This window comes from Psychrobacter nivimaris (genome assembly GCF_009812035.1).
GTDB classification, from domain to species: Bacteria; Pseudomonadota; Gammaproteobacteria; order Pseudomonadales; family Moraxellaceae; genus Psychrobacter; species Psychrobacter nivimaris.
The window spans coordinates 57,672-173,014 of record NZ_VZIZ01000014.1; the positions used below are offsets into that span (position 1 = coordinate 57,672).

A 115,343-nucleotide genomic window follows, 5' to 3' on the forward strand; every position below is an offset into this window, starting at 1 on the left:
TTACCACAGCAAGACTATTGGGATCGCCGTGCGCGCCATGCGTTAGTGAACGAGCTGTCACGCAGCTTGCGTCTATTGATGGATGCGGTACTCTCAAAACCAGATGCTAAGCAAGCATTTAGTGAATGGAGAGCAAGACACGTCGATCAGCTTGCAGCAGTCACTACAGAGATGAATAAATTAGATGAGCTGCATAGCAACGATGAAGAAGGCCAAATCGGTCTTTCAACGTTGTCAGTATTGATGAGTGAGCTTAGCGGTTTAGTTACTAAGTAATGAAGTAATATTAACCCAAACTGTCGCACAAAAAACCATCGTTCTTAATGTTCGGTGGTTTTTTGTTGTCTAAACGAAATGGTTTAATTGAAAGTATTAAGTAGTAAAGTGATTAACTTATGATGCTTTTTCACTGACGACTTTATGACACCCTTGACCACTAATTCGACTAAATCCACCTGACAGCTTTTCGACTTTGATTTGGGTTAAGATACGATCTTTTAGCGCCTGTACATGGGAGATTACCCCGATTAACTTGCCTTCTTGCTGCAAATTAGTCAGCGTATCCAGCGCAATGTCTAAAGACTCTTCATCCAATGTCCCAAAGCCTTCATCTAAAAATAGCGAGTCCACGCGAATATTTTGACTGGCCATTTGTGATAGTCCCAATGCTAGAGCAAGACTGATAATAAATCCTTCACCACCTGAGAGGTTTTTGGTACTACGGATCTCGCCGCCTTGATAATTGTCAATGACATTGAGCTCAAGCGGACTGTTATCATCACGAGCCAGCAAATAGCGATCGCTCATTTTTTGCAGCTGCGTATTGGCGTGAGTGACCATGAGATCAAAGGTTAGCCCTTGAGCAAAAGTACGAAACTTCTTTCCACTATTTGAGCCGATCAAGTCATTCAACTGTCGCCAAACTTGCAACTTGTCCTTTTGGTCAGTGATGGCTTCAAGCTGCGCCTGTTGGGTGGTTTTCTTGTTTTCATTGTCCTTTAGACGCTGACTGATTGCACCGATTGACTCAATTCGTTTGTTAAATTCATCTTGGGCTTGTGATTGCTGTTGGACAAGCGTTTCTCTATCGTCTACTGTCAGCGGATTGGCTTGTTTATCTGCAAGTGCCTTTTTGGTTTCTTCTAATAAAAACTGCGTTTGTTTTAGCGCATAATCGATATGCTGCTGCTGCTGTCTAAGTGCGTTACGTTCATCAATTGGCAGGCGTGCATTAGTAAAATCTATTTCATCAGCGAAATCAGAAGTAGCAAGTATTAACTTAAAGCTATCCTCTTGAGTATTGAGTGTTCCCTGTACTATGGTCACTTGCTCAGTCACGTGACGCTGCTTATCAAGCAATTGACTAAGTATGTGTTCAGCATTGTCTAGCTGTCTTTGCGCAGAGGTTTGCTCAATTTGAGACTGTTCTAACGCCTCACGCAAACGCTTTTCTTCTGCTTCAGGATCTTTATCAGCTAAGACCTCATCTCTGTTTGTTTTTAATTGCTCAAGCATGTTCGCTTTTTCAGCCGCGAGTTGAGAAATTTCAACAAGCTCTTTTCCTTCTTTGTCGAGCTGAGACTGCTTGGTCTCGATTTTTGTTTCTAGTTGACCGAGTGATGTTTTTAGGGTTTGTTGATCCTCTCTGTAGTCGTTAAACTGTTTCTTGATTTGTAAAAGGGCACTGTGACATTGGCGCAGGGTATTGATATGCGATTGATATTCCGCTTCACTTAGTATGGCTTGGCCTTCAATACTGGTTATCAGCGGTTGTAATGAGTGCAGTGAAGAACGTATCGCCGTTTTTGCATCTGACTGATGTTTGTCAGCGAAATATTTATTTAACAGAGCTAATATATCGGTTTTGAGCACAGTCAATTCAGAAAAATTATCATGATATTTTTTGTCTAAGTTTTCTATAGCCCATGTTGTTTTTTCACTATTGCTCTCAATCTCGTTAATAGTGCTGGTCAGCTCACGCTGCTCCTTGTCTAATGCTTCGATGTCATTACGCATCGTAGAGAGCGACTCGCTAAGCGTTTCATATTGAGTTAACGTATTTTTAAGAGATTCTCTACGCTTACCTAGCTCGATTTTGCTACTGTCTAATAATGACAGCGCATCTACATGCGTCTCAATCTGCGCTAGCGATTTTAATGTTTCAGTAATAAATTGAGAATAACCTTTATTGATTAATGAACTGATAAGCTGGTCGATATCCGTCTTTAACTTTTGTATTTGGTCGTTCAATATGGTTTGTTGCTCTTCCTGCTGCGCAAACTGCTGTCGTACAGTTGCCTGATTAATACGATGTTTAGAAAGATTATCTTCTAAATCCACTATAATTTTATCTAGCTCTGCTATCTGTTTCTGAGTTTGCGTTACTTCCGTCTCTTGCATTAAGTGCGGATGGTCTGCACTATAAGGATGCTCTAGCGACCCACAAAGTGGGCAAGGATGACCATCTTTTAGGTCCGCGATATAGTCTTCTAATTTGGCGACTTTTTGTAGTAAATGCAGCTGGGTTTGTTTGTCTTGACGCTTTTCTTTGGTAGCGCCGAGCGCCGATTCATTATCAGCGATTAAGCCTGCCAGCTTTGTGAGGTCGTTACTCATTACTGGCAAGACTGCAACTATTTTCTCTACTTGTACACTAAGCTCATGCAGCTGTTGTGCCTTAACGCTCACTTGGTCAAGTTGACGGTTGATGTCATCAATCTGCTCTTGCTCATCTCGCATATCAGCCAATGACTGCACTTGGGTTAATGCTGCTTGCTCTTGTTGTAAAGCGGCCAATTTATCCTGTATAGACAATATGGTGGTGTCTTTTGTCTTTTTCTGTTGATTTAAGCCGTCAAGATTGGCGCGATACTGGTGGATCTGCTGCTGCTGGCTTGTTTTATCATCTGATAGGGCGGTATTCTCTTGCAATACTACTTTTAGTCGGCCGCAATGACTTTTGAAATTCGCTATGTCACTATCAATATTGCTTAATTCATGGGCGTCATTAAGATAGCTTTCGACACTTGCGAGCTGGGTTTTATTTTGTGCAGCCTGTTGTTTATGGTTGTCTATCTCTTTATTTAGATGTTGAGTGCTGCCCGTTAGAGTTTGCTGTCTTTGCTCAATATCTTTTAAGATATGCGTGTTCTGCGTAATCTCCACATCGAGTTTACGCGCCTGCGCAATATTGGGTAGAGCCGTTTGCAAAGCTTCGTGAGTAGCTTGTGTATGAGTTTTCGCTGTTTCTAGATGTGTGGTTGCTTGTTCTAAATCATTTTGTTTTTGTGGTAAGATGCTACTGATCTGCTGCTGTTCTTCTTGCAAGCGTTTTAGGTTATCGCGACTATGGACAAGTTGGCTGAACTGACTATCAATTTCTAGTGCTTTATTAGCAGCGGTTAAGCGTTTGGCATAAGGGATGAAGTCTTGCTGAGCCTGCTGAGCCTGATCTAGATCATTTTGATAAGTATTCAGTTTTTCTTTTGACTCTGTGACGCTATCTAGCCACTTTATCTTTTCGGCCAAATCTTGAATGGTCTGCTGCTGTTCACTTTGGGCACTTTGATATGACTGCAAGTCAGCTTTTAACTGATTTTCTTCATCGGTATCTAAAAGCATCAAACCGTTTAAACCGTATTGCAGTTTGCTGAGAATTTCCTCTTCGGTACGTTTTTTATCATGAACCTGTGTGGAGATAGTTGCGTAAATATCAGTGCCTGTAATTTTCTCTAAAATATCAGCACGTTCATCAGCCTTTGCCTTTAGAAATGCTGAAAAACTGCCCTGAGCCAGCAATATAGAGCGAGTGAACTGCTGAAAATCCATCCGAGTCAGTTCAATGATCTTATTTTTGGTATGCTTTAAGGTGCTCTCTAACAGCTCATCCTCTTTTGACGAATCATTGACGTTTAGCTTAGCAATTTCATGAGTCGCATCTTGCAGATTGCCATCCGCTTTATTGTAAGCACGGCGCTGTCCCCAGCGGCAGCGATACTGCTCACCATTCAAATCAATCACTACTTCAGCGAAACACTCTGCCGTCTGCCGCGTCATCACCTCATTGCTGCTCTTACTGATACTATTAATCCTTGGCGTCTCACCATATAGCGCTAAGCAAATAGCATCCAATATGGTGGTCTTGCCAGCACCTGTTTGCCCTGTAATAGCAAAGATACCTTCATTGGTAAAGGCAGTATCAGCAAAATCAATATGCCATTCACCTTTTAGGGAGTTGAGGTTTTTTAGTCTGAGTTCGATTAGGCGCATGGATAAGTCTTAATATTGGTAATAGCCGCAACTGCGAAAAATTTAGGAAGATAAGGAAGTGTGGTCATGATATGTCGCTTATATCATTCCGCCTGTTTGTCTTCATGACGTAAGTTATAAAGTATCTGACCATAGGCATCGCGCAATGAGTCTTTTTGAGAATCAGCCACATCATTTATCGTCAAGCAGCGCTCAAACACTTCCATCTCATTTAAGTCCTGCAAGTTCTCTGAGGTCTGCTGTTGATTAAGCACTTTGTTATAAGTACGAGTGTTTTTTATCTTAAGCACTTCACATGGCAACCCTTCTACCATTGCTTGCACTTGCTCACGCAAATCACTGACGATTTCGTCACCTGTATAGACAACCTCCAGCCAAATAGAGTCAGATTGCGTAAGCGCTCTAATGGTTTGTTCAATCGTGGTTAGGTCACCAGATATTTGCGCCAATTGTTGGAACTTTGGGATGGGTAGGGACACTACTTGCATCTGATTAGCATCATCGCGATGTAGGATTTCATTGCTAGTCACGGCATCAGTCGAGGTTGGTTGATTGTTTGTATCTTGCTCAACAGGAGTATTTTCTATGGCAGTAGATTGTGCTACCTCTTCATTATCTGAAGGCTCATCAAAGCCAAACAAATCATCCATGAAAGGAAGTTCCTGACTCGCCACTTTTTTAGCGGTTTTTTCTGCTAATTTATCTACTGATTTTTTCACTTGGGCGACTTCAATGTCAGCAGTTGTATCGATAGCATGAGGAGTAATACTATTAGGTGCAACGTTTAGCTCTGAGCTGTCGTTATTGAAATGTTCTGCGGCACCAAACTGTACGAGCAATACTTGCTTTTGTTGTTTGGCCTCTCCGAAACCCATGGCGATGGGTGAGCCTGAGTAGCGAATACTCTCACGACCGCCAACGCGCTGCGGCACGTGCAAATGTCCAAGTGCGACATAATCGAAGCCATCATTGAACATATCGGCGGAGATTTTACCTAGTGAGCCGACATAGAGCTCGCGTACACCATCATCCTCAGTTGTTTTGCCACCAGATGCGAATAGATGTCCTGTCGCGATAATAGGAATATATCGCTGATGCGTTTTGATTAAATCGGCTTGTTTAGTTTTCGCAATGTCTGCAACATTGTCATAATGCGCACAAATACCAGCGATAACATTGGCGTCTTTGCTATCTGCGGACTCGCCAGCGCTACTGCTACGTACATCCCGATCGCGCAGATAGGGCACAGCGGCAATAATACAATGAGGGTTGTTGTCGTCATCACCCAAGACCAATACTTCGTCGTCCAAGTTATCACAAGCCGTGCCGATCACATGGACATTTAAAAATTTAAGCACATTGCTTGGCGCATCTAAAAAAGTTGGTGAATCATGATTACCTGCGACAATAACCACATGCTGACAGCAAGAGCGTGAGACCTTACCCAAAAACTCATAATACAGCGCTTGGGCTTTATTGCTAGGGGTCATGGTATCGAAAATATCACCTGCGACGATCAATATGTCTACTTTTTGCGCGCTGATGGTGTCTTGTAGCCAATGCAGGAATGACTCAAACTCTTCGTAACGGAGACGCCCATACAGACGTCGCCCCAAGTGCCAGTCAGAGGTATGCAATATGGTTAAAGGTTTCATTCGCGTGGTTAAAGAACAAGACAAGCTAGCATCAGGTATGGGCATAAGTAGACTATGATTATGAGCAGTAGAAAGTCTTCATTCTAGCAAGAATCGTTGAGATTTGCGCTGTTGCCAAAAGAAAACCCTACCAATAATATACTGGTAGGGTTTACTCATTATTCATGACTCATCGTTTTGCAGGTTAGCAGTAAGTGCTAGTCAATAATCAATTGCTCCAGACCATCTCCTTGCTGCGTTGCAAGATTTGCGACCATCGATAGGGCATGAGCTTGTTGGTCTATGGGTTGTTGTACTGCTTCACCTCTCGACCCTTCACGCAACCAATTTTTGGCTATATCATCGCTGTTTTGACTGTGCTGCTGATTTTGTAAATTATACCAAGCCAAATCATGATGCAAGCTGACCACGTCGCCCATGATGAGAAGGGCAGGCGTTGGTAATTGTGCTTGTTCTTGTTTGGCAACAATCGTTGCAAGCGTACCTGTCAATACTTGCTGATTGGGCATACTCGCATTAGAGACGATAGCAATCGGCGTCTCGCTACTACGACCAGCATCAACCAAGCCTTCAGTCAGACGAGCCAGCGAGTGCAGACCCATATAAAACACGACTGTCTCATCAGTATTTAAAAAGTTCTCAAAATTACTGTTGGGTGCACCAGCTTTCAAAAATCCCGTCACAAAACGCACCGACTGTGAATGGTCACGATGAGTTAGCGGAATGCCTGCATAGCTAGCAGCGGCATTGGCAGCAGTAATACCAGGAACGACTTGATATGGCACATTATGTGCCCGCAGGCTTTCGATCTCTTCGCCGCCACGTCCAAAGATAAATGGATCGCCACCTTTTAAACGCACGACACGGCGACCTTGTTTGGCATGATTGACGAGTAGCTCATTGATGCCCAACTGCGCGACCGTATGGTTGCTGCGTTTTTTACCGACGAATACTTTATCAGCATCACGGCGACATAAGTCCAACACCTGCGGTGAAACTAGTGCATCATAAAACACCACGTCCGCTTGCTGCATTAGACGCAAGGCTTTAAAGGTCAACAGCTCTGGATCACCAGGGCCTGCGCCAACGATATATACTTCACCAACGGCTGGTAAGGCTTTTTCTGGCTCATCCGATGCGACAGGCTTAATGGTATCCGACTCTCTAACCGAGTTTGCATCGTCGCTTTTCTTACTGATAGCCGCTGCGGTACTATCCAAATCGGCTTTTAACTGTGCAGCCGCTTCAGTTTCATTACCGGCAAACATCAGCTGACTGACCTGACCTTCAAATGCTCGCTCCCAAAACTGACGACGGCCAGTAAGCGTCGGTATCTTGGCTTTTACCTCACTGCGGAATTCACCTGCCAGCTTGGCCAATTTTCCATAGCCTTGCGGGATTAATGTCTCAAGGCGTGCCCGTAACAGACGTGCCAGTACTGGCGCTTTACCATTTGATGAGATACCAATCACAATGGGATTGCGATCGATAATCGCTGGAAAGATAAAGTCACATAAATGCGGCGTATCGACCACATTGACTGGAATGTTTAGCTCAGTCGCATCTGCATGAATCTGGTGATTCAGCGTCTCATCATCAGTCGCAGCAATGATTACCCGTGCGCCTGACATATAGGTTTTATTATAATTCTCATAGATAAACTGGTGCTTATCATCAGTTAGCAAAGCTTGTAGCTCATGGCTGATATCGGGTGCAAGTATAGTGATACAGGCACCTGCACGGCTGAGCAAATCCGCTTTACGCAGTGCCACTTCGCCGCCGCCCACGATAAGCACTTTACGGTCTTCTAATTTAAAAAATAGCGGGAAGGTGTTCATAGTGTCACCATATATTTAATTGTTTATTATAAAAGGTAGAAAAGATATAAGGAATGCCGCCATTATGAGGTATCACAAGCACACTCTCACCTAGTGAATTGGCATTAGTATATTCGTTTTTGAGATATTAATTCATATTTTAGCTAGTAATAGGAATAGCGGTAAGTTTTCGATATATAGCCAGAGAACTAGTAAAAGGCTACGGCGTTACTCTCCCTAGAGGTACTATTTGTACAATCTGCAATCGACTGCCTTGTACCCATATTAGATTTCTTTGACTATAGATAGAACAGGCACAAAAAAATCCCGCTTAACGACTCTATTAAGAGCCAAGCGGGATTTTTTATTTATACAGCTATAGCCGTTATTCAATAAACAATAGCTATAGTCAGTGCCTTACTATAGCTGAGTATGCAAACCACACTCACGGCTTTCTTCTACCTTAGTTGGATCAAAGTAGTCATGCTCGTTTGGCAAGTTGTGCTCTTCTAGATATACGTCTAAATCAGCATCGGTTTTTTCAAATAATGGCGCTACTTTTAGCACACCGTCTTTTGATAAGCTAAGTACGTCAAGACCTTGGCGGAACTCAGTTTGGTCTTTACGAATAGCATTGAACCACACATCTGGCTTTAGCTCATCTAACGCACGGCGGAATGGCTCAAGTTTAACTTGCTCAGTGAACTCGTCATGCTGTGGGTTATCGATACCTGGGATGCCATTCATCGTCGCGTCACGGTGTGCAGCCGTTTGCTTAGGGATATAAGTAACGACATTTAGGTTCAAATCATGGATAAGCTTGTTGGCAAACTGATAAGTAGCATCAGTGTTGTAACCTGAGTCTACCCACAATACTGTGATATCAGGACGCTGTTTAGCAACTAAGTGCAAAATAGCCGATTCATATGGACGGAAGTTCGTCGTGATGATTGGGTTTTTTGCTTGAGTCAGTGCCCACTCAACGATTTGCTCAGGTGACTTACCTTGCAGGTCTTTGTTGGCTTGGTCAAGATCTAGATTTGGGTGTAATTGGCTCATAATACGTTCCTTAATTGTTGTTAATATAAAAATGTTGAATAAAAATATCGGGTATTACTATAAAAATTATGGTCAGTGCGACAGCTATGCGACTGAAGGCTCTGACGGTTGTGCAAACATCGGTAAATCTGAAGCGCTTCGACCGTCAGAGCTACTAGCAAGGGCAGTAAAGGCTTGCTCAATACCAAATTTAGAATCTGCTTCTAGGTCATGCTCGCTCAATACAAAGCTATCAACGCCCACACGTAGCATATAGGCAATTTGATCGCGGCCAAACGCGCCAGCCACTCGAATCTCGCCTATATAACCAATTTGGCGCAGCGTACGTGCAAAGCTAAAGTGACGGCCATCAGCGAACTTAGGCACATCAATTACGATAAGTGCGTGTGTTGATAAGAACTCACTAAGTCCCTCTAATGCATCAGCGTCAGTATCGGCAGTAACCCACAATCCAAGCCGGCTACTGTGCTGTACGATCAGCTCATAGACTTCTTTAATCAGACCACCAGCCTGTGCGCCCGTAAGATCTAATAGATCAACAAGTGGCACGATGACATCAGGTTTTTCTTGTTTTTGTAATAGCTCAAGCAACGTAATGTTAGTCGATACAATGCTCTCTGGCAGTGCATCAGTAGTAAGTACATGCCATGTATCTTGACTGCCAATATCGACGCCATGACTGTCCAAAATATGGTGATTAGCCATAGACCTTCTCCTTAAATGGATCAATACCAACGCGCTCAACCAATTGACCAAAGCTTTCTACATCGTTATCAGTACTGGCACGTAAGTCCACATAGACATCAACGATCTGCTGTATGGTGTTAGCAACCTCAAGGGCAGGCACAGATTTTCCTAAGATTTTGCCAAGTTTGGCGTCGTCGCTAGAGTTGCCGCCAAGGCTAATTTGATACCAATGTTCGCCTTTTTTATCGACACCCAAGATACCAATATCGCCTGTATGATGGTGCGCACAAGCATTGATACAGCCAGACATGTTCAGGCGAATCTCACCCAAGTCGTATAGATAGTCTAGGTCATCGAACTGTTTTTCGATTTGTTCAGCGATGTTGTGCGTCGTTGCATTGGCAAGCGAGCAGTAATCCCAACCTGGGCAGACAATCATATCTGTTAGGGTGTTGATGTTTGCGCGTGCTAAATGCAATTCTGATAGCTGCTGCCACAATTCATAAAGCTTATTGGTTTGCACATCAGCGAATACTAGATTCTGCTGATAAGTACCACGCAGCTCACCAAAGCTATATTTGTCAGAAAGGTCAGCCAGTGCATCCATCTGTGATTCACTGACATCACCGGATGGTACATATTTGCCATCGACCAAACCTGCTTTGAGAGAAATAACCACGGCACGATAGCCCGCTATTTTATGGGCTACGGTGTTTTGGTTATACCAATTGGCAAAATCTTTATCAGCGCTCAGTTGCTGTTGTAGCTCAGACTGTACTTGTAGTGCGTCAAACGATACATAGTCAGGCTCACTAAAGAAGCTGCTCGCAGTGGCAAAGTTCTCATCAGTCAAAGTCAATGGGCCATCTTTGGTATGAGCTTCCCACTCGGCATCGACCAATTTAGCAAAGGCTGGACCGCCCATGCTTTCGACCAAAATTTTGATACGTGATCTGTATTTGCTGCCTTTGTCACGGCGACCATGCAAGTTATAGACACGCAAGATGGCGTCTAAATAACTAAGCAGATGCTGACGTGGCAAGAATTTATTGATAACTTTACCAAGGACAGGAATACGTCCTAGACCACCACCAACCAATACTTCAAAACCAATCTCACCTTCATCATTGGTTTTTACATGTAGACCGACATCATGTACTTGGGTTGCCGCGCGGTCATCATTAGTACCGATCACAGCAATCTTAAATTTACGCGGCAAAAAAGCAAACTCAGGATGGAAGGTTGACCATTGGCGGATAATCTCGCAATAAGGACGTGGATCAGCGATTTCTTCTTTATGGATACCAGCATATGGATCGGTGGTGGTATTACGGATACAGTTGCCTGAGGTTTGGATGGCATGCATTTGTACTGATGCTAATTCAGCCAAGATATCTGGCACATCTTCTAGCTTTGGCCAGTTCAGCTGAATATTGGTACGGGTCGTGAAGTGCCCATAGCCTTTATCATACTTGCGAGTAATTTCGGCCAATTTGCGCAACTGGTAGCTGGCAAGCAAACCGTAAGGAATGGCGATACGCAACATCGGAGCATAACGCTGGATGTACAGGCCGTTTTGCAATCGCAATGGCAAAAACTGCTCTTCTGGCAGCTCACCTGCCAAAAATCGCTCGGTTTGGTCGCGAAATTGGGCAACTCGTTCCTCTACCAAAGTCTGGTCAGCGTAATTATATTGATACATGACGTAATCTCAGTTTTGTTTTTAATCTTAAAATCAGCGACGAAAATGATTTGCGTGTGTAATAGGTTTTATTGCCGTTCGCAATGTAAATAATTCAGCTATACATCATATAAGCTTGTACCCAGAAACATAAATTCCTTTCAGACATATCCATATCCAAACACAGCATAAATTTTCATAACGAAAGTTAGGTAGCCTATGCGTAACAAATTCAATGCCCAATCGTTAGCACGCTATTTATTATCTAGCGACGGCTTTCTTCTCAGTTTTGTACATTTAATTGCTGTTGCATTTTTGCTCATCTCTTCCAACCATTCTTTTTATAAGAGGTTTTAATAACTATATGTCTCAGACTCAAAGCCAAACCCAATCCCAATTCAAATCAAAGCTGGTTCCTCCACACGGTAGTGCAGAGCTTAAGCCACTATTACTAAATGGTGCAGCACGCGATCAAGCATTAGAACTTGCCAGCACATTGCCAACCATCACCTTAAGCTCACGTGAGCGTGGCGATTTAATCATGTTCGGTATCGGCGGTTTCACTCCGTTAAATGGTTTTATGAATCAAGCGGACTGGCAGGGTGTAGTAGACAACATGCGCTTGCAAAGCGGCGAAAACGCAGGCTTGTTTTGGCCAATTCCTATCACTTTGTCTGCGCCAAAAGAGACTGCGGATAATTTGAGTCAAGGTGACAAAGTAGCCTTGGTCGCTCAAGATGGCGAAGTCATGGGTATCTTGACGGTAGAAGAAACCTACACTATCGATAAAGAGCACGAGTGCCAGCAAGTATTCACGACTACGGATTCAGAGCATCCAGGCGTACAGCAAGTATTGAACCAAGAAGCCGTCAATATTGCCGGTAGTGTCGAAGTGTTGAGCGAAGGTGAGTTCCCAACGTTATATCCAGAAATCTACAAAACGCCAGCAGAAACGCGCGCAATTTTGGATGCTAAAGGCTGGAAAACAGTGGCTGCATTCCAGACGCGTAATCCAATGCACCGCTCACATGAATATCTGGCTAAGATTGCAATTGAGATCTGTGATGGTGTGCTGATTCATTCATTATTAGGCGCATTGAAACCTGGCGATATCCCAGCAGAAGTCCGCCAAGAAGCCATTAAAACATTAATTGATAACTACTTTAGACAAGATACTGTTATCCAAGCAGGTTATCCGTTAGATATGCGTTATGCTGGCCCACGTGAAGCGTTACTACATGCGCTATTCCGTCAAAACTACGGATGTAGCCATCTGATTGTTGGTCGTGATCATGCGGGTGTCGGCGATTACTACGGTGCGTTTGATGCGCAAACGATTTTTGAACATGTTGGTAAAGACGACCTTATCACCCAACCGCTCAAAATTGGCTGGACGTTCTGGTGTAATGCTTGTAATGCTATGGCCTCTGACAAGACTTGCCCGCATGACGCCTCTGAGCACGTTAAAGTGTCAGGTACCAAGCTGCGTAAAGCATTATCAGAAGACGAAGAGGTACCAGATAACTTTAGTCGCCCAGAAGTACTACAGATTTTGCGTGACTACTATGCTGGCATCGCAAAAGAAGAGCGTGCTGAAGTTAAATTAACGGGTGCATCTGCGGTATAAAGACTGATCATCAGTATAAATAACCCGTACTGAATCAGTCGTAAAAAAGGTGTCAGACTTATTGTCTGGCACCTTTTTATTTTTATCACTATTTTAAAATGAAAAGCACGTCCTAACACATGCTAGTGATGACTATTAAATCTCCAAACCTGCTGCCAGCTTCTTATATTCTCCAGCAAGCGAGCCACCACCTGAGCAGAAATAGTTCAGTGCATATTTGTCTGGGCTGTCGATGATGAGGGTATCGTCCTTAAATTGAAAAAAGGTAGTGCTATCATTTACCTTTGACTGAAAAATCATACCATGAGCAGTATCTTGGCCCATTAATGTCGCCTTACCATCGAAGTGACAAGTAGGTTTTTTGATATCGCTGCGTGAGCGAACTTTAATGTCAATCTGTCGATCACTCTCTGCTCGTACCAACACGCCAACCCAATCATAGCCTTGTGCTCGTTTGTAGTAGTCGGCAGTAGCGTAATCTGCTGAAACTTTATCTGTTGAAAAATTGTCTGCTGAGACATTGTCACCCAAGATATTACTTTCAATAGTTGGCAAATTAGATGTTGTACTGGCAACTGATTTGACCTTGCTGTGGCTATCGCTATTCATAGTGGGCGACATACTATTACAGCCTGTTAAAGCCGCTAGGGTAGAGGTCATTATTATTAGCCCTACAATAGAATGAAATTGACGGTATGAGGTATTCATATAAGGGCCTTTGGTCAAGTAGAAAAGTAAGGTTTGCATAGTATCGGGATAATGAAAGTATCATTGATACAGCAAACTTTATAACGTAAAAATAATGGTACAGCCTACCCAAATCATAGTCTACTTGATAAACCTGCCAGCAACTACTCAACCCATTTTATTCTTAATGATGCAAAACGATTACTCCTATCACTTATGCCAACTTCACTAGTCGATAAGCTAATTCATCACTAAGCGTTTGCTATTTATGCTGCTAGCATAGCCTGCATCATCCCGACAACCGAACTCAAAAGATTGTAGGCCCTGTGATGATGGTCAAGATTTTGACAAAACGCTTCTAATACTTTTATCGAGAGCATCATGCAAAAAAAATTCCAACAAATCAGCATTGCTAGCATTCAATCAACTAATAATAAGCCTGTAAAAGCACGTGTACTTGCCACTAGCGGCATGCTCGCAGCAGCGATAATGATGACAGGCTGCAGTCCAACAGAAGCGACGCAAGATGACGCGGCAAATAGTGCCAGTGGCAGGACGCAAGATGTCGAACTACTCAACGTCTCCTATGATGTGTCTCGCGACTTTTACAAAGACTACAACACTTTATTCAGTACTGACTATCAAAAGACTCACCCAAACAGCAAAGTAAATATCAATCAGTCACATGGCGGCTCTAGTAAGCAAGCGCTTTCTGTCGCCAACGGTTTGCAAGCGGATGTAGTGACTGTTAACCAAGAGAGCGATATGAATCTATTGGTGGAAAAAGGCTTGGTCGCTGCTGACTGGCAGCAAGCACTACCAAATAATGCCGTGCCGTACACCAGCACCATGGTGCTACTGGTTCGCGCTGGTAATCCAAAAAATATCAAAGACTGGTCAGATTTGGCCCGTAATGATATCGATGTGGTCATCCCAAACCCGAAAACCAGTGGTACAGCGCGTTATGCTTTCTTGGGTGCTTATGGCTACGGCTTGCACCAATTCAAAGAAAGCAATAATGAAAACCCTGTAAAAACCAATGACTTTATTAAAAAGCTGCTGGCCAATGTCGTCACTTATGACAATGGCGCGCGCGCTGCGACTACCAGCTTTACCCAGCGTGGTCTAGGTGATGTATTGATCACGACCGAAAACGAAGCACATTTGGCTGCACAGCAATTTGCAAAGGGTAGCGTTGATATCGTATATCCGAGCTATTCGATTACGATTGCCAACCCAGTAGCGGTCGTAACGGCAGTGACTGAAAAATCTGGTAAGACGGAAGCAGCTAGTGCTTATCTAAAAGGCTTGTGGGACAAACCTGCCCAAGAGCTCATGGCAAAAATGTACATGCGTCCAAGTGATGAGCAAATTTTAGCTGCTCACAAAGATACTTTGCCTGATATTGAGACGTTTGAACCTGTGGCTGTATTTGGCTCATGGGCAGAGATTATGGGTGCTTTCTTTGTAGATGGCGGCCGTTTTGATCAGCTGGCAACCACGAAGTAGTCGTTAATTCTCAGTTTATATAGCTATCTATCTTAGCTGCTTTCAATGAAACGCGGACAAGATAGATAGGGCGCATGCCAGTATTAAAACCATCAATAAACAAACAGTCGGTTATACATATAGATTCTTTTAACAACTTATTGATATGTCTAGATTTGTTTACTGGTTATTCCCTTTTGGCAATAACATACGCATATTCATCATTAAACATAATAAGATGGCGCTGTTAGCATACTTGCATTACACAACAGACATCTTTGAGGTATTTATGACAGACGTAGCTCGTTATCAACAGAAAAGTAAAACTCTTAGTGCCTTGAGTATTGCTGGCGTTGCATTGACCCTTGGTCTAGCTGGCTGTAGCAACAGTGAGACTACTGAGGCCACAGCCGATGGTTCAGCGACGACAGAAGGGCAAAATATCGAGCTACTTAATGTCTCATATGATGTGGCACGTGACTTCTATAAAGATTACAACCCGTTGTTTGTCGAGCATTACAAGGCTGAGAACCCAGACAGCAATATCCTAATCAAACAGTCACATGGCGGCTCAAGTAAGCAAGCATTGTCTGTGGCCAATGGTCTGCAAGCGGATGTTGCCACCATGAACCAAGGGTCTGATATTGAGCTGCTTGAGAAGAAAGGCTTGGTTGAGTCAGATTGGGAAAGCAAATTCCCAGACAACGCGGTTCCTTTTACCAGTACGATTGTATTCTTGGTGCGTAAAGACAATCCAAAAAACATCAAAGACTGGGAAGATTTGACCAAAGATGGTGTTGAGATTGTCATGGCCAATCCAAAGGTCACAGGTAACGGTCGTTATGCGTTCTTAGGTGCATACGGTTATGGTCTACATGCTTTTAATAAAGATGAAACGAAAGCTAAAGGCTACGTCAAAGACATGCTAAAAAATGTCAAAGTCTATGAAAACGGCGGACGTGCAGCAACGACAACTTTCGTACAGCGCGGTATCGGTGATGTGTTGGTTACTTTTGAAAACGAAGCCAACCTTGCAGCAACTGATTTTGGCGCAGGTCAAGTAGACATCGTTTATCCAAAATACTCGATTAAGTCAGAAAGCCCTGTGGCAGTTGTGAAGACGGTAACAGATAAAAAAGGCACTACAGACGCTGCCAAAGCGTATCTTGATTACTTATGGAGTGAGCCTGCTCAGCAGCTAGCGGCCAATCTATATCTACGTCCTAGTGTTAAGAGCGTTCTTGACAAAAACGGTGACAAATTACCGCCAGTTGAGACTTTCCGCCCGAACGATGCATTTGGCACATGGGATGAGATCATGAGCACTTACTTCAGTGATGGCGGTGTATTTGATCAATTGGCAATTAACGCGCCTCAGTAATCACTTGCTAAGTACTTAGAGTAGCTACTGCGCTAAACACTGAAACGGATTAACTCAATTATTCGTACAGTCAGTCATGAAGCACCCCATAAAGGACATGGTCGTACGCACTATGTCCTTTATATCATAAGCCGACCAATAATAATTTTGATAACAATGGTAATAATGGTCTTACAGTGAGCACCCTCGCTAAGTACCATCAGTTAGGCAATAGGACATCACTATGAGTGCAACATCTTCTTCTGCCAGTAAGCCCGGCAATAAAAAAGGTTGGCTGACCCGTTTGCGTCAGCGCAATGTGCTACCCGGGTTCGGTCTGAGCATGGGTATTACTGTCTTTAGCTTGTCGTTATTGGTGGTACTACCGTTTGCCATGATGGCCTATACCACGACGCAGATGGGTTGGACTGGCTTTTGGGAAACCATTACCCAGCCACAAGTCACTGCCGCTATCAAGCTGAGCTTATGGATGTCGTTTTTGGCGATGTTGACTAATATGGTATTTGGCACATTGGTCGCATGGGTACTTGTGCGCTATGAGTTTTGGGGAAAGTCACTGATTAATGCCTTGGTTGATTTACCATTTGCACTACCAACTGCCGTTACAGGTATCTCGCTTGCCACTTTATATGCGCCTAATGGCTTGATCGGTCAATGGTTTGCCAAGTTCGATATTCAGGTCGCCTTTACGCCAATAGGTATTTGGCTAGCACTGGTTGTGGTTAGCTTTCCCTTTATTGTCCGCGCGGTGCAGCCAGTACTCGCTGAGCTGTCAGTAGAGTTTGAAGAAGCCGCTGCAGTATTGGGCGCCAATCGTTTGACAACTTTTCGTAAAGTGATTTTGCCGGAGTTGTTACCTGCTTTGCTAATGGGTGCAGGTATGATGTTTGCCCGTGCCACTGGTGAGTATGGTTCAGTTATTTTTATCGCGGGCAATATTCCGATGCAGTCTGAGATTTTGCCGCTCATTATCATCAGTAAGCTTGAGCAATTTGATATTCAAGGTGCTTCTGCGGTGGCATTATTTATGCTACTCATATCATTTGTCATCTTGCTGACTATTAATATCATGCAGTGGAAACTGTCGCGCCGTGTAGGAGCTCGCTAATATGCAAATATCTAATAGCTACGACTACCAAAGCAACGCTGCGACCAAAGATACCCCATGGATACGCCGTACCTTTATTGCCATTGCTGTGCTATTCATGATTGTCATGTTGGTCATTCCATTACTGGCTGTGTTTTACGAAGCCTTTAAAAATGGTTGGCAGTTATATATTGCTTCATTAGTAGACCCTGAAGCTTTACAAGCTATCAAGCTTACGCTCATCACGGCAGGAATTGTCTTACCGATTAATATGGTAATGGGCATTGCGATTGCATGGCTTGTCACGCGTTACCAGTTTAAAGGTAAGCAGCTGGTCACTACTTTGCTAGATTTACCATTTTCGGTATCACCAGTGGTTGCAGGCTTGATGTTTGTACTGCTGTTTGGACTGAACTCTACTATCGGCGGTTGGCTTGAGAGCATGGGTTTCCAAGTGATCTATGCGGTGCCTGGTATCATTTTGGCGACGTTGTTTGTGACCTTTCCTTTTGTTGCACGTGAGCTGATCCCATTGATGCAGACTCAAGGCGACTCTGAAGAGCAAGCAGCGCTCACACTAGGTGCGACTGGTTGGCAGACGTTTTGGCATGTGACATTGCCTAATATCAAATGGGCGCTGTTGTACGGTTTGATTTTGACCAATGCCCGCGCGATGGGTGAGTTTGGTGCGGTCAGCGTGGTTTCCGGTCACATTCGCGGCGAGACCAACACCATGCCGCTATTGGTTGAGATTGCCTATAACGATTATAACTTTACCGCTGCGTTTGCCTTATCAAGCATATTGGCTGCATTAGCCTTAGTGACGCTACTGATTCAGCAAGTCATGACTAAGATACAAGAGCGTAAATTTGCCAAGTCTGAGCGGCTTGCCAGTGCACCTGAGCTGCCAGTAAGTGCTAACGCCACTGTCGCCACTGAATCGACGAGTGCGGACAGTACTGGCAAGGTATAACTGCCATTATCTGATAAATGATGTTAATACTACGGATGCAGTCGCTACTCAGCTACTTGCCACGATACGACAAAAGATATAATAAGAGATACGATTATGAGCATTGAGATTCGCAACGTTAATAAAAAATTCGGCAATTTTACCGCTTTAGACAATATCAATATCACTGTGCCGACTGGCAAACTGACGACGTTACTAGGCCCGTCAGGCTGCGGTAAGACCACTTTGCTACGTATTATCGCAGGTCTAGAGTATGCTGACTCTGGGCAGGTATTGTTCGATGAGCTGGATGTGACCAATACCCCAGTCCAAAAACGCCATATTGGCTTTATGTTTCAGCATTATGCGTTGTTCCGTCATAAGAACATCGCAGATAACGTTGCCTTTGGATTGACGTTACTACCAAAGAATGAGCGTCCTAGCAAAGCGGATATCGATAAGCGCGTGGCAGAGCTGTTAGATCTCGTACAGCTCCCACAAGTTGCCAATGCGTATCCGCACCAACTATCAGGTGGTCAGCGTCAGCGTATTGCGCTAGCACGGGCACTTGCGGTCAAGCCAAAGCTGCTATTGCTGGATGAGCCATTTGGTGCGTTAGATGCCAAAGTACGTAAAGAGCTGCGCACTTGGCTAAAGAATATCCACCACGAGCTTGGTATCACAAGTATCATGGTAACGCACGATCAAGAAGAGGCACGTGCGGTATCAGATGAGATCGTCGTGATGAATCAGGGCCGAGTAGAGCAGGTGGGCACGTCAGAGGAGCTGATACACCAGCCAGCCAACGCCTTTATCAGCGATTTCTTAGATCTTGTATAATTATTTGATCTAGCGCAATGTAGGTCCAATTATCAATATTTAAGCCAAAAAAAAGACCTACGAAAGTAGGTCTTTTTGGTTTGGCGCATTGCCGCAGATATATTGTCTCAAACGATTTTTATAAAGCGTAGTCAAAGAGCCAAAAACCTAAGCGGACACAAGCGGACAATCGTATCTACGCAAGATCCGATACATCTCTACTAGTTCCTCTAGGAGTGATTTGCTCGTAGGTGATGTCTAAGATATCTTGACACCAATCTGGTAAATCATCAGCGACCTCATACCACATCCAAGTACCGTCACGCACACAGCTCAAGATACCCAATTTTTTCAAATGGTTTAGGTGGCGTGATATTGTTGGTTGTGGCTGGTCCAGCATATCTACCAAATCACCCACGCAACGTGCTTCTTTTTTAAAAAGAATTTGAAATATTTTTAGACGTGTCGGATCAGATAGGACTTTGAATAAATCGATAGGTCGTATCGTAAAATTATTATCAGACATAGGTGAATTCCAATGGGCTTCGTTAATAGGGGTTCAATATAACAGCAGTTATCTACAAAATCGATTAAAAAATAATCAAATTTACAGTTCATCGTCAATTCACTACCTTTGACAATATTCGGTTACACGCACACTTATATCCACTTACATAAATGAACTGCCTGTAATATAAGGATACTGTCTCGAAAAATAAATATATCGAATGTGATTGAAAATGATAATAATTATCGTTATTATACTGCAAGCGATAAACGTGATTTCAACGACTAAGTTTTCATTGCTAAAAAACAGTAAATTATCCGTTTATCAATGACACTTATCACAAAGGTTTTTATATAAGTGTCGTATGCTGTCATTATCGAATAGTGGTATTCCGAGGAGCCAATCCATGTACGTATGTATCTGCAACAACGTAAAAGAAAAGCAAATCAAAGCAGCTATTGCTGCAGGTGTTGATACGCTCGATGGTCTAAAAGATACGCTCGATGTAGCAACGTGCTGTGGCTGTTGTGAGCCGATGGTCAATGACTACCTAGACGAACACCATGCAAAACTCGACAATCTAGCATACGCTGTTTAAATATTATCAATTATATACCTTGTAATATAATACGATAAAATATATTCAATATTCTGCATCTAACTTTATTATACCTAAAGGGTCGGGTGCAAGCGTCCATATAATCTCACTCAAACGCCAACATGTTACATAACACATATCAATACTAGTTGTAGCTAATTATGATTCTCAATTAGCATCTTATTCTTAGTTCATAACGTTACACCCTATACTGCGCCTGTATGCTACTATATTTACCTAAGATTAGAAGCCATTTTATTGATTTTGATTTTACTGATCAGTTTGCCAATTATGCTATCCTTATATGATAAATTGTGGATGTATGGTGATCGGTAAAAATAAATAGGGGAGTACGCGTTATGATAGGTAGCCAGAAAGTCATTGATTATTTGAATTTCTTACTAGGTGGTGAGCTTGCCGCTCGTGACCAATATTTTATTCATTCAGAGATGTACGCTGAGTGGCACTATGGCAAGTTATACGACCGTATCCATCATGAAATGGAAGACGAAACGCTACACGCACAGAATATCATTCGCCGTATCTTGATGTTGAGTGGCACGCCAAAGATGTCGGTCGACGCTATCCATATTGGTGCGACTGTTTCTGAGATGTTGCAGTTTGACCTAGATTTAGAGTACCAAGTACAAAAGCATCTAAAAGAAGGCATCGCACTTTGCGAAGCAGAGCATGACTATGTCACGCGTGAGATGTTGGTCGAGCAGTTGAAAGATACCGAAGAAGATCATGCGCATTGGCTTGAGCAGCAGCTCCGTCTCATCGACATGATTGGTCTACCGAATTACCTACAAAGCCAAATGGCTGAAGTCACTCCTAATATTGTCTGATATCATCCTACATATAAGTAGCATTCACAGTATTTAGCATAAATAACAGAGATTAAGGGAGAAAGGTAATGACAGGGGATAAAGAAGTTATTCGCGCGTTAAATAAAGTACTTGGGCAGTCATTGATTGCCATCAACCAGTATTTTTTGCATGCACGTATTGCACGTCATTGGGGATTAGAGGCGCTTAATGACTCATTATATAAGCAGTCTATTGCTGAGATGAAATGGTCAGATGACCTAATTGCTCGTATTTTACTGTTAGGCGGTTTGCCAAACTTGCAGGAACTGGGCAAGGTATTGGTTGGTGAAGATGTACCAGAAATTATCGAGTGCAACTTACGTCTTGAGAGACAAAAGTTCGATATTATTACCGATGCCGTCACCTTGTGTGAAACAAAGTCTGACTATGTCTCTCGCCAGCTATTAGTCACGTTAAAAGATGGCAATGAAGAGTATGAAGATTGGTTAGAGACGCAGCAGGACTTAATCGAGAGTATTGGTGTAGAGCGCTACATCCAATCGCAAATGAGTGATGATGACGCATAATAGTATTTATTATTGATGTAAGTCGTAATAAAAAGCCAGTATAAGATTGATAATCCAATCACATACTGGCTTTTTTCTTTCTATAGATAAGCTGTTTTTAACATTTTGGCTATACAGAATAGAGACTTGTCGTACGTAAAATCTCACTCAATAGAAAGCTTATCTCGATTGAAGACACACCCTAGTATAAACCGCGGCCATCCTCAGGTTTCAGACGTAAAAAATACAGCCCCGAGAGAATGGTCAAAATACCCAATATCCAATAAGTGGTTTGGAACGCCACTAACGTATCCATCTGCAGACGCTCACGTAATAAATTCAATACAGCAGCACCGAACGCAATACCAAAGCTAATCGCCAACTGCTGATTGACCGCCATTAAGCTATTGCCACTACTGGTTTGTGTGCCCTGTAAATCGCCAATCGTAATCGTATTCATCGCACTGAACTGCATAGAGTTGCAGGCACCCATGATGGTCAGGATGGGTATAAACCATAGCCACTGCGAGGCATCATTAAACTGCGCTAGCACAATGATAAGCGAACCCATAAACAAGGTGTTGTAGACCAGCACTTTACGGTAGCTAAACCGCTGAATAATCTTGCTAACCCAAGGTTTGATACCTATAGCACCCACTGCAATCGGGGCAAGCAACCAACCTGCCTGCGAAGGTGAGTACTCAAATACCACCTGTAGTAATAAGGGCAGCAAAAATGGTACTGCACTGATACCAAGTCGCGTAAACAAATTGCCTGTAATACCGATTCGAAAGGTACGAATATCAAACAAGCTGAGTGGAAACAGGGGAGCTGCTCGCCGTTTGGCATGCCAGATGTACGCACCGATCAATAGACTTGCGCCTAACCCGAGTAATAGCCCATAAACCCCGCGACCAGTCTGTGAACCAAACTCGACAGCGAGAGTGAATCCGCAAGCAGCGGCGGCAAACAATACAAACCCTGTCCAGTCAAGGCGCTTGGTATCTTCAAATAGCGCTGGAACCAGTTTTTTGCCCATGATAAAACCTGCCACACCCATCGGTATATTGATCAAAAATATCCAATGCCAGCTGGCATATTGCACGATATAGCCGCCCAATACTGGACCGACTAATGGTGCAACCAATGCAGGTATTACAGCAAAATTCATCACAGTGAGCAGCTTATTGCGCGGATAAGACTTAACCAATATCAAACGAGCGACAGGCGTCATCATCGCGCCACCAATACCTTGAACGATGCGTGAGCCAATCAAAAAATCTAGTGTGGGTGAGGCCGCGCACAGTAATGAGCCAACACAAAAAATGATGACCGCCGATAAAAATACGCGGCGTGTGCCATATTTATCCGCTAAAAAACCACTAATAGGGATAAAAATCGCTAAGGTTAATGCATAGCTGATGACGGCCCATTGCATTTTTAGTGGTGACTCACCCAGTGCCTGCGCCATTTGTGGCAATGAGGTATTCAAAATAGTAGCGTCTAAAATTTGCATAAATAACGCTACCGCTAGTACATAAGGCAGGTATTTCTCTTGAGTTGGGGTGAGCGTTACCATGTGAATCCCATTGAACGTCTCGTTATGAAGTAAGAAAATAGCGGATTTGCGAGCAGATCACTATGCAAGCTGAGTAGTATAAGAAAGCCTAGCTCATAATAAAAGTGACTCAAAGTAACTGATATAAGATAACTTATATAAGAGCAACGATGCGAAGGGTAGCTAATAAAAAGGCAAAGAGGCGAAATATGACAAGAAATTCGATGCGTGCTAATAGCTCCTCTCTATTTACTTTGGCAGTAGAAACACAACATTGATTACAAGAGAGGACTTTAAAGTCGTTACGAGTTCTCGTTATAGTAAACCTTCACGGCAGTCATAAATACAAACCGAGGATAAATTATGAGTCAAGATAATAATAAATACGTACCACCAAAAGTTTGGACACAAGATAAAGACAACGGCGGCAAGTTTGCTAGTATTAATAGTCCAACGTCTGGAGCTCGCTATGATAAAGAGCTGCCCGTTGGTGATGCCCCGTTACAGCTGTACTCGTTAAATACGCCAAATGGTGTCAAGGTAAACATACTATTAGAAGAGCTGGCAGAGCTTGGCATTGACGGAGCAGCATATGATGCCTATAAAATCGATATTTCTAAAGGTGAGCAATTTGGCTCAGGGTTCGTAGAGATAAACCCTAATTCAAAGATTCCAGCCTTGGTCGATCATTCTACTGATACAGCAGAGGGGCCGATAGCACTCTTTGAGTCGGGTGCTATCTTAATGTATCTAGCAGAAAAGTTTGATAAGTTCCTACCACTGGCTACTGGCAAAGCGCGAGCAGATTGTTTGTCTTGGATTATGTGGCAAATGGGTAGCGCGCCTTTCTTAGGTGGCGGCTTTGGACACTTTTATGCGTATGCGCCTGAACCTCTAGAGTACCCAATCAACCGCTATACGATGGAAACCAAGCGTCAGCTCGATGTATTAGATACGCATTTAAAAGATAATGAGTACCTGTGCGGCAATGATGAATCTGATTACAACATTGCGGATATGATTGTCTGGTCTTGGTATGGTCAGTTGGCACTAGGTAAGCTCTATGACGCGGCAGAATTTTTACAAGTAGAAGACTACAAACACTTGCAGCGTTGGGCTAAGAAAATCGCCGAACGTCCTGCGGTCAAACGTGCAGTAGCGCTAGAGCTAAAACCAATCGACTAAACTAAGTACTCAGTACAGCTTAGATCTAACAGTACAGTTTAAGCATAAATAAACCTTAAACAGAGCAGCAAGGCTGATAAGCAAATAGCTTATCAGCCTTTTTATATATCATAAAAATGAATATAACGTATGCTAGGTCTTCCTTTTGTATTTACACAATGATACATTAGTACAACAGATAGAAACACTAGTGCGTTAAGATAGCCGAGCACCATTACAATAGACAGGTGTTTATACTTCTTCTACTGAAAGGTGATGATTATGAAAGACAATAATTATATAAACAATATGTCGCTATCAAAAGGCGTTGATTTAACTGGTGTTAGTAGGTCAGGGATTACCTATGACGATAATAAGTATGATGACAATAGCTATAAAGATAGTGCCCAGTTTAATAAAAATCCCAAAAACATCATTGTAGAGTATTACTCAGAAAATATACCTAAAAAAATAAAAGAACAATCCACCTATATGATAAAAAATAAAATATTACTGCCTGTACTTGCAGCGCTTAGTACCGCTTTATTTAGTACCACCAGTATGGCCAATACATCGACTGAGTTTACTAGTCAAGACTGGCAAGTCGCTTGTGATAATACGCGTACGTGCCGGCTGGCAGGGTATCAAGCAGAGAATAACAGTGAGTTTCCGGTTTCTATATTGCTCGTACGCCGTGCAGGTGCGAATGCTGGCGTGGATGGTAAAGTAAAGCTTGGCGGGGCAAAGGACAGCTCGTCTAAAGCCTTAATGCAGCTCGGCAACCGTCATCGTATCTCGCTATTTATTAATGATAAAGACTATGGTGAGACGAAGCCATATTCAGCCGCTGCAGGTAACGCTGAGCTTACTCAGGCACAGGTAACTGCATTGTTAGAGGCGTTGACCAAATCTAGCAAGATTACGTTGGCCTTGCGCAATTCACGTTGGCAGCTCTCTGACAAAGGTGCCAGTGCTGCTATGCTAAAAGCCGATGAGTTCCAAGGTCGTGTTGGTACGTCCAGTGCTTTTATCAAAAATGAAGATGCTATTAAATCTAGTAGCGGTATATTACCTCCTAAAGCTGCGCCGGTACTACGGTTTGTCGTGCCAAGCGCTAAAGCTGATGATGGTAATGACAAAAAATTTGTTATGAGGTCCTCTCAGTTGGCATCATTGGTAAAAGGCACAATGAAAGATGCAGACAGCGTTTGTCCTAATCTTTCAGACAAATCACCTTGGCGTATCAGTCGTCTAAATGGCTCGCAACTGTTGGCACAGCATGAGTGCTGGACAGGCGCTTATAACGCTGGAGCAGGGGTTTGGGTAATCAATGACAGTAAACCTTATAAGCCAACATTGGTAACGACCAATGCTACTGGCTACGATAAAGGTAAGCTTACTTCTGTACAAAAAGGACGCGGCATCGGTGATTGCATGAGTAAAACCGATTGGCTATGGACGGGCCGTGCCTTTGAAAAAAGCCATGAAAGTACCACAGGACTTTGCCGCTTAATTGAGGCGGGCGGGGCATGGCAGCTACCTACTTATGTAACAGAAGTCAAAGTAGTACGATAGATAAATAGCCAGTAGCTCATTTTCTTTAGTTATTAAATTTTGCTGTAGTCATTAAATAAAACATCTAAACTTGTTTATTATCAACACTGTTAGTGCTTATTTACTCAGTAATTGAAGAAATAGGTACATATATTTTTTTATTGTGCTATACTGCGTCGCCACGTTAGCTTAGGCTTTCGTGAATTATGAGATTGATAACATCGCCTGCGATTTTGGGTCTAGGATGACCATAAGTAATTGTTGCCGATGATTTTGTGTACTTAAATAACCTTTAAAAATATCCGTTATTTTTGACTCATATCTTATCTACTGGCCTATAACTAGGGTCTAGATTGGTTGCTGTTTGCCTTTATCTGCTTTGGACAAAGCATTGATAATGAGCGTATATCAAGCAAGGATAAGACACTCGGCACTACCACCAAAATACGTCAGACAGCACGAACGCATTTATTATAAAGACGCTAAGCTCTATTGGCTTGGTTTCTAATTATCGACAATTTTATATTGCTCGGTAATGCTAATAAAAGCAGCGTGGTGAACGGTTATCAGTGGTATGCATCAAGTTTGCTGAATTTACAGCAACTTATACTTACCAAGGATTCTTATGACTGACATCTTATCTGCAATCGCCGCTGAAAACGGCATCATCGAAAGCACTGACATTCCAAATACTGATAACAATACTCAAGCGGCTGCTACTGACGCCACTGAAGAAAACAAAATCACTTTTACTGATCTTGGCATTGCTAAGCCAATTCTTACTGCCCTTGATCGCAGTGGCTATACCAATCCAACCCCTATTCAAGAACAAGCCATTCCTTTTGCTCTAGCTGGTCGTGACCTTTTATTGTCAGCGCAAACGGGTAGTGGTAAAACAGCGGCTTTCGTTATCCCTGTACTTGACCGTTTGAGCCGTGCTACTAGCTTTGACAAACTAACCAAAGCACTTATCCTAACGCCAACGCGTGAACTTGCTCAGCAAGTACATGACAGCGTTCGCACTTATTCTAAAGATATGCGCGGTCTATTTTGTGTACCACTAGTTGGCGGCGCACCATACAACGGTCAGATCACTGCTTTGAAAAAGGGCGTTCAAGTAATCGTTGCAACTCCTGGTCGTCTACTTGACCATATCAATGCAGGTCGCGTTGATTTGTCAAACCTAGAAGTATTGGTACTTGACGAAGCTGACCGTATGCTAGACATGGGTTTTGCTGATGACATCAGTGACATCCTTCGTGCAGCGCCAATCGATCGTCAAACGATCATGTGTTCAGCAACTTGGGATGGCCCAGTAGGTAAAATCGCTGCCAGCTTCACTAAGAATCCTGAGCGCGTATCAATCAAAGTAGAATCTGCACACATCGAAGAAAAAGTGTACTACTGTGATGATTTTGATCACAAAAACCGTTTACTTGACAAAATCGTTTGCCAGCAAGATATGGAACAAATCATTATCTTTGCTGCTACCAAACGTAGCACTGAAAAACTGGCTAAGCAGCTACAAGAAGCGGGCCATAAAGCAAGCTTCCTACATGGTGACTTGCCACAGAGCAAACGTAACCGTATCGTTCAAGACTTGCGTAATGGTAAAGTAAAAATCCTAGTAGCGACTGACGTTGCTGCTCGTGGTCTAGATATCCCAGCTATCTCGCACGTTATCAACTATGACTTGCCGCGTCAGACTGAAGATTACGTCCATCGTATCGGTCGTTGTGGTCGTGCTGGTCGTACTGGTGTTGCTATCAGCCTATGTAGCATGGATGATCGTCCACAGCTTAACGCTATCAACCGTTATTTAGATCGCAAAATGGAAGTATGTGTTATCGAAGGTATGGAGCCTAAGAAAACTTACGTACCTAGCGAAAACAAAGGTAATGGTCGTGGCCGTGGTCGTGGTCGTTCTAACGGCGGTGGCGGTCAAGGCCGTGGTCGTTCAGGCGGTGGCTATGCTGGTAAATCTAGCGGTGGTGGTCAAGGTCGTGGTCGTTCAAGCGACAGTGCTCCAACTGGTCAACGTGCTAGCAACGACAGCGGTTATCAAGGTAAGCCACGTGACACGTCAGGCAAACCAAATGAGCGTTCAGGTGGCAAGCCGTATCAAGGCAAGCGCACTGGTGGCCCAAGCCGCGGTGATAGCAATGGCGTTCCACGCGGTGAGCGTGCTGCAACTGGTCGCGGTCGTCCAAGCGGCAGCCAAGGTCGTCCAGCTGGTCGTTCTGACAGCCGTGGCCAAGGTCGTCCAAACGGTGGCAACCGTGGTAACAACTCGTAATACAGCTATATTAGACGATTAAAATCATTTATTCATTAATCGTTAAAAGATAGCACTAAAAAAGCCAGATACTTGTTATCTGGCTTTTTTGCGTTTACCTGTTTTGTATTGCTCAATAATGGGCGTATGACGTTACGTGTCTAGCCATTACCTTGCTGCTCATCCTGTCAAATACTACTCAGCAAATCCTAGCTAATAGTTGATGGCTGCTTGCAGGAGTTTTTTGCCTTGTCTATACTGATTTACTTTTGCCCATTGTCACTCTTGGAGCGCCTTGATGCCAGCCACCTCAAATTTAGCAATTGATAATTTGCCATTAGCCTTTGGCATCATCATGGCCATTATTGGTCTGGTTTTTTATACCCAAGGCTTGCCAGGTAAGTTTTGGCGTCGGTTTTATGCTGTACTGCCTGGTATTGTACTTTGCTGCTTTATACCAGCCACTTTAAATAGCTTAGGCGTTTTTGCCGATGGCGTTGGTTCGCAGATTTATGGCTTTACTGCGACTTATTTGCTGCCAGCAAGTTTGTTGTTGATGACCCTATCTATGGATGTGCCCAAAATATTGGGCTTAGGCTGGAAAGCGATCGCGATGTTTTTTGCTGCAAGTATTGCCATTGTCATCAGTGGTCCAATCAGTTTGGGAGTCGCCAAGTGGATATCGCCTGCGATGTTTACCGATGATACGTTATGGCGTGGGTTCTCGGCAGTAGCGGGCAGCTGGATAGGCGGCGCGGCCAACCAAGCAGCGATGAAAGAGCTGTTTGGGGTCAGTGATGATTTGTTTGGTATGATGATTTTAGTCGATACGACCAATGCCTCACTGTGGCTGCTAGCTATCTTAGTAATGGCAAAACATAGCGACAAGATAGACCGTTTTTTGCGCGCTGATACCAGTAGTATTGATAAAGTGGTCAAAGCAGTCGAGAGCTATGAGCGTGATCATGCCCGCCCAGCAACTATTAACGATCTAATGGTGATGTTTGGCTTATGCTTTGCCATGGTCGGGGTCGCACACTTTGCCGGTGGCCAGATTGCAGAGTTCTTTGCGCCTTATAGTTGGGCCGTTCAATATAGCTTTGCCAGCTCGTTCTTTTGGATGGTAGTGATTATTACGGTAATAGGCGTTATATTTTCGTTTACTAAGATACGTAGGTTAGATCATGTTGGCGCGTCAAAAATCGGCACGGTATTTATCTTTGTATTAATCGCCGCGATCGGTATGCAAATCAATCTGGCAGGTATCGTCTCACAGTGGCGACTATTACTAATCGGTCTGTTATGGATGAGTATTCACGTCGTGATTATCTTTGCTGTCGCTCGACTCATTCGAGCACCGTTTTTCTTTTTGGCGGTTGGTTCTAATGCCAATACTGGCGGTGCATCGTCAGCACCGATTGTTGCTACGGCATTTCATCCATCGCTAGCACCAGTAGGAGTGTTTTTGGGTATTTTAGGTTACGCAGTAGGGACATTTGGTGGTTATATCAGCACGCAGTTGATGCGCTTGGTTGTATCTTAATACCTAAATTGCCAGCCTCTTAGCAACTTAATAGCATTTCTTGCTAAACAAAACCCGCCTTGATGCGGGTTTTTTATTATTAATGATTGGATGACTTGAGTTATCGTTTTGTCTATCTATGCTATTGATACGTAAGCCTAGCCACAGCCTTGCATAAGTACGTGTTAACCTTTCTGCTAATTAGGAATAAACAACGATTCATAGGAACAATAACGCTATGGCGAACCCAAAAAAATTAGAAGAAAAAACAAGTAAAACAAACACAGTAAAAAATGCCCTTTATAACCCTGATCAAGACAATATTCAGGTCAGAGGCGCGCGTGTACACAATTTGAAGAACGTTGATGTTGATTTACCTCGCAATGCTTTGGTGGTCTTTACCGGTATCTCAGGCTCAGGAAAGTCGTCATTAGCATTTGGTACGTTGTTTGCCGAGTCACAACGCCGCTATCTTGATTCGGTATCCCCTTATGCAAGACGGCTCATTGATCAGGTCGATGAGCCAGATGTTGATTCTATAGAGGGGTTGCCACCAGCTGTTGCCTTGCAGCAGCAGCGAGGTACGCCTTCAGTGCGCTCGTCTGTGGGTAGCGTAACGACGATATCCAATGGTCTGCGCATGTTGTACTCACGCGCAGGAGAGTATCCGGCAGGTCAAGGAATACTATATGCCGATGCATTCTCTCCCAATACGCCAGATGGTGCTTGCCCGACTTGTTCAGGTATTGGCCGCGTATTTGAAGTTACTGAAGAGTTGCTAGTGCCAGACAACACCAAGACCATCCGTGAGCGTGCGATTGCAGCATGGCCACCAGCGTGGCAAGGTCAAAACCTCAGCCGTATATTGACCACATTAGGCTATGATATCGATAAACCATGGCACACATTGCCGAAAAAAACACGCGACTGGATTTTGTTTACAGATGATACGCCGACGGTGCCTGTCTATCCTGAATACAACATTGAGCAAACGCGTGATGCGATTGAAAAGGGCGAAAAGCCAAACTACATGGGTACGTTTACCAGTGCCAAAAACTTCATTTTGCACTCTTTTGCCACCACTCAGAGCCCACGTACCAAAAAGCGTGTCTCGCAGTTTATGCAGATATCTGAGTGTCCAGAATGTCATGGTAAAAAACTAAAGAAAGAATCGCTATCGGTTAAGTTTGCAGGACTCGATATCGGAGAGCTATCACAGCTAACACTGACGGAAATGGCGCAGAAACTGGAAAAAACAGCGCGGACCAAGGTAGCCGATGAGACACCAAACCGCGAAAAAGCCATCGTCGCCCAGCGTATCGCCAGTGACATACTCTCTCGTGTTGAAGCGCTGACAAGGTTAGGGTTGGGCTATCTCTCGCTTGAGCGTACCACACCGACTCTCTCTCCTGGTGAATTACAGCGACTGCGTTTGGCCACTCAAATTCGCTCGCAATTGTTTGGCGTGGTATATGTCCTTGATGAGCCATCGGCAGGTCTGCATCCTGCTGATACTCAAGCATTGCTAGGTGCGTTGGATGAGCTGATTGCCACTGGTAATTCGGTGTTTGTCGTTGAGCATGATGTGAGTGTCATCAGACATGCCGACTGGGTAGTCGATGTCGGGCCAAAGGCAGGCACGCATGGCGGCGAGATTGTCTATAGTGGCCCTGTAGATGGACTTCGTAAAGTTACGCAGTCGCATACTGGTCAATATCTATTTGCCAATGCTACGTCTAACGCACAGTCAAAATCTAATACAAGGCAGCCAGCAGCATGGCTTAAGCTTGCCAATATTGAGCGAAATAACATAACAGGATTAGACGTTGAGTTTCCGCTTGGGGTGATGACCAGCGTCACAGGGGTCTCGGGCTCAGGCAAATCAAGTCTCGTCAGCCAAGCATTGGTAGAGCTTATCAATGAAGCGTTGGGGCAGAAGACAGTCACAGAAGCGCCTGTCGGTGAGGCGGACTTACTTGAGCAGGAGCTTGAGTCAGTAACTGGCGGTGAAATCATCGCTGGCATGGAGCACGTCCGTCGCCTTATTAATATCAATCAAAAAGCAATTGGACGTACACCGCGATCTAACTTGGCAACCTATACGGGTTTGTTTGACGATGTGCGCAAGCTGTTTGCAGCGACCAAGCAAGCAAAAGCGCAAGGCTATGATGCTGGCAGGTTCTCATTTAATACGACTAAAGGCCGCTGCCCAAATTGCGAAGGTTTAGGGTTTGTCAGTGTTGAATTATTATTCTTACCAAGCGTCTATGCACCTTGTCAGGTTTGTCATGGTCAACGTTATGATGAGGAAACACTAGCAATCACTTATCGAGACAAAAAAATCTCTGAAGTATTGAACTTAACGGTTGAAGCGGCTCATGAGTTTTTTGTTGATGAAGCACCTATTTTGCGTGCGTTAGAGGCATTACTACAGGTTGGACTTGGTTACTTACGTCTGGGTCAGCCTGCCACCGAATTATCAGGCGGCGAAGCACAGCGTATTAAACTTGCTACCGAGCTGCAACGCACGCAGCGAGGCGACACGCTATACATCTTAGATGAACCAACCACAGGTCTACACCCTGCTGATGTGTCCATGCTAATGACACAGTTAAATGGTCTTGTCGATGCGGGCAATACTGTCATCATGGTTGAACATGATATGCAGGTGGCAAGCAATAGCGACTGGATCATTGATATTGGGCCAGGGGCAGGGGATGCGGGCGGAATGATTGTCGCTCAAGGTACGCCATACGACGTTGCCCAATCAAAAGACAGTCGCACCGCACCATTCTTATCAGTCTAATGAAAATATAATTCTGCGCTAATATGCTTCACTTGAATGAGTATTAGAAATAGAATTTTTCTAATAATCATTTTTTATAAATATAAATAAATATCTATGCAGGTGTCTCTTGCTGCACTTGCAAACGCTCAATCCTATCTAGATAACTATGTCCCAATTCTGGCTCTGCCGAGGCTATCCAAGCGGCATATCCTGCCAGCGTATTTAAAGTCTCATCCGCGCGTAATTTGCCACCTGACTCTAGTTTATGAACGGCTGCACGCAACATTTTTTTGATTTGACGAGATACCCTGGGTACGCCTTGTCCATTGACCACCATGCCTGTCACTTGTTGCTGATTGCCTTTACGAATCACGCGCGTTTTATCATTATTCAACGCAAAACCTTCTTCGCGTAGTATCTTATGGACTGAGCCGAGCAGTTGCCCGATTAGCTTATTGTGCTGCGTATCGGCTTGTTTCTTTGCGATGCTGGTCGTGGCTTTAATCGTTGTTTTAGCCTTCGATTTGGGTTTGGTGTCTTCAATAGCGGGAACACTAAAGGTCAAGTCATCGGCGTAACGGCTATAACGTAGCCCCAACTTTTCTGCCAACCCTGTCAAGCGGCGATCAAGATTTAGGCAAACGATGTTTGTTAATGCAGGACTGGTAGGCGCGCCTTGTGGCAAGGCTCTATCACCTAATGCCACATAGTAGGTAACGCCATCTTGCTGCACCACTTGTCTGGGCGACTCCGTACAGAGTAATGCCAGTAATGTCGAAATTTGCTCTGGGTAGCCAGCATGACGAAAGACCCCTTTGACACGGCGCCAGCTCACGCTAGGAAAGAAATCTTTGACATCCAACTTAATAAGGAGCTCGCTGTTGCTATGTACTGCTGCGTTAGTCACGATAGATTTGCCACGTACAAAGCCATGGGCGGCACCATGTGTCGTTAAGTTATTCAAAATATTGTGCAAAATCCAGCGTTGCACAAACTTCAAACGTGGTATCGGCGACCATATTTGACGCGCTGTGCCATTGCGTTTGGCAATAGTAAAATGCGAATAAGACAGATTGGTGGCAACCTCTCTTTGATAGCACAATCCTTTTAACTGCGGGATGGTAAGGTTAACTGCTTCTGCTAACTCATTATGTTTACGCAGCAGTGGCAGTTTGTTTTCAATCAGCCGATTGGCCGCGTCTTTGATATCCCATTTATCGGTACTGGTATCGTCCGTCCAATATACTTTCCGGCCAAGATAAACCATGTGATGCGCTTTGTATGCTTGCCAAGCAGCCTTTTTGAGACTTTTTTCTTCAGCTGCTTCCTTTTTTAAGGCTTTTTTATAGCGATCCCGTTCTTTTGGGCTCATATTGTCGACAGGTTGACGCTCGACCATAAAGCCTTGACTGACTAGCTGCTGCTGAACATATTGGTAACGTCCGCCTGCCAGCTCAATATCTTGCCATAGTTGCTGCCACTGACGCTCAAAGGGCGTGGCATTAGGCACAGGGGTTATATAATCATTCTGCTGCTCTGTCTGCGTCGTCATACCTTACACCCCTTGGTTTTCGATAAAGCCTTTGGCTTCAAATCTGGCAATATGTTGTAAAAATGCGGCTTTGGCTTGAGCAGGCTGATTGAACACCAGCTGCTGGCGCGTATCCTTGTCACCTATTGTTTGTTCAATGGTAATCTTCTTATGGGCAATGGTGATGTAAACATAAGCAATAGCGGTCTCTTGTGCGGTTAACGCTTGTGTCTTATCGCTTGTAGTCGCGTGTATCTGAGCAGCTGGTTGGGCTAAGGCCGTTAAATCAAGCGTCGGTGCAGAAGGTAATGTCATCAACGAGCTATTGGATGCTACTTGTACGCTTTCTTTTTTATTCTTAGGCTGATTAAAGCGCTTACTCGGTACGCGTTTACTCAAGACACGAGTGTCATGCCAACTATCATTGCCCGTATTGTTTGGGTCGTATTGATTATATCTAAGTCGTAGCACAATAAGATGCGCGCACACGCCATGAGTGAGACGATGTTGCAAGTACTGCGGACAGCTACATTCCGCCTTGGTAACTAGCCCTTCATCGCCTAATTGCAGCTGGCTGTGATAAGTACGTCTGTCTTCTTCGACATGAATATCTGCACGAATAGTAATACCTTTGACAGCGACAGTCTCAACTGTGAATTTCTGCACAGCATCTGTACGGCCAATCAAATCAAAAGCCTGCTTTTCTGCTTCGTTGTGATAAGCGAACTGTGCCATATCAAGCGGCACTTGGCTCAAAGGTCTGTAGTGATACAGCTGCGTCGCTATCTCATAGCGAATTAAGCCTTGCTGAGTACCTGACAGTAACCACTGCTGTACTTGTGAGTGAGAAACAGGCACAGACGTTAATGAAGCATCTGCTGATAGCGACTTTACCAAATCTTCTAGCGTACTAGGGGTATTTTCCAGTGTCTTAATTAATACAGACAAGCCATTATGCTCATCGTTATTATCATTATTACTATCATCTAAGGTTGCTTTACTACTGTCTGATAACCCTTCAATAGCAGCTAATGTATTTTGCAGTGGGCGCTTTGGCAGTAACAAGTCAAAGTTTAACGACTGTGACCAATTGGCTTGGCTAAAGCCTGTCATGGCAAAGGTGAAATGAAAGCCTTGACCTTTTAGTGTCCAATAGCTTGGCATGCCTTGACCCAGTAGCGATACTGAAACGCTATCAGTATGTGGCAACAGACGTTTTAATAGGCTGAGACGACGGCGACCCCATAAGCGAATGAGCTTTGCTTGCTGACCTTGATAGGGCTTTTGCTGTTGGCTGACTTGGCTAGTAACAGTGATGTCAAACGGTTCTAATATAATCACCGGCAGCTGCTGAGGTCTAAGCTCAATTAATAGTCCACGGCGTTTGCCTTTGATATCAGCATGCATGCGCAGCTCAAACAACACGTTGTATAGCGCGATTGGATCGAGATGGATGGTGTCTTGTGGCAATTGACCTGCAGACTGTACTTGCAGAAGTGCTCTGACCCAGCTTTTGGGCACATTGATGCGCTTTTCTATGATCTGTTTTTTCACGGTGGGCGTGGTTACTGTACTATCAGTATCTGCTTCAGCGGTCTCTGGCATGGTTTCGAGTAATTGTAAACCGACCGCTTCATGACCAATGTCTAATATCGTTTGTTGATGATCGCGGATTTTCTCAATACCGTTAAACAATGCCGTACTGTAATCAATGCTTGTTGTGCCAAGGATAGCTTCGGCACTTTGCTCAAAAATCTCATTGGTCAAGGTCAGCTGAGCATAGCAGCCTTCATCACGGCTAAACACCTCAAAGCTAACACCTTGCTCATGCACCTGAATAATCGGGTCCAAAATACAAAAAGCCAGTGGGTCATTGTCGAACAACCACGTGAAATAATCACGCTGCGCAGTAAATAGGTTTTTATTGCTGCTAGCACGGCGCATCTGCATAAATACCGTATACGCTGAGCGGTCTTTTGGTACATAGCGATAATCACTACTCACCACATCAAACAGCGCTAGCAAACTGTCACGAAAGACAAGGGGAGATTTGACCTTACCGTGGAAGTTAACCTCCGATCGATTCAGCTGAGCAAATAGTGCCACATGCTGAGTGTGTTCGGTCGTTTGCGCCTCCGACAGTGAGTCTGACGATTCGTTAACTTGACTGATTTGGCTAGGTGCGGCGTAGTCCAACTGCATCATCAGGCCATCAGTGTTTGCCACTACTTCTGACTCTGTTTCTGATGCTTGGTCTAATTGATTATCTATAGTCATTGACTGTCTCCTTCACCCTGATTGCTTTTTTGACTGCTGTCCTGACTATACGCCAACGGACGCTTTTGCTGTGCTCGTATCATGGCACGTTGCCAGCGGCGTAGTACTTTATAAGCAAGCTTCTGAATGTCTGAATTTTCATGTGCCATGAGCATCGTCAGCCATTGTTCGATATTTGGATCATGTAGCTGTCCAAGCGCTTCGATAGCACGGATGCGAACCGTCATCTCCATGTTGTCATTACTTGCACAATGATAAAGTGCGTCAGCGTCTTTTGCTCTGATCCACTGTAGTAGCTGTTGGTTGATTGGTATCTCGGTAGACGAGCCGTTATGTTTTAGCGCATTGTTTTTCAGCGCATTCTTTACTACAGTTATTATGGATTTTTGGGTAGATGTACCGCTTTGTTCAATACGAGCAATCACAGTTCCTAGCAAGGATTGGTTGTCGTAAGTGAGCTGCGATTGAGTTGCTGTCGAGACAACGCTCAACGTTGGCACGATGCTTGATAGCATCTTATCTTCAGCGACAGGTCTAGCCAGCAATGCTAACAGCGCTTGCTGCCACCAACCGCTAACAGTCGTAGAGAGCAGTGGAATAGAGGTGATGGTCAATGGTTGACGAGCATCATTGAGCCACTCAAGCATTGCCGCGATCTGCTTGGCTGCTACTTTATCGACAGCACCTTTAGCAGTTTTGATGGACGCATGACGCATGATTAACCACACCAGTTGCGAGATGGTGGTGCGTACTTGCTCAACCATGCTAATCCACTGACTATTATTGATGGTCGTCGGACTGCGGTTGATGGTATCGATAAGCGTGTGCCATTGCTCGCTTGCAGTGTCAAAACGCTGCTGCAACATCGCAACCATCTCTTTATCAAGATAGCTGGTCGGATATTGGGTCAGATAGCACAGTCCAATATGCTGTGTCAGTATGTTACTACTGCTAATCAACGCGGTAAGCTGCGATGTTGGCATGTCTTGCTTGGCCATAATGGCATTTTGCAGTGCCATCAAGGTGTCGGCTGGTAAGTGCGCGCCATGCTGGGTGATAAATGCTGTCAGCTCATCGATGCTGCTATTATCAATGATACGCTTTAGGCTCAAACGCTCAGTTTCTTCTATAAAGTCAGTGTTATAGCTTTGAATGGCTGCCCAATCATAAGGGTAAACCTGCGATGCGAGGCTGCCCCAAGTTTTCTGTGCCGCAGTATAAGCCACCATAAGCACTGCACGGTCTAGGTTTCTCATCTTTAAGATATCTAAAATTAATGCTTTATTGGCATCGCTATCGTTCATCTGCAGTAGCCATACCGCATGCCTTTGTGGACGGAAGAATATGGCTTTATCGATATGAGTGCGGATATAGGTGCGAATTTGTTCCCAAGCAGGCGTTGTGTTGAGCCAGCGCAGTCCATTTAACCAATGGACAATGGCGGGATTGGTGAAATGGACGGCGGGGTCTGACAAGTGCGATCTTAATAGCTCAAAAATATGCGAACTATGCTCAAAGTCACCACCTTGTGCAAGGCGACCTAAGGCTTCGCTAGCCACGTCTTGTAAGTAGTGCTCGTCGTCCTCGGCCAGTTTGATTAACTTATCATAGGCTTTGTATAAGGTATGAACCTGTAAGTTTTTATCAGCATTGTCCGTAGGCGAGCTAGCATTAGGCGAATGAGTATTTTGATTTTGGTTGTTACTGTTGCCTAGCAACTCGCCAATGGCTAACACACTGCAGCTGCGGAATTCAGCATCAGGGTTATAATCGATCGTGGCCATCAAGATATTGACCCCATCAGCATGACCGCATTTAGCGAGTCCTTCAGCTGCGGCAAATTGCACATCGGCGTCTTTATTGCGTAGAGCGTTTTGTAATGAGGCAATGCTGCCGTGTCGTCTTTTGGCTCGATATGCCAGTGCCTCGACCAACTTAAAGGTATGGTTGGCTGGCATCTGCTCGTAGGCTAGCGCTAAAGCAGTATCAATGCGCGAGGATAAATCACTGTTGCCCGATTGTACCCATGCCAGTGACGGTAATAGCTGCGCGGCATGAGCATAATCACTATGATTCATAAGCGTGGTAAACAGTGACAACAAGACTTGCGAGTTTCTAGGGTGCTGACGTTGTAACCAACGGGTGTCTTCACGCTCGTCTAGGTAGTCGTCGACGTTTTGATCGTAACCGCTGATTTTTACTAAGGTATCAAATAAATATTTACGCTCTTCTTTATTTTTTTGCGGTGTGTGCTCAAACAGATTCTCTAAACGCTGTAGTAATGGCGCAGCCAGATGCGTGTTACGTAGGTCAGCGATATCTGAGTAGATAACTTGTTTGGGTTTGTTGATATGTGGATCATCAAGTAAGGCTAATAATCGTAAGTGCGCTTCATTGGCAACCTGTTCAGCAGTTGCAATATCAAAACTGCTCTCTAAACCACTTTCAAAGCTACCATCTAAAACATTCTTATGTATGAACTGGTACGATGTGAGTGCATCGATAAGCAAGTTCCAGCTACGGTAACTCTCATTACTGGCCTGAGCGTCTTCAGCAAAATCAAATAAACTATCAAATAGCGTGCTGTCCGCAAAGAGTACGTCATGAAACTCGACCAGTTGACTCAGTGCTTGATATTTTGCATTCCAATCATCACCCTTCACAGCCTGCAGCAAAAACGTCAGTTTGTCTTGACGCTGCACTGACGGCGACTGACTGTTTGCAAAAGGCGTGACAATGACTTGTTTCCACTCAGTAACGATCTGAGGCAGTAACGACTGACAATAAGTCTGTAGCCCAAGCAAGCTGGCTGGCAGATGGCCTAGTCGGCCTTTTAGCAGCTGATAGGTCTCTTCTGCTAAGGTGTGATTATTGGTTTTTAACAAATCAATGAGTTGTTGATCAGCGCTACTGATGACAGTCACTGTATCCGATGGTTTGCTTTGCTGCTGTACGGCATTGTTATTTACGGTATCTAGCAATAGATCCAAGCCGCGTTTGACCATATCACGGTAGGGCGTGCTCATGGCATAGTCAGCCAGCTTTTTGGCTGGCATGTCCAGCTCATACAAGCATGCCCAAGCCAGCTCACGAGTGTCAAAACTACTGTGGTTGAGTAGTGGTAACAACACGCGACTGGTACTGTCTCGCCAGTCCTCATCGTTATTAGTGTCAAACTCTGATGATTGAGTAGCAAGCCACATTAGCCCTCGAATGGCTTGGTCTGTGGTGCTGCTATTCGCATAATAATCATCGCCTGCGCGTATGACGCCAATCCAAGCGCCAAAGGCAAGAGACTGGTAAGGATAATGCAACTCAGAACTGTCTTGTTGTTCAGTAGGAGAGCTATCGACTGTTTGCGTATCGCCTGCTACATCATTAACAGTGGTCGTAACTGGGTGAGCACTTAACAAGGCCTGTAAACTGCGCTGCCATTTTTGTAATGTCTCAAAAACATCGTCCTCATCGTCATAGTAGTCATGGGCGAGTAATTCAGATAAGTTACAAATGACACTAATGGTTTGTGCGCGTACCAATGGCTGATGATGTCGACTGAGGTTGGCGAGCTGTTGTAAGTTTTCGGTACTGACGGTTGTCAGAATACTTGCTCGGATAGAGACCGTATTATGCGACTGTCCTTTAATACCACCTTTATCTGCCGTGTTTGGCATGGCATCCATCATCATTGTAATGACTTCAGAGTGAGCGGATAAAATACCGCCTAATTGACGTGACAAGTAATCACTTAGGTACTGCCACGTTGACGATAGTGCTTGCTGGTTATTGCGTTGTTGTACGTCATTCGGGTAACGAGCGAGTATGTTGGCGTAGACTACTGCCGTGTCATTATCAGCAAAGCTTAATGCTTCTATCAGTCGATCGGGCCTGACAGTGCTAGTAGCGGTCTTTTCAGGAGCTTGCCTGCCACCTTGCAAGCCATTCTGTAAATCATCAAATATCAATAACAGTCTGGCTGCTACTGCATAGGACTCTGACTCAAACAAAGGCTGTAATTGTCGTGCATGTGTAATACCTAAACCGTGCTGCGCTTGTAGCCAATGCGTAGGGGTCATCGGTGCAATAAGCGTACTAAGATTGTCTGTTTCGTCTCTTATGTCATGAGTAAGGAAGTACTGCCCGCGAGCATCACCTAAAATAGCCAAACATAAACTGGCTGATTGACTGATAATGGCGCGCTCATCTTTTTGCCATTTCACCAGTAGATCAATGTCCTCAAAAGAAACTATCTGCGTAAGTGTTGGAGCAAGTGATTTAAAATCGGCGTCAGGGTGGTTTAAATATTTATCGTACCAGTTAAGCGCGTTGTATGTTGAGGGATAAGCTAGCTTTGATAAACCAAATAATGCTTGGCCTACATGACTGTACCACTGAGTATATGTTTCACTTTTTTTGTCCTGAGAGGGTATTGGTAGATCTAAGTAATGCTTAAAGACTTGGTACGCTTGCTCATCACTTCGCTTTGCCTGTTCTTCGTCAGCATATAAACGAGATTGGCTGGCCAGTAGTTGAGCGACTGTCAGCTGAATGTCAGGATAAGGGCTGTTTAAGGCTGCGGTAATCAATGCTTCATGATGATTCGATTGATCATCGGTGCTACTATCATCTAGGCTACTGTGATCGGCTAAAATAGTAGGCTGTAAGTCTGTTAGTGCCAAAGCGACCGTCAAAGCTTGTTTACGCAGCTCAATACTGTCATCAGCGAACATAACCACGAGAGCTGGCATCAGTTGTGTCAGCTGAGTCGTATTCGCTCTGGCTTGCACTGTCGTAAGGGCCAGTTGCTTGGTATCCGCATAAGGGCTGGCAAGTGCGTTTAACATTACGTCAGCAAACCCTAAATGCTTGCTTTGTTTGAGTGCGATGTCAAAGGCTTGTTTGCGAATAGCGGCAAACGTATCTGCAAAAAACAAGGTTAAGACAGCTTGATTAGTCTTTTGGTGATTCGTTTCTTCAATTTTATTTGTTTTATGCTTCGAATTCATCGCTAGCAACAGTCGTTGCCATTCTTCTATCGCCACTTGATGCACATCTTCAAAGAGGCTCTGCTGCAATAGCTCAATGATGTCAACGATGGCGCTGTCAGAAACGTTTTTAGAAATAGTGTCAGATGACTGCTTAAATTGGCGGTTTAATAGAACTTTAACCACTTCTAACCGAATGCTGGTAAAAGGATTATTCAATGCCTGTAGCAATATGTCTGTCATCTCTGACGACATCTGAGCGCTTTTATCACTGCTATTATCACCACTATTTGAGCTATCTGGTGCAACATGCTTTAAAAACAGCGCTAAAGACTGCTCGTGAATGTCTTGATGTTTAGAAGCAAAACCCGTCGCTGCCCAAGACAATGCATTGTCTGCCAATTTGCCATAGGCTTGCATAGCCACTTGTCGCACGCCAGCGTCTTTATCGTCTAGTAATGTCGATAGGACTGCTTTGGCGTCTTCTATATTTAAATGACCAAGCGCGGTGGCGACACCAGCACGGATGATGGCACTGTCTTCATGGCTCATCAGACTAATCAGAGTACCAAACGCACGTTTGTCTTGTAGGCAAGCCAGCGCATAAGCCGCTCGGAAACTGATATCTTCGTGACTATTGCTTAAGCTTTGTAATAAGGGCTCTAACGTGTCATTGCCTAGCTTTATGGATTCAGCAGTAGGCTTCTTGGATTTGGCCGTTTTAGCCTTATTTTTAGACTTAGATGCTTGGGTACTATCTGCTTGCGAGATAAAATCTTGCGTGGACAAGGTTAAACGGATCGCCTCATCGGATTGTTTAACATTATTATTCGCCGCTGTACTAGCGTTATCTAGTAGCGTGCCGCGTAGTAAGCGAAAGTCATCAAAATCAGTCAGGGTACGCAATGTTTGCGTGTCGCCTTGCTGTTTTAACGCCTCTATCAACTTGGGTTGAGACAGTAATGAGACATAAAATGCCGTTTGCCTAATCTCTGTATTACGATGGTTCTGTAGCAGCATCAACTGACGCGAGACTTCAAGATGGTTTAGCATGCCGCGCTGATACAGACGAATTAACCCTGATTGGACAATGTCTGATTGATTGCAGTCTAATGCCATCAAATCTGCTTGAGGACTGTGCTCTGGCAACAGTGTCTCAAGTGAGGCCAATGCTTGCTTACGAATATTCGCAAAACTGTGTGACAACGCCTCTCTTAAAATAGGTAAGATGCGGCGCTTGCTCGTGGCATCCTTCATCGCGACCTTTAGGTAACCTTGTAACGCAGAAGCCACCACTTCTTCGTAGTAACGGTTTTTAAAGGCTTCTTCTAGATAATGCAGCGGGCGCTTCGCCGTACTTGCGCGGTCGGCCAAGGCATGAAAAGCAGCAAGACGTACTTTTGCACTGTGCGCCGAGCTTAGTTGCTGCTCTAAAACCTGGGCAGTTTTATCAAGATTAGTAGTAGCAATCCACTGTACCAATTGCAATGCTTGGTTGGCCGTGAGTGTGTCGCTATCAGCAAGTAATTTTTTAACCAGCTCTAACGTTTGGTTATCTGCTTGCGCCTGTAGCAGCGCTAGGCCTTCTTTAAACGACACATTGTTATTGTTTGAGGTATCTGTCAGTAACTGGCCGATTTTCTGATAGCCGTCTTTGATGATATAAGTAACTGGCAGCAGCTTACTGTTTTGTGCCGTACTATTTTGTGAGGTGCTACTCTGTGACGAACTTCTAGTATGGTCAATAGGTATGAAACGTAGGCTCTGATCGGCACTGACTACGATGAGCATTGGTTGCTCAGCGTAAGAAGATAAGACGATCTGTCGAGCCTTGGTTAGATCCTCTTTACAGCTGTTTGGTTGACCTTTATCAAATGCCCACGATTTAACACTCTTGTCATCTGCTGCGGTAAATAACCGTGTGTCTGAGACACAAAGCGCCGTGATCATTTCACTGTGTTGGCTAGACTTGGCTCTATCAATAGGGTGCAGGTCGCCTTGGACATGAGTACGGTACAAGCACTTATCTGCACCTGCTGAGAAGAAGTATTGACCGACCGGCTCAAAACAAAGCGCGTTCACTTTACCTTGATGGAGCTGTTTGCGGCTACTTAGATTAAGCTGAGCACCATCTGATGCCCATTGATAGCTACTAACATCTCCTGCTTTATCTGCCACCACGAGCCACGAGCCATCACTTGACGTTGTTAGCGCGGTTAATGCAGGCTCCTTACTTGATACTGCTATAGAAGACGAATAAGGTTCAATGATGACAGTACTGCTGGCTTGGCTTTCCTGATAAGGCCATACTACGATATGTTTTGGGTATAGAATAGCCAACGCATATTGTAGTGGTGCCATTGCTACAGCATGGCCTATAGCATTGTTGTTATTTTTAGGTGCATCGAGCAAGGATTTGGCACTGGTCTTCTTAACTTTCTTGGCTTGCCAATCCGTTTGATAAAGATGACCATCATCACCAATCATAATAATAGTGCTGTCATCTATTTTGGTGATGGCTTGCATCGCACAAGGCAGCACAGTTGTCGATAAGCTAAATTGTTCACCTTGTTGATCAAGGACGTATAAGACCGTAGCAGATGCTTGCTGCTGGCGAGTAATAAAAAGACTGCGCCCATCTTGCTTGGTTGTCTTTTGAGTTGCCGCTTGGGTACTGTTGGCCTTACTGACTAAGCCCATAATTTGACCCCAATAGGGGAGTGTTATTGTTTTCATGGTGTTATCTCAGTTGAGGTGACGTCATATTTTTTTGAGTATCTTTTTTTGAATATAAAAGCTTGCTAGTAGCTATTTATCTATATCTGTTTGCCAAAGCCGTTAAGCCGATGCCACTGGCTGCAGATTTTTAGATAGCTCAGGATAGCGATGCAATAGCCGCGTGACGGCAACCAAACACGCATGACGCTCCATCTTGCCTGCCGAGTGCGTAAAGGTGAATAGTGTTGGCATAATGAGCGCTGCAAAGGTGCTGTCAGCCAATGCCACATCACGAAAAGTCTCAATCAAAGCCAATTTGGCACGACTCGCAGATATGGGTTTTAGCGTGATATTGCTATCTGACTCAGTTGCCTCATATGACTGTGATGATGCTGATCTTTTATCTGAGTAGCGTTGTTGTTTATGCTTACTGCTGTCACTAGCAGCCGGCTCTTGCGAACCGCCTAGACGGCCAGGTGGTAGCTCAAAAAGACCACGGCGTAGCAGCATTAGTAGCTGATCGATTTCTGCAGGCAAGCGTGCCAAACATCTATCTGACTGCTCTGTTATGACTGGTTGATTACTGCTGTCTGTATTTTTGACAACATCTTTATCGGTGCTGGTTGGTTGCCAGTTTGGGGATACGTGACGCGCCTTATAGTGTTTCCATAGCATGGTCACGGCGGCATAACGTACTTCTCGGTCTGTGCTTTGGGTTAATCGATATAAAGACTGCACATCTTGGAAATTGGCATGACGCTGCAGTAAGGTGATACCGATTTGGCGAGCGACTCGCGCTTTGCTTTCAATCAACGTATTCAACATGCCAGCATTCAATTGTGCTGACTGAACGTGATAATGTCGATTGGCAACGGATGGCTTATCCAATAGCGCACGCTTTAGCAGTTGCGTGACCTCAGTATAGGGAGATTCTGCCATCATCAGCCATAGGGCTGGCGTCGGTTGCCATGTCGCCATCTCATACTCACTCAGTAATAAGCCAAATGCTCGCAGCTGGCTGTTACGGTGTTGCAACAAAGGAATGACACGCTCCGCATCAAAAAACGAAGAAGGAACAATCGCATCAGGATCGACAGGTCTGTCTGTCAGTGCCATACAGATCTGTTCATGATGATGACTAAGGTAGCTGATCGCAAGCTCACTGATGGGTGCAGTGGCGTCATCTGTTGCCATATGCCACAGTGCATTGGCACCTGCAAAAGTATCGTCTTCAGACACCTCTCTCGATTGACCACTCAGCATCTGTAAAAATGCAGTTTCGGAAATAATCTTTAGCGGCGCACCATCGGCGATTAAGCTTTCGGCTTTCACTTGCTTGCCACCTTTACGGCCATTGCCATATAACGGTGAACCATCATCACCGATGACTAGATAATCCAACTTGCCATTAACAGCACCACTGATGGCACCATTAGCTGCTTTCACAACTTTTTCGGCCTCGCCACGAGTCATGCTTTGCATCTTGCCCGTGAATAAATAGCATTGGCCGGTTAAATCTACTTCAGTAGCAGCGTCGCTACTCGAGTCTTGATTGTCAGTGCTGTTACTGGAAGCATTGTCAGTAGAGTCGCCTTCATTGCTGTCGAGATATGCGATAAAGTCGGCAGGCAAGAACCCTTTGTTAATGCGTTCAATCGCAAATTCACGATAGAGTGCTTGTTCGCTATGCGCAAGGTTCATAAGCCAGTCGAAACCTAAATCTATCGGCGCAAACCGACGCACATCAGATAGCCAATTCCTCACGTTTTCTGCTAAGTACTCATCAAAGGCCAAGTGCTTTTGCCAGTTTTTAATAGGAGTGTCAGCAGATTTTAATTGTTCAACATATTCACTCACTTGCCAATCAGGCTCATAGGCAAGTGCATGCCAATAGCTCATATCAAGCGTCGCGGCTGACAGTATATCTTCATCAAACCAATCGGTAATAGTCGATTGTGATAGTGGATGTAATAGCAGTGTTTGCCATACTGCCGCATTTACTTGGCTCAAATCCAAACGTCTGAGCTGGTCCAACGTAAAGTCCATGCAGTAGCTGTCATTGCAATCACTAGCATTGTAGTAACTACCATTATGAGCAGAGAAGTCCTGTTGCTCTGGTATGTCAAGCTGCTGGGCAACGCTAATAAAGTATTCAGTCCCTAGCTCTTTGGCACTATAAAGCTCAGGCAGTTTTTTTATCGCAAACTTTACGCTGTGTGTTCTACCGCTAGTCAGTCGTTCAAAAAACCACTCAGGGGTCAAATCGCGCCTTGTAAAGTGTTTGCTAAGTTGTTTGCTCGCGGTTTGATAGTGATGCTCTGTGTCTAATAGCTGACCCCAACCGTTGACACCGATATAAGCAACAGGATCACGACTTAAGATATTGTTGATAGCAAATGCTCTAACAGGCTCATAATCTGACATTGCCAGTAGCATCAGTTCAGTGAGCGATAAGTCTTGAGCGTAGCTTTTGGCATAGCCAATCGCATATTGATAGGCGGCAGGATAGTGTGAATGGAGTAGCTGCAGTACCACTTGATGCAAGCCCAATGTTTGAAATTTAGACTTTTCAAAATGCGGTGAGTTTTCCAATAGCCAAACTATCATCTCATCACGCGCTTTGCTGTGCGCTTGTCCGGCAGATAAATATTGTAGCGTCTCACCACTCACATCACGTAATTGGGTCTTAAAGTCGTGTTTTAGGCTATCGGTTGCGAACTGTCTGATAGCCTCGTTTTTGGCGATAGCCAATAGCTGGATAAGTGGTTCTGGGTCTCGTTGCCACGCCTCAGAGAACGCGCGACCTTTAGCATCAAAAAGCTTGCGAGGTGAGCGGCTGCTAAATCGATTGACGCCATAATCAAGGCTGTTATGGAAGCAGATATGATTGAGTACCCAGCTGTTTGTTTGTTCAAGGCTGCCTGCCGTCATGGCTGCGTCATAGCTGGCGAGTACAGAGACGGCAGCATCAATATAGCCAATTGGCATTTGCTGTCCCAGTTGACGCAAATAACGCCATGCTCTAAGGCTCATATAGGTTTTTGTAGCTAGGCTGACCGCAGAGTTGGCGGTTTGATTAAAACGCTGCAAATCAATCTTGGCAGCTATTTGTCCAAAAATCTCATAATCTTGAGAAAATTCAGCTTGTTTATAAATACACTTTAAACCCTTCCACACACCATAGCTGACTGGCAAAGCTGTAATGGCTTGTTTTAAGATGGCTCTAGAATACGCGCTGCCATCTTCCCACAGTGCGGTCAGTATTATGTGGATTTTGTAGCGATCTGGGAGGGGGTAAACGCCTTCGTTTGCTTCCAGTTTGACAATCATTGCCACGCGCTCTGCAAACTGTACTTCGGGGTGTTGCTCCCGAAACTGATGACTAAATATCTTATCTAAAAACCGATCAAAAGTAAGCTCATGCTCAGGGATGGGTGTTTCAGGAATCGCAACAGCTTGAGTTGCCAATGTACATAATTTATCGACCAAACTTGGATCTTGGACTTGCCAAGCTTGCTGAATTTGTGAAAATGACAGACTCATAGAAATTTGCCTTAATTTCTATTTTGTCAGTGCGCGTAATTTTGTAGCACCATAAAAGCGCGTTTCACAGAAAATATCAAGGACTTTTGTAAGGAAATATATGGTCTGCGACATATAGCGTCGCGCACGATTTTATTTGCAATTATATATTGACAATAATAACTGTTATGAGGCAAACTTAACGAGTTGTGAGATTTAGCGTTTCACCGTTTACGGTGAGGGGCGACGTTGCGTCGTCCACGAGTCAAGCCATTACATTTTACCCAAGGAAGACTGTTTCAGTCCTGCTAATACCTAGATAAAGGCCCTAGTGCATTAGCTCAATCACGATTGCGTGATTGCGCCAGCGAGCTAATGACACTAGGGCCTTTATCTAGGTGCAGTCCAGTGAGTCTTCCATGTACCAGGTCATGAGGTAGATTACACAACAATTGAGTGTGACATCATTATGATGGCATTCAAGGCCTTTAAAGCAAAACCGGAGTAGGGCTGTTTATTCAGCGCTACTCCGGTTTTTTATTGCCTGATTATTAGTTGATAATAAAAAAGCCCTTTGTCTATCACAAAGGGCTTTTTAGTGCAGAAAATATGATTTTATACGGAGCTATTTATCCCCAATAACCATCAGGACATTTAGGCAATTCAACTAACGTGCGACGTAACGCATCTGACCACTGATGACGAATCGTATTAAAGTACTCATCACGCTCATCAATACGTCGGCCGTTGGGCAGAGCTAGGCTGTCATTGTCATAAAGTACAAAATCTATCGGCATACCGACTGATAGATTTGAGTGAATCGTAGAATCAAATGACAGCATCAGCGCACGTGCCGCGTGTCTTACATCCGTGTTGTAGCTGACAGAACGATCCAAAATAGGTTTGCCATATTTGCTTTCACCTAACTGAAAGAAGGGCGTATCTTCAGTGGCTTTGATGCAATTGCCTTCAGGATAAATCAGGTATAGCTCAGGTGGCTGTCCTTTTATTTGACCACCAAGCATAAACGAGCTGGTAAATGCACCATCGCGAGTAGAGTTAGCGACTGCTTTTGCATGGTTCATAACATCACGCATACATTCACCAACCATTTGCGCGGCATCAAACAACGTCGCTACTGTATTGAGGTTACTCTCAGCACGCTGGTCAATGTCGCTTTGTAGTTTATTGAACACTGCCTGCGATGTCGCTAAGCTACCAGCTGTCTGTAGCACCATAAAGCGCTCGCCTTCAACGCCGTATTGATACAACTTTCTGAATGTCGATATGTGATCAACACCGGCATTCGTGCGCGTGTCACTGGCAAAGACCATACCGTCTTTTAGACGAATGGCAGCACAATAAGTCATAAAATACCCTTGATGAATAAACGTAATAAAAAATAGCAAACGCTATGATAGCTTTTTGACTAATACCAAACTGTAAAGATTTTCGTAACCGCCGCCCATACGCACGCCGCGGACAGGCGCCGTATCTAGATAGTCTCGCCCAATCGCCACATACACATGTGAGTTTGGGGTAAATGCTTGATTTGAGATATCAAAAGTATACCAGTAACCATCCAGCCAAACCTCAGCCCATGCGTGACTGGCCATGTGATTTTCGGTATCGTCATACAAATAACCGGACACATAACGCGCTGGAATCTGTTGATCGCGCAAGATACCTAAAAATACATGCGTATGGTCTTGGCACACACCGGCACTTGTCGCAAACGCCTCAGCAGCGGTCGTGCCCACATGCGTGACGTCTTTAACAAAAGGCATTTTCATAATAAGGGCACTTGCCATCGCCTTTAGGCTGTCATGAGTGGGCGTTTTTAGATATGGTGCTGCAAATTCTCGCATCTCTTGTGAGCATTTGGTCAACGGGGTTTGTACGGTAAATAGCAGGTAGGGGACATGATCCATATCCTCTAAACGTTCGGTTTCGGTGTTGATCTCAACGATACCCGACGCCTGCATTTGTAAGTTGTTATGTGCCTCGTTACGACTGAGCGTGAGCCATGCATTACCAAAGCCGTCCTTTTGGTTGGTCGCCACTTTAGGCAGCATGACATCCCATTTATGAATGGTCTGATGCGGCATTTGCATGGGGGTCATGCGTATATACTGTACACTGCGCTGCGCTAGCTCATCGTAATAATAGTTGGTTTGGTGACTGATTTGAAGTTTCATGGCATTTTCCTTATAGCATCTTTCTACTTTCTGTTTATTCCATATGTCTCATGAGCCATTGCTATTGGTTTTTGGCTAGACACCTTCTATACACCTTGACGCAATATGAGATTGAACTCCTTCCTAATCAGCGCAAAATCACTAAATTTCTTTGACCTGATCATTTGGTTGGTCAAGCGGATAAGCTCACGCCAGCGCGTGTTCTCCGGCAACTCATTAATCCAATGTCTGAATTCAAAACTGATCTCTGTTGAATCCTCTCCCAACAAAACGGCACGCTCAAGCTGCTCAAAATGACGCCCTAATTGCCAGAAGCAAGTCACTGTCGGATTCTCTTGTTTCATTGCAGCGTTACACGCGTGTAGCTGCAAGGTCGCCGCTCGATACGTGCCAGCACTCGATAGACGCTTGATCAAGTTGTATAACTCAGCAGTATCTTTACCAATGACACCTTTGGCCTCTTGGACATTATCCTCAATCGATTGCACGATATTGGGTATGATGTTTTGTTCCAAATCAGCCATCATTTGTGCTTTCATGGTGGTCAGTGACACTTCACCATCAACGGCAAACCCTAAATGACTAATTAGATGTCTGATCTGTGATTTTTTGAGATCGCCTTTGATGAGTTGTTTCATAACATCGTCGTAGTAATATAGACGCTCACTATATCGGCCTAGCCATATCAAGTGACTGGCGGTAGAGAGTAGCAGTATCATGGGCGCATCATCTAAACTCTCGTAACCTGTTTCTAAGGGTTGAACGCGATCATAGTAGTTTGCGTGCCCTGAAGAGTTGACACCTATTGATGATAAAGGCGAGCACTTGTCGGTTTGCTGGCTGTCTAAATCACTGTCATCAATAATCCAAGTGTCCTTGATACCGCCGCCTTGTGATGAATTGACGACCAAAGACCCTTCAACCATGGCCACTCGTGTCAGACCACCGGGTACAATATCTACTGTGCCATCACCATGACTGAGGATAAAGGGACGCAAGTCAATATGACGCGGTGCGATACCATCGCTTACGGCAGTAGGATTGGTAGATAATGAGATAGTCGGTTGAGCAATAAAGCCGGCTGGGTTTTCAAGCAGACGCAGGCGATATTCTTCGATTTCTTTTTTGGTTGATGTTGGACCAATAAGCATCCCATAGCCGCCTGAGCCTTGCGTTTCTTTTACCACCAGCTTGTCCAGATTATCAAGCACATATTTGAGATCATCAGGCTTACGGCACTGGTATGTCTCGATATTAGGTAGGATAGGCTCTTCATTTAAATAGAATTTAATCATATCTGGTACAAAAGGATATAAACTCTTATCATCGGCCACGCCCGTACCTGGGGCGTTAACAATCACCACGTTGCCAGCGCGATAAGCACTCATTAGCCCTGATACACCCAATATGGAATCAGATTTAAAGGCTAACGGATCAATATAGGGATCATCAATGCGGCGGTAGATCACATCGACTTGTACCTTGCCACGAATACCTTGCATATAGACTTTGCTGTCCTCAACGACCAAATCATAACCATGAACGAGTGGTACATTCATCTCATGCGCTAAAAAAGCATGCTCATAATAGGCACTATTAAAGCGACCTGGCGTTAAAATGACGACTTGCGGATCATATTTGGATGTTGAGCTGGCAAGACAGGCTTTGAGACGGTTGGGATAATCACTGATGCCCATGATAGGCGTTTCAGTAAATATATCAGCTAAGAGCGTCTCTGATATATTGCGGCTCTCAAGCATATATGAGACGCCTGACGGGGTACGCAGGTTATCCTCTAACACACAAAATTTACCTGTCTCGTCTCGAATCAAATCAATACCGCTGATGTGCGAATAGATAGGCTTGTCGAGCTCAATGCCCATCATCCATGGCTCATAGCAGCCACTGGCATAGACGTAGCTGGCAGGGACAATATCTGCCTTCATGATGGCTTGGTCATGGTAGATATCATGTAAGAATGCATTGAGAGCCGTGATACGCTGTTTACAGCCTGCTTCTATTTGTTTCCATTCGCTCGCGGCAATAATGCGTGGAATGATATCAAACGGAATCATACGCTCGATGTTTTTGGCGTCGCTATAGACGGTAAAGGTAACCCCTTTACGATAAAAGATATTTTCGGCTTGTTCGTTTAGATAATTAAGGGCATCCATGTTGATGTTATCAAGCCAACGGCCAACAGCTTGTGCCACTGGGCGATACTGACCTTTACTCGTTTGGAGTTCATCAAAACTTGGTGCGCGTGATAGGGAAGTGTCTGTTGAGTTACTGTCTGCTGACTTATTTTGTGATTGACTCTGCGACTGGCTTTGCGATTGCTCTGAAGTGTTGTCCTTGTCTGTTAGACTGGCTTCAGGGGTAGTCGTATCCTCATTTGTATTTTTATTCTGACTTTGGTCTTTGATTTGACCTATTGACTGCTCTTCTTGAGGTTGATTTTGGCTCTGACCTTGACTCTGGGATTGAGATGATTTTTTATTCATAAGTACCTCACGTATCCTTGGTAAAGTTATACTTTATGATGAATACACTGTCTATGCTAAGTAGAGTAGCACTGGTACTGCGCCCAACAGGTAGTCTATCTCCTGTATGAACTATACAACGGTTACTGAGCAATATACAACAAGAGTTAAATAATAGATTTTTAAAAACTTGAACCTAATTCCAATAAGTTTAACTCAATAGAAACAGTAGGAGAGAAGACATGAAGCTACGTGGTAGGTTCTTAATGCTGGCAGGTATAGGGTTGTCAGCGACTATCAGTGTGACTGGCTGTGGTAGCGAACCGACACAGACGGCCTTGCCCGCTGGTAGCACAGTGGTCGCACTTGGTGACTCTCTAACCTATGGTTACGGCGCAAATCCTAAAACAGCGTATCCTACGGTGCTAGCAGAGCTAAGCAAATGGAACGTCGTTAATGCAGGCGTCAATGGTGACACTTCTGCAGATGTGCTTACTCGCGTGAATGAGATTACTGAGCAAAACCCTGATTTGGTCTTACTGGGTGTGGGTGGTAATGATGTATTGCAGCGCATTTCTCCTGATACGACGCGGGCTAATATCATCGCGACTATAGACACTTTGCAATCCAACAATATTGATGTTGTCCTAATCGCTGAGCCGTATTTCAGTACTAGTGCTTTGTTTGGAAAGGTAAGTGATAATCCACTGTATGAAGATATTGCGGAAACTGAAGGCATACCTCTGTATTCTGATGGCTGGTCCACTGTACTGTCAGATGATGCATTGAAATCTGATAAAATTCATGCCAATGCGGCAGGCTACAGACAGTTCGCTGAAGGGTTGCATGGTTATTTAAAAGAGGAAGGTTGGGTACATTAAACCGCGAATATTAACCTCGAAAACGGTCAGTAGGGCGTATGCGTTTGGCATCTAGAATACAATACGGAAAAAGCAGAGTGCCTAGTCAATAGGCGCTCTGCTTTTTTATTAATGACGAATAAACAATTTCTATAGTCAGGCTTTTATAGCCTAGCCATTCTAATCACCCATGACTACTACCAAACCTTCATCAGCAGCTATTTTACCTTCGCAGATATCTTTATAAACCTCCAGTAAGCCATTGACTCCATCAAGCTCTTGAATCTTTAACCACGCACTAGTTTTTGCGGTGCTATTCATGATGTATTGCATAGAGCGTTTATTAAACTCTTCAGGACCCCATTCTTTCATACGTTGCTGTACATGACTGGGCGCAAAAAACTGTTGGCTACGTTCTTGAATGATACCTTCGGCATGACGTGGCTCGTCCCAGTGCGTAAGACCGACATTGCTGGTGTAGCGCATGTTATCGCCTAAGTGTCTATGTAGACGGCTAAGCACGTCAGTATTGGCCGACATATCGACAATAACTGTCGGCTTAGTTGCATCAATTTGCTCAAGGGTGTCATAGCTAAGCACACTGTCATAAGCGTCAATTGACTTAACAAAATCTATATGACGGTTTGAGGTGAGGCCGATAATGTGCGGTGCGTCTTTATCATCAGTGAGGCCATAGGCTAGGCCGATACTGGTTTTACTAGAGGCACTGATAATCACCACTTGCTCTGCACCAAACCAGTCATTACTATTCAGTAGGTCATGTAAGCAAAATGAGGTTAGGTGCAATACGAACAACAGCATGCGCTGATCGTCATGAGCGCGGTCATAGCCTCGTTCATGATTGACGCGCTGATATAAATTATAGCCAGGCGGCAGCTCGGCACGATGGGCACTACCATCCAGCAGGCTGCTCTGCGTGACTCGCTTGGGTGTTACGATTAATTCATTGGCGGGCGGGAAGTAACCAAATAAGCGCTCACCGACAGGTAGTGCATCACTATTTGATTCGATCACATCGCCAAAACCCCAGACTGGAATAATACCCCATTTCTCAGGCTCGTCACCATTTGGCGGAAAAAACTGCCAATAGCGTAATTGGTCACCCATGACTGCATAAGTAATATTATTCGCAGTAAAAGCAAAGCGATCAACTTTGACACGTACTTCACCATCGCCTAGGGTATGTACAGGCGTCTCTTGCAGGCGAGCTTGGGTTAGGTTTGCTTTATTGGTCTGAAATTCTTGCATGGTTATTTCCTTTTTTATTTTATAGTTATCGGATTAAGTATTAGCAGTTTTGGCTTGACGCGCTGCCGTAATTTGCATGATTTCACCCATGAGCTTGGGCATGTTTGCAGCGGCTTTTGGTCCTGCTTCTTTTAGACGTTTAAGGATAGCTAACTCTTCAGGTGGTGTACCTTCGCTGGCTCGTACCAATTTGGTGAAGCCATCTAATCGATTGTTAATCATCCATTCACGTAGCGCAGGCTCTTTTGACCAACGCATTTGATTCTGCATTTGTTTAACAAGCCCAACCAAAAAGTCCGTATCATGATTTGGGATTGGCACCACTTGGCATAACTCATTTTTGACAGTTTCGTCATCATAATTGGCTTCAATGTGGGCGATAAATGCCGCACTGAACACAGGCTGATAGGTACGTACGGTTTGCACCACCACGGTATCACCTTTGAACACATCGTACGTCTCTGTCACTGGTACTGCCCGTGCAGAGCAGTCGATATGCATGGTGTTGGGAGTGGTAGAAATGCTGTCCTCACCAAAATGAATCTTGTCAGTATCTAAGCGAGTCACGCGCCCTTTACGCACAATGTTTTTAACACGGCGTAACTGCTTAAGCTCTTCACTGCTAATGGTAGCGCCATGGAACATTTGCGGGCGTACATTTGGATCAATACGCATTAATACGCCGCCTTTTTCTAATCGATTAAACAGGTCTTCGATGTTTTCAGCTTCAGCAATCGCTTCTGCTTGAGTAGCCTGCGCCCCTATAGTATGGGTGAAAAAATCACGAGAGGGTTGGGTGTTTTTACGATCGATCAGCCAAGCATCTCTTGGCATAATCCACGTGATATGGTCTGGATCAATTTGGTTTTCTAGTAGCCATAAAACCGCATCAATACCTGTTTTTCCACCGCCTATAATGACGTAACCATCACGGGATTTGGTTAGACTCGGCAAGTCATTTAGCGGGCCAAACTTAACACCTTCAGCAATCTCAAAGTTTGGGGTATGGGTTGCTGGTACTGAAGTTTTGAAATAAGTACCATCAATGATTTTCTTATTGACCTCAACCTCATAGCTGGTATCAGACAGTAATGATGAAAACTTACCGTCGCCTTTGTAGTCACACATCGGGAAGTATTTCACGCGGCCACTTGGTAAAAATGTGTGCTTCATGACTTTATCAAAGTAGGCCATGATTTCTGCCCCTGATGCTAGCTCAGACAAGCCTTTGTTTAAGCCAATCTCGTCTACCATACCGCCGCAAAGCTCACGTGAGCTAACGCCATAAAAAGATGACGGCTGATGTAAGGTGACAAACGAATAGGCATCGTTCCAATGACCACCTGGCTTATGATGTTTATCGACGATAATAATATTAGCATCTGTTTCTGTGAGCAGCACATCGGCAAAAGCCATGCCCACCGCGCCACTACCAATGATTAGATAATCCGTTTCTAGCTGTTGAATACTCATAGTGTCCTTACTCTAAGTTGAGTTACTATCAACACAATCAATTCATAATTGTTTGTGTATAACAGTGTTATATACTAGAATAACACTGTTATAATTGTCAAGACATAGTGAGAATCTAATGGGTGCCAGAACCAAAATACTAAACGCCGCATCTGAGCTTTTCTTAGAAGGGGGTGGGGACGCCTTGAGTGTACGCGCTATATCCAAGCGGGCAGGACTGTCCACCATCGGTATATACAGTCACTTCCAAGGTAAGCAAGGCATACTAGATGCGCTGTACATAGAAGGATTTAACCTAGTCCGTGAAGCTATGGATGTCATTCCAGAAGGCAAGGCAAGCAAAGAGCAAGTGCTAGAGGCGTGCCTAGGGTATCTCAATGTAGGCGAGAAATATGAAGCACACTATCGTCTGATTTTTGGGGAGTCTGATGCAGGATATCAGCCCTCAATCGAGGCCATTGCAGCAAGAGACAGCGCGTTTTCGAAGTTGGTTCGGGTGGCAGGTTCTTATTTATCAGAAGAGGCTAGCGTGACGCAACGTCGGCAAATAGCGTTAGATATCTGGGCAATCGTACATGGGTACGTCAGTATCAGTCACCACATGGTGTTTACCGATGATATAAATTTGGACTGGAAATCAATGGCGCTACGAGTGGTAGAAGTGCAGTTAGATGCCATTGACCTAACCAAAGCTAAGCCTTAACAAAGCCTTCCCGAACAACCCAGTAAATCAGCAGTATGAAGGTGGCAATGAATATTAAACAGCGATTCGTAAGTATTGCTCATGGATAGGTAACTACATAGGTACATAGTGTTTAAATAATCCATCGCTTTACTTAAAAATCAAATAAGCAAACATATGTCTTTTATCTTGTAAACTGCATTATTTTAGGTTATTTTTCACTGTTGATTACCGTTCTTTAACCAAGGAGAAGCAGTTTGGATACTAACTTATCACCGCTTAAGATTTCAGTGGTTGCGGCGCTGACACTGCTTACAGGCTCGCAAGTATTTGCAGAGGCCAAGTATGGTGATTATGGGACAGAAACCGCGCTGACGCTTGCCCGTGACTATGCTGGTCGTTATACAGGTTCAGATAAAGAAGTCCAAGCCGCTGATTATATGCAGCAGCGCATGACCATCGATGGCAGTAACAACCAAGTCAATCGTCAAACGTTTGATTTCGTAGCGCCTCGTGGTTTATTCAGAGGTCAGACGTTAACGAGTAATAACGTTGTCGTAACCCAAAAAGGCAGTGCTGACACCAACAGAACGCTATTTGTCGGCGCACATTATGATTCTGCCGTCGCTTATCCAAACTATGAAAATCTAGAAGCGTTAGACGATAATGCTTCTGGGTCTGGCGTCTTAACTGAGTTGACCAAAAATCTGACAGGTATTGAGACAGAGCATGACATTCAGTTTGTGGCATTTGGTGCAGAGGAGGGCGGTCTCAATGGTTCAAAGGCGTTTGTTGATCAGCTCACGGACGCAGAAAAATCAACAGCGTTGGGTATGATTAACCTAGATAGTCTGATTACAGGCGACAAAATGTATGCCAATGCAGGGCGAAATGCTTACGACAATGATGGCGACGAAGTGGCTGCCAATGTAAGTTTGCGTGAAAATGCACTGCGCATCGCTAAAGAGCTTGGTATTACACTGGAAGTCAATCCAGCCATTATTGCACCAGGTGAGACCGAACCCTACGAGCCTTATGGCGTTGGCTGCTGTAGCGATCAGGAATCTTTTGATAGTGTCATGCAGGTCGTCGGATTTGAGGCAACCAACTGGGGCCTTGGGCCTGATTATGATGGTTACACGCAAACTGAAAACCCGGATATTCCAGGTGGCTATACGTGGCATAACCCTGCATTAGATAACGAAGAAGTGCTTACTGCGGCCTTTGGTGAAGAGCGCATAGCACAAAGAATGCGTGACTACTCTCGTATCATCAGCAGATTGATTGTGGAGCAAACCAATGCTGATATCATTGCATCAACCAAAAGTGCGCTCAATCTTCAAAATACAATGGGCACTGCGTTAAAAAATAATGCTACCGACTCGCACTCAGCGGTGCTTGAGCGCGCCAATGCTTTAGCATTACATACTCTCGATGATGCGCAGCTTTTTGATACCGAGTCGCGTACTCAGGTTTGGGTAGATGGCTCCCAAAGCTACGTGGATGCTGATGAGGTGCAAGAGGGCATTCGCGCCAATATTGGTCTATATGGCGAATATATGGTACAGCCGAGCTGGCGTGTTGGTGCAGGTGTGCAAGCGGCCAATCAAAACAATAACACCGTAGAAAACGGTATTAAAAAAGATACGAGCTATGGCATTCAAGCCTATTCGTTACTGGGCGGAAAAGACACGGCTTGGTGGAACACCACGTCTCTAAGTCTGTCTAAGCACGATTTAGATGTCAATAGAACGGTAAAACTAGATGGTAATGACGGCATAAACATTATCAACAATAGCGAACGCGGTGATGCGGATGCCGATGTGTTTAGCGCATACAATGAGCTTGGCTATAATTTCCTTATCAAGAAAAACGTCGCGCATGGTGCATTTTTGGGTCTGAATTACAGTGATACAGATATAGATGGTTATACCAGTGGTAATGCAAACTCTCGCACTGCGTTAAAGGTTGATAGCACCTCTAGCGAGGCATGGGATTCAGAGCTTGGTTACCAGTTACAATATGGCTTTGATTTGATGGGCACGCCTGCCAAACTTCAAAGCAAAATCGCTTACGTGCATGTTATCGACGATGGTTTAACCGATAGTTTATCGACAACGTCTTTAGCTGACGGTCAAACAAGAGAGGTTAGTATCACTCAAGTAGATAAAGATGACGACTATGGACGTTTTGAGCTGAGTGTGAGTAACAAGGTTCATAAAAACGTTTATGCGTATCTGAATGGCGATACAACCTTTGCGCGTGACGATAAAGACAGCTCAGTGCAACTAGGCTTGCAATATCAATTTTAAATCTTGATGTGTGAATGTCAGACTGCGCTGCTCAATAATTCATTTATGAGCAGCGTTTTTTGCTTATGCATGTCAATATATTACTTATAAGGGCGTATTACTGATTGCCGCTACAGTAACCAGATTCAGTAATACCAATATGTGCAAAATACTAAAAGAATAGGGGTAGCGTATATGTTTGGCATCATAAAAGACTGGCGTGAACAGCGCATACTAGATAATAGCGAGTTTACCCATGCCGATTGGATGCATGCGGCTGAGCGTATCGTGATACTCGATAGATTAAGTGTTGACGAGATAACGCATTTATTCGAGCTCGCGACATTGTTTTTAGCTGAGAAATCCATCACAGGCGCGCAAGGGTTTGAAATTACCGATACTGTCAGACAGTCTATCGCACTACAAGCGTGCCTGCCAATATTAAACCTAAGTCTCGATTGGTATGCTGGTTGGTCATCCATCATCATTTATCCTGGCTCGTACAAGAGTGACAGCACCACGGTAGATGAGTTTGGTATCGTTCACGAAGGCACTCAGCACCGTAGCGGAGAAGCATGGCTGCGAGGGCCTGTTATTCTTTCATGGAAAGATGCCAAGCACTCAGGCGAACGTGATGGTAATAATGTTGTTATTCATGAGTTCGTACATAAACTCGATATGATGAACGGTCGCGCCAATGGTTTTCCACCGATGCAACCTGATATGGATCCTGCAAACTGGACACAAATTATGAGCCGCGATTTTGAAGATTTTCAAACACATCGCAAGTCAGGGCTTGATCGTTATGGCGCAACCAATCCTGCAGAATTTTTTGCCGTCCTCAGTGAAGTGTTTTTTGAAACGCCACAAAAGCTGGTTGATGCTTATCCGGATATTTATCAGATTATGGTGAAATTCTTTCGTCAGACGCCGCTATAAATGATATTTATAGAGATGGTGATAGTAAGCTGTATTCAAGACAGCATAAGCATATTGGAATTGGGGAAGCTGAGGTGACTAACACTATAAGTGATAATGTGGCAAAAGTAGAAATCTATGAAAGTGCTGATGGAAAGGCGCAAGTGGATGTACGTTTTGAGCAAGAGATTGTCTGGCTGTTATAAGCACAAATGACTGAGTTGTTTGGTCGTGATCAATCAGTAATTTCTCGTCATATCGCCAATGCCATAAAAGATGAAGAAATCGCTGAAAAAAGCAATATACAAAAAATGCATATTGCAAATTCAAACCGTCCGGTGATTTTTTATGACTTAGATGTGGTTATATAAGTAGGCTAACGAATCAAATCTCCTCAAGGCGTGCAATTTAGGCGTTGGGCAACGCAGCGACTACGTGAATACTTAGTACAAGGCTATACGCTCAATCAACAGCGCTTCTACAAAAACTCAAGCGAGCTACAACAAGCGCTAAAATTAATCAAAAAAACCGCACAAAGTCCCGAGCTTAGAACTGACAAAGCTTGTCATCAAAAACTATACCAAAGACCATGTAGTACAAGCTGCTATATATATTCTCGAATACATATAGCATTTATAAGCAAATAGAGTAGGCTGCCAATTTAAACAAGTCTTATAAAAGTTGTCGGGCAATCTTTCTCTACATCTTAAACCGTCCATTGGTCATTAATAATGGCCACCAGGTAACGCTTGCCTTGATACTCATCAAATACTAAGCGCAGTACCCGCCAGTCCATACCATCATACTCATCCGTGCCTTTATAATAAAACTCTACAACGTCTGACGCTGGGTATATTTCTTTTAAATTATTGATAGAATTACCATTATTTTTGAATTCATTGACATTGATACTAGCATTGTTGAAATTTTTACCATCCACCCAAGCACCTAAATAAGTAGGTAACGGCATGACCTGAAGATCGCCAGTACCGTCTTTTTCGCCCCAAGTAAATTGAATGTTGGACTGCTGTAAATACTGTGCAAATTGCCCGCGGCTAAAGACTTTATCTGACTCAGGCCGTACATAAGCGTACATCGAAAAACGAACACCACGTGTTGGATGGATGTCATTAGTGATTCTAGAAAAGTCCTTATTTGCCAGTGCGCGCTGTATACGTAACGCTTGCTGCCTGAGGGTTTGCTGACTGATATCAGCATTACTAGGTGTTGATGAGCTACTGGTTGGCTGAGATACAATAGCTTCGCTGGACTCAGAAGCAGACTGACAACCCGTCGCAGCTAGCGTAAATAATAGAAGGCTGCTAGAGGCTAATGTCGCAGATTTTTCCTTAAAAAAAGCAGGTAATGTCATCATAAAATCATCCTTAGCACAGTTATTAGCGAAAGAAACATCACTATAAATTGTCATGGGAACCAGTAAAAAATACCACAAAAGCGCTATGTAATAGATATTTTGGTAAGTAAACCTGAATGATACGATAATACAGCAGAGTCCGAATATAGGTATGATGTAATAGTCGGTAACACTTATGGGACAAAAGCTCGCAGAGAATAAGATGCCAACATATAAATCGCTGACATTACTATTGACCATAGGACTGATGACTGTCGGTCACGCTATAGCGGATGTATCAACAGTAGATCAGAAACAAAATGCCATGGCTGATATAAAGATTGCGACCATCACGAAAATGTACCAACAAGATATTGATGATCAAGGTATGAGTAATCCTGTCGTGCTGCAGCAATACGCAGATGCTGACTTGCAAGCAGCGATGCAACTTGAGCAAGAATATTTTGAGAAAACTCAGACGTCCTGCAATATAGATTATGATGTGCTTTGGAGTTCGCAAGATCCTGACTATACGCAAGACAAAAAGTTTTCAATAACTGATCAAGGATTGGTTCAGGTTAGCTTGGCACAAGGTAGCGATGTTTATTATGAGCTGTCATGTGATGACAATGATAAAAATTGCCAAGTTGCAGATGTGGTTTTAGATCAGGATGGTAAAACGTTGCGTCAGCATTTACTTGAAACTTGTCGTTAGTAAAAGTCTATAACTAATATTAAATCCGATCTAAGGCACAAGAATGACATGGTATAAATAGTTTTTCGCCTAACTGCTAAAACCATTGGTTTGTTTTCGCATAATGTATATTATGTTAAATTAAGTCTATTAGGTCGTAGGCTTAAGCCTTACTAACTATAGAATCATGACGATCATGCGTTTCTAATACTGCTAGGTATAAACATACTACCAAACTATTTAGCTCTCACCGACTAACTCTGTCCTGTTAATTCAACCGAATCTTTTGGATCATAGCTCACATCTGTTAAGGTTTATTCTTCATAGTTTTCATGGATGCGCATTTCATCAGTCAATTTTAACTTTTGCTAAATGGTAAAACTTGAACTCACTCTATAACTGGTTATCAATGCTCTATGCTTCGCTAAAATACTAATGGCTATGTCCAAATGTGTTATTAGCTTTGTATTCGATATCATCATGGCTATTCATCTGCGATATTTTATTTAGCACCTATGTCCGCTAATGAAATCTTTGATATAGCTATGCTAGAAGCCTATTTTCGATAACCATCATTTGTATGGTTTGATATCCTCTAGTATTGCCAAAATAGATTAAATTGCAAAAAATCAGCCAAACGGTATAACTCCTTCGAATACTTCTAATTTTATCTAGCCTTCAAACGCTATACCCAAGTCATCACGTATAACCTTTTAAATTTAAATCATAGACAGACTGTTAAATCATTAGAACTGACGCTATTTATTCTTGCAGAGTGATGAATTTTATCTACCTATAAACAGTAGCCCTCTATTTATTGTTACCAAGCTATTTTTAAGATGAATGAGCTATCTATTGATATTTTTTAATATATTTAGCCTGTCGTTATATATTTTCTATAAACCCCTCAAAATTGGTGCATTCTAAATTTGCACAGAACAGTACTATGACCCTGATTTTTATATTCTGTGCGAGTACAGGAGCATGTGTTTTGTAGAGAATATGCTCAACTCCTTGCCGAATCAATCATGGAAACGATAATCGCATTTAACTATGTATCGAAATAACTGGTAGAAATGCCGTGTAACCCATTCAGCGTATGGCCTACTCACTATTTGGCCACTATGCTATAATTATCCCCAAGTGAACCTTGGGGATAATTTAGTGTTAAATTCATTATTATATAAGGTTTTACTAAAACTACTAACGAATACCAGTGTCCATGACAGTGTCCAATACTTCTATATTTTCTGCAGAATAGACTTTTTATAAGTCATCAATCATAAACCTATCATTAACCTTAATTATCATATGACGGATATACATTATGGCTATCGACACTGCAAACGATATCAATAAGCTCGAATGCCGAGACAAAGATTATTCTGTCAGTGTCTCAGGTGTAGCTGGCTTAAGTCTTCGTATTTATCCAAATGGCAAAAAGGAATACTACTTACGTTACTCCCATCCGCATATCGAGGGCAAACGCCCTAGGATGATGTTGGGTAAGATTGAGGATGTCAGTCTCCATGAGGTTAAGTATAAAGCAGACACCATTCTTGATATGGTTGCCAAAGGCTCTGACCCTAAAGCTATCCAGCAAAAAGAGCAAACCAATAAATATACTCACCTAAAAAATGTACCATTTTCTGAGATTGCAAAAGCATGGCGAGAACACAAAACATCGGGTCGCAATCAAAGTAAATCTAAAAAACCGTCATACAGTGAGTCAACCCTTAAGTTCTGGGATTTATGTCTAGGATATATGTGCCAAGAAATTGGTGATTTAAGAATGGACGATATCACCAGTGAGATGATACTGAGTGTGTGTGAGTCTATCCAAAACAATGAAAATCAAGCGACTTTCGTTGGTGCGAGCACTCGGTTATACACTGAAAAAGTATTTTCATTTGCTGTTGCTCGAGGGTTGTGCGATAGAAATGTGGCAATTGATACCCGTGGTGAGCTTGCACCTGCCAATTCAGGCAATCACTTGCCAGCCATCACCAAACCAGATCAGTTTGCGACGCTTCTAAAAGATATGTCTGATTTTAGAGGTGCAAGTAAGATCACATTAGAGGCGATGAACTTATTGCCTTATGTATTTGTGCGTAGTATCGATCTGCGCTCGATGCGTTGGGATGACATCGATTGGGACAATAATACATGGGCATTCTCCCCGACCAAAGGCGAAGGTCGTGACGATATGGTCTCGCACTTAGTTGTTCCCTTGGCCACGCAAGTGATTTCTCGATTACGAAACATTCAGTCAATTACTGGGCATAAGGAATATGTATTTGCGTCGATGCGCGGTTCAAGCAATGCTTATATTAGTAAAGCGACGTTGGTACAGATATTCCACCGGCTTGGATACAAAGACGTGCAATGTGCGCATGGATTTCGAGCATCGGCTAAAACCTTGCTTATGGAACAGTCTGAGCTACGCTATTCTGACATCGTCACAGAATTACAACTGGGTCATCGTATCAAAGACACACATGGCGGGGCTTACAACAGACTTGATGAAATCGATACTAGGGTACAGATGATGCAAGATTGGGCAGATTATATAGATGAGCTTCGGAGTCGTTAGAGAGTTATTTTAGAGTCAAAAACCATATTTTTTTGCACTTATTTATGGCTCTTTGAAATGTATTTTACGGAAGTTCACAGGAGACATGCCAGTAAACTGCTTAAACTGTCGACTAAAGGCGCTATGATCACCGTATCCACAGTTTAAGGAGACTTGAGTTACTGTTAGCTTATGATTCGCTAATAGTCGAATGGCATGCTCTAAGCGCATTTTTTGTACAAACTGAATGGGTGACATATTGAGCACTGCTTTGAAGGTACGCTCCAATTGCGATTGACTAAGATTTGCCAATTTCGCCAATTGACCAATATTAATTTTTTGATCAAGATTGTCTCGTACGTATTGATCTACGCTTGCCAATCGAGCGTGTTTGCGTAATATCCGCTCGTTATCTTCATCAATATCTACTGATATACCTACCATTGCTACAATATGATTTTTTACATCATAGACGGGGATTTTTTGCGTGATACACCATCCCAGCTGTCCTGATGCATAGCTATGAAGTTCTAGTTTATCAATAATCTCCCTGCCTTCCTTTAATACTCTTAAATCCTGATTGAGATAATCCTTGCCTTGAGACTTCAAAAATACTTGCTCTGTAGTCAGTCCTATCAGTGCTTTTTTGTTCTTAAGCCCGCTACGTCTAATGAGCGTTTTACTGACTATTCGATAGCATGCTTGATCATCTTTAACAAAAAACACCACATTTTTCATAGTGTCAAACAAAGGCATCAATAACGATATATTGCCAACAAACTCAGCAAAATTGGCTGGTTGATAAGTCTGTAGATGTTTTGACAGTTGTTTTGTAGGTGTTTCTAATACTAACGGCCGCATCGGTATATTCCCATATAGCATCTCAAGCTTGTCGTTGAGCTTTTCAGGTATTTTAGGGTGCTACACCATATTTATACTCCTAAATATCCTTATAACCTGTGCAGAAATGCGCATTTATTCATATAAAAACATCAAGACTGCTTTTCTGAAAAACGTCATTCTATATTTACGCTTTGTTCATTTATGAATAATGCTAACAGTATATTAACTCACGGATGAATCAGGTAGGCAGTCATGTTTGATACGCTTTTCACTCTTAAGATTATTGATTCGCATACTGGCGGTGAACCTACTCGTATGGTGTATGAAGGATTTCCTGAGCTTAGTGGGCAATCTATTCAAGAAAAACTTCAAGACTTCAAACAGAATTTCGATCATTTACGTCAAAGTATTATCCTAGAACCTCGTGGTAATGACGTGCTTGTCGGAGCGCTTTTGTGCCCGCCTTCTGATCCTCGTGCCACGGCTGGCGTGATCTTCTTTAATAATCATGGCTATTTAGGTATGTGTGGCCATGGCACTATCGGCGTTATTGCATCTCTAGCTTATCAACAAAAGATAACCGCTGGTGATCACTATCTAGAAACAAGCGTAGGCCTAGTTAAAGCAACCTTGCATGATGATGGTAGTTGTAGCGTCCAAAATGTCCCCTCTTATCGCTACCAAAAACAAGTAGAAGTTCAAGTACCCAATATCGGTCCTATCTATGGAGATATTGCTTGGGGTGGTAATTGGTTTTTCTTAGTCAACGATCATAAGCAAGCTATTGAAGCCAATAATGTTGAGGCGCTTACTCAATTTAGCATACAGATTAAGGAAGCACTTCATAAGTCTGGAATTATGGGTGCTAACAATGGCGAAATTGATCATATAGAACTGTTTGGCAAGAGCGATCTCACCGGCACTAACAGCAAAAACTTCGTATTATGCCCTGGATCTGCCTACGATCGCTCTCCTTGTGGTACTGGAACCAGTGCCAAATTGGCTTGCTTAGCCGCCGACAATGTACTCGCACCTGGTGAGACTTGGTATCAGCAAAGCATCATTGGCAGTGTCTTTAGTGCCAGCTATCAGCCTATTGATGTGCTTAGTAATCATAACCCTCTTCATAACCACCCTATCAATACTATTATCCCCACGATCCGAGGGTACGCCTACGTATGTGCAGAGACCTCTCTCATCGTTCAAGACAGCGATCCATTCAAATGGGGTATTTCTTTATAAATACCCGTTTGTATGGCTTCTAGAACGCAACCAATCACTGCTCAGTAAGGTCAGAAAAGCGAGAGTCTCATGGACACACAAGTGTTTGATATACATATTATCGGTGGTGGCATTATCGGGCTATGTGCTGCGGTTACCCTACAGTCTCGCGGGGTAAAAGTTGCGATTTTGGAAGCCGATAAAATCGGTCGCGGTGCAACTTATGGCAACGCAGGTCACATTGCCACTGAACAGGTTTTCCCTATCGCTGATGCCAGTATCTTACGACATGTTCCTGCCATGCTACTCAACCCTGAAGGACCTTTGCGTATAGATTGGCGCTACCTTCCACGCTTAGCACCATGGGCCTTCAAGTTATTACTTAATATGCGTACCGAACCATTTGCACGCAGTCACCAAGCGCTTTTGGCATTAAATGCACAGAGCCTTCAAGCTTGGCAAGATTTTACCAAAGAGTGGCAATTACATTCTTGGGTACAAATACAAGGATCTGTATTAACCGCAGAGACGCCCAACAGCCTAAAAGTGCTGACTGAACACGGCCAACGCTTAAACCGTTTAGGGGTTTCTAACAACCTACTCTCACAATCAGCACTGACAGATCTTGAGCCTGCGTTAAAAGACAATCAATTGGGTGCTTTGTTTTTTCCAGAGACAGGTCATATCACCAATATAGAAGCCATTACCCATAAATTAAGTACTATTTTTAGATCGCTTGGTGGTCAGATTTATGAAAATTGCCGTGTTCTGAGCGCGGAAGTAATAACTGATGGTATTCGTTTGACGACGACACAAAAGCAGCTTCATGCCAGCAAAATTATGCTCGCCGCAGGGGCGCATTCTAAAGCCTTAGCCAAACAGCTAACAGGCGTCTCAGTACCAATGGATACAGAGCGAGGCTATCACCTGATGCTTCCTAACGAAAGTCAGCGTCTTACCATCCCTATTTCTAGCATGGATCGCCGCTTTATTATGACACCAATGGAAAAAGGGCTGCGCTTGGCTGGCACTGTTGAGTATGCAGGACTTGAGGCGCCAGCAAACATGAACCGTGCGAATATGCTGTTGAAACAAGCTCAAGCAATGCTAAAGATCCCACTAGATAGTGACAGCAATACGCAATGGATGGGGTTTAGACCTTCTACAGCAGACTCACTACCTGTCATAGATAGACGTAATTCAGTCTTTTTAAACTTTGGTCATCAGCATCTAGGTCTGACCCAAGCTGTCGTAAGCGCACAGATGATCGCGGCTTTGTATTTTGGCGATACTGCCATGGTAGATCCTACTGCCTATCGTCTAAACCGCTTCAAACGTAAATCTTTTAAATAATAATCGAACATTTTATCTCTATGACAACTCATAGAACCAACAACGTCGCTAATAGCTCATGGCTTACTAACGGCTTTTACTTCCAAATAAGGATATTTATATGAACATTCATGGCGTTTTAGTCCCTATCGTTACTCCTTTCGATGTTAATGGAGATATCGATACTCAAAAGTTAACCGAACTGGTCAATGTATTCGTAGAAAAAGGCGTTACCGGAATCGTAGCTTGCGGTACAACGGGTGAATACTACACGTTCTCGCCTGCAGAGCGTGAACTGGTTTTGACCACTATCGCTGACGCTGCCAAAGGCAAAGTCACTCTAATTGCAGGTATCAACAGTTTATCGACCAATCATTCTATCGAACTTGCTCACCAAGCCAAAAACTTGGGCTACGACGGCTTAATGTTATCAGCCAATCCGTATAGCCTACCAGACCAAGACGGTATTATTGCGCATTTTGAAACCGTCGCTGATGCCACTGACTTACCTATCATTATGTACAATTTTCCAGCACGCGTCGGTGTAAGCATTGAGTTTGAAACCGTCGCGCATTTATCCAAACATCCCAATATTGTAGGTGTCAAAGAAAGCAGCGGCGATTTTAGCCATGCATTACGTATGCTACAGGCTGATTTTGAAAACTTTGAAGTGGTTTGTGGTTGTGACGACCAACCAGTAGATTTCTTCTTTTGGGGTGCTAAGAGCTGGATCGCTGGTGCGGCTAACGTATTTCCAGCAGAACAAGTCGCATTGTTTGAAGCCACAAAAAAAGGCGATTGGAACCATGCTAAGGAGCTGATGACAGCCATGTATCCTGCTATCCACTCTATGGAGTCTGGAAACTATAACCAAAAAGCCAAAGCAGGCTGCATTAACGGGAGCATCAATATTGGGTCAGTACGACTACCTTTGACCGATATGTCAAAAGAAGAGACTCAGTCATTTTTAGCACTTCTGTCTTGATACATCGCACCATTCTTATCATTCCTACCATTGTATAGAAAAGGACAATCTAATGAGTATGACCACAGCGCAAGTCTTCGAACTCGCCAGCAACCAACAGCTTTGGGCAGGCCATTTAATAGATACCACAGCACCAGTATCCGAGACAACACTCCCTAACTACAGCCCTATTGATAATACCTGCATAGGTAGCATTGCTAATGGAAGTCAGCAAGATGTTAATACGGCGGTCGCGGCAGCCCGAGACGCTTTTGAACATGGCGAGTGGCGACGGATGTCTCCTGCAGAGCGCAAAGCTATCATGCAGCGCTGGTGTCAATTGATGCATGAGCATATGGATGAGTTAGCTGCCCTAGATTGCGTCGATGCAGGCAAGCCTATTACAGAATGTCTCAACACTGACCTGCCCGCTACGATTGAAACCTTCGAATGGTACGCCGAAACGGCTGATAAAGTTTTTGGCAAGGTTGCTCCTACTGGCGCAGATGCGCTAGGCCTTGTGGTACAAGAGCCTATCGGTGTAGTGGGTGCAGTACTACCATGGAATTTCCCAGCACAAATGTATGCATGGAAAGTTGCACCCGCATTAATAACTGGCAACTCAGTCATTGTTAAACCGGCTGAATTAACCTCGCTCTCAGCATATCGATTAACACAATTGGCGTACGAGGCTGGCGTGCCAAAGGCGGCGTTGCAGTTAGTCTGTGGGCTTGGGGAAGAAGTAGGTGCGGCACTCGGTCAGCATATGGATGTTGATATGGTTTCTTTTACAGGATCAACCGAAGTCGGTCGACTGTTTCTACAGTACTCTGCACAAAGCAATCTTAAGGAAGTCGTCTTAGAGTGTGGTGGCAAAAGCCCTCAAATCGTCTTTGCAGATGCCATTATCAATGAACAAACCATCGAGCATATTTTATCCGCTGCTTTTTGGAATATGAGCGAAAACTGTAGCTGTGGTTCACGTCTACTTGTCCATTCTAGTCAAAAAGAAGCCTTGTTAACGCTATTAAAAGAAGGTCTTCAGTCTTGGAAGGTTGGTCATCCTTACGATCCTGAGGTCGCTATTGGCCCAATGATCGAAAAAGCGCATTTTGAGAAAGTAATATCGCATCTCAATACTGCCAAAACGGAAGGTGCTCTTTTGATCGCAGGTGGACATATCCACGATGAACTCGGTAGTGGCTGGTATATCGAGCCTACCGTCTTTGATAATGTCAGCCCGGATATGACGCTGTTTAAAGAAGAGGTTTTTGGTCCGCTTTTAGCTGTCACAAGTTTTGAAACCGAAGAGGAAGCTATTCAGCTCGCCAATCAGAGTGATTATGGGCTTGCCGCTTCCTTCTATACACAAAACGTCCATCGCGCATTCCGCGTGGCATCCGCTATTAAAGCTGGTACCGTCTCGATTAATGGTTTCTCTGAGGGCGATATTACGACACCTTTTGGTGGTTATAAACAATCTGGCTTCGGTGGTCGTGACAATGGCTTAGAGGCGTTGTCCCAGTATACCCAAACCAAAACTATCTGGTTGGTGAACTAAAAACTGACATTGTCCGCTATCCACGCCCAAGTCAGCATAACCAAAAACATTACAAGGAAGTAAAGTTATGGAAAATATCATCAATACTATCGTCGGGTATATTTGGAGTGACGCCCTAGTCTATCTTGCGTTAGGCGTCGGCATATATTTTACAATTATGACTCGTGCCGTACAAATCCGTTATTTCAAAGAAATGATTAGGCTGTTGTTCGACAAACAAAGCTCATCAGCTGGGATTAGCTCCTTCCAAGCTTTCTGTATGGCGCTATCAGGACGTATTGGTGTGGGTAATATCGCTGGGGTTGCAACAGCCATTGCAGCAGGTGGCCCTGGGGCGGTATTTTGGATGATTTTCATGGGTGTGTTAGGTGGTGCTAGCGCTTTTATTGAGTCTACCTTAGCGCAGGTATACAAACATAAGGTCGGCGATCAATATCGTGGCGGCTCCCCTTTTTATATTGAAAGAGGATTAAAGCTAAAACCTTTTGCTATCATCGTCGCTATCGTGACCTGTCTATCTTACGGCGTGTTAGTGCCTGGTGTACAGGCCAATACCATTGCGGACTCTTTTGATACAGCATTTAACATACCGCCCGTTGTAACAGGGATTATCCTTGTCGTACTATTAGGTATCATTATATTTGGCGGTGTAAAGCGTATTGCTAATTTTGCAGGAAAAGTCGTACCTGTCATGGCAATTGGTTATATCCTTATGATGGTGATTGTATTGGCATTTAACGCTCAAAATATCCCTGCAATGTTTGCACTTATCTTTAAGAGTGCTTTTGGCATGGATGCAGTGTTTGGTGGTATGGTTGGAACTGCTATCTCTTGGGGCGTACGCCGTGCTGTTTTCTCAAACGTTGCGGGTGCTGGCGAGGCGACCTTTAGCTCAGCGGCAGCCGAAGTATCACATCCTGCTAAACAAGGCTTAGTGCAAAGCTTCTCTATCTACATCGATACGGTGCTTGTCTGTACTGCAACAGCGCTAATGATTCTATCAACTGGCATGTATAACGTGGTGACCCCTGAAGGTGTAACCCTAGTTGATAATATGCCTGGTGTTGAAGCTGGCACGGCATTTACCCAAGCTGCTGTCTCCACTGTCTTTAACCAGTATGGAAGTGGTTTTGTTGCGATTGCTATCTTTTTATTCGCCTTCACCTGCTTGGTTGCTTATTACTATATTGCCGAAACTACGTTGGTCTATTTGGACAATAAACTGCGCTACCCCATTCTCAAACATGCACTCAAACTGGTCTTTTTAATCGTTTGTTTCACTGGTAGTGTTCAGTCAATCGGTATGATGTGGGCGTTAGGTGATATAGGGTTTGGTAGTATGTGCTACTTAAACTTCATTGCTATTTTACTGCTAAGTAAAGTTGCTCTAAAAGTTCTAAAAGACTACGACGAGCAGATGAAATTAGGTATAAATCCTGTCTTTGACCCTAGAAAGGCTGGAGTGGATAATGCGGACTTTTGGATAGAATATAGCAATGAGCATGGTCATAAAAAATTGCTCTAATAATAGTGCATTAGAGGTCTGCCAGTATCTACTAGTAAAAAAGTTGCTATCAACATCAAGCAGGCCTCACCTATTTATGTTAAATTGCAAAAAACCATAAGGATATTACGTATAAGATAACCATAGTATTGTATCCACTCATTTGATAGGAAGGTTGAAGATGACACTAGATAACAACGTACTACGTAAACGCACCAGCTTGTTGGGTTCATTATTAGGTGATGCTATTTCTCGCCAATCTGGTGAGCAGACGCTAGATACGATTGAGACACTGCGCAAAGGCTTTATTCAACAGCGCCGTGAGCCGAATGAGGCACATAAACAGCAGCTTATCGATTTTATTGCTTCCTTGGACAATCAAACCCTAAAAAACGTCATACGCGGCTTTTCTATCTATTTTTTCCTAGCCAATCTAAGTGAAGAGAACTACTTGCGTGAGCAACGTCATGAGCTGCGTATGCAATCGGAGCAAAGCTGGGAAGGATCGTTTCGCCGTACCTTGCTTGAATGTCGTGAACGAAATATCGAGCCCGCTCAAATGCAAGAGCTGATTGATCAGCTAAAGTTTACACCTGTATTTACGGCGCATCCTACCGAAGCGCGTCGCCGTACAACGATGAATATCTTACAAAGTCTATTCGCCCACAGCGACGCTTTAAACAACGTGTCTGAAAACAGCTTCGCCTACGAGCAAGCCAAAGAGCAAACTGCGCAAACGATTGACTTATTATGGTCGTCAGATGAAGTGCGCACGCGCAAACCATTGGTATATGACGAGATTAACAACGGCCTGCATTACTTTAACGCCAGTTTGTTCAATGCGATTCCCAAAGTATATCGTAATATCAAAAAAGCCATTGTCGATATCTATCCGGAGCTTACAGACTATCCCTTGCCTGCCTTTATGAGCTTTGGTTCATGGATTGGTGGCGATAGAGATGGCAATCCTTTTGTGACTTTTGAGACCACAGAACTTGCCGTATTGATGCATGCTGATACCGTGCTGCGTCACTATCAGGTGCTACTCAAAAAGCTGCGCCGCCAGCTGATTCATAGTGACACCATTGTCACCGTTTCACCTGACGTATATGCCAAAATCAAAAGTTATGATGAGCTCGATCAGCGTGTGTTTGACTATAACCTCGATGACTATGGCAATGAGCCATATCGTCGCCTGCTCTCTATCATTCTGACTAAAGTCAAAGCAACCAATCGCCGCATCCAAAGCAAAGGCACGGATATCGAGGCTGAAAAAGACGCCTATGCCAATCCAGAAGAATTACTAGAAGACCTGCGCATTATCCGTCAAAGTGTCAATACACACGATACGGCACACAGCGATGGATTACTGCTAGATGTCATTCGTTTGGTCAAAACTTGCGGCTTTCATTTGGCTGCGCTCGATATCCGTCAAGAGTCGTCATACCATGGTGAAGTGATCGCAGATATCTTTGCTAGTGCCTCCAACCTGCCTGATTATCAGACGTTAAGCGAAACCGAACGTCAAGAGTGGTTGACGCGCTTGCTAGAAAAACCAGGCACGCCGCTTATCTATACTGATAACCTGACAGACAAAACGCGTGAACAATTGTCACTGATGAATTCGGTCGCTACTCTACGCAAACTGGTGGGACAGGCTACTTTTGGTAGTTATGTTATCTCGATGACCAATAATGCTAGCCAGCTACTAGAAGTATTGCTGCTCATGCGGTTTGCAGGCTTATGCAGAATTGATGACAAAGGCCAGTTGTCTGCTGATTTGCCAGTTGCACCATTGTTTGAAACCATCGAAGATCTCAAAAATATCGATAAAATCTTGCCTGCCGTGTTAGACAATCCACTGTATCGTGGACTGCTACAGAACACGGACAACACGCAAGAGATTATGCTAGGTTATTCAGACTCATCAAAAGACGGCGGCATTATCACCTCTGCTTGGCAGCTTTATAGTGCACAGCAAACTATTAATAACATTGCTGAGCACTATGGTATAAAAACACGCTTGTTCCATGGTCGTGGCGGTTCTGTGAGCCGTGGTGGTGGATCAACGCACAAAGCCATTGCTGCACAGCCAGCTGGCACGCTACATGGTCAGATTAAGGTAACTGAGCAAGGCGAAGTGCTTTATGCTAAGTATGCCAATACGGACACCGCTGTGTTTGAGCTGACCATGGCGATCACGGGTACACTAAAAGCCTGCTCTACACGGTTTGTGGTACAACCGACTGAGTTGCCAGAGTATGAAGCGCTGTTTGCACGCTTAGCAGACGCAGGTGAACAACGCTATCGCGAGCTGACCGATCATACCGAAGGGTTTTATAAATTCTATTCCGAGGTGACCCCAGTACAAGAAATCTCGTTATTAAACATTGGCTCACGTCCTGCCCATCGCAAAAAAGGCCTACCAAGTAAAACCACCTTGCGAGCGATTCCTTGGGTATTTGGCTGGTCATTGGCACGCTTTACCTTACCTGCTTGGTATGGCGTCGGTAGTGCACTGGATAGCGTCAAAAAAGACGAAGCATTGATGAAAGAGATGAATCAGCATTGGCCTTTCTTTAGCGTATTTATCAGTAATATCGAGATGGCCTTTACCAAAGCCAATATGAATATTGCCGAGGCCTATAGCCAACTATGTGATGATGAGCCGTTACGCGAAAAAATCATGACATCGGTCACCGATGAATACACGCTGACCAATTCAGGATTAAACTCTCTGCTTGAGCAAGACTATTTATTGTCCAATCAGCAAAACCTTGCTTCATCCCTGCAGTGGCGAGACGCTTATCTAGATCCTATTAACTATATCCAGATTGAGCTGTTGAAGCGTGCTAGACAACAGGATACCCCGAACGATTCGGCACATGGCAACCTTAATGTAGAAGATCCATTAATCCGTAGTATCAATGCGCTGGCTGCAGGGTTACGAAATACTGGTTAGGGTAGCTTTTCGATAAGTAGCTTTCGGATAAATAAAAAGCTTATACCAATTGTCGCAAATATTAAGGCTTCGTTCGCGAAGCCTTAATATTATTCAAAACCCTTCAAAAAATATCTCGCCAGATATCAATCGCAGTTTAGTACTGCGTTGATTGATATTGCCTATTAGGTGATTCGTAATTCATTGTTTGAATAACTGATCCGAACAAGATACCGTAAAATATATTTTTACTTCATGTATATGTAGGGTCTGCTCCAATGGAAACGCCTCAATCAACACCATCTCTAGACATCGCCGTAGCAACTGACTATCAAATAGAATCCGTTGCGCTCATTGACCGCGCTATTCAAATACACTGGAATGATGGTATCGACAGTACGTATCACTATATCTGGCTGCGTGATAACTGCCCATCGGCTTTTCATCCGCACACTGGCGAGCGTAGCTTTGATTTGCTGAGTATCTCAAAAGATATCCATCCACTATCCGTCTCTTTTGATGAGACAACGCTAACGATTGAATGGTCAGAACAAGCGCATATCAGTCACTTTGAACAAAGCTGGTTACGTGAGTTTGGGTATTCTAGTGCATTGGTCAAGGACCATAGCAGTCCTTATGAAAGTTGGGATGGCACGTTTATTGACCACATCCCCATGTATGACCAGCAGAGCATCATGACCAGTGACAGTTCTTTATATGAGTGGATGAGTGCGCTGGATAAATATGGGCTTACTATCATTGATAATATGCCAGATGACTCTGATGCTGGCGTACAGACCGCCATGCGAGTCGATTATCTGCGGCAGACTAACTTCGGTATGACCTTTGATGTGATATCAGAAAAGTCACCAATCAATTTGGCTTATACCTCGCTCTCATTACCTTTGCATACCGACTTGCCAAATCAGGAGTTGCCTCCAGGCTATCAATTCTTGCATTTTTTGAGTAATGAAAGCATAGGCGGCGAATCTACTTTCGTAGACGGATTAAAGGTGTTAGAAGGGTTACGAGAAGAGCAGCCTGAGTATTTTCGCTTGCTTGCCGAATATGCCATTCCCTTTCGTTTTCATGACACTGCCCATGATATCCGTGAGCACCACCCCGTCATCAATTTAGACAACTTTGACAATATTGTCGAAATCAAATACAACGCGCATCTTGCAGATGTTTTTGATTTACCAAGTGACGTTATGTACGACTACTACCTTGCTTATCGAGAGCTAATGGCTCGATTAAAAGACAGTCGCTATAAGATTGAGTTAAAATTAGCAGCGGGTCAAATGGTGGTTTTTGATAACCGCCGAGTCCTGCATGGGCGTAACGCATTTGATGAAAACGTCGGTGAGCGTCGTCTCAAAGGCTGTTATGTTGACCGCTCAGAGTTTAAAAGCCGTTTACGAACGCTCAAAAATCAACTGGCTTAACACGATTCACAAGCTAGCTAAAGCATGGAGCACTGAGCCCACAAAAAAAGCCCCATTTCTCTTCTCTCATGTTTAGAGAGGAGAAATGGGGCTTAATATTATTCACTTACTGACTTATAGCTATCAACATAATCTTATAGTACTAATAGTGGCCTTAATAGCTGGATTCACGATATAGGGTTTTGTGTGCTTCTATCCTAAAGTCTGCAGCGCTGACAGCAGGCGCTATACCATGTGCACTGTACTTAGCTTGTATGATCTTTTCTTCCTCACGAAATAGCACATTTTGCGCTTCTTGCTTGAAGTCATGATAGCTAATGGCGGTGTCATCTTCATGACCGTCAATAACTATAGGTCTGCTAGGTTGATTTTGGCTATTCGAATGCTGTTGTACAGTCTGATTAGCATTAGCCTCTTTAGTAATATTGCTGACTGTTAAACCGTTATTAGTCGTCGACGCTTGAGATAGCGTGGAAGAAATACGGTTAGACATATAGAAGGCGGATATTAGAACAATACAGATGACACTGATAATAGCAAAAACAAGACTACGTGGTCTGATGCTTTTTGGCTCGATATCATTATTCACGTTTTCTGATTCATTCATAGTTGCGTACCGTATAATTCATATCATCAATGGCACATAACCGCGCCTTTTACATAATGATACGAATTTTATATTGTGTTGCAACAATTTCTAGTACGAACGTCTCGAATAAATTGATAGACGGTTATTTAACTTTCTGAAATGGTATAAAACATAGCCCCTTTAATCGTTGGTTTCGCGGTACAAGGTAGTCTGCGACTCCTGTCTAAAGTCCTCATAAGTTATGGCAGCTTCTTCAATATCTATAACAGTGGCATCATTTTCTGGTGTAGGAGCTTCAGAAGTTGACTCTCGCTCATTAGCAGCTGGCAGGTCCTGTCTATTGTTGTCCAAAGCATCTTGCTGAGTAGTGGCTGGTTGCGTACTTACAGGGTCAACGCCATCCGTAGTTGTTTGACTATCAGTAGACAGTACTGGATCAGCACTAACAGCTGGTGTACTGTCTGTCTCTACATTACCATCAGTGCTGTTGTCTATACTATCAACCGTAGAAGTAGATAAGACTCCTGAAAATACAAGCATTAATGCAATAGCAATCAATACGATTAAACCAATCGACATAGCCATCATGAGAGGTTTCTTGCTTTTGATCACTTTATTGTCCATGACTGGCTCTTCGATAGCTGATTCAGACACATTCTCAATTTTTAAAGGGATGTTTAAAGAATCATCATCTGATATCTCAGTTATGACAGATTCACTATGGTCAATCGTAGAGGATGACTCTGTTTGATTGCTACTATCTATATTGTTGCGATCTATATATTCTGAGGCTTCTGTATCTGCACTTACATCATTGACATCAATACTAATACTGTCGCTATCGTTAGCGATATTCAGCACATTATTTTCAGATATATTTTCAAATACTACATTTGTATCTGAAGCTTCAGAGGTAGTGTTTGCTGCTGTAGCATTTTCTGTTTCTAGCAATAATTCTTGCTCACTGCTTTGATCTTCAAACAGTTGCAACTCTTCTGTGCTCAAGGGTTCGAAAGCGGCAAGGTTCTTTGCACTTTCTAGTGTTTCAAACTCAGCCTGATCGTTCTCTTCAGAACCATGGACTCGATTAATAAAGCGTTCGTAGATGTCATTGTTATTACGCTTACGCGATTTTTGGTCAATAATTCTAGCCAATTTTTCATCAAAATCGGTGCCAGCGTCTTTTTTTTCGTCGCTCATAGAATAATACCAAACCAGTTTTTCTACTGGTGTTAAATGATTGCTAGAATGAATTTTCTTACTATAGTGTAACAGTGTTATTAGCCAACAATATAGTTGCTCGACCTATTATCTTCAAGCAAAATTTATGGGATAACGCTAATATTGATAAGAACTATTCTAAATAATATGATAAACCAACCTTAAGAACTGATCTATGTAGAGATAGCATAGACTATGACAGGCTCAATAGTATGGATTTAAAACAGCTTAATGCTTTTATCGCGGTTGCCGACTTGCGCAGCTTTAGTGCTGCCGCCACCAAGACAGGATTGTCACAGCCGAGCCTGAGTCGATTGCTAAAACAGCTAGAGACTGACATGGGTGTGGTGCTTATTGATCGTTACCACAGGCCACTACATCTGACAGAAGCAGGCAGTTTTTTCTACGATAAAATAAGCACGATATTGACCGAGATTGATACTGTGACTAGTATGACTCAGCGTCTATCAGCACCTAGCAGCGTTTTAAATATAGGTTTTGTGCCCTCAGTGCTATATGGCCTGTTGCCTGAAATCATTGCCACGCTTAAACAGTTCAGCCCTGATATCGACGTTAATTTAAAAGACATTAGCTCATATCAACAAATGGATGCCCTCAAGTCTGGTGAGATTGATGTTGGTTTTGGCCGATTTGCCCATCAAGACCCATGGATTCAGCAGATTCTGCTACGTCATGAACGCTATGTGGTGGCATTGCCAAAATCACATCCGCTTGCCAATGTACGTAAGCAACGCTTGATAGACCTAGCAAACAATCGCTTAATTTTATACCATCAAACACATTTGCCAGTATCGTCCACGGTGACGACAGAAACAGCGACCCAATCGAACGACAAGCTGTCTACAAGTAGAGTCAACCGTGCTGCTACTCATGAATCAGCATCTAGCGAGCCTATTACTGAGCCTTTACTACATCTATTTGCCCAGTATGGTATCTCACCTTTTATGACCACGACAGTCAGCGATTTGCAGGTAGCATTGGGACTGGTCGCGGCAGGAGAAGGTATTACATTGGTGCCTGCCAGCTTGCAAACCGTACGTACGGAACAGATCAGCTACCAACGTTTGGTTCATGAAAATGTCACCTCCCCTATTTATTTACACACCCTCAAAGACTTCGTACACCCAAAAATACCTAACTTGCTTACGGCCATTTATCACGTCTACGAACAGCGCGGCATTACTTATCGGCAGCAAAATTTTGTGTCACAGGCCTAAATGGGCAGATATCCGATGAATATTGTGTTATAAAGAACCGCCAAAAATAATTCATTTTAAATATTGATATTATTTTATAAGTATGCTAACTAACAAGAATAGCAATGCAAACAAATAGTAATAATAACTAGAATAATCATTCTCCTAGACAGTGTTGGTGTGATAAAGTCGATGCGATGTAAATCGTTTTATATTTAGATGGTTTGTAGGACGTTCTTTTATGATCATTGGCAAGCTGACACAGGTAGGTGATAATTTGCTGCTTTAACCATTTCGAGGTATTCATGTCCACACAACAACTCAACAACCCAAGTGCCCCTGACGATAGCGTTGCCTCGCAACAGAAGGGCTTTAGCTGGCGCATCTTTGGCCCAGGCATTTTGATGGCAACTGCTGCCATTGGTGGTTCGCATTTGATTTCATCAACACAGGCGGGTGCTATCTATGGCTGGCAATTGGCCATTATGATTGTATTGGCCAACGTGTTTAAGTATCCGTTTTTTCGCTTTGCAACTGACTACGTCTACGATACTGGCGAGAGTTTGATTGCAGGCTATGCCAAACGCTCAAAGGTATATCTTTGGGTATATTTTATTCTTTCTATCTTGTCAGCGGTTATTAGTACGGGTGCGGTCTCACTTATTGCTGCCGTAATTTTGGGCTTTATGTTGCCAGCCTCACTTGGTCTGTCGACAATGGCGTTATCTCTCATTATCGTCGCGGTCTCTTGGTTCTTTTTGATTGCAGGGCATTATAAGTTGCTCGATGGTGTGACTAAGTGGATTATGATTGCGCTTACCACGGCTACTGTTGCTGCAGTTATCATTGCTGCTGGCAAGCCAACCGTTATGGCAGTAGATTTTGTGGCGGTCTCTCCTTGGAACCTGGCCACGTTGGGCTTCATCGTAGCACTCATGGGCTGGATGCCAGCACCGCTAGAGTTTGCAGCGATTACCTCTATGTGGACCTCTGCCAAAGTCAAAGCAGATCACACCACGCATAGCCAAGGCTTGTTAGATTTTAACGTTGGCTATGCAGTCTCAGCGATATTGGCATTGCTCTTCTTATCGTTAGGTGTGTTTGTCCAGTACGGATCAGGACAAGAGATTGAGTTGGTCGGCGGTGCTTATATCAACCAGTTGATCAATATGTATACCGCAACCATTGGTGAGTGGTCGAGACTGCTGGTCGCTTTCGTCGCCTTTATGTGTATGTTTGGCACGACCATCACCTGTGCTGATGGCTATGGACGCGCTAATGCTGAATGTTGGCGCCTACTAAAAGGTGAAAGTGAAATCAACAAAAAGCAAGTCGCTTTTTGGACCACCTATGCTATCGGTGGCGGGCTAGTGATTATCACGTTCTTTACCGGACAGCTAGGCTCAATGCTTAAGTTTGCCATGATATCAGCGTTCGTCTCTGCGCCTATTTTTGGTTGGTTAAACTACTCATTGGTTAAAAAGCATAAGAAACTGTCAGCAGGTATGAATGCTCTATCTATCGCAGGCTTGATATTCTTAGCAGGTTTCGCGTTATTGTTCTTGGCCAATATGGCAGGTTTATTTGCTTAAGCTTTTTGCTTACTATAAGACTCAGCACTTAACAATCTTATTTAAGCGAAACATAAGCCCTAATAGCCTAGCTGTTGGGGCTTTTTGATAGGTGTCGTTAAATTAATGAAACAATAGTCATGAAGTAGCAAACTTAGTAATTGTAACTAAATGTAAAAACCATAACGTTCTAGAAGCTGCAATTTTAAGTAATATGAATACTTATCATAGGAAATTACCAATAACTGCATAATGCTATTTGTATTATGAATACTATTAAAAATAATACATTCAATTATTATTTAAATTAAATACCAATCAAGAACCCAAACTTTTCAGGCATGAATAATTGAGTATAATCAGCTACAACAATTAGAATATTCTCCCTCCATGTAAGGATTATCACATGACTTCATCTTCAGCTGGCGCGCGCTTTCGCAGTGCCCTCACTCAAAAAAACGATAACAAACAACCATTGCAGATTGCAGGCGCTATCAATGCCTACACAGCAATGATGGCGACCCAAGTTGGTCATCAAGCGTTGTACCTTTCTGGTGCAGGCGTAGCAAACGCCTCATTTGGTTTGCCTGATCTAGGCATGACCAGCCTTGATAATGTCTTAGAAGATGCTCGCCGTATCACCGATGCCGTTGACACACCGCTATTGGTTGATATCGATACTGGCTTTGGTGGCGCGTTTAACATCGCCCAGACCATCAGAAAGATGGAAAAAGCAGGCGTCGCGGCGGTACATATCGAAGACCAAGTGGCACAAAAACGTTGTGGTCATCGCCCTAATAAAGAAATCGTTAGTATCTCAGAGATGGTTGATCGTCTAAAAGCGGCGTTGGACGCAAAGACTGACCCTGACTTTGTAGTGATGGCTCGTACAGATGCCCTATCAGTAGAAGGTTTGGACGCTGCTGTTGAACGTGCCGTCGCATTTCAAGAAGCGGGCGCAGATATGATCTTTGCAGAAGCGCTGACCGATATCGAGATGTATCGTAAGTTCACTGATGTACTCGATATTCCAGTACTAGCAAACATGACAGAGTTTGGTCAGACAGATCTATATACCACTGATCAGTTGTATAGTGTGGGTGTCGAGATGGTGCTATATCCACTATCCGCTTTCCGCGCTATGAACAAAGCAGCATTGAACGTTTATCAGCATTTATTAGATGATGGTACACAAGACAAAGTCGTTGATACCATGCAGACTCGTATGGAGCTCTATGATTTCTTGAACTATCATGAGTTTGAGCAGACACTAGACAAGCTATTTGCTGATAATAAGTAGTTAATAACTAATAATTGCCAAGTAGCAACGCCGAAACGATAAACCACCTCTGTGTGCTTTATCGTTTCAAAACCCGTCTTCATTTACCTTTAGGTTATTTATGCCATTTTCTACTGCTCATACGGTTGTCAAATCCTCACTACTTAGTAGCACGCTTGCGGCGCTGTTATTCATGACAGGCTGTGATAAAACACCAGAAACCGTCGACGATACTACCAGTGATACGAGCGAGACTGTGGTTAGCGAAAGCGAAGCTGCACCTTCAGAGACTGATGCTCAAAATGACTTGATCATGACGACGATTACATTAGATACCGTCAACAGCCTATTGTTTGCACCAATTATCAATAGCGGCGCGCTCAGTGAAGAGCAAGTCAGCTGCCTCGAGTCACGCGACAAAGGTTTGGGTAAAGCGGAAGTCGATCGTTTTTATAAGAGTCAGTTTACTGATGCAGAGTTAAAAGAATTAGATGATTTTTATACGTCGGATGTGGGTAAAAAATTACTTGCTTTTGGCAATGAGCAATTGCGCGTCATGAATGGCGAAGAAGTAGCAACGCCAATGGCTGACCCTACCCCAGAAGAAATGACTGAAATTCAGACATTTATGGAGTCACCACTAGGTGCCAAGTATATGAAGATCAATAATGCAGAAGGCGAAGGCAGCGCAATGGAAGTCTTAAATGGCCCTATTGAAGCTGAGTTTGAGCGCTGTAAGGTCGATTTAGACGGCCCACAGCCTGAACAGCCTGCATAACGCTAAACTGGCGCTATAGTCAGTCATTAACCAATAAATTTATTATCAGAAACACCGTTTTCACTCAAAAAAGCTACCAACAAAAGGAATGTAAACATGGCAGCACAAAACCCATCAACAAAAGTATTGTCAGGCGCAGGTCTACGTGGACAAGTCGCTGGTAAAACCTCTCTATCTACCGTTGGCAAATCAGGCTCTGGTCTGACCTATCGCGGTTATGATGTATCAGAACTGGCAGATAAGTGTATTTTTGAAGAAGTGGCTTATTTGTTGCTATATGGCAACTTGCCTACTCAAAGCGAGCTTGATGCCTATCAAGCTAAGCTCAAAAGCTTACGCGGCCTACCACAAGCGTTAAAAGACGTGCTTGAACGTATCCCAGCTGATGCGCATCCAATGGATGTGCTACGTACGGGCTGCTCTATGCTTGGCAACCTTGAGACCGAAACTGATTTTGCTCAGCAAAACGACCAAACTGACCGTATGCTAGCGGCCTTCCCATCGATTATCAACTATTGGTATCGTTTTACCCATGACAATGTACGTATCGAGACCGATACAGATGATGCCACTATTGGCGGACATTTCTTACATTTGCTCAAAGGCGAAAAACCAAACGAGCTACACGAAAAAGTGATGAACGTCTCGCTTATCCTTTATGCAGAGCATGAGTTTAACGCGTCGACCTTTACCGCTCGTGTGTGTGCATCAACCTTATCTGATATTCATTCTTGTATCACTGGTGCCATCGGTTCATTACGTGGTCCATTGCATGGCGGAGCGAATGAAGCGGCTATGGATATGATTGAAGGCTTTAGCTCACCTGATGAAGCTGAAACCGAGATGATGGGTATGCTGGCTCGTAAAGACAAAATCATGGGCTTTGGTCATGCGATCTATAGCGAGTCAGATCCACGTAACGTCGTGATTAAAGGCTGGGCTGAGAAACTGGCCGCTGACGTGGGTGATGAAGTGCTATACCCCGTATCGGTACGCTGTGAAGAAGTCATGTGGCGCGAGAAAAAACTGTTCTGTAATGCTGACTTTTTCCATGCGTCTGCCTATCACTTCATGGGTATTCCAACCAAGCTATTCACCCCTATCTTTGTCTGTTCACGTCTGACTGGTTGGGCCGCTCACGTGTTTGAGCAACGTGCTAACAACCGTATCATTCGTCCAAGTGCGGAATATACTGGTGAAGAGCTGCGTCCTGTACCAGATATGAGTGCTCGTTAATTTTTTTGAGATAGAAGCTATGTAGAGTGTAACGATTTGATGCACTCTACCATTACTTTTAAAGCATTTGAAATACTATGATATTTAACGGCACTTTCGATATCAAATCGGCATTAAAAAATGAACCACTTTTTTATATTTGGGAATCTTGTGCCAATAAAAGTACAGATTTTAGGAAAAATTTCACAGACGAACTTGAAAAAGAGCTTTATATAGATCATCCATTATATGGGCTTGAAGTCGATATTATTGCACGGCACGCAAGTGATAACTGTTTGTTTAAGATTACTCATTCAAACCAAGTCTGTGTTGTACATTTAACTTGGAAGCAGGCTACGGAAATCTCTCCTTACCCATTAACACAAATATATGAAAGCTTAGATGATTGGTATGAAACAGACTATATCCCCGATTTTTTTGACATATTAGGTGTGCCAAGTGATTTAAGTTTTTTTGAACAAAATGTGATTGGTTATGCCATTGGCTTGATTGGCAATAAGGACTTTGAAAACTATCTATATACGCTAGAGCGCACCGCCTGCCAATTAACAGAAGATGAATATCTGACTTTCATTGCTTTAGATTTCAATAATAAATTCGAAGTGCTAATCGCATTTAATCAATGGTTTAGAAAAAAATTTAACGATGCCAGATATGATCTATTAGAAATGAACAAAAGGTTCAACAAGTAACTATAAACTGAATATCTATCTTATTTTTAATAACAACATTTGTATTCCAACCAGCCAACCGCCAAAGGTGACTTATGGACAACGCCCTAGTACAACCAATGAACGATGAATTCAAAAAACCACTTCCCGGTACTGACCTTTATTATTTTGACACCCGTGAGGCCGTCGAGAGCATCGAAGCAGGCGCGTATGACAAGCTACCATTTTGCTCAAAAGTCTTGTGCGAAAACCTAGTACGCCGTTGCCCACCAGAAGAGTTAACCGATGCTCTGAAGCAGCATATCGAAGGCAAGCAAGATCTAGACTTTCCTTGGTACCCTGCCCGCGTCGTTTGTCATGATATCTTGGGTCAGACGGCCTTTGTTGATTTGGCAGGTTTGCGTGATGCTATCGCTGAGCAAGGCGGTGATCCGTCCAAGGTAAACCCTATCGTGCCAACTCAGCTTATCGTTGATCATTCATTGGCCGTTGAGCATGCAGGCTTCGAAGACGATGCGTTTGAGAAAAACCGTGCGATTGAAGAGCGACGTAATGATGACCGTTTTCACTTTATCAACTGGTGTCAATATGCCTTTGACAATGTAAACGTCGTACCGCCTGGTAACGGCATCATGCATCAGATCAACCTAGAGAAAATGTCACCTGTCGTACAGGTCGTGCACAACAAATCCGGTGAAGAAGTCGCTTTTGCCGACACCTTAGTTGGTACTGATAGCCACACGCCGATGGTCGATGCACTAGGCGTGATTTCAATTGGTGTTGGCGGTCTAGAAGCCGAAAGCGTCATGCTGGGTAACCCATCCTATATGCGCCTACCTGATTATGTGGGTGTCAAGCTCACTGGCAAATTACAAAAAGGCATCACTGGTACGGATCTCGTACTGGCGATGACTGAGTTCTTACGCGACGCAGGTGTGGTCTCTACCTATATCGAATTCTTTGGTGACGGTGCACGCCAGCTAAGTGTCGGTGACCGCGCTTCTATCTCCAATATGACACCTGAATATGGTGCCACTGCCGCGATGTTCTATATCGATGAGCAAACCACTGACTATCTACGTCTGACTGGTCGTTCTGAGGAGCAGATTAAATTGGTTGAACAATACGCCAAGCAAACGGGTCTATGGGCTGACGGCATGGAAAAAGCAGAATACGCACGCGTCCTTGAGTTTGATTTGTCATCAGTCGGTCGTAATATGGCAGGTCCTTCGCGTCCACATGCCCGTGTATCGACTACGGACTTGGTTGCCAAAGGTATCGCTCATGGCACTGACGAGAAACTGCCTGAACCAAAAGACGGTTTGATGCCAGATGGCGCAGTGATTATCGCTGCTATCACCAGCTGTACCAATACTTCAAACCCACGCAACATGGTAGCCGCAGGTCTTGTCGCTCGTAATGCGAATGCCAAAGGCTTATTACGTAAACCTTGGGTGAAGTCATCATTAGCACCAGGCTCAAAGACCGTTAAAATGTATCTAGAAGAAGCAGGGCTGATGCCAGAATTGCAAGAGATTGGCTTTGACGTAGTCGGCTTCGCTTGTACGACCTGTAACGGTATGAGCGGTGCGCTAGACCCTGACATCGAAAAAGAAATCATCGATAATGATTTATTTACGACGGCAGTGCTATCCGGTAACCGTAACTTTGACGGCCGTATCCATCCGTACGCTAAGCAAGCATTTTTGGCATCACCGCCACTGGTTATCGCATATGCCATCGCTGGTAACATCCGTTTTGATATCGAAAAAGACTCATTGGGCAAAGACCAAGACGGCAATGACGTCTATCTAAAAGACATCTGGTTTGATGATGATGAGGTGGATGCCATTGTTGCTTCTGCTGTTAAGCCTGAGCAATTCAATGCCGTATATATCCCAATGTTTGATGAAGCCAAGAAAGATACGGGCAAAGCGTTAAGCCCATTGTACGACTGGCGTGAAATGACCACTTATATTCGCCGTCCGCCTTATTGGGAAGGTCAAATGGCAGCGATGAACAAACTAAAAGGTATGCGTCCGCTTGCCGTATTAGGTGATAACATCACAACCGATCATATGTCGCCATCAAATGCTATTCTTGGCTCATCAGCAGCTGGCGAGTATTTGGACACTATGGGCTTGCCTGCCGAAGACTATAACTCATACGCGACCCATCGCGGCGACCATTTAACCGCGCAACGTGCCACCTTTGCCAACCCTAAACTATTGAACGAAATGGTACGCGATGAAGATGGCGAAGTTGTCCAAGGCTCACTGGCGCGCGTCGAACCAGAAGGTCAAGTCATGCGCATGTGGGAAGCGATTGAGACCTATATGAACCGTGAGCAGCCGCTTATCATCATCGCAGGTGATGGCTATGGTCAAGGCTCAAGCCGTGACTGGGCTGCCAAAGGCGTGCGTCTCGCTGGCGTAGAAGCCGTCGTCGCTGAGGACTTTGAGCGTATTCATCGTCAAAACTTAGTTGGCATGGGCGCGCTGCCTTTACAGTTCGAGGAAGGCACGACTCGCCATACGTTAGATATCGATGGCACGGAAACCTTTGATGTCACAGGTGAAGTCTCTGCTGGCGGGTTGATGACTCTAGTGATTCATCGTGCCGATGGTAGTACCACTGAGACGCACATCATTTGCCGCCTCGATACGGCTGACGAAGTCAAAATGTACAATGCTGGCGGTATGCTACAACGCTTTGCTAAAGAGTTTATCGAAGGTACGCTTGATATCGTCTAAGGCTATCCTGTAGGTTTCAGCGTGATAAGCAGTAAAGTATAAAAGTCGCCGATGTTGTATAACTTTATATGACATCGGCTTTTATTTGCTTTTGCGTTCCATACACTGAGTTTTGTCACTTACTCCTAAGTACTATATATTAGCTAAATATTGAGTTTACTTAATTAATGGCGTAATATGTACCATATATTGTACAAGTTATGCAAAATGTCATGAAAGGAGTAAGCCATGAGAGTCGTTAGTTTTTCAGAAGCCAGAAAGCACCTAAAATCTGTCCTAGACACGGTAAACGATGATGCCAATGCCACTATAGTGACCCGCCGTGACGCTGATGATGCCGTTGTGATGTCGCTTGATTACTATAATAGCCTGATGGAAACCGTCTATCTGCTAAAATCTCCTGCCAATGCAGCGCACTTAGCGGACTCTATTGCCCAATATAAAGCTGGCAAGACGGTTACGCGTGAGCTAATTGATACGGTAGAAGATAGTGATAAAGGTGATGGTAGCAGCGATAATAATGAGCATATGGATGGCGATATTGAAAGTGCTTGAACTCAAAGGCTTTAATCAATGCAAAGGGTCTAACAATGAGTGAACAACTAGCATGGACAGATGCTGCGTGGAAAGACTATCTGTACTGGCAAACACAAGACAAAAAAACACTCAAACGTATTAACAAACTCATCACCGAATGTAAGCGAAATCCGTTTGAAGGCATTGGCAAACCTGAACCCCTAAAAGAAAACCTATCCGGATTTTGGTCAAGACGCATTGATGACGCCAATCGATTGGTATATGCCGTCGATGATAATTATCTGACGATTATCTCTTGTCGCTATCATTACTAGATCTTCGAAAACTTTATCTATTAAAAAAGAGTGACTTAAACATGGCTGATTACAATAGTGAAGAGTATGAATATAATTTGAAAATTAGGTTGGAGATACTTAAGAAAAAAATAAACGATGGAAAAATTAAAATTGCTCCCCATCTGATTGATGATTTCAAGAGCAGTATCGAGAACATTCAATATTCAGAAGATGGGGGTGTAATTTTAGATACAGTCGATGGTCGTATAAGATCTATGGCATTGGCTGTTAGTCATCTTGACGAAAGAAATAAACTAAAAAATAAATACTCATTGTCTGATATTCAAAATCATTACTTTCAGATAATAGAAAGTGCATTTAAGGGTATTTTCAATAAAATGCTTGAGGAAAATATAAATGCACATCAAGTAGCATCTCTCTACTCGTCTAATAGTAAACTTATCAAAAATGTAGCTCCGCAGATTAATACTTTTATTAATAATTTATATGAGTTTTGGAAAAATGTTGGTGATATTGGTTGTTGGCACCTAGAGGATAGTATTGATAATTTGAACGGAATCTACGGTGGTGATCTCTTTCCTTCATATAGTGAAAATATAGCTTCCAAGTGTGGCATTTATACAGATACTCTTGCTTTACCAGACCCTTTCGTGCGATCTAAATATGTACTCGAGAATTCCGATGATGCAACTAGAGTGTACTATTTTATAAAGCATGGTTTGAACGTCCTAAAATATAAAGATTTAGCATGTATAGATTTAGCATATCCTATCGTTGTTATTTTGCCAGATATGCAAATTCTTGAAGAAGACGATGGAAGAAATATTTTTAGGATCTTAGGGAGAAATGACGCTATTATTCATGCTCAAAATATGTTTGAAACTAACTTTTCAAGTGAGGAAGATCTGATTGATTTCTTGAGTGATTTCAAAACCATAGAAGATTTAGAAGATAAAATAATAAACAAAGACAGAATATTATTTGATACTGAGTGGAATGGAACCTTCAGAGATAACTTCAATAGATATAAAAAGACAATACCAGAAAATATTCTTATAGGAACAACTCCAGGCAACATATTGCACTCACAAATAGTTAGCAGGATGGCTATTAGTAATGAGCTACTACTTAAGTCAAAACAGTTATCAGGCGTCCCTATTATTGAGGCGCCAACATCTTGGAAGTATTTTAACTGGAAATTAGAGTACGACTCTCTAAGAGCTGAAAACCACTATTCAGTTGAGGGTTTACATATTTTGAAGGGTTTAGATGATTTGTCTCATACAGATATGCCTTGGATTGGAGATATACCTCCAGAATCGCTGATAGAGTTAAGAAAGCAAGGAGCTTTACACGAGATACGGGATATGTTGGGTGATAGTGTTCAAAATCTTATCGAAACCAATCCAGAAAATTTCAATGCAACTCGTGATCAATTGCATAAGAATATCGATAACTCTTTAAGTGTGCATAGAAAGAAGCTAGAAGAACTTAGACAAAAAAAATGGAAGTTTGCAGGCCACGATATCGGATCATGGATTGTGATGGGGGGAATTGAAGTAGCGGCAGCTTTGACTGGAACTCCATCATGGGGATTAGGTTTGTTTGCCGCCAACCAAGTTCTCGATGCGCCGAAATTGAAAGAAATTCCTAGTATTTATAAAGAAATATCAGCTGAGAGTGCAGCTATCAAGAAGTCACCTGTCGGTTTATTATTTAAAGCAAGTAATAAAAACTTATAAAAGGATCCTAACCATGACGCCAGCCCCACAAATATCCGTTCCGGCTACCTATATGCGCGGTGGCACTTCAAAGGGGACGTTTTTTAAACTGTCTGATTTACCTGAACAATGCCAAGTCGCTGGCGAGTCGCGCGACAAGTTTTTGCTACGTGTCATCGGTAGTCCAGATCCTTACGGTAAGCAAATTGATGGTCTTGGTAATGGTAGCTCTAGCACCTCAAAAACGGTTATTTTATCGGCCTCCTCTAGCTCAGATCACGATGTAAACTATCTGTTTGGACAAGTTAATATTGCCAAGCCTATGATTGATTGGGCGGGTAACTGTGGCAACTTAACCGCAGCGGTTGGTGCTTGCGCCATTAATATGGGTCTGGTCGATGCTGATAAAATTGCTCATAGCATCGATGACAATGCAGATAGCGGTATTTGTGAAGTGCGCATTTGGCAAGAAAATATCGGTAAAACGATTATTGCGCATGTTCCAGTCTATAAAGACGCGAATGATAAAGTACAAGTTCAAGAGACGGGCAACTTTGAATTAGATGGTGTAACCTTCCCAGCGGCTGAAGTCAAAATTGAGTTTATCGATCCTGTAGATGCCACCAGCGACATGTTCCCTACTGGTAACTTGGTCGATGACTTTGATGTGTCAGGCTGCGGTCTAGAGGCTGATAGCGTCAAAGCTACTTTCATTAGCGCAGGTATCCCAACCATCTTTATGAAAGCAGAAGATTTAGGCTTTACGGGTACTGAATTACAAAGCGACATTAATAGCGACAGCGAGCTACTTACCAAACTTGAGAGAATCCGTGCCACAGGTGGTGTGGCGATGGGATTATTTAAAGACGTGAGCGAGGCACAGACCAGCCAACATATTCCTAAAGTCGCTTGGGTAGGTGCAGCGCAGAGCTATACCGCCTCTAGTGGTAAATCGGTCGATATGGACGAGATTGATTTGGTCGTACGTGCTATGAGTATGGGTCAATTGCATCACGCCATGATGGGTACAGCAGCCGTCGCTATTGCCGCCGCGGCAACCACACAAGGCACAATCGTCAATCAAGCAGCAGGCGCTGGCGAGCTGACAGAGGTGCGTTTTGGTCACCCATCAGGTACATTGCTCGTCGGCGGTAAGACCGAACTGGTCGATGGGCGCTGGCAAGCCAAAAAAGTGTCGATGAGCCGCTCAGCAAGGCGTATTATGGTTGGTGAAGTTTTTGTGCCAGCGGATGCATTTTAAGCGTAGCCATGGCTTATTTTAATTTGCGATAGAGTTTTATGCCAACATCTCCCCAATCCCGCCGTGTACAGTTAGACAAGAAACCTCCCGTCGAAAAAAGAGAACGGCGGGCGCTGCTGTGGGATATTCTAAAAAAACTGGCGGTATTTGCTAAACCTTATCGCTTGCTGATCATCGCCACCTTAGCGCTGACTGCCCTAGGCTCCTTTACCGCGCAGGTCAATGCGTTTGTACTACGTTATACCGTTGATACGTTAACCGAAATTGCCACGCTTGCTGAGCCATGGCAGGCGGGTTTACGTATGTTAGGTATTATCAGCGCGGTCTTGCTAACTAAAGAGATCCTGTCGATATTTATCTCTTTTGGTCAGCGTTTTTTTGGTGAAAAGATTCGTATCAACTTGTCGCGTGATCTGTCTCAAAAAATCATTGAGCGCATCCTTACTTACCGGATGGCGTTTTATACCAGTAGTGAAAATGACAGTGGTAAATTGCAAACCCGTATCGATTACGGGGTTAGCAGTCTTACTAGTCTGGTACAAAACTTCTTTATCGACATGCTACCGCTATTTGCCAATGCGATTGTGGCACTTATCATCATGTTTTCGACCAATTTTTGGGTTGGTATGGTCGGTCTTATTATCATACCTATTTACTTTTTTATCAGCCAAAAGCAAGCACGCCGTTTGCAAGGGTTTCGTCGGCAGATGCGTGGGTTTCGAGAAGCAAAAAGCGGTTTGGTGATCTCTTTGATTAATTCGATCAGTGTGGTGAAATCCTTTGTCCGTGAATCTATCGAGGCTGAGAAACACCTAGCCATTCAAAAGGAAATGACCGACAATCAACTACGCATTCGCAGTATTGGCTTTATCTATGATGCCATCAAAACCTTTATCGAGCAGATTGGTGTGGTGGTTATCATCCTTCTCACCGCTTATTTTGTCCTACAAGGTGAGATGACCATTGGTATGATTCTTTTTCATGTCATGCTATTTCAAAATGTCGCCGCTCCTATCCGTCAATTACACCGCATCTACGACCAGATAAATAATGCATTGACCTATGCCGAAGGTTTTTTTGATATTTTAGAAGATGATAAACAAGTCGAAAACATCGATGGCATCAGTAGCGAAAACCTCAAAGGCCATATCGAGCTTAAAAACGTTGATTTTTCCTACCCGAATGGCACACAAGCGCTAAAAAACGTCAGCTTTACTATCAAGCCCAATCGTATCACCGCGTTGGTTGGCCTTTCTGGCGCTGGCAAGAGCACGATTATCAATCTACTGGTCAAGTTCTATGCGCCAGACGCTGGTACGATTTGCCTAGACGGGCATGATTTGGCAGACTGTGATACCCACGAGTTGCGTCAGCGCATCGGCCTAGTACTACAGAGCAATCATATTTTTTCGGGTACGATCAGTGAAAACATCCGCTATGGGGACATGAATGCTAGCGACGATGACATCATCGTGGCTGCAAAAAAAGCCTCTATCCACGAGCAGGTCATAGGGTTAGCTGATGGCTATGAGAGCACTGCTAAGTCATTATCAGGCGGTCAACAGCAGCGTATCGCGCTGGCAAGGATGTTCTTAAAAGACCCGCCCATTGTATTTTTGGACGAGCCGACAGCCAGTCTAGATGCTATAGCCAGTCAACAGGTCAAAAAAAGCCTTGATCTGATCAAAAAAGACCGTACCGTCATTATGGTCTCACACAATATCGCTCAAATTATCGATGCCGACGATCTCGTAGTGATAGAAAATGGCGAAGTGGTTGAGACAGGTACACATGAGGAACTTTATGCCCAACGCGGCAAATACTTTGAAATCTTTAGCGCCATGTCTGATAGTTTAAATTTGGACAAGATCAGTCAAACTATCAATGGTTGATAAGTGGTTAAATAGTAGTATCATAGAGCAATTTTATATACCGTCTTTAGAGTATCAAAATGTTATATCCATATTAAGGAATAGACAAGAATGGCACAATCAATAGAACCCAATATTGCGGATTTAGCGAATGGTTGGCTTAAAAACTATAAATTAGACTATAAATTAGAACAAGAGTTTTTAAATACCGAGATAGAAAAAGCGCTGTCTGATTACTTTACTAAAAATGGTGGAACAGGTGCAAATCGTCCTGATGCCAAGTTATTATTACAAGATAAAAACTTGAATTATTTCCCAATACTTATCGAGTATAAAGGTTACAAGGGAAAGTTAGTAAAACTCAACACCGACGATCAAGTTGAAAATCAAACTGCTAAAAATCAGCCAAATTTTAAGAATATTAACTCATTCGCAGTGAATGGCGCAGTACATTATGCTAACGCCTTATTACATCATACTAGTTACACCGATATTATCGCTATTGGTATGACAGGCTATAAAGATGAAGCTGGAGAGATACAGCATGAAATTGGGGTCTACTATGTTTCAAAAAGCAATCTCGGCGCAGGGCAAAAGGTTGGCGAGTTTTCAGATTTATCATTTTTAGCCCCTCAAAACTTTGATAGCTTTATAGAAAAAGTAAAAACACTAACCCTATCACAAGCAGAAATTGATAAGTTAAAAGCGCAAAGAGAAAAAGAAATTGATACGAGTTTAGTCCGACTTAATAATGATATTTACCAAAATGAAAAAGGACTGGGAGAAAATGACCGCGTTTATTTGGTTGCAGCCTCAATCATCGCAACTCTCGGCATACCAGGAAAAGTCACTCCACTTGAAAAGTCTGATTTAAAGTCTTCTATCGAAGAAGGTAACCGTGATGGCGATATCATCCTAAGAAAGATAAAGGCTTTTTTGAATGAAAAAAAGATACCTAAGGAAAAGAAAGATCTGATTGTTAGAACATTAGAGAATACTTTAACCACAGAAAACATTAATAAAGTTATTGGTGGTGAAAGTCAGCTCAAGCGAGTGTTTACTAAAATTGTCGATGACTTAGGCATATATTATAAGATTGGTTTGACCACTGACTTTACAGGTAAGCTATTTAATGAGATGTACGGCTGGCTTGGTTTTTCACAAGATAAGCTCAATGATGTTGTTCTCACGCCGTCTTATGTAGCAAATTTATTGGTCAAGCTGGCTCGCGTCAATAAAGATTCTTATGTGTGGGATTTTGCTACGGGTTCAGCAGGACTATTAGTCGCTGCAATGAACGAGATGCTAGACGACGCTAAGCGCACTATTACTTCACCTGATGAGCTGGTACAAAAAGAAATCCTAATTAAAGCGGAACAACTGCTAGGGTTAGAATTACTATCAAGCGTGTACATGCTCGCTATTCTTAATATGATTCTAATGGGTGACGGTAGCTCCAATATCTTAAACATGGATTCATTAGCTGATTTTGATGGTAATTATGGTTTTGGCAAAACTGAGGATAAATTCCCTGCCGATGCGTTCGTACTTAACCCGCCCTATTCGGCAAATGGAAACGGCATGAATTTTGTAGAGCGAGCTCTTAGCATGATGAATAAAGGCTATGCCGCTATTATCATTCAGAACTCTGCTGGATCAGGAAAAGCCAAAGACTACACTAAAAAAATACTGACTAAACATACGCTAATCGCCAGCATCAAAATGCCTATAGACATCTTTATTGGCAAAGCAAGTGTACAGACTCAGGTATATGTCTTTAAAGTTAATGAGAAACATCATAAGGATGAAATGGTAAAATTCATTGATTTCTCAAACGATGGTTACACGCGCACCAATCGTAAAAAGGCGAGCAATAACCTAAAAGATACCAATCAAGCCAAAGAGCGTTATGAAGAGCTGGTCAGCCTAGTGCGTTTCGGTAAAAGCAAGCTCAATATTTTCACTGAACAAGAGTATTATGAAGGCACAATTGACCCAAATAATGGTGCAGATTGGAATCAATCCGCCCCTATTGATACCAAGCCTACTCTACAAGACTTCAAACATACGGTCAGTGAGTATTTAGCGTGGGAAGTGAGCAACATCCTCAAGCATCAAAATAAAGAGGATGACGGGCTGGGAAAGTAGAGACCTCACTTAATGAGCAGATAGAAAATGTTGAGTGGGGTGAGTTTAGAATTGGTGATTTGTTTGAGATCGAGTCATATAAAAAAAGATTTGACTCTAATAAAGTAAATATTTTAGATAACGGGAAATTTCCATATATTGTGAGAATGGGTTCAAGCAATGGGCAAAAAGGATTTATTAACGAAGATGAATCATTTTTGAATGATGGTAATACCATATCTTTTGGACAAGATACTGCAACGATGTATTATCAAGAATTCCCATATTTTACTGGGGATAAGATAAAAATAGTAAAATCAAAAGATAAAAGATTTAATAAAAGAAATGCACAGTTCTTTTTATCAACAATGACAAAGTCTTTTAGCTCTTTTTCTTGGGGTGCTTCTAGTTTTAGTGTAAAAGTTATTGAATCCCAAAAAATAACCCTTCCTATTAAAAATGGTAAACCAGATTTTGATTTTATGAACAGTTTTACAACCACGCTTGAAGCTGAACGTATGACAAATCTAGACGCTTATCTGTCAGCCACAGGATTAAAGAATTACATCTTGACGGCTGACGAACAACAGGCGTTAGATAATTTTGAGCAGGGTAAATTAAATTGGAGCGAGTTTAAATTAGGTGAATTATTCAATATAGAGCCTACAAAATATTACCGACTTAAAAACGATGAAATAATTTCTAAAGTTGGGAACATACCATTAATTTCAAACTCTTCAACAGATAATGGAGTAATGGGCTTCTCTAACTTAAAGGCTTTAAATAAAGGAAATACATTAACTTGCTCTGATACCACCTCAGGATCAGAAACTATGTTTTATCAAAAAAATGATTTTATTGGTTATTCTCACATTCAAAACTTAACACCAAAATTCGAATCATTTACAGGTAATCTTGCTTTTATGATTATTTCTACCTGCAGGCTTTCAACCTCCGGAAAATATAATTATGGTAGTAAATTTAATCGCACAGCAATGAGGAATACCTTTATTCAAATGCCCTCTAAAGATGATATTCCAGACTACGCATTGATAGAAATCTTAATTTCGGCTATCAAAAAGCTAGTGATAAAAGGTGTGGTGCTATACACTCAAGCCAAAATCACAACCTCTAAAAGTGAGCGTAACAGCGACAACGATCAGTTATGCTTGTTATAAACCTTATATTAATCCCATCTTCAAAAGCTAGCCCACTATGACTTGTGAATTTTCTCTAAAAACCTTTGACGAGCTGACCTCAGTTGATCTTTATCATATTTTAAAAGCGCGTTCGCAAGTGTTTGTCGTCGAACAAAACTGTGCCTATCAAGATATGGATGAAGTGGATTTTGATTGCTTGCACCTAATCGCTCATCAAAATGCAGCATTGGTGGGCTATTGTCGTATCATTCCACCTGAGTTTAATAAGCTAAAATCCAACCTATCAGTAGCTGATCCTGCGATTAAGACCAACCACACCGCGATGCCAGCCATCGGTAGAGTGCTTGTGCTATCAGAGCATAGAGGTGATGGTCTGGCACGGCAGATGATGAATCAGGCTATTGCACAGTGCCGCAAAAAATACGGTAAAAAGCGCCCGATTATTATCTCGGCACAGGTTTACTTGCTTAGCTTTTACGAGTCGTTAGGTTTTGTACCTGAAGGAGAACATTATCTCGAGGACAATATCGAGCATGTAAAAATGGTGCTATACGTTGCAAAGAAAAATAAAATCAAAAAAGAGAGCACAGACACCGCGTCAACCACGACCAAAGTGTTAAGTTTCCTGCTGTTTATCATGGCCGCTTTGTTTGTTTTAGGTCTGTTGTACTTAATGATTTAGATCGCTGCTAACGTCTTAATTCTTAACATAATTCAAATTGGTTGTTCCATATTGAGTATGCTACTTTTAAATGATGATTCCTTTAAAAGGATGGCTGAGCCAATCAGCTCAGTCTCAGTCAAGGAAGTAGTACACTCAGGATGAGGTAACAACCATGTCAACTACCAATTCAAATATTAACGATGCGACGGTAGAGAGTAACGTCCGTCCAGAATATGACGATGAAATTCAAAAAATTGCCGATTATGTGCTCAACTATTCAATAGACGAGCAGTCCCCAAACCCTATTGATGCGTGGAATACCGCGCGCCACTGTCTAATGGACACGCTTGGTTGTGGCTTACTTGCGCTGCGCTTCCCTGAGTGCACCAAGCACTTAGGGCCTGACTGCCCCGATCAAATAACACCGAATGGCGCTCGCGTCCCTGGCACCTCCTATAGGCTAGACCCCATCAAAGCCGCTTTTGACATCGGCTGTATGGTGCGCTGGCTTGACTATAACGATACATGGCTTGCTGCCGAATGGGGCCATCCTTCTGATAATTTGGGTGGTATCTTGGCGGTCGCAGACTATATCAGTCAGAAAAATATCAGCCAAGGACAAGCACCACTGACCATGAGAGCAGTGCTTGAAGCCATGATCATGGCGCATGAGATTCAAGGTGTACTGGCACTCGAAAACTCATTCAACCGTGTGGGTCTTGATCATGTATTTTTGGTCAAGTTGGCGTCAACCGCCGTCGTTGCAAAGCTTTATCAGCTGCCACGGGAGCGCATTATGGCGGCGATTTCACAAGCCATCGTCGATGGTCAGGCACTGCGCACCTATCGGCATGCACCCAATGCTGGCAGCCGAAAATCATGGGCGGCAGGTGATGCAACCAGTCGTGCGGTACGTCTGGTAGATATAACGGCGCGCGGTGAAATGGGTATTCCTGGCGCATTAACCGCACCGCAGTGGGGATTCTATGATGTGCTATTTAGTCATACCAATAAGGATCTAGCCACAAAGCCTGAAGGCGATCGTCGCTTTAAATTCCAGCGGGATTTTGGTAGTTACGTGATGGAAAATATCTTATTTAAAATAAGCTTTCCTGCTGAGTTTCATGCTCAGACCGCTTGTGAAGCCGCGGTCATTTTGCACCCACACGTAAAAGACAGAATTGACGATATCGAGAGAATTGTCCTAACTACCCATGACTCAGCGATTCGCATCATCTCAAAAGAAGGCGCACTTGCCAATCCAGCCGATCGAGATCACTGTTTGCAGTATATGGTGGCTGTGCCGTTGTTGACAGGCGATCTGATGGCAGAGAACTACGAGGATGACTATCACGAACAGCATTTGTCAATCGATGAGCTGCGCAGCAAGATGTTTGTAGAAGAAAACGTGCAGTATTCAAAAGACTATCATGACCCAAGCAAGCGCTCTATCGCTAATGCCATTCAAGTATTTTTTAACGATGGCAGCAGTACAGAAAAAGTGGCTGTTGAATATCCTATCGGGCATAAACACCGCCGCGCTGAGGGCATCCCTGTACTGGAAGCCAAGTTCCACGCCAGTCTAGCCACTCGTTTTATCGAGAGTCACTGTCAGCAGATCATTGAGTTATGCGATGATCAAGAAAGACTAGAACAAACACCCGTTAATGAGTTTATGTCGCTGTTTGAAGCGTATTAGATTGATGGCTTACTAATACGCTAGCGTCAGTTTAACGACTACCAAGGTATTGACTCTCCAGCCCAATCGACAAAACTGCCTGTCTGGGTAGCAGTCATACCTGAGAGTACTTCCAATAAGCAATCCGCGCTATACGCTGGCGAGAACAGATGCTCTTCAGCGACATTGCCTTGAAACGGTGCGGACAGCTGAGTGTTGACAGTGCCTGGTTGCATAACTACCACGCATACATCTTTAAGTGATCTGCTCCATTCGATACTTAGGTTTTTCATGCCCATATTGAGCGCCGCCTTACTCATTCTATAGCTATACCAGCCGCCTAGCTGATTGTCAGTGATGCTACCGACGCGGGCTGATACGGTCGCAAAAATAGCAGGATGATTGGCGCTGCGAGTAGCCTTGGCTAGCAACGGTTTGATGTGTTTGGCTATCAGCAAACTGGCTAGCGCATTGATTTGCATATTTTGCAAAAAGAACTCCGTTTCCATCTGTCGCAAGGCCTTTTCTGGCTGCGCTGTCTCTGTATGTAGTAATCCCACACAGTTGATTACCCAATCCACATGACCGACTGTCTGTTTGATGGTATCGGCAGCTTTTTTGATGCTGTCCTCATTACTGACGTTCATCGGCAGCCAGTGCAGGTTTTCTGCTTCAATGTTTGGCTCATTTCGATGATAAGTAGCAAATACTTGTGTGCGATGGCTTTGATTAGATTGACTGTCCGTTTGATTAGCCGCCGCTCCTTGTATTAGCTGCTGCACCATGGCTTGACCAATGCCGCCTGTTCCACCGATGATAAGATAGGTTTTATTATTCATTTCGTTATTCATATGGCACCTTTCCTTTTTTGATATGTCTCTTTAATACGCTTTTTGACAAGATTTGGTGTTGTATATTTATTTTGGCCGATATTATGAGCGTTTACTGTGGTAAAAATAATACAAGTCATCCTCATTCTATATACGCTACAATAATCTATAACGATTAAAACGCGTGTTTTTAGATTGCTATCTCTTATATTGACGCCTTCATACGGATATCAGCGCCTTATGCTATTACCTCAAGACCAATTGACCGAGCTGGTACGTGCTTTAGAGACCGATCAGCACGTTTTTGCCACTGACCCGTTATTAATCACGGAAAAACTACAGGGCGAGGATGGCACGCCTATCCAAAAGCTGCATCGACGTGCATCACGTATAGATAGCAACGGGGCGCTTGCGCGTGTTCTAGGCAAGATTGATGGTCGTATAAAGGGCATCATGATTGTTATGAGCGTGGTGTGGTGTATCTCGGGATTTTTGGGATTGTTTACACTATTGCAGTCTAATGTTGTGAACTTCTTTTATGTGTTGGTCTGTCTACTTGGTTTTCATACCATTATGCTTGGTGGCTGGCTCGTCATGACCCTTATCAATCGAGATCAGCAATCGCCCAGTTGGTTTGCGAGCTTTGTCAGTCCGAGTTATCTCATACGTGGTAAAGATGATGTGACTAAGGCTGCCGTCGATCTGTATGAGCGCCAGTTGCAGCACAGCGGTATGCGTTGGTATTTGGGACGGTTTAGCCATCAGTTATGGCTTGCGACATTGACCGGTATGCTGCTTGCGATTATATTTTTGCTGGTTGTACGTCAGTATAGCTTTAGCTGGGAGTCAACATTACTCTCTGATCAGGCACTGGTGAGCTTGACTCAAGTATTAGGCTGGCTACCGAGTATGGTAGGATTTGGTGTGCCAGACAGTACGGCAATCGCACAGAGCAGGCTTGTCACTGAAGCCATGCCACTGTCTGTTGCAAGGCAATGGGCAGGATTACTGGTCGGTAGCTTGCTGATGTACGGTATTGTACCGCGAGCGATAGCATGGGCGTTCTGTGCATTGATGTTCCGCCGCAAAAAAATGCGTTTGGATATCAAACAGCCGTATTATCAAAAAATCCTAAACTTTTGGCAGCGGCACGTGGTAGATGCTGATGACTTTATAGAAGCGCTAGCCCCTATCGCCCCAAAAGCGACGGTCAGTATGGGCAAAAAGTTAGTTGCTCTGCTTGAATACCCTGCAAATCAGGACGAATGGTGGCAGTCAGGGCTTGATGGCAGCAACCATGGTTTTGAACAATCAAGCGAAGTTGAGGATTTTGGTATCGTCGATGACCGTGATGATATGACACGGCTTAAAAACTACTTAGATGCGCATCCGGTGCAAGTTTTACTTGGCATTCATAGCAACGCATTACCCGACCGCGGTACGCTACGCAAACTCGATCAAATCGCTGCTCACGCAAAAGATGGTCTTATTGTACAGCTGCTTAGCGATACCAAATCTGCATCTGCTGCTGACTTGAATGACGCACGTAACGATGATGAGCCATTAGACAAACAAGCCGTTCGCTATCAACAGTGGCAAACGGCTCTTTCTGCACGAAAGATTGGCTTGGTTGATATTGATGCTTAATAAATTTTAAGGTGTAATCCTATAATATTTCTTAAACTTATCATTATGACTAGCATGATATACAATAAATAAATATTATAGATGAGTGGTTCTATTTATCATCAATGAGTAGAGTCATTCATATGACAGCGGTTAAAGCAGTTTTTTGATAGCTGTGACGTCATATCAAGACGACAAGGATGTTTTATAGTGGCTAGGAGCCCAAGATGGCAGCAGATATCTCTTTAGACAGCCCCCTTATGACCCTAGGTCAGTATGGTCAACTATTGGATGGTTACCGAGAGGCGTTAAACCAAAGTATCTTAACGGCTGCGCCAGAGTCGTGGCAGCCAATGCTGGCAAGCATTCTACCTGCGTATTGGCAGGAGTGGCTGCTTCCGCTGGCTGGCGGTCCATTTTTCTTGTTATTTTTGGCAGAATGGCTATATCAGTCCAAGCGTGGCAATAGTAAAAGCTTTAGTTGGCGCCGTGCGATGACCAATTTTAGCTTAGGTGGCTCTTATCTAGGGTTTGAATTGATTGTCCAAGCGCTTATCGTCATACCTATCTGCTTATGGTTATATCAATATCGCTTATTTACTATTGAGGTGACATGGCTTACCGCCATCCCTATATTCGTTGCGGTTGAGTTTAGCTATTACTGGTTCCATCGTGCGTCACACCGTATGAATTGGTTTTGGTCAGCGCATGTCGTGCATCATTCAGATGATCATATGAATCTGTCCACCGCCATGCGTCAAAGCCTGCTTTACTCAGTGACGGGTTGGTGGTTATTCTTTGTCCCGCTGATGATGTTGGGCGTACATCCTGTCTGGGTATTCTTCTTTTATGCGTTAGATTTGATTTATCAATTCTTTATCCATACCGAAACCGTGGGAAAATTCCCCAAATGGGTGGAGTATGTTTTTGATACCCCATCCAATCACCGTGCCCATCATGGTACCAACGACGAATATATTGACCAAAATTACGGCGGCGTTCTCATTATTTTTGATCGTTGGTTTGGGACTTACGTAGAAGAAGATACCATCAATAACCCCGTCCAGTACGGTGCGGTTGGTGAAGCCAGCCATGACAATATCATCAGCCTGATATTTGGGGTCTTTTACCGTATGTGGCAGCGGTTTTTTCGTGCCAAAGGGTTCAAGAAAAAGCTAAAAGTACTGCTGCGTCCACCAAGTGCTGTCTAATATAGTCAATTCTCTATAAATTGGATACGGTGTTAGTCTCGCTTAGCCTACTATTTGTAGTGCTTTCACTCGCCTTCCTTGTATCCAAATTATATTGAACCGACTAGAGCCTGATTATAAATGCGTGGACTACGATTTATGATATGACAATACGCATTCATAACCGATACCCAATCAGATTTGTTTTACAATAAATGGCTACTATGTGTTTTTGCCATCAATAAATATAAGACGTTACTATGAATAATGACAATAACAATAATCATGAGAATAATAAGCCTGCAGGTCTCTTTGCGGACAAGGCTTATGAGCCAACCCCTGATGTCTCAAGTATTCCTTCAGATAACACCTCAAAATCCACAGTAGCTCAGTCAATAGCTACTCAGGATAATCAACCTGTATCAACCGAAGCATTAGCAATGACAGCATCAATGGCAAGGGTAACAAAGAAAACCATTGCCACTGGTGAACCGCTTAAATTGGCGGTCGTCGGTCATACCAATACAGGCAAAACCTCTATACTGCGCACATTACTGCGTGACGTATATTTTGGTGAAGTCAAAAACGAGGCTGCAACCACACGTCACGTCGAGCAAGCACAGCTGACAGACAGCCGAACTGGTGAGGTGCTGGTAGCGCTATACGATACACCTGGTCTGGAAGATGCTTCAGGGCTTATGGATTGGCTAGAGGACAATACCGCCAGTCGCCGTGATGGTATTGAACGATTGCAACAGTTTTTGGCGGCGGATGTCGCTCAAGGTTCAGACAGCTATGACTTGCCCTATGATTATAGTCAAGAAGCCAAAGTCATTCGTCAGCTGCTGACAAGTGATATGGCCATTTACGTGGTAGATGCTCGTGAGCCTGTATTGGGTAAATATAAAGACGAGCTATCGATTTTGTCTTGGGCTGCTATCCCCGTCATGCCTGTTTTTAATTTTACAGACAGCCAGAATGCTAATATCGACGACTGGCAAACGATGCTGGCAAGACGCAATCTGCATATTTCAACGCGTTTCGATTCGGTCGCGTTTGAGTTTGAAGATGAGATGCGCCTATGGAAAAACCTAGCCACCATGCTCACCCACTCTGAGATGCTTGAGCAGCTGATGCAACGTCGAACGGAAGACTGGGCTCAGCTGTATGATGAGGCCAATATCATCATCGCTGATTTTTTATTGAATGTTGCTGCCTTTGTGCGCGAGATCAATGAAGATGACGACCCACTGCCTGTACTACAGCAAATGCAAGAAGCGGTCAGGCAAAGTGAGCGTGCGATGCAGCATAACTTACTTAACCTTTATAAGTTTTATGACAATGCCGTCGCTGCAACGCCGCTTGAACTACAAGCCTATCAACAAGATCCTTTTGACCCTGAACTACTCAAAAGCTACGGTATTCGTACCACTTCTGGGGCAGCAGCTGGTGCGCTTCTAGGACTAGGTATCGATGCAGCAGCCCTAGGTACGACTCTGGGATTGGGTGCCGCTATAGGTGGTATTGCAGGCGGGCTGCTATCGAATACCAGCAGTATTGCCGATAGGATTACTGGGGTAAAACGCTTGTATATTGATCCTGCAACGTTAACATTGCTAGCCACGCGAGCATTAGACTTACTTACTGCATTACGCCATCGTGGTCATGCTGCTACAGATGCCACTCAGTTATTATATAAGGGCGAAAACAGCAGTCTTGGAACGTCGCGAACTGACGACAGTAGCCATGCAGATGAAGACAATAATCCAATTACGGTATGGCCAACTCATAAACTACCAAGTGAGCTCAAAAAAGCGCGTGGTAAACCACAATGGTCGTCGCTTAGCAGCGGTAAGTCCGAACAAGCTCAGTTATTACGCACAGACATGGCATGGTCGCTGTCAGGTAAACTACAGTCGTATAAGCGTGAGTCATAAATTACTAGCGAACTATCTATGCACCCTATGCACTTAACAACGCACTTAATGCATCAGTACCGCGTACATCTGTCTGTTGCAGGTAAATCGGATACAGCGGGTACTTGGTAAAGCTTTGTTCGATATCCTGCAGCAAATGCTGCTGACGCTCAGCACGGCGTCGCCAAAACTCATCCGACTGCGCAGTTGATATCAGCTGATTGATGACGATTGCTGCTGGCATGAGCTTACTATCTTCCAATTGCTCGATAGCGCGCTTGGTCTCAGCCAATGGTAAGACGTCAGCGGTCATCACCAATACAATCGCTGTTTGTGTACGGTCATGTAATAGCAACCCTGCTTGGCGGAACAATTGCTTGCGCTTTTCTAATACGGAGACAGCTTGCTCCCAGCGATCTGATTTTTTTGCTGCAAATGGATTGGCCACGTCGTTCTTTTGCGTGCTCTGTTTCTGATTGTGATTGTCCAAATGTGTCGCCACCGAACGTAGTTTGGCCTGTCGTCGCTGCTGTGCAAGCAGCCCATCCGTCCACGCCCCCATCATTTCTGGTAATACCAATAATCGCAAAGTATGACCTGTCGGTGCGGTATCAAAGATGATGTGTTCATACCCAGCATCTGCCGCTTCGACTAAATGGTGACACATGGATTCGAGCATCGCGGCTTCTTGAGCGCCAGGTGCCGACTTCGATAACCTCAGATGCTCACGAATTTTGGGCATCATATCTGGGTTGGCATAAGCTTTAATCGTACGTTCGACTTGAGCAAAATGTTCATCGACAATCACGTCAGGATTTAACTCAATCGCATCTAGATAAGGTGATATTACCGTTGTCTCATTATTGAGTCGTACATTCAATACATCGCCCAAACTATGTGCTGGATCGGTTGAGACAATTAAGGTTTTTTGCTGCTGGCTTGCATAGTAGCTGGCTAGAGCTGCTGCCGTGGTGGTCTTCCCTACACCACCTTTGCCGCCGATAAATATAATCGGTTGTGTCTCTAACTGCTCTACCAATCCATGTAAAGGGTGTAATGCCATATCGTTATCTCGTATTTTATCTCATTATCTAATAAATGCTTAGCTACTTTTTTATATAGTCAATCCACTACTGTTAGCAGCACCCAACGTGGTCAAATGGACATCTATCCATCCCCATACGTGTATGCCACTCATGAAAGTTCTCTAAAAATAATGGTTGTAGCTCTAATGTATAAAAGCTGGCGGGATTATCAATCCCCAAACTCTCAGCAAACATGAGCAACATAAAAAAATCTTCTTCATCACGTGCGGCCCGTGCCATCGTCTGACGATAAGGCGCATGATAAAATTCATTTAATCCACTCTTAAACCGTTGCCACCATGGTTGAGTGTTCTCTAGTGGTTGAACGTTTTCTATATTATCTGATGTGTTTTTATTTTCCATAATGTACTCGTATTTTACTTAATTCTTATGATCTATCATGCCTATATGATACAAAAAACGCCAGCAATTGCTGCTAGCGTTTTTTATTAAACAGACACTCAATATGGGTTAATGTTTAAACTTCACCGCTTTTACCTTTATGTAGTGACCACTCTTTTCGTAGTACAGACAAACTCTCAAACGTCACCAAAATGGTCGCGATTAAGATAATAATATCCATAATAATAAGTAGCCAATTACCATCAGTAAAGAAGGTTTTGAGCTGAATCAATAGTGCAAAGACAGTCATAACCAACAAGAACGACAATGGTGCTAAGGTGTACCAAACTGGCTTACCTTTACGTAATAAGATAATAGTAACGATCATCAAGGTCAAGGCAGCCATTAACTGGTTGGTCGTACCAAATAGCGGCCAAATAATCATACCACCCGCGCCATCGATACCACCAGCACCAAACGCTAATAACAAACAGCTTCCGACAGCAAGTAACGTTGCAACGACACTCTTATTGAGTACGGGTAAATTATAAAATTCACCAAATTCTTGGAAAATATAACGTTGTAAACGTACGCCAGTATCCATCGTCGTACCAGCAAACAATGCAGCCATTACCGTAAGCATCGTCTGTGATAGCACCATGTCGATACCAACGCCGGCATTCAAGATGGTCGCACCGCCGTCAATGAAAGCACCGATAGAGCCATCACCGAACTTTTGGTAGACCGCTTGCCAGTCACCAAGAGTTGCAAAACCTGCGGTTGCTGCAAGGATTGCCCCAAGTGCTAGCATGCCCTCACCCAATGCACCGAAGTAACCAACGAAACGAACGTCTTCTTCTTTATCAATCTGCTTAGAAGTGGTCCCTGTTGCGACCAAACCATGGAAACCTGATATAGCACCACAAGCAATTGTCACAAACAACAATGGTAGAAGTGACGGTGTATCCGCTGGTAATGCAGTGTTAACCGCTGGCGCGACAATATTAGGCGTGCCAATAAAAATAGCGGCATATAGTAGAATCAAACCGACAAATAACTGTAAGCCATTAATATAATCACGAGGTTGAAGCAGCATCCATACGGGCAACAACGACGCAATCGCCGCATAGGCAAACAAGATCAAGATCCATACCGCGTTATCAGGCAAACCCATGACAGTTTCAGGTAACACAATCGGGAACATAGGGCCGAGATAGATAAGCCCGTACAAGGCCGTTACCCCGATAATGGACACCCAGACCAGATTCATATTGTAGCGATAGATACACTGCCCGATGATAAAGGCAACCACTAAGGCACCCCAAACTGGCAATACCGCAGATGGCGTCTTGATCATCATATTGGCGATAGCTACGCCAAATACAGCATTGACCATCAGTAGTAATAAGAAGATGACAACCATCATCAAGCTGCGAACACGTGTGCCCATGACAGTACCAGCAATAGAGCCAATCGACTGACCTCTATTACGCATACTTGCCCAAATAGCAGACATATCATGTACGCCAGCCATAAAGATAGTACCTACCACTACCCAAATAATGGCAGGCACCCAGCCCCAAATAACCGCAATGGCAGGACCGATAATTGGTGCAGCCCCTGCCACTGACGTGAAGTGATGCCCCCACAATACATACTTATTGGTAGGAACATAATCGATCCCATCTTTCATCGTATGTGCGGGTGTAGGACGGCTGTTGTCCAATGCTAAAATTTTGGTGGCGATAAATTTTGAATAAAAAACGTAGCCGCAGAGCATAGCGGCAACGGCGAATAGTAGTACAATAGCACTATTCATCTCATCTCTCCCTAGACAAGTAGTCAATAGCCTTATAAGTTCAAGCTTTTTGAATTAAAATATGAAAAATATGCTAAATTAGTGTGCGATGAGTGACTCAGCTCATCTATCGTTTAGGTAAATTCTAGCAATTTGCAAAATTATTACCAATCAACAAAGTCATTTATCTTACAACTAGGGCATGTCACTAATCAGCATTTGGTGTGATGAGCCTGAGACTGAAACTTTGTTTGAATAATAACCGATTTGGTGATCAATGTAACGCAAGTAAGACATAAAAAACAACAAATAAAGGAAGTGCAATGGCACATTATTTTGGATTCGTACCCTCAGATAAACTAAAAGCTTTAATCAGTGAGGCCGAACAAGTCGTTGCTTCAAATGAGAATGTAGAGTACTACCCTTATCGCGATGCCCTTACGCATCAGACAGCGCGTGATCTTACTGATAATTTATTGGTTGGTTTGGTAGATATTATTCCTAACCCTGAGCGTCAAGCCTCTATGCGCAAAATTGTTGGAACGATTGAACGCGCGACGGATACTCTGCTCAATATCTTATTGGGTAAAGAAAACAACAAAGACGTATTACCAAGTTTTCATTTTCTAAGAGATCATGCAACCTTTATTGATAATGAAGGCATTAAACGTGTCGGCTTTAAACTATCAGAAAAAGATGCCAATACCATCACTGAAGGTTTTGCTGCTATCACGCCTGAACATGTGGATAGAGCCAAATTTAAAACAGCACTCGAAACCATGAACGAAGAGACATTGACCCATTTTATCAGTCGTTATGCTGAGACATTAAAGCTAGGCATGATCAAACGTAAGTCAGTTCCAGTTGCCAAATCGGCAATTGATAAAGGCATGAGTATGGCACTTAATAAGCTATTACCTGACCTACCAAATGACTCATTGAATAGATTGGCCAATTATTACCGTCCATTTATTATAGAAAAGCCAGAATAACCCTAAAAGTTGGATTAATTTTGTCCCAAAAGTCATATGACGTTGGGCAAATTCACTAAAATTTGCTAAAATAAGCGGCACTTTTTACCAAAGGCGCACCCGATGACCCAAATCAGTAACCAAGAAATTGAAAAAACCTTACGCAACTCAGAATGCCTTATCAGCAGTATCGAAGTAGCTGCTGCTTATGAGCGTTTGGCCGCTCAGCTCAATCTACATTATGCTGGTCTAAACCCAATTGTTATGGTCGTGATGAACGGCGGATTGATTCCAGCTGGTCAACTACTGACACATCTTACGTTCTACCATCGCATGCACTATATTCATGCGACTCGTTATCGCGATAACGAAGGTACTAACGAGCTTGATTGGAAATTCAAGCCTGATGTTAGTATCGAAGGTGAGCACGTATTGTTAATCGACGACATCTTTGACGAAGGTATTACCCTAAAAGCAGTTGTTGAAGAATTAAGTAAAGAAAAGCCTCTATCACTTGAGTCTTGTGTCTTGCTTAACAAGCAACATGATCGCAAAGTTGCAGATTTTGACGTAGATTTTGTGGGTATTGATGTTGCAGATCGCTATGTTTACGGTTGTGGTATGGATTTCCATGGTTACTTGCGTCACCTCCCAGGTATCTATGCAATCAAAGAAGACAAAGTTTAATTCTAGACTTAATTGATTAAAATAGTTAAATCCTAAAAAAGCATCCAATTTGGATGCTTTTTTATTGCGCTGACTTATTGCGCCGATAACAACTTGAATGAATCGTTAAAACTGTAATGCCAAACCAGTATGCCGCTCAGTTGGTGTTTGAACTGCTTTTTCTAAAGCGTGTTTGGTACTATATATCGTTACCTGCTTCTTAGCACGAGTCACTGCCGTATAGATAAGCTCTTTGCTCAGCAATCTTGCATGGCTGTTATCGAAAGTAATAGCAACATGATCAAATTCGGATCCTTGTGACTTATGAATAGTCATTGCATATGCCGTGGCTATCACCTCTTCATTTAGCAAATTAACAGCTATCCCTTGTGTCTTATTTTCAAAGAATACCTCTAATTGGCTTCTTTCATCTGATGTTTGTAAGCAGAAACCAATATCCCCATTAAATAGCCCAAGCTCATAGTTATTTTGTAGCACCATAACAGGACGTCCATGGAACCATGTATTTTGACCCAATGGTAACTTTAGCTCAGCGAGATGCCATTGAGTAAGATAGTTATTGATATAGTGGTCGCCCCACTCACCATTATGGCCAGCAGTGAGGATTCTAAATTGATTAAATACCTCCATTAACGAAGAGGTAGTATTTTTAACTGATTCTGGCACGGATTTTTCTATTGGATTCTTTAGTAAACTTTTAGCTTTATTTACGTATAATTGGTAATTATTTGAGATTTTTGAAATGATTCTGTCTTTGCTTAGGCTATTTTTTATCTTGTTATTTGATATGGACTCTGCTTGTAACGTATTAACATATTGAAAACTCAAAGCAGCGTCTTGCCTTAATAATTGCCAAATAGCTTGAAGATTTGTCTCTGCTTTATTGATTTGAGTGGCCAGTTTACCGATACCTGACTCGGCGCTAAATCGGCGGCTCTCGGTTAGTTCTGCATGTATGGGTTGCAGTAGCGGAATGCGACAGAGATCAGCCAATACTGCTCCTGCATCGACGGCTGCTAACTGATTAGCATCGCCTAATAGTATTAGCCTAGCACCTGGCTTTACTGCGCTCACAAGATAATTGGCTAACTCAACTCCGAGCATAGATGCTTCATCAACGATGATAATATCTTCACCGAGTGGGTTGTTGGTATCGTAGCGCGGTCTACCCGTTCGACCGATACCTAGCAGACGATGGATGGTTTTTGCCTCTTGCAACTGTAGCTCTACATTTGCGTCGTCTAAAGCCGCCTGTAGAGACTCCTGCATACGTTGGGCTGCCTTACCTGTTGGTGCTGCTAATGCTAGACTAGCACTGTCTGTGCTAAACCTAATATGTTTAGACTCATCTCCCCTACTCTCCGTCGCTTGTTGTAACGCGATAACTAACTGAGCAACGGTATAGGTTTTACCTGTACCTGGGCCACCAGTAATGATACTAAATGCATTATTGTTCGCCACATTGATAGCAGCTATCTGTTGGTCATTTAAGTTCTCAGGCATGGTAATGTCTAAAGGCACTATCTGCTGATTCAAAATATGATTGATATGCTGTGCTAAGTTAAATTCTGCTTGCCATGTGCGGTGTAGCCAAAATGTGATTTTTGAACCTCGGGTCTCTTTATTCTTAGCGATGTTATAAATAATTGGTTGATTATTTTTGCTTAGGCTATTTTGATAGTTATTACAATTAGGGTTCGCATTAACATTAGCGAATAAAGCGTGCTCATGGATTGAATGAACGAAAGTATTTAAGTCGCTATTTTTTAAGCGATGATATAACGTAGTTATCGCATCAAAACGTTTAATCAACTTCCCTTTTTCATGATTACTCAGTGCTAGCTGCGCCCACAGGTAATCTCGCTGACCAAACAAAGTATCTAGTAATACAAATAGCGATGTCTCCGTTATAGTGTCATCGTCTATTTGCGTGTCTAGTTGCGTTTTTATCTGAGTATCAATCAGCGCAAAAATTGGTGTTGCCAGTATCCCCAATAATTGCTGCTGCCATGCATATAACGTGACTATTTCCCCATTAATCTGACCTTGCATGGGAGCTTCATGATCGGCTGTATCGACAGTTAATACAGTATGCCCCTCTTCCAAATGAGCCGCTAAAATAACGAATAGAGCCGTAAATAAATCGCTATCTTTTGACTTATCGATTCTTCTATTTTCATCGTTTGTCTTTGCATCTGTTGCGTCATATGCTACATGTGTTTGCTGGCGGCGCAGCAAAATATAATCACTGAGATTACTTGCCCAGCTCTCTTGTAAGCTGATGGCTGACTTACTTTTATTGTTATTATTACTCATCGTATATTTATCTCTTATTAATCTGATTAACTGCTATAACAATTTTTATCTACCTAGTTGCTATACAAGGTTTATTAGTCCGGCAGGCCAAACAATGCATCTAGACCTTTAATAAAGGCGATAGGAATATCCCAAGTAACCAATCCATAGCAACCATTACTGCTCAAGCTATCGTGGTTAGACTGAGCCATATATTGCGATGTAGGCATAGTAGCTGCTTGAGCATTCGGGTCGTACACACCGCGTAAAAACACGTACTCTACAGCGCCTAAATATTTATCTTCGTTACCCGTATAATCACTGATCCTCATAGCAAGGAACCGATGCAATGCTACTTGATAGATTGCTGCTTGTAGCCAGTACCCTGCCTTGGACATTGCTTTCTCGAGCGTATCTTTATTGTAATCGCTTAGGCTATTTCCTAAAAAGTTACTCTTATAGTCAACCACATAATACTTGCCAGCATGCTCATACACCAAGTCAATTTCACCGCGTAGATAACGATACAGATGCGCTTTATTTTGTGGCACTAGGGTGACGTGTTTATCTGTCTCGTCAGGTAAATACTGTTGAAAAAGCTTACTAATATCCTGTGCTTTAAAATTCTCTGACAATCCCATGTTGAACTCTAACTCGGCAAATCGCTTACCTTTATCAAGAGCAATCAAGGGTTGATTGGAAGCCAACAGTGGCGCATGCAACACTTCTTCAATCCAATTGATTAATGCCTCATGCTTGGTTGTATCTATTGAATCGAAATCAATGACACCGTTGATTCCTTTCTTCCTTCCTTGTGATCTGCGGCTCTGCTGTTCAGCACTACTATATATCAGCGGTAACTGATAGCTATTAATCGCTCTATCAATAATCTGATGCCACTGGGCTTTATTAGTGAAATCGATTTGTTCAAATATCTCATGCAAAAACGTACCGGCATTGGCACCCTTTACAAAGGTAAAACGGATATCCTCTTCTGACTTGAGGCTTAGTTCACTGTCTTGTTCGAGAGACTCTTTGCTATTCAGTGAAGAAAGGTCTGAAACAGAAGACTCTGTCATATCAATGTCTATCGCATCATCAATACGCTCATCCACTATCGCCATTGCTTGTGTAGATTCATCTAGCTGACGCGCCAAAGCGGTGAAGCTGGTCTTAGCCCAGCCATAAAAATAATTGGTTTTCATCACCTCTGCAAAAGGCGCGTACTCAATAGCTTCTGTCGTAGGCTTATGAGCATTTGACTTGGTAGCAGCCATATGAACTTTGTCATTTATACCTGCTGAGCTAGCACCATTGCTTGCGTAATTATTGTCATAAAACTCATTAACTTTATGACCTCTGAGCATGCCTATGGTACCTTTGAGCCTATCAGGCAATTCAAACTTGGCCTCTTCAGACTCGAACCAATAAAAAACTGGCTTTAGCTCAAACCCTGTCTTGTTACTCGGATCTCGCAAAACAACATAAAGCTGCTCACTAGCCCGAGTAAAGGCCACATAGCCAAGCCGCCTTATCTCATCAAAACCTTCTTGTGTTTCGATATCAGTATAGTAATCCTCAACTGTGGCAGAGCCTTGCAGTGGTGAGAAGCGGCGCTGATTTCCCGTCGATTGACTATCTAGCGATTGCTGTACTTCTATCGACTGCCGCACTAGCGCTGAGGGCGCTTGTTGCGCGTTATATAGATACAGCCCATAGTCTTCCTTATTGCCAGACTTCCTACTGGCATCACCCATTCCCAATACATAGACAATAGGGAACTCAAGCCCTTTTGACTTATGAATGGTCATCAGTTGCACGCCAGACTCTGTCGGTAGCGGATATTGCTTAGCCCAATCACTGTTGGGTGCTGTATCTATCTGCTGTCTGAACCACGCCAACAACTCATACTCACCCATTCCTAAGCCATACTGCGCCAAGATGTCCATTACATGACGCAAGTCCATGATATGACGGTCACCTTCTGGATGAGCAGCTAGGGCCTGCCAAACGCCTTGCGGCTGCACAGGGCTTTTATCTAATAAATAATGTAGCGCCGATAATATGCCAAAGTGCTGCCAACGCTGTGCCCCTTCTTTTAGATAGGTAATAAAGTCTTGATAGCTTTTCTTAGTATCAGTAGCATCATTAGTTAAGAAGTCTTTCGAATTAGAATGGTTTGAACGGGCGCTTGGTGTACTGCTACCTTCGGTAATACCTGACTCATGATCCGTCATCATGGCTTTGATGTTTTTAATACTCAGTCCATATAGGTGACTGGTCAACACCCGATTAATCATGTCATGACGATAAGGGTATAGCATGGCACTTAGTAGCGCCGCCACATCTTCTGCCATAATAGTCTCAAAGATGCTAACATCACTGGTAGTCAAGGTCGGCACATTAAGTTTTACTAGCTCGTCTTCAACTCGCTTCAGATCTTTTTTGGCACGTGCCAGCACCCCAATATCACTGGGCTGAATCGGCTTACCTTTAAGTGTCTGACCACTATTAAGCAAAGTGGCTATATGGCGAGCTGTTATCTCATGTTCATCGTAATCAAACTCTTTGTCCCTGTCATAAGGCAGATGCAATAAGCTCACGGGCTGAGCAGAAAGCACTTCTGTCACCAGTACATCATCCAGCCTATCTGACGCATTAAACCAAGACAGCTCATATTCTGGTTTTGCTGCTTTAATATGTTGGTAATGAATCCCAGTACCCAACTGCGACAGTTTATTTTCAGCAGTTGAGGCATTAGCCATGCCAAACCAGCAGTTCAATGCGTTAATCACACCCGCATTAGAACGGCGATTGATATCTAGTGTCCAAAGGGCGCTTTTATCAAACTGGGCTTTCATGTAGTTATAGTTGGCTACATCGCCACCACGAAACCCATAAATAGCCTGTTTGGGATCACCAACCAATAGCAGAAACTCATTATTGGTTTTCTTGGTGGTTGCTTGCTTGTCACTGTCCGACTGTTTACGTTTATTCTTTGGCAAGTAGATGCTTTCAATCATAATGGCTTGCTCGCCATTGATATCTTGCGACTCGTCAATCAGCGCCACAGGATAGTGATGACGAATATAACGCGCCAGCTTATCTCCTTGACGACCAGTTAATGCTTGGTTTAAGCGTACCATCTGCAAACTAAAGGTCGTCTCGCCGCGCTCTTCTAAAATAACTGGCAGTCTATTACGCACAGCCAGCACAATATGACGGTTAAGATTGGCTAATACCAACAAAATATGCTGATTTAAACTATCAAGCATGTCTAAGATCGCCATTAACTTACTAATGGTTTCTAACTCAAAAAGTGTCTGATGCTCTTTTTCTTTATTCTTATTAAAGTTCTTAATTTTGCCATCTTCATCGGGATATCTAGAATCCTGCAATGATGTCAGAATCTTATTCTCGCTTTCATTTAAATAGCTATTAAATGTCAGCTGATACTGCGATATCTTTTGATGCACCTCGATAATGGCATCAAACTGTTTGGTTAAATTAGAACCACCACGAAACCCTTGAGACTTTCTATAATCAGGATTTAAATAAGGCTGGATATCTACTAAATCTAACTGAGAAAACTCATTAATTAGTTTTTCGTATGCATCAAAATCAAAGCTTTTCTCAATCCTTATCTCATCAATCGGCGCAGAGATAAAATTAAGCGAGCGAGTCACATATTTCTTATGATCGCCCACTGCAGTCAGCTTACCTTGCTGATCCATTAGCGCATAAAGTTTAGGCTGCTCATAGTATAAGCGGCTCTGAAACTGACGCA

Annotated in this window: 77 protein-coding genes and 2 pseudogenes (2 of these 79 cut by a window edge); 51 read left to right on the plus strand and 28 right to left on the minus strand. The window is 43.4% G+C overall.

Annotated features, from left to right (window positions below; all coding sequences use genetic code 11):
* Positions 1 to 276, plus strand: partial view of an NAD-glutamate dehydrogenase gene (locus tag FQV37_RS06230; protein WP_160021709.1) — the end only. The gene continues 4,572 nt to the left of window position 1, outside the view; the window shows 276 of its 4,848 coding nt (coding positions 4,573–4,848); the start codon falls outside the window, past its left edge; it ends in the stop codon at positions 274 to 276.
* A gap of 117 nt (positions 277 to 393) precedes the next feature.
* Here the strand turns inward: FQV37_RS06230 and FQV37_RS06235 are convergent, their stop codons facing one another.
* The 6 genes from FQV37_RS06235 to FQV37_RS06260 form a co-directional block, all read right to left on the minus strand.
* On the minus strand, positions 394 to 4,269 hold the full coding sequence (locus tag FQV37_RS06235; protein ID WP_160021710.1) for an AAA family ATPase: 3,876 nt from the start codon (positions 4,267 to 4,269) through the stop codon (positions 394 to 396).
* Between the two features lie 83 nt (positions 4,270 to 4,352).
* A complete protein-coding gene (locus FQV37_RS06240) occupies positions 4,353 to 5,969 on the minus strand; it encodes an exonuclease SbcCD subunit D C-terminal domain-containing protein (protein WP_205962061.1) in 1,617 nt (538 codons plus the stop codon).
* 152 nt (positions 5,970 to 6,121) lie between these two features.
* Positions 6,122 to 7,762, minus strand: a complete 1,641-nt coding sequence (gene cysG, locus FQV37_RS06245; RefSeq protein ID WP_160021711.1) for a siroheme synthase CysG — start codon at positions 7,760 to 7,762, stop codon at positions 6,122 to 6,124.
* 399 nt (positions 7,763 to 8,161) lie between these two features.
* Positions 8,162 to 8,800 (minus strand): phosphoadenosine phosphosulfate reductase domain-containing protein, encoded by a 639-nt coding sequence (locus tag FQV37_RS06250; RefSeq protein ID WP_160021712.1) that lies wholly within the window; start codon positions 8,798 to 8,800, stop codon positions 8,162 to 8,164.
* Positions 8,801 to 8,884: 84 nt separating this feature from the next.
* Positions 8,885 to 9,505 carry a DUF934 domain-containing protein gene (locus tag FQV37_RS06255; protein WP_160021713.1) on the minus strand — a complete coding sequence of 207 codons (621 nt, stop codon included), beginning with the start codon at positions 9,503 to 9,505 and terminating at the stop codon, positions 8,885 to 8,887.
* Entirely contained in the window at positions 9,498 to 11,189 is a 1,692-nt protein-coding gene (locus FQV37_RS06260; RefSeq protein WP_160021714.1) for a nitrite/sulfite reductase, read from the minus strand. Before FQV37_RS06260 ends, FQV37_RS06255 begins: the two co-directional genes overlap by 8 nt.
* Positions 11,190 to 11,532: 343 nt before the next feature.
* On the opposite strand from FQV37_RS06260, the gene sat reads away from it, so the two are divergent.
* Positions 11,533 to 12,795, plus strand: a complete 1,263-nt coding sequence (gene sat, locus FQV37_RS06265) for a sulfate adenylyltransferase (RefSeq protein ID WP_160021715.1) — start codon at positions 11,533 to 11,535, stop codon at positions 12,793 to 12,795.
* Between the two features lie 135 nt (positions 12,796 to 12,930).
* On the opposite strand, the gene FQV37_RS06270 is transcribed toward sat, so the two are convergent.
* Positions 12,931 to 13,455, minus strand: coding sequence for a hypothetical protein (locus tag FQV37_RS06270; protein WP_240990964.1), 525 nt, complete (start codon positions 13,453 to 13,455; stop codon positions 12,931 to 12,933).
* Between the two features lie 408 nt (positions 13,456 to 13,863).
* Here FQV37_RS06270 and FQV37_RS06275 point away from each other — a divergent pair, with 408 nt between their 5' ends.
* The 5 genes from FQV37_RS06275 to FQV37_RS06295 all read left to right on the plus strand — a co-directional run bounded on the left by FQV37_RS06275 (position 13,864) and on the right by FQV37_RS06295 (position 19,230).
* A complete protein-coding gene (locus tag FQV37_RS06275; RefSeq protein WP_160021717.1) occupies positions 13,864 to 14,991 on the plus strand; it encodes a sulfate ABC transporter substrate-binding protein in 1,128 nt (375 codons plus the stop codon).
* 268 nt (positions 14,992 to 15,259) lie between these two features.
* Complete coding sequence (locus tag FQV37_RS06280; protein ID WP_160021718.1) at positions 15,260 to 16,351, plus strand: sulfate ABC transporter substrate-binding protein; 1,092 nt, start codon at positions 15,260 to 15,262, stop codon at positions 16,349 to 16,351.
* Positions 16,352 to 16,574: 223 nt separating this feature from the next.
* The gene (gene cysT / locus FQV37_RS06285) at positions 16,575 to 17,459 is read left to right on the plus strand and encodes a sulfate ABC transporter permease subunit CysT (RefSeq protein WP_057760265.1); all 885 of its coding nucleotides are present in this window, start codon (positions 16,575 to 16,577) and stop codon (positions 17,457 to 17,459) included.
* A 1-nt stretch (position 17,460) separates the two neighbouring features.
* On the plus strand, positions 17,461 to 18,411 hold the full coding sequence (cysW, locus tag FQV37_RS06290; RefSeq protein ID WP_160021719.1) for a sulfate ABC transporter permease subunit CysW: 951 nt from the start codon (positions 17,461 to 17,463) through the stop codon (positions 18,409 to 18,411).
* Positions 18,412 to 18,507: 96 nt separating this feature from the next.
* Positions 18,508 to 19,230 carry a sulfate/molybdate ABC transporter ATP-binding protein gene (locus tag FQV37_RS06295; RefSeq protein WP_160021720.1) on the plus strand — a complete coding sequence of 241 codons (723 nt, stop codon included), beginning with the start codon at positions 18,508 to 18,510 and terminating at the stop codon, positions 19,228 to 19,230.
* Positions 19,231 to 19,405: 175 nt separating this feature from the next.
* On the opposite strand, the gene FQV37_RS06300 is transcribed toward FQV37_RS06295, so the two are convergent.
* On the minus strand, positions 19,406 to 19,735 hold the full coding sequence (locus FQV37_RS06300) for an ArsR/SmtB family transcription factor (protein WP_057760261.1): 330 nt from the start codon (positions 19,733 to 19,735) through the stop codon (positions 19,406 to 19,408).
* A gap of 388 nt (positions 19,736 to 20,123) precedes the next feature.
* On the opposite strand from FQV37_RS06300, the gene FQV37_RS06305 reads away from it, so the two are divergent.
* From FQV37_RS06305 to bfr (FQV37_RS06315), 3 genes are all read left to right on the plus strand, one after another.
* Complete coding sequence (locus FQV37_RS06305) at positions 20,124 to 20,315, plus strand: (2Fe-2S)-binding protein (protein ID WP_101205900.1); 192 nt, start codon at positions 20,124 to 20,126, stop codon at positions 20,313 to 20,315.
* 359 nt (positions 20,316 to 20,674) lie between these two features.
* A complete protein-coding gene (gene bfr, locus FQV37_RS06310; RefSeq protein WP_160021721.1) occupies positions 20,675 to 21,163 on the plus strand; it encodes a bacterioferritin in 489 nt (162 codons plus the stop codon).
* A 68-nt stretch (positions 21,164 to 21,231) separates the two neighbouring features.
* A complete protein-coding gene (gene bfr / locus FQV37_RS06315; protein ID WP_057760255.1) occupies positions 21,232 to 21,711 on the plus strand; it encodes a bacterioferritin in 480 nt (159 codons plus the stop codon).
* Positions 21,712 to 21,892: 181 nt separating this feature from the next.
* On the opposite strand, the gene FQV37_RS06320 is transcribed toward bfr (FQV37_RS06315), so the two are convergent.
* Positions 21,893 to 23,269 (minus strand): DHA2 family efflux MFS transporter permease subunit, encoded by a 1,377-nt coding sequence (locus FQV37_RS06320; protein ID WP_102093578.1) that lies wholly within the window; start codon positions 23,267 to 23,269, stop codon positions 21,893 to 21,895.
* A 342-nt stretch (positions 23,270 to 23,611) separates the two neighbouring features.
* Between FQV37_RS06320 and yghU the strand changes: the two genes are divergently transcribed.
* The 5 genes from yghU (at position 23,612) to uvrA (ending at position 32,569) form a co-directional block, all read left to right on the plus strand.
* The gene (gene yghU / locus FQV37_RS06325; RefSeq protein WP_160021722.1) at positions 23,612 to 24,433 is read left to right on the plus strand and encodes a glutathione-dependent disulfide-bond oxidoreductase; all 822 of its coding nucleotides are present in this window, start codon (positions 23,612 to 23,614) and stop codon (positions 24,431 to 24,433) included.
* A 261-nt stretch (positions 24,434 to 24,694) separates the two neighbouring features.
* Complete coding sequence (locus FQV37_RS06330) at positions 24,695 to 25,987, plus strand: DUF1176 domain-containing protein (protein WP_240990965.1); 1,293 nt, start codon at positions 24,695 to 24,697, stop codon at positions 25,985 to 25,987.
* A gap of 604 nt (positions 25,988 to 26,591) precedes the next feature.
* A complete protein-coding gene (csdA, locus tag FQV37_RS06335) occupies positions 26,592 to 28,262 on the plus strand; it encodes a DEAD/DEAH box helicase CsdA (RefSeq protein WP_160021723.1) in 1,671 nt (556 codons plus the stop codon).
* A 277-nt stretch (positions 28,263 to 28,539) separates the two neighbouring features.
* Positions 28,540 to 29,784 (plus strand): DUF819 family protein, encoded by a 1,245-nt coding sequence (locus FQV37_RS06340; RefSeq protein WP_160021724.1) that lies wholly within the window; start codon positions 28,540 to 28,542, stop codon positions 29,782 to 29,784.
* 217 nt (positions 29,785 to 30,001) lie between these two features.
* Complete coding sequence (gene uvrA, locus FQV37_RS06345; protein WP_160021725.1) at positions 30,002 to 32,569, plus strand: excinuclease ABC subunit UvrA; 2,568 nt, start codon at positions 30,002 to 30,004, stop codon at positions 32,567 to 32,569.
* 94 nt (positions 32,570 to 32,663) lie between these two features.
* On the opposite strand, the gene FQV37_RS06350 is transcribed toward uvrA, so the two are convergent.
* The 7 genes and pseudogenes from FQV37_RS06350 to FQV37_RS14220 form a co-directional block, all read right to left on the minus strand.
* Positions 32,664 to 34,103, minus strand: a complete 1,440-nt coding sequence (locus FQV37_RS06350; RefSeq protein WP_160021726.1) for a reverse transcriptase family protein — start codon at positions 34,101 to 34,103, stop codon at positions 32,664 to 32,666.
* 3 nt (positions 34,104 to 34,106) lie between these two features.
* A complete protein-coding gene (locus FQV37_RS06355; RefSeq protein ID WP_160021727.1) occupies positions 34,107 to 36,359 on the minus strand; it encodes a hypothetical protein in 2,253 nt (750 codons plus the stop codon).
* Positions 36,356 to 44,077 (minus strand): HEAT repeat domain-containing protein, encoded by a 7,722-nt coding sequence (locus FQV37_RS06360; protein ID WP_160021728.1) that lies wholly within the window; start codon positions 44,075 to 44,077, stop codon positions 36,356 to 36,358. Before FQV37_RS06360 ends, FQV37_RS06355 begins: the two co-directional genes overlap by 4 nt.
* A gap of 102 nt (positions 44,078 to 44,179) precedes the next feature.
* Positions 44,180 to 47,602, minus strand: a complete 3,423-nt coding sequence (locus tag FQV37_RS06365) for a BRCT domain-containing protein (protein ID WP_160021729.1) — start codon at positions 47,600 to 47,602, stop codon at positions 44,180 to 44,182.
* Positions 47,603 to 48,210: 608 nt separating this feature from the next.
* Complete coding sequence (locus FQV37_RS06370) at positions 48,211 to 48,951, minus strand: proteasome-type protease (RefSeq protein WP_160021730.1); 741 nt, start codon at positions 48,949 to 48,951, stop codon at positions 48,211 to 48,213.
* Positions 48,952 to 48,993: 42 nt separating this feature from the next.
* Entirely contained in the window at positions 48,994 to 49,779 is a 786-nt protein-coding gene (locus FQV37_RS06375; RefSeq protein ID WP_160021731.1) for a transglutaminase family protein, read from the minus strand.
* Positions 49,780 to 50,633: 854 nt separating this feature from the next.
* A pseudogene (locus FQV37_RS14220) lies at positions 50,634 to 52,205 on the minus strand (circularly permuted type 2 ATP-grasp protein); the annotation flags it as partial.
* Between the two features lie 299 nt (positions 52,206 to 52,504).
* Between FQV37_RS14220 and FQV37_RS06385 the strand changes: the two are divergent.
* Positions 52,505 to 53,143 carry a GDSL-type esterase/lipase family protein gene (locus tag FQV37_RS06385; protein ID WP_160021733.1) on the plus strand — a complete coding sequence of 213 codons (639 nt, stop codon included), beginning with the start codon at positions 52,505 to 52,507 and terminating at the stop codon, positions 53,141 to 53,143.
* 159 nt (positions 53,144 to 53,302) lie between these two features.
* Here the strand turns inward: FQV37_RS06385 and FQV37_RS06390 are convergent, their stop codons facing one another.
* Both FQV37_RS06390 and FQV37_RS06395 read right to left on the minus strand, forming a co-directional pair.
* Entirely contained in the window at positions 53,303 to 54,391 is a 1,089-nt protein-coding gene (locus FQV37_RS06390) for a DUF2855 family protein (RefSeq protein ID WP_160021734.1), read from the minus strand.
* A 33-nt stretch (positions 54,392 to 54,424) separates the two neighbouring features.
* Positions 54,425 to 55,864 (minus strand): NAD(P)-binding protein, encoded by a 1,440-nt coding sequence (locus FQV37_RS06395; protein ID WP_160021735.1) that lies wholly within the window; start codon positions 55,862 to 55,864, stop codon positions 54,425 to 54,427.
* A 118-nt stretch (positions 55,865 to 55,982) separates the two neighbouring features.
* On the opposite strand from FQV37_RS06395, the gene FQV37_RS06400 reads away from it, so the two are divergent.
* The 5 genes from FQV37_RS06400 (at position 55,983) to rhuM (ending at position 60,402) form a co-directional block, all read left to right on the plus strand.
* Positions 55,983 to 56,567, plus strand: coding sequence for a TetR/AcrR family transcriptional regulator (locus FQV37_RS06400; protein ID WP_160021736.1), 585 nt, complete (start codon positions 55,983 to 55,985; stop codon positions 56,565 to 56,567).
* Between the two features lie 236 nt (positions 56,568 to 56,803).
* A complete protein-coding gene (locus tag FQV37_RS06405; RefSeq protein ID WP_160021737.1) occupies positions 56,804 to 58,858 on the plus strand; it encodes an autotransporter domain-containing protein in 2,055 nt (684 codons plus the stop codon).
* A gap of 174 nt (positions 58,859 to 59,032) precedes the next feature.
* On the plus strand, positions 59,033 to 59,776 hold the full coding sequence (locus tag FQV37_RS06410; RefSeq protein WP_160021738.1) for a M90 family metallopeptidase: 744 nt from the start codon (positions 59,033 to 59,035) through the stop codon (positions 59,774 to 59,776).
* Positions 59,777 to 59,967: 191 nt separating this feature from the next.
* Positions 59,968 to 60,126, plus strand: a complete 159-nt coding sequence (locus tag FQV37_RS14225; protein ID WP_240990966.1) for a virulence RhuM family protein — start codon at positions 59,968 to 59,970, stop codon at positions 60,124 to 60,126.
* Positions 60,127 to 60,138: 12 nt separating this feature from the next.
* Positions 60,139 to 60,402, plus strand: a complete 264-nt coding sequence (rhuM, locus tag FQV37_RS14230) for a RhuM family protein (RefSeq protein WP_277342685.1) — start codon at positions 60,139 to 60,141, stop codon at positions 60,400 to 60,402.
* 59 nt (positions 60,403 to 60,461) lie between these two features.
* Here the strand turns inward: rhuM and FQV37_RS06420 are convergent, their stop codons facing one another.
* A complete protein-coding gene (locus FQV37_RS06420; protein ID WP_160021739.1) occupies positions 60,462 to 61,130 on the minus strand; it encodes a hypothetical protein in 669 nt (222 codons plus the stop codon).
* A 175-nt stretch (positions 61,131 to 61,305) separates the two neighbouring features.
* Between FQV37_RS06420 and FQV37_RS06425 the strand changes: the two genes are divergently transcribed.
* Positions 61,306 to 61,824 carry a hypothetical protein gene (locus FQV37_RS06425; protein WP_240990968.1) on the plus strand — a complete coding sequence of 173 codons (519 nt, stop codon included), beginning with the start codon at positions 61,306 to 61,308 and terminating at the stop codon, positions 61,822 to 61,824.
* 1,306 nt (positions 61,825 to 63,130) lie between these two features.
* On the plus strand, positions 63,131 to 64,396 hold the full coding sequence (locus tag FQV37_RS06430) for a tyrosine-type recombinase/integrase (RefSeq protein ID WP_160021740.1): 1,266 nt from the start codon (positions 63,131 to 63,133) through the stop codon (positions 64,394 to 64,396).
* Positions 64,397 to 64,438: 42 nt separating this feature from the next.
* On the opposite strand, the gene FQV37_RS06435 is transcribed toward FQV37_RS06430, so the two are convergent.
* Positions 64,439 to 65,236 (minus strand): helix-turn-helix domain-containing protein, encoded by a 798-nt coding sequence (locus tag FQV37_RS06435; RefSeq protein ID WP_160021741.1) that lies wholly within the window; start codon positions 65,234 to 65,236, stop codon positions 64,439 to 64,441.
* A 234-nt stretch (positions 65,237 to 65,470) separates the two neighbouring features.
* Here FQV37_RS06435 and FQV37_RS06440 point away from each other — a divergent pair, with 234 nt between their 5' ends.
* The 7 genes from FQV37_RS06440 to FQV37_RS06470 all read left to right on the plus strand — a co-directional run bounded on the left by FQV37_RS06440 (position 65,471) and on the right by FQV37_RS06470 (position 76,186).
* Positions 65,471 to 66,460: a proline racemase family protein gene (locus FQV37_RS06440; RefSeq protein ID WP_102078413.1), complete on the plus strand. Its 990-nt coding sequence runs from the start codon at positions 65,471 to 65,473 to the stop codon at positions 66,458 to 66,460.
* A gap of 69 nt (positions 66,461 to 66,529) precedes the next feature.
* Entirely contained in the window at positions 66,530 to 67,792 is a 1,263-nt protein-coding gene (locus FQV37_RS06445) for an NAD(P)/FAD-dependent oxidoreductase (protein ID WP_160021742.1), read from the plus strand.
* Between the two features lie 100 nt (positions 67,793 to 67,892).
* A complete protein-coding gene (gene dapA / locus FQV37_RS06450; protein WP_160021743.1) occupies positions 67,893 to 68,756 on the plus strand; it encodes a 4-hydroxy-tetrahydrodipicolinate synthase in 864 nt (287 codons plus the stop codon).
* 52 nt (positions 68,757 to 68,808) lie between these two features.
* Complete coding sequence (locus FQV37_RS06455) at positions 68,809 to 70,296, plus strand: aldehyde dehydrogenase (protein WP_160021744.1); 1,488 nt, start codon at positions 68,809 to 68,811, stop codon at positions 70,294 to 70,296.
* A 67-nt stretch (positions 70,297 to 70,363) separates the two neighbouring features.
* Positions 70,364 to 71,821 (plus strand): alanine/glycine:cation symporter family protein, encoded by a 1,458-nt coding sequence (locus FQV37_RS06460; RefSeq protein WP_160021745.1) that lies wholly within the window; start codon positions 70,364 to 70,366, stop codon positions 71,819 to 71,821.
* Positions 71,822 to 71,981: 160 nt separating this feature from the next.
* Entirely contained in the window at positions 71,982 to 74,762 is a 2,781-nt protein-coding gene (ppc, locus tag FQV37_RS06465) for a phosphoenolpyruvate carboxylase (RefSeq protein WP_160021746.1), read from the plus strand.
* Positions 74,763 to 75,019: 257 nt separating this feature from the next.
* Entirely contained in the window at positions 75,020 to 76,186 is a 1,167-nt protein-coding gene (locus tag FQV37_RS06470; RefSeq protein ID WP_160021747.1) for a TauD/TfdA family dioxygenase, read from the plus strand.
* Between the two features lie 154 nt (positions 76,187 to 76,340).
* Here FQV37_RS06470 and FQV37_RS06475 read toward each other — a convergent pair whose 3' ends face one another.
* Both FQV37_RS06475 and FQV37_RS06480 read right to left on the minus strand, forming a co-directional pair.
* Positions 76,341 to 76,793, minus strand: coding sequence for a hypothetical protein (locus FQV37_RS06475; protein WP_160021748.1), 453 nt, complete (start codon positions 76,791 to 76,793; stop codon positions 76,341 to 76,343).
* A 162-nt stretch (positions 76,794 to 76,955) separates the two neighbouring features.
* Positions 76,956 to 77,975 (minus strand): hypothetical protein, encoded by a 1,020-nt coding sequence (locus FQV37_RS06480; RefSeq protein ID WP_160021749.1) that lies wholly within the window; start codon positions 77,973 to 77,975, stop codon positions 76,956 to 76,958.
* Positions 77,976 to 78,208: 233 nt separating this feature from the next.
* On the opposite strand from FQV37_RS06480, the gene FQV37_RS06485 reads away from it, so the two are divergent.
* From FQV37_RS06485 to FQV37_RS06560, 16 genes and pseudogenes are all read left to right on the plus strand, one after another.
* Entirely contained in the window at positions 78,209 to 79,234 is a 1,026-nt protein-coding gene (locus FQV37_RS06485; RefSeq protein WP_160021750.1) for a LysR family transcriptional regulator, read from the plus strand.
* Positions 79,235 to 79,518: 284 nt separating this feature from the next.
* Complete coding sequence (locus FQV37_RS06490; RefSeq protein WP_160021751.1) at positions 79,519 to 80,805, plus strand: NRAMP family divalent metal transporter; 1,287 nt, start codon at positions 79,519 to 79,521, stop codon at positions 80,803 to 80,805.
* 385 nt (positions 80,806 to 81,190) lie between these two features.
* Positions 81,191 to 82,084, plus strand: coding sequence for a methylisocitrate lyase (gene prpB / locus FQV37_RS06495; protein WP_160021752.1), 894 nt, complete (start codon positions 81,191 to 81,193; stop codon positions 82,082 to 82,084).
* A 100-nt stretch (positions 82,085 to 82,184) separates the two neighbouring features.
* Entirely contained in the window at positions 82,185 to 82,841 is a 657-nt protein-coding gene (locus tag FQV37_RS06500) for a DUF2059 domain-containing protein (protein ID WP_160021753.1), read from the plus strand.
* Positions 82,842 to 82,937: 96 nt separating this feature from the next.
* On the plus strand, positions 82,938 to 84,077 hold the full coding sequence (prpC, locus tag FQV37_RS06505) for a bifunctional 2-methylcitrate synthase/citrate synthase (RefSeq protein WP_160021754.1): 1,140 nt from the start codon (positions 82,938 to 82,940) through the stop codon (positions 84,075 to 84,077).
* 77 nt (positions 84,078 to 84,154) lie between these two features.
* The gene (locus FQV37_RS06510; RefSeq protein ID WP_160021755.1) at positions 84,155 to 84,769 is read left to right on the plus strand and encodes a hypothetical protein; all 615 of its coding nucleotides are present in this window, start codon (positions 84,155 to 84,157) and stop codon (positions 84,767 to 84,769) included.
* A gap of 98 nt (positions 84,770 to 84,867) precedes the next feature.
* Positions 84,868 to 87,501: a Fe/S-dependent 2-methylisocitrate dehydratase AcnD gene (gene acnD, locus FQV37_RS06515; RefSeq protein WP_167514305.1), complete on the plus strand. Its 2,634-nt coding sequence runs from the start codon at positions 84,868 to 84,870 to the stop codon at positions 87,499 to 87,501.
* Positions 87,502 to 87,729: 228 nt separating this feature from the next.
* Positions 87,730 to 87,990, plus strand: a pseudogene (locus FQV37_RS06520) (type II toxin-antitoxin system Phd/YefM family antitoxin); the annotation flags it as partial.
* A gap of 101 nt (positions 87,991 to 88,091) precedes the next feature.
* A complete protein-coding gene (locus tag FQV37_RS06525; RefSeq protein WP_037025847.1) occupies positions 88,092 to 88,352 on the plus strand; it encodes a Txe/YoeB family addiction module toxin in 261 nt (86 codons plus the stop codon).
* 41 nt (positions 88,353 to 88,393) lie between these two features.
* Entirely contained in the window at positions 88,394 to 90,076 is a 1,683-nt protein-coding gene (locus tag FQV37_RS06530) for a hypothetical protein (RefSeq protein ID WP_160021758.1), read from the plus strand.
* 13 nt (positions 90,077 to 90,089) lie between these two features.
* Positions 90,090 to 91,316, plus strand: coding sequence for a 2-methylaconitate cis-trans isomerase PrpF (gene prpF / locus FQV37_RS06535; RefSeq protein ID WP_160021759.1), 1,227 nt, complete (start codon positions 90,090 to 90,092; stop codon positions 91,314 to 91,316).
* A gap of 38 nt (positions 91,317 to 91,354) precedes the next feature.
* Entirely contained in the window at positions 91,355 to 93,208 is a 1,854-nt protein-coding gene (locus FQV37_RS06540; RefSeq protein ID WP_160021760.1) for an ABC transporter ATP-binding protein, read from the plus strand.
* A gap of 90 nt (positions 93,209 to 93,298) precedes the next feature.
* Positions 93,299 to 95,335 (plus strand): HsdM family class I SAM-dependent methyltransferase, encoded by a 2,037-nt coding sequence (locus tag FQV37_RS06545; protein WP_160021761.1) that lies wholly within the window; start codon positions 93,299 to 93,301, stop codon positions 95,333 to 95,335.
* 20 nt (positions 95,336 to 95,355) lie between these two features.
* Positions 95,356 to 96,492, plus strand: coding sequence for a restriction endonuclease subunit S (locus tag FQV37_RS14145; RefSeq protein ID WP_277342686.1), 1,137 nt, complete (start codon positions 95,356 to 95,358; stop codon positions 96,490 to 96,492).
* A 37-nt stretch (positions 96,493 to 96,529) separates the two neighbouring features.
* Positions 96,530 to 97,156 (plus strand): GNAT family N-acetyltransferase, encoded by a 627-nt coding sequence (locus FQV37_RS06555; RefSeq protein WP_057760177.1) that lies wholly within the window; start codon positions 96,530 to 96,532, stop codon positions 97,154 to 97,156.
* 154 nt (positions 97,157 to 97,310) lie between these two features.
* Positions 97,311 to 98,837: a bifunctional 2-methylcitrate dehydratase/aconitate hydratase gene (locus tag FQV37_RS06560; protein ID WP_160021762.1), complete on the plus strand. Its 1,527-nt coding sequence runs from the start codon at positions 97,311 to 97,313 to the stop codon at positions 98,835 to 98,837.
* 38 nt (positions 98,838 to 98,875) lie between these two features.
* Here the strand turns inward: FQV37_RS06560 and FQV37_RS06565 are convergent, their stop codons facing one another.
* Positions 98,876 to 99,667: an SDR family oxidoreductase gene (locus FQV37_RS06565; protein ID WP_240990969.1), complete on the minus strand. Its 792-nt coding sequence runs from the start codon at positions 99,665 to 99,667 to the stop codon at positions 98,876 to 98,878.
* A gap of 219 nt (positions 99,668 to 99,886) precedes the next feature.
* Here FQV37_RS06565 and FQV37_RS06570 point away from each other — a divergent pair, with 219 nt between their 5' ends.
* The 3 genes from FQV37_RS06570 to FQV37_RS06580 all read left to right on the plus strand — a co-directional run bounded on the left by FQV37_RS06570 (position 99,887) and on the right by FQV37_RS06580 (position 104,399).
* Positions 99,887 to 101,293 (plus strand): DUF2868 domain-containing protein, encoded by a 1,407-nt coding sequence (locus FQV37_RS06570; RefSeq protein WP_160021763.1) that lies wholly within the window; start codon positions 99,887 to 99,889, stop codon positions 101,291 to 101,293.
* Between the two features lie 206 nt (positions 101,294 to 101,499).
* A complete protein-coding gene (locus FQV37_RS06575; RefSeq protein ID WP_160021764.1) occupies positions 101,500 to 102,483 on the plus strand; it encodes a sterol desaturase family protein in 984 nt (327 codons plus the stop codon).
* Positions 102,484 to 102,722: 239 nt separating this feature from the next.
* Positions 102,723 to 104,399 (plus strand): DUF3482 domain-containing protein, encoded by a 1,677-nt coding sequence (locus tag FQV37_RS06580; RefSeq protein ID WP_160021765.1) that lies wholly within the window; start codon positions 102,723 to 102,725, stop codon positions 104,397 to 104,399.
* Positions 104,400 to 104,424: 25 nt separating this feature from the next.
* Here the strand turns inward: FQV37_RS06580 and FQV37_RS06585 are convergent, their stop codons facing one another.
* The 3 genes from FQV37_RS06585 to FQV37_RS06595 form a co-directional block, all read right to left on the minus strand.
* A complete protein-coding gene (locus FQV37_RS06585; RefSeq protein WP_160021766.1) occupies positions 104,425 to 105,441 on the minus strand; it encodes an ArsA family ATPase in 1,017 nt (338 codons plus the stop codon).
* Positions 105,442 to 105,514: 73 nt separating this feature from the next.
* On the minus strand, positions 105,515 to 105,826 hold the full coding sequence (locus tag FQV37_RS06590; RefSeq protein WP_160021768.1) for a cory-CC-star protein: 312 nt from the start codon (positions 105,824 to 105,826) through the stop codon (positions 105,515 to 105,517).
* 115 nt (positions 105,827 to 105,941) lie between these two features.
* The gene (locus FQV37_RS06595; RefSeq protein WP_057760164.1) at positions 105,942 to 107,624 is read right to left on the minus strand and encodes a carbon starvation CstA family protein; all 1,683 of its coding nucleotides are present in this window, start codon (positions 107,622 to 107,624) and stop codon (positions 105,942 to 105,944) included.
* Between the two features lie 302 nt (positions 107,625 to 107,926).
* Between FQV37_RS06595 and FQV37_RS06600 the strand changes: the two genes are divergently transcribed.
* Positions 107,927 to 108,595 (plus strand): hypothetical protein, encoded by a 669-nt coding sequence (locus FQV37_RS06600; protein WP_160021771.1) that lies wholly within the window; start codon positions 107,927 to 107,929, stop codon positions 108,593 to 108,595.
* A gap of 102 nt (positions 108,596 to 108,697) precedes the next feature.
* Positions 108,698 to 109,261 carry a hypoxanthine-guanine phosphoribosyltransferase gene (locus tag FQV37_RS06605; RefSeq protein WP_057760160.1) on the plus strand — a complete coding sequence of 188 codons (564 nt, stop codon included), beginning with the start codon at positions 108,698 to 108,700 and terminating at the stop codon, positions 109,259 to 109,261.
* Between the two features lie 105 nt (positions 109,262 to 109,366).
* Here the strand turns inward: FQV37_RS06605 and recD are convergent, their stop codons facing one another.
* Positions 109,367 to 111,577: an exodeoxyribonuclease V subunit alpha gene (gene recD, locus FQV37_RS06610; RefSeq protein ID WP_160021773.1), complete on the minus strand. Its 2,211-nt coding sequence runs from the start codon at positions 111,575 to 111,577 to the stop codon at positions 109,367 to 109,369.
* A 74-nt stretch (positions 111,578 to 111,651) separates the two neighbouring features.
* On the minus strand, positions 111,652 to 115,343 hold the 3' portion of the coding sequence (locus FQV37_RS06615; RefSeq protein WP_160021775.1) for a UvrD-helicase domain-containing protein. The gene runs 850 nt beyond the window's last position; only the last 3,692 of its 4,542 coding nucleotides appear in the window; the start codon falls outside the window, past its right edge; the stop codon is at positions 111,652 to 111,654.

Bases quoted from the DNA above. Each gene is read 5' to 3' on its own strand.
- FQV37_RS06235 (WP_160021710.1), bottom strand. From the start codon at position 4,269: ATGCGCCTAATCGAACTCAGACTAAAAAACCTCAACTCCCTAAAAGGT.
- FQV37_RS06240 (WP_205962061.1), bottom strand. From the start codon at position 5,969: ATGCCCATACCTGATGCTAGCTTGTCTTGTTCTTTAACCACGCGAATG.
- cysG (WP_160021711.1), bottom strand. From the start codon at position 7,762: ATGAACACCTTCCCGCTATTTTTTAAATTAGAAGACCGTAAAGTGCTT.
- FQV37_RS06250 (WP_160021712.1), bottom strand. From the start codon at position 8,800: ATGAGCCAATTACACCCAAATCTAGATCTTGACCAAGCCAACAAAGAC.
- FQV37_RS06255 (WP_160021713.1), bottom strand. From the start codon at position 9,505: ATGGCTAATCACCATATTTTGGACAGTCATGGCGTCGATATTGGCAGT.
- FQV37_RS06260 (WP_160021714.1), bottom strand. From the start codon at position 11,189: ATGTATCAATATAATTACGCTGACCAGACTTTGGTAGAGGAACGAGTT.
- sat (WP_160021715.1), top strand. From the start codon at position 11,533: ATGTCTCAGACTCAAAGCCAAACCCAATCCCAATTCAAATCAAAGCTG.
- FQV37_RS06270 (WP_240990964.1), bottom strand. From the start codon at position 13,455: ATGACCTCTACCCTAGCGGCTTTAACAGGCTGTAATAGTATGTCGCCC.
- FQV37_RS06275 (WP_160021717.1), top strand. From the start codon at position 13,864: ATGCAAAAAAAATTCCAACAAATCAGCATTGCTAGCATTCAATCAACT.
- FQV37_RS06280 (WP_160021718.1), top strand. From the start codon at position 15,260: ATGACAGACGTAGCTCGTTATCAACAGAAAAGTAAAACTCTTAGTGCC.
- cysT (WP_057760265.1), top strand. From the start codon at position 16,575: ATGAGTGCAACATCTTCTTCTGCCAGTAAGCCCGGCAATAAAAAAGGT.
- cysW (WP_160021719.1), top strand. From the start codon at position 17,461: ATGCAAATATCTAATAGCTACGACTACCAAAGCAACGCTGCGACCAAA.
- FQV37_RS06295 (WP_160021720.1), top strand. From the start codon at position 18,508: ATGAGCATTGAGATTCGCAACGTTAATAAAAAATTCGGCAATTTTACC.
- FQV37_RS06300 (WP_057760261.1), bottom strand. From the start codon at position 19,735: ATGTCTGATAATAATTTTACGATACGACCTATCGATTTATTCAAAGTC.
- FQV37_RS06305 (WP_101205900.1), top strand. From the start codon at position 20,124: ATGTACGTATGTATCTGCAACAACGTAAAAGAAAAGCAAATCAAAGCA.
- bfr (WP_160021721.1), top strand. From the start codon at position 20,675: ATGATAGGTAGCCAGAAAGTCATTGATTATTTGAATTTCTTACTAGGT.
- bfr (WP_057760255.1), top strand. From the start codon at position 21,232: ATGACAGGGGATAAAGAAGTTATTCGCGCGTTAAATAAAGTACTTGGG.
- FQV37_RS06320 (WP_102093578.1), bottom strand. From the start codon at position 23,269: ATGGTAACGCTCACCCCAACTCAAGAGAAATACCTGCCTTATGTACTA.
- yghU (WP_160021722.1), top strand. From the start codon at position 23,612: ATGAGTCAAGATAATAATAAATACGTACCACCAAAAGTTTGGACACAA.
- FQV37_RS06330 (WP_240990965.1), top strand. From the start codon at position 24,695: ATGAAAGACAATAATTATATAAACAATATGTCGCTATCAAAAGGCGTT.
- csdA (WP_160021723.1), top strand. From the start codon at position 26,592: ATGACTGACATCTTATCTGCAATCGCCGCTGAAAACGGCATCATCGAA.
- FQV37_RS06340 (WP_160021724.1), top strand. From the start codon at position 28,540: ATGCCAGCCACCTCAAATTTAGCAATTGATAATTTGCCATTAGCCTTT.
- uvrA (WP_160021725.1), top strand. From the start codon at position 30,002: ATGGCGAACCCAAAAAAATTAGAAGAAAAAACAAGTAAAACAAACACA.
- FQV37_RS06350 (WP_160021726.1), bottom strand. From the start codon at position 34,103: ATGACGACGCAGACAGAGCAGCAGAATGATTATATAACCCCTGTGCCT.
- FQV37_RS06355 (WP_160021727.1), bottom strand. From the start codon at position 36,359: ATGACTATAGATAATCAATTAGACCAAGCATCAGAAACAGAGTCAGAA.
- FQV37_RS06360 (WP_160021728.1), bottom strand. From the start codon at position 44,077: ATGAAAACAATAACACTCCCCTATTGGGGTCAAATTATGGGCTTAGTC.
- FQV37_RS06365 (WP_160021729.1), bottom strand. From the start codon at position 47,602: ATGAGTCTGTCATTTTCACAAATTCAGCAAGCTTGGCAAGTCCAAGAT.
- FQV37_RS06370 (WP_160021730.1), bottom strand. From the start codon at position 48,951: ATGACTTATTGTGCTGCCATTCGTCTAAAAGACGGTATGGTCTTTGCC.
- FQV37_RS06375 (WP_160021731.1), bottom strand. From the start codon at position 49,779: ATGAAACTTCAAATCAGTCACCAAACCAACTATTATTACGATGAGCTA.
- FQV37_RS06385 (WP_160021733.1), top strand. From the start codon at position 52,505: ATGAAGCTACGTGGTAGGTTCTTAATGCTGGCAGGTATAGGGTTGTCA.
- FQV37_RS06390 (WP_160021734.1), bottom strand. From the start codon at position 54,391: ATGCAAGAATTTCAGACCAATAAAGCAAACCTAACCCAAGCTCGCCTG.
- FQV37_RS06395 (WP_160021735.1), bottom strand. From the start codon at position 55,864: ATGAGTATTCAACAGCTAGAAACGGATTATCTAATCATTGGTAGTGGC.
- FQV37_RS06400 (WP_160021736.1), top strand. From the start codon at position 55,983: ATGGGTGCCAGAACCAAAATACTAAACGCCGCATCTGAGCTTTTCTTA.
- FQV37_RS06410 (WP_160021738.1), top strand. From the start codon at position 59,033: ATGTTTGGCATCATAAAAGACTGGCGTGAACAGCGCATACTAGATAAT.
- FQV37_RS14225 (WP_240990966.1), top strand. From the start codon at position 59,968: ATGACTGAGTTGTTTGGTCGTGATCAATCAGTAATTTCTCGTCATATC.
- FQV37_RS06420 (WP_160021739.1), bottom strand. From the start codon at position 61,130: ATGATGACATTACCTGCTTTTTTTAAGGAAAAATCTGCGACATTAGCC.
- FQV37_RS06425 (WP_240990968.1), top strand. From the start codon at position 61,306: ATGGGACAAAAGCTCGCAGAGAATAAGATGCCAACATATAAATCGCTG.
- FQV37_RS06430 (WP_160021740.1), top strand. From the start codon at position 63,131: ATGGCTATCGACACTGCAAACGATATCAATAAGCTCGAATGCCGAGAC.
- FQV37_RS06435 (WP_160021741.1), bottom strand. From the start codon at position 65,236: ATGCGGCCGTTAGTATTAGAAACACCTACAAAACAACTGTCAAAACAT.
- FQV37_RS06440 (WP_102078413.1), top strand. From the start codon at position 65,471: ATGTTTGATACGCTTTTCACTCTTAAGATTATTGATTCGCATACTGGC.
- FQV37_RS06445 (WP_160021742.1), top strand. From the start codon at position 66,530: ATGGACACACAAGTGTTTGATATACATATTATCGGTGGTGGCATTATC.
- dapA (WP_160021743.1), top strand. From the start codon at position 67,893: ATGAACATTCATGGCGTTTTAGTCCCTATCGTTACTCCTTTCGATGTT.
- FQV37_RS06455 (WP_160021744.1), top strand. From the start codon at position 68,809: ATGAGTATGACCACAGCGCAAGTCTTCGAACTCGCCAGCAACCAACAG.
- FQV37_RS06460 (WP_160021745.1), top strand. From the start codon at position 70,364: ATGGAAAATATCATCAATACTATCGTCGGGTATATTTGGAGTGACGCC.
- ppc (WP_160021746.1), top strand. From the start codon at position 71,982: ATGACACTAGATAACAACGTACTACGTAAACGCACCAGCTTGTTGGGT.
- FQV37_RS06470 (WP_160021747.1), top strand. From the start codon at position 75,020: ATGGAAACGCCTCAATCAACACCATCTCTAGACATCGCCGTAGCAACT.
- FQV37_RS06475 (WP_160021748.1), bottom strand. From the start codon at position 76,793: ATGAATGAATCAGAAAACGTGAATAATGATATCGAGCCAAAAAGCATC.
- FQV37_RS06480 (WP_160021749.1), bottom strand. From the start codon at position 77,975: ATGAGCGACGAAAAAAAAGACGCTGGCACCGATTTTGATGAAAAATTG.
- FQV37_RS06485 (WP_160021750.1), top strand. From the start codon at position 78,209: ATGGATTTAAAACAGCTTAATGCTTTTATCGCGGTTGCCGACTTGCGC.
- FQV37_RS06490 (WP_160021751.1), top strand. From the start codon at position 79,519: ATGTCCACACAACAACTCAACAACCCAAGTGCCCCTGACGATAGCGTT.
- prpB (WP_160021752.1), top strand. From the start codon at position 81,191: ATGACTTCATCTTCAGCTGGCGCGCGCTTTCGCAGTGCCCTCACTCAA.
- FQV37_RS06500 (WP_160021753.1), top strand. From the start codon at position 82,185: ATGCCATTTTCTACTGCTCATACGGTTGTCAAATCCTCACTACTTAGT.
- prpC (WP_160021754.1), top strand. From the start codon at position 82,938: ATGGCAGCACAAAACCCATCAACAAAAGTATTGTCAGGCGCAGGTCTA.
- FQV37_RS06510 (WP_160021755.1), top strand. From the start codon at position 84,155: ATGATATTTAACGGCACTTTCGATATCAAATCGGCATTAAAAAATGAA.
- acnD (WP_167514305.1), top strand. From the start codon at position 84,868: ATGAACGATGAATTCAAAAAACCACTTCCCGGTACTGACCTTTATTAT.
- FQV37_RS06525 (WP_037025847.1), top strand. From the start codon at position 88,092: ATGAGTGAACAACTAGCATGGACAGATGCTGCGTGGAAAGACTATCTG.
- FQV37_RS06530 (WP_160021758.1), top strand. From the start codon at position 88,394: ATGGCTGATTACAATAGTGAAGAGTATGAATATAATTTGAAAATTAGG.
- prpF (WP_160021759.1), top strand. From the start codon at position 90,090: ATGACGCCAGCCCCACAAATATCCGTTCCGGCTACCTATATGCGCGGT.
- FQV37_RS06540 (WP_160021760.1), top strand. From the start codon at position 91,355: ATGCCAACATCTCCCCAATCCCGCCGTGTACAGTTAGACAAGAAACCT.
- FQV37_RS06545 (WP_160021761.1), top strand. From the start codon at position 93,299: ATGGCACAATCAATAGAACCCAATATTGCGGATTTAGCGAATGGTTGG.
- FQV37_RS06555 (WP_057760177.1), top strand. From the start codon at position 96,530: ATGACTTGTGAATTTTCTCTAAAAACCTTTGACGAGCTGACCTCAGTT.
- FQV37_RS06560 (WP_160021762.1), top strand. From the start codon at position 97,311: ATGTCAACTACCAATTCAAATATTAACGATGCGACGGTAGAGAGTAAC.
- FQV37_RS06565 (WP_240990969.1), bottom strand. From the start codon at position 99,667: ATGAATAACGAAATGAATAATAAAACCTATCTTATCATCGGTGGAACA.
- FQV37_RS06570 (WP_160021763.1), top strand. From the start codon at position 99,887: ATGCTATTACCTCAAGACCAATTGACCGAGCTGGTACGTGCTTTAGAG.
- FQV37_RS06575 (WP_160021764.1), top strand. From the start codon at position 101,500: ATGGCAGCAGATATCTCTTTAGACAGCCCCCTTATGACCCTAGGTCAG.
- FQV37_RS06580 (WP_160021765.1), top strand. From the start codon at position 102,723: ATGAATAATGACAATAACAATAATCATGAGAATAATAAGCCTGCAGGT.
- FQV37_RS06585 (WP_160021766.1), bottom strand. From the start codon at position 105,441: ATGGCATTACACCCTTTACATGGATTGGTAGAGCAGTTAGAGACACAA.
- FQV37_RS06590 (WP_160021768.1), bottom strand. From the start codon at position 105,826: ATGGAAAATAAAAACACATCAGATAATATAGAAAACGTTCAACCACTA.
- FQV37_RS06595 (WP_057760164.1), bottom strand. From the start codon at position 107,624: ATGAATAGTGCTATTGTACTACTATTCGCCGTTGCCGCTATGCTCTGC.
- FQV37_RS06600 (WP_160021771.1), top strand. From the start codon at position 107,927: ATGGCACATTATTTTGGATTCGTACCCTCAGATAAACTAAAAGCTTTA.
- FQV37_RS06605 (WP_057760160.1), top strand. From the start codon at position 108,698: ATGACCCAAATCAGTAACCAAGAAATTGAAAAAACCTTACGCAACTCA.
- recD (WP_160021773.1), bottom strand. From the start codon at position 111,577: ATGAGTAATAATAACAATAAAAGTAAGTCAGCCATCAGCTTACAAGAG.